Annotated in this window: 99 protein-coding genes, 7 pseudogenes and 1 riboswitch (2 of these 107 cut by a window edge); of the genes and pseudogenes, 53 read left to right on the top strand and 53 right to left on the bottom strand. The window is 54.9% G+C overall.

The window, feature by feature from the left end; genetic code table 11:
* Positions 1-849, top strand: the 3' portion of a protein-coding gene (locus PPTH39_RS01605; protein ID WP_130871458.1) for a hypothetical protein. The gene continues 201 nt to the left of window position 1, outside the view; 849 of the gene's 1,050 nt are visible here — the last part of the coding sequence; the start codon falls outside the window, past its left edge; its stop codon occupies positions 847-849.
* Between the two features lie 19 nt (positions 850-868).
* On the opposite strand, the pseudogene PPTH39_RS01600 reads toward PPTH39_RS01605, so the two are convergent.
* Positions 869-985 (bottom strand): annotated as a pseudogene (locus tag PPTH39_RS01600) (IS3 family transposase); the annotation flags it as partial.
* A 303-nt stretch (positions 986-1,288) separates the two neighbouring features.
* Positions 1,289-1,523 (bottom strand): annotated as a pseudogene (locus PPTH39_RS01595) (transposase domain-containing protein); the annotation flags it as partial.
* Between the two features lie 1,153 nt (positions 1,524-2,676).
* Here PPTH39_RS01595 and PPTH39_RS23490 point away from each other — a divergent pair.
* Entirely contained in the window at positions 2,677-3,237 is a 561-nt protein-coding gene (locus PPTH39_RS23490) for a hypothetical protein (protein WP_165446469.1), read from the top strand.
* Between the two features lie 405 nt (positions 3,238-3,642).
* Here PPTH39_RS23490 and PPTH39_RS23600 read toward each other — a convergent pair whose 3' ends face one another.
* A complete protein-coding gene (locus PPTH39_RS23600; protein ID WP_198417389.1) occupies positions 3,643-5,601 on the bottom strand; it encodes a hypothetical protein in 1,959 nt (652 codons plus the stop codon).
* 673 nt (positions 5,602-6,274) lie between these two features.
* Here PPTH39_RS23600 and PPTH39_RS01575 point away from each other — a divergent pair.
* A complete protein-coding gene (locus PPTH39_RS01575; protein WP_198417388.1) occupies positions 6,275-8,074 on the top strand; it encodes a DNA recombination protein RmuC in 1,800 nt (599 codons plus the stop codon).
* A gap of 283 nt (positions 8,075-8,357) precedes the next feature.
* Positions 8,358-9,507, top strand: a pseudogene (locus PPTH39_RS01570) (IS3 family transposase).
* Between the two features lie 358 nt (positions 9,508-9,865).
* Here the strand turns inward: PPTH39_RS01570 and PPTH39_RS01565 are convergent.
* From PPTH39_RS01565 to PPTH39_RS01545, 4 genes are all read right to left on the bottom strand, one after another.
* Positions 9,866-11,431 (bottom strand): methyl-accepting chemotaxis protein, encoded by a 1,566-nt coding sequence (locus tag PPTH39_RS01565; protein ID WP_130871456.1) that lies wholly within the window; start codon positions 11,429-11,431, stop codon positions 9,866-9,868.
* Positions 11,432-11,719: 288 nt separating this feature from the next.
* Positions 11,720-13,252 (bottom strand): sensor domain-containing diguanylate cyclase, encoded by a 1,533-nt coding sequence (locus PPTH39_RS01560; protein ID WP_130871455.1) that lies wholly within the window; start codon positions 13,250-13,252, stop codon positions 11,720-11,722.
* 778 nt (positions 13,253-14,030) lie between these two features.
* Positions 14,031-14,453 carry a DUF6691 family protein gene (locus PPTH39_RS01550; RefSeq protein ID WP_130871454.1) on the bottom strand — a complete coding sequence of 141 codons (423 nt, stop codon included), beginning with the start codon at positions 14,451-14,453 and terminating at the stop codon, positions 14,031-14,033.
* Positions 14,454-14,455: 2 nt separating this feature from the next.
* Positions 14,456-14,890 (bottom strand): YeeE/YedE family protein, encoded by a 435-nt coding sequence (locus PPTH39_RS01545; protein ID WP_130871453.1) that lies wholly within the window; start codon positions 14,888-14,890, stop codon positions 14,456-14,458.
* 472 nt (positions 14,891-15,362) lie between these two features.
* Here PPTH39_RS01545 and PPTH39_RS01540 point away from each other — a divergent pair, with 472 nt between their 5' ends.
* Both PPTH39_RS01540 and PPTH39_RS01535 read left to right on the top strand, forming a co-directional pair.
* Entirely contained in the window at positions 15,363-17,237 is a 1,875-nt protein-coding gene (locus PPTH39_RS01540; RefSeq protein ID WP_130871452.1) for a DUF294 nucleotidyltransferase-like domain-containing protein, read from the top strand.
* A gap of 2 nt (positions 17,238-17,239) precedes the next feature.
* The gene (locus tag PPTH39_RS01535; RefSeq protein WP_095019783.1) at positions 17,240-17,962 is read left to right on the top strand and encodes a 3'-5' exonuclease; all 723 of its coding nucleotides are present in this window, start codon (positions 17,240-17,242) and stop codon (positions 17,960-17,962) included.
* A 90-nt stretch (positions 17,963-18,052) separates the two neighbouring features.
* On the opposite strand, the gene PPTH39_RS01530 is transcribed toward PPTH39_RS01535, so the two are convergent.
* From PPTH39_RS01530 to PPTH39_RS01515, 3 genes are all read right to left on the bottom strand, one after another.
* Complete coding sequence (locus PPTH39_RS01530; protein WP_095023404.1) at positions 18,053-19,717, bottom strand: BCCT family transporter; 1,665 nt, start codon at positions 19,715-19,717, stop codon at positions 18,053-18,055.
* Between the two features lie 188 nt (positions 19,718-19,905).
* Positions 19,906-20,307: a hypothetical protein gene (locus PPTH39_RS01525; RefSeq protein WP_232527585.1), complete on the bottom strand. Its 402-nt coding sequence runs from the start codon at positions 20,305-20,307 to the stop codon at positions 19,906-19,908.
* A 585-nt stretch (positions 20,308-20,892) separates the two neighbouring features.
* A complete protein-coding gene (locus PPTH39_RS01515) occupies positions 20,893-21,258 on the bottom strand; it encodes a histone-like nucleoid-structuring protein, MvaT/MvaU family (RefSeq protein WP_130871451.1) in 366 nt (121 codons plus the stop codon).
* Between the two features lie 688 nt (positions 21,259-21,946).
* On the opposite strand from PPTH39_RS01515, the gene chrA reads away from it, so the two are divergent.
* The 3 genes from chrA (at position 21,947) to ppa (ending at position 24,490) form a co-directional block, all read left to right on the top strand.
* Positions 21,947-23,140, top strand: a complete 1,194-nt coding sequence (gene chrA, locus PPTH39_RS01510) for a chromate efflux transporter (RefSeq protein WP_130871789.1) — start codon at positions 21,947-21,949, stop codon at positions 23,138-23,140.
* Between the two features lie 72 nt (positions 23,141-23,212).
* Positions 23,213-23,273: riboswitch (Fluoride riboswitch) on the top strand.
* A gap of 137 nt (positions 23,274-23,410) precedes the next feature.
* Positions 23,411-23,794 (top strand): fluoride efflux transporter CrcB, encoded by a 384-nt coding sequence (gene crcB / locus PPTH39_RS01505; RefSeq protein ID WP_130871450.1) that lies wholly within the window; start codon positions 23,411-23,413, stop codon positions 23,792-23,794.
* Between the two features lie 165 nt (positions 23,795-23,959).
* Complete coding sequence (gene ppa / locus PPTH39_RS01495; protein ID WP_095019787.1) at positions 23,960-24,490, top strand: inorganic diphosphatase; 531 nt, start codon at positions 23,960-23,962, stop codon at positions 24,488-24,490.
* 216 nt (positions 24,491-24,706) lie between these two features.
* Here the strand turns inward: ppa and PPTH39_RS01490 are convergent, their stop codons facing one another.
* Positions 24,707-25,141 carry a universal stress protein gene (locus tag PPTH39_RS01490; protein ID WP_130871449.1) on the bottom strand — a complete coding sequence of 145 codons (435 nt, stop codon included), beginning with the start codon at positions 25,139-25,141 and terminating at the stop codon, positions 24,707-24,709.
* Positions 25,142-25,208: 67 nt separating this feature from the next.
* The gene (locus PPTH39_RS01485) at positions 25,209-27,941 is read right to left on the bottom strand and encodes a cation-transporting P-type ATPase (protein ID WP_130871448.1); all 2,733 of its coding nucleotides are present in this window, start codon (positions 27,939-27,941) and stop codon (positions 25,209-25,211) included.
* A gap of 903 nt (positions 27,942-28,844) precedes the next feature.
* Between PPTH39_RS01485 and nhaA the strand changes: the two genes are divergently transcribed.
* Positions 28,845-30,047, top strand: a complete 1,203-nt coding sequence (gene nhaA, locus PPTH39_RS01480; protein ID WP_130871447.1) for a Na+/H+ antiporter NhaA — start codon at positions 28,845-28,847, stop codon at positions 30,045-30,047.
* Between the two features lie 112 nt (positions 30,048-30,159).
* On the opposite strand, the pseudogene PPTH39_RS23635 reads toward nhaA, so the two are convergent.
* Positions 30,160-30,380, bottom strand: a pseudogene (locus PPTH39_RS23635) (DNA mismatch repair protein MutT); the annotation flags it as partial.
* A 125-nt stretch (positions 30,381-30,505) separates the two neighbouring features.
* Between PPTH39_RS23635 and PPTH39_RS01470 the strand changes: the two are divergent.
* Positions 30,506-31,075 (top strand): MepB family protein, encoded by a 570-nt coding sequence (locus tag PPTH39_RS01470; RefSeq protein WP_130871446.1) that lies wholly within the window; start codon positions 30,506-30,508, stop codon positions 31,073-31,075.
* Positions 31,076-31,357: 282 nt separating this feature from the next.
* On the opposite strand, the gene PPTH39_RS01465 is transcribed toward PPTH39_RS01470, so the two are convergent.
* The 5 genes from PPTH39_RS01465 to PPTH39_RS01445 all read right to left on the bottom strand — a co-directional run bounded on the left by PPTH39_RS01465 (position 31,358) and on the right by PPTH39_RS01445 (position 35,433).
* A protein-coding gene (locus tag PPTH39_RS01465) for an IS3 family transposase (RefSeq protein ID WP_130871445.1) occupies positions 31,358-32,520 on the bottom strand; the annotation gives its coding sequence in 2 pieces (ribosomal slippage) (positions 31,358-32,265 and positions 32,265-32,520; 1,164 coding nt in all).
* Positions 32,521-33,262: 742 nt separating this feature from the next.
* Complete coding sequence (locus PPTH39_RS01460) at positions 33,263-33,631, bottom strand: hypothetical protein (RefSeq protein WP_130871444.1); 369 nt, start codon at positions 33,629-33,631, stop codon at positions 33,263-33,265.
* Between the two features lie 49 nt (positions 33,632-33,680).
* Positions 33,681-34,085, bottom strand: coding sequence for a DUF6957 family protein (locus tag PPTH39_RS01455; RefSeq protein WP_130871443.1), 405 nt, complete (start codon positions 34,083-34,085; stop codon positions 33,681-33,683).
* 112 nt (positions 34,086-34,197) lie between these two features.
* Positions 34,198-34,926 (bottom strand): metallophosphoesterase, encoded by a 729-nt coding sequence (locus PPTH39_RS01450; RefSeq protein ID WP_130871442.1) that lies wholly within the window; start codon positions 34,924-34,926, stop codon positions 34,198-34,200.
* A gap of 3 nt (positions 34,927-34,929) precedes the next feature.
* Entirely contained in the window at positions 34,930-35,433 is a 504-nt protein-coding gene (locus PPTH39_RS01445) for a hypothetical protein (protein WP_130871441.1), read from the bottom strand.
* 326 nt (positions 35,434-35,759) lie between these two features.
* On the opposite strand from PPTH39_RS01445, the gene PPTH39_RS01440 reads away from it, so the two are divergent.
* Positions 35,760-36,218 carry a helix-turn-helix domain-containing protein gene (locus tag PPTH39_RS01440; protein WP_130871440.1) on the top strand — a complete coding sequence of 153 codons (459 nt, stop codon included), beginning with the start codon at positions 35,760-35,762 and terminating at the stop codon, positions 36,216-36,218.
* A 1,040-nt stretch (positions 36,219-37,258) separates the two neighbouring features.
* On the opposite strand, the gene PPTH39_RS01430 is transcribed toward PPTH39_RS01440, so the two are convergent.
* The 5 genes and pseudogenes from PPTH39_RS01430 to PPTH39_RS01415 all read right to left on the bottom strand — a co-directional run bounded on the left by PPTH39_RS01430 (position 37,259) and on the right by PPTH39_RS01415 (position 41,754).
* Complete coding sequence (locus tag PPTH39_RS01430; RefSeq protein ID WP_130871438.1) at positions 37,259-37,804, bottom strand: hypothetical protein; 546 nt, start codon at positions 37,802-37,804, stop codon at positions 37,259-37,261.
* A gap of 93 nt (positions 37,805-37,897) precedes the next feature.
* Positions 37,898-38,320, bottom strand: a pseudogene (locus tag PPTH39_RS23830) (hypothetical protein); the annotation flags it as partial.
* Position 38,321: 1 nt separating this feature from the next.
* Positions 38,322-39,053: a P-loop NTPase family protein gene (locus PPTH39_RS01425; protein ID WP_130871437.1), complete on the bottom strand. Its 732-nt coding sequence runs from the start codon at positions 39,051-39,053 to the stop codon at positions 38,322-38,324.
* Positions 39,050-39,922: a TniB family NTP-binding protein gene (locus PPTH39_RS01420; RefSeq protein WP_130871436.1), complete on the bottom strand. Its 873-nt coding sequence runs from the start codon at positions 39,920-39,922 to the stop codon at positions 39,050-39,052. The genes PPTH39_RS01425 and PPTH39_RS01420 overlap by 4 nt, the downstream gene beginning before the upstream one ends.
* Positions 39,923-39,924: 2 nt before the next feature.
* Positions 39,925-41,754, bottom strand: coding sequence for a Mu transposase C-terminal domain-containing protein (locus PPTH39_RS01415; RefSeq protein ID WP_130871435.1), 1,830 nt, complete (start codon positions 41,752-41,754; stop codon positions 39,925-39,927).
* A 1,159-nt stretch (positions 41,755-42,913) separates the two neighbouring features.
* Between PPTH39_RS01415 and PPTH39_RS01410 the strand changes: the two genes are divergently transcribed.
* Complete coding sequence (locus PPTH39_RS01410) at positions 42,914-43,090, top strand: AbrB/MazE/SpoVT family DNA-binding domain-containing protein (RefSeq protein ID WP_198417387.1); 177 nt, start codon at positions 42,914-42,916, stop codon at positions 43,088-43,090.
* 61 nt (positions 43,091-43,151) lie between these two features.
* Here PPTH39_RS01410 and yidD read toward each other — a convergent pair whose 3' ends face one another.
* On the bottom strand, positions 43,152-43,358 hold the full coding sequence (gene yidD / locus PPTH39_RS01405; RefSeq protein WP_198417386.1) for a membrane protein insertion efficiency factor YidD: 207 nt from the start codon (positions 43,356-43,358) through the stop codon (positions 43,152-43,154).
* Between the two features lie 699 nt (positions 43,359-44,057).
* The gene (locus PPTH39_RS01395) at positions 44,058-45,623 is read right to left on the bottom strand and encodes an alkaline phosphatase D family protein (protein WP_130871434.1); all 1,566 of its coding nucleotides are present in this window, start codon (positions 45,621-45,623) and stop codon (positions 44,058-44,060) included.
* 182 nt (positions 45,624-45,805) lie between these two features.
* Here PPTH39_RS01395 and PPTH39_RS01390 point away from each other — a divergent pair, with 182 nt between their 5' ends.
* Positions 45,806-46,288, top strand: coding sequence for a cupin domain-containing protein (locus PPTH39_RS01390; protein ID WP_095019149.1), 483 nt, complete (start codon positions 45,806-45,808; stop codon positions 46,286-46,288).
* A 276-nt stretch (positions 46,289-46,564) separates the two neighbouring features.
* Positions 46,565-48,985 carry a glucose/quinate/shikimate family membrane-bound PQQ-dependent dehydrogenase gene (locus PPTH39_RS01385; protein ID WP_130871433.1) on the top strand — a complete coding sequence of 807 codons (2,421 nt, stop codon included), beginning with the start codon at positions 46,565-46,567 and terminating at the stop codon, positions 48,983-48,985.
* A gap of 547 nt (positions 48,986-49,532) precedes the next feature.
* On the opposite strand, the gene PPTH39_RS01380 is transcribed toward PPTH39_RS01385, so the two are convergent.
* Positions 49,533-51,098 (bottom strand): TerC family protein, encoded by a 1,566-nt coding sequence (locus tag PPTH39_RS01380; RefSeq protein WP_130871432.1) that lies wholly within the window; start codon positions 51,096-51,098, stop codon positions 49,533-49,535.
* 261 nt (positions 51,099-51,359) lie between these two features.
* Positions 51,360-52,256, bottom strand: coding sequence for a LysR substrate-binding domain-containing protein (locus PPTH39_RS01375; RefSeq protein WP_130871431.1), 897 nt, complete (start codon positions 52,254-52,256; stop codon positions 51,360-51,362).
* 156 nt (positions 52,257-52,412) lie between these two features.
* Here PPTH39_RS01375 and PPTH39_RS01370 point away from each other — a divergent pair, with 156 nt between their 5' ends.
* Both PPTH39_RS01370 and PPTH39_RS01365 read left to right on the top strand, forming a co-directional pair.
* Positions 52,413-53,714 (top strand): NAD(P)/FAD-dependent oxidoreductase, encoded by a 1,302-nt coding sequence (locus PPTH39_RS01370; protein ID WP_130871430.1) that lies wholly within the window; start codon positions 52,413-52,415, stop codon positions 53,712-53,714.
* A gap of 50 nt (positions 53,715-53,764) precedes the next feature.
* A complete protein-coding gene (locus PPTH39_RS01365; RefSeq protein WP_130871429.1) occupies positions 53,765-54,853 on the top strand; it encodes a polyamine ABC transporter substrate-binding protein in 1,089 nt (362 codons plus the stop codon).
* Positions 54,854-54,856: 3 nt separating this feature from the next.
* Here the strand turns inward: PPTH39_RS01365 and PPTH39_RS01360 are convergent, their stop codons facing one another.
* Positions 54,857-55,054, bottom strand: coding sequence for a PLDc N-terminal domain-containing protein (locus PPTH39_RS01360; protein WP_095000205.1), 198 nt, complete (start codon positions 55,052-55,054; stop codon positions 54,857-54,859).
* 83 nt (positions 55,055-55,137) lie between these two features.
* The gene (locus PPTH39_RS01355; RefSeq protein ID WP_178110299.1) at positions 55,138-56,106 is read right to left on the bottom strand and encodes a site-specific integrase; all 969 of its coding nucleotides are present in this window, start codon (positions 56,104-56,106) and stop codon (positions 55,138-55,140) included.
* A gap of 269 nt (positions 56,107-56,375) precedes the next feature.
* On the opposite strand from PPTH39_RS01355, the gene PPTH39_RS01350 reads away from it, so the two are divergent.
* Positions 56,376-56,852: a hemerythrin domain-containing protein gene (locus PPTH39_RS01350; RefSeq protein ID WP_130871428.1), complete on the top strand. Its 477-nt coding sequence runs from the start codon at positions 56,376-56,378 to the stop codon at positions 56,850-56,852.
* Between the two features lie 21 nt (positions 56,853-56,873).
* Here PPTH39_RS01350 and PPTH39_RS01345 read toward each other — a convergent pair whose 3' ends face one another.
* A complete protein-coding gene (locus tag PPTH39_RS01345) occupies positions 56,874-57,512 on the bottom strand; it encodes a LysE family translocator (protein WP_095000204.1) in 639 nt (212 codons plus the stop codon).
* A 129-nt stretch (positions 57,513-57,641) separates the two neighbouring features.
* Here PPTH39_RS01345 and PPTH39_RS01340 point away from each other — a divergent pair, with 129 nt between their 5' ends.
* Positions 57,642-59,045 (top strand): aminotransferase-like domain-containing protein, encoded by a 1,404-nt coding sequence (locus PPTH39_RS01340; protein ID WP_095019142.1) that lies wholly within the window; start codon positions 57,642-57,644, stop codon positions 59,043-59,045.
* Here PPTH39_RS01340 and PPTH39_RS01335 read toward each other — a convergent pair.
* Together PPTH39_RS01335 and PPTH39_RS01330 are read right to left on the bottom strand one after the other, a co-directional pair.
* A complete protein-coding gene (locus PPTH39_RS01335) occupies positions 59,032-59,667 on the bottom strand; it encodes a response regulator transcription factor (protein WP_095000202.1) in 636 nt (211 codons plus the stop codon). The genes PPTH39_RS01340 and PPTH39_RS01335 overlap by 14 nt on opposite strands.
* Before the next feature lie 2 nt (positions 59,668-59,669).
* Positions 59,670-61,475, bottom strand: a complete 1,806-nt coding sequence (locus PPTH39_RS01330) for a PAS domain-containing sensor histidine kinase (protein ID WP_130871427.1) — start codon at positions 61,473-61,475, stop codon at positions 59,670-59,672.
* Between the two features lie 180 nt (positions 61,476-61,655).
* Here PPTH39_RS01330 and PPTH39_RS01325 point away from each other — a divergent pair, with 180 nt between their 5' ends.
* Together PPTH39_RS01325 and PPTH39_RS01320 are read left to right on the top strand one after the other, a co-directional pair.
* Positions 61,656-63,278 (top strand): acyl-CoA synthetase, encoded by a 1,623-nt coding sequence (locus PPTH39_RS01325; protein WP_130871426.1) that lies wholly within the window; start codon positions 61,656-61,658, stop codon positions 63,276-63,278.
* A gap of 139 nt (positions 63,279-63,417) precedes the next feature.
* The gene (locus PPTH39_RS01320; RefSeq protein ID WP_130871425.1) at positions 63,418-65,190 is read left to right on the top strand and encodes an acyl-CoA dehydrogenase C-terminal domain-containing protein; all 1,773 of its coding nucleotides are present in this window, start codon (positions 63,418-63,420) and stop codon (positions 65,188-65,190) included.
* Positions 65,191-65,256: 66 nt separating this feature from the next.
* Here PPTH39_RS01320 and PPTH39_RS01315 read toward each other — a convergent pair whose 3' ends face one another.
* Positions 65,257-65,553: a putative quinol monooxygenase gene (locus PPTH39_RS01315; protein ID WP_095038784.1), complete on the bottom strand. Its 297-nt coding sequence runs from the start codon at positions 65,551-65,553 to the stop codon at positions 65,257-65,259.
* Positions 65,554-65,579: 26 nt separating this feature from the next.
* Positions 65,580-65,816, bottom strand: coding sequence for a YdcH family protein (locus PPTH39_RS01310; RefSeq protein ID WP_095000197.1), 237 nt, complete (start codon positions 65,814-65,816; stop codon positions 65,580-65,582).
* Positions 65,817-66,333: 517 nt separating this feature from the next.
* On the opposite strand from PPTH39_RS01310, the gene bcsE reads away from it, so the two are divergent.
* Genes bcsE through bcsC form a run of 9 tightly spaced genes read left to right on the top strand, consistent with a single transcriptional unit; the run spans position 66,334 to position 80,192 of the window.
* On the top strand, positions 66,334-67,881 hold the full coding sequence (gene bcsE, locus PPTH39_RS01305) for a cellulose biosynthesis protein BcsE (protein ID WP_095019137.1): 1,548 nt from the start codon (positions 66,334-66,336) through the stop codon (positions 67,879-67,881).
* A complete protein-coding gene (gene bcsF / locus PPTH39_RS01300; protein WP_095000196.1) occupies positions 67,878-68,078 on the top strand; it encodes a cellulose biosynthesis protein BcsF in 201 nt (66 codons plus the stop codon). The genes bcsE and bcsF overlap by 4 nt, the downstream gene beginning before the upstream one ends.
* The gene (bcsG, locus tag PPTH39_RS01295) at positions 68,065-69,711 is read left to right on the top strand and encodes a cellulose biosynthesis protein BcsG (protein WP_130871424.1); all 1,647 of its coding nucleotides are present in this window, start codon (positions 68,065-68,067) and stop codon (positions 69,709-69,711) included. Before bcsF ends, bcsG begins: the two co-directional genes overlap by 14 nt.
* Positions 69,681-69,917, top strand: a complete 237-nt coding sequence (gene bcsR, locus PPTH39_RS01290) for a cellulose biosynthesis protein BcsR (RefSeq protein WP_095000194.1) — start codon at positions 69,681-69,683, stop codon at positions 69,915-69,917. Before bcsG ends, bcsR begins: the two co-directional genes overlap by 31 nt.
* The gene (bcsQ, locus tag PPTH39_RS01285; RefSeq protein ID WP_130871423.1) at positions 69,914-70,636 is read left to right on the top strand and encodes a cellulose biosynthesis protein BcsQ; all 723 of its coding nucleotides are present in this window, start codon (positions 69,914-69,916) and stop codon (positions 70,634-70,636) included. The genes bcsR and bcsQ overlap by 4 nt, the downstream gene beginning before the upstream one ends.
* Complete coding sequence (bcsA, locus tag PPTH39_RS01280; protein WP_130871422.1) at positions 70,633-73,233, top strand: UDP-forming cellulose synthase catalytic subunit; 2,601 nt, start codon at positions 70,633-70,635, stop codon at positions 73,231-73,233. Before bcsQ ends, bcsA begins: the two co-directional genes overlap by 4 nt.
* Complete coding sequence (gene bcsB, locus PPTH39_RS01275) at positions 73,230-75,557, top strand: cellulose biosynthesis cyclic di-GMP-binding regulatory protein BcsB (protein WP_095000191.1); 2,328 nt, start codon at positions 73,230-73,232, stop codon at positions 75,555-75,557. Before bcsA ends, bcsB begins: the two co-directional genes overlap by 4 nt.
* Positions 75,558-75,561: 4 nt before the next feature.
* The gene (gene bcsZ, locus PPTH39_RS01270) at positions 75,562-76,674 is read left to right on the top strand and encodes a cellulose synthase complex periplasmic endoglucanase BcsZ (RefSeq protein ID WP_095000190.1); all 1,113 of its coding nucleotides are present in this window, start codon (positions 75,562-75,564) and stop codon (positions 76,672-76,674) included.
* Positions 76,662-80,192 (top strand): cellulose synthase complex outer membrane protein BcsC, encoded by a 3,531-nt coding sequence (gene bcsC / locus PPTH39_RS01265; RefSeq protein ID WP_095000189.1) that lies wholly within the window; start codon positions 76,662-76,664, stop codon positions 80,190-80,192. The genes bcsZ and bcsC overlap by 13 nt, the downstream gene beginning before the upstream one ends.
* 106 nt (positions 80,193-80,298) lie before the next feature.
* On the opposite strand, the gene gorA is transcribed toward bcsC, so the two are convergent.
* Complete coding sequence (gorA, locus tag PPTH39_RS01260) at positions 80,299-81,657, bottom strand: glutathione-disulfide reductase (protein WP_130871421.1); 1,359 nt, start codon at positions 81,655-81,657, stop codon at positions 80,299-80,301.
* A gap of 134 nt (positions 81,658-81,791) precedes the next feature.
* Complete coding sequence (galU, locus tag PPTH39_RS01255) at positions 81,792-82,631, bottom strand: UTP--glucose-1-phosphate uridylyltransferase GalU (RefSeq protein ID WP_016780941.1); 840 nt, start codon at positions 82,629-82,631, stop codon at positions 81,792-81,794.
* Between the two features lie 225 nt (positions 82,632-82,856).
* Here galU and PPTH39_RS01250 point away from each other — a divergent pair, with 225 nt between their 5' ends.
* Positions 82,857-83,039, top strand: coding sequence for a hypothetical protein (locus PPTH39_RS01250; protein ID WP_095000187.1), 183 nt, complete (start codon positions 82,857-82,859; stop codon positions 83,037-83,039).
* A gap of 31 nt (positions 83,040-83,070) precedes the next feature.
* A complete protein-coding gene (locus PPTH39_RS01245) occupies positions 83,071-83,352 on the top strand; it encodes a hypothetical protein (RefSeq protein WP_095000186.1) in 282 nt (93 codons plus the stop codon).
* A gap of 40 nt (positions 83,353-83,392) precedes the next feature.
* Here PPTH39_RS01245 and PPTH39_RS01240 read toward each other — a convergent pair whose 3' ends face one another.
* From PPTH39_RS01240 to PPTH39_RS01230, 3 genes are all read right to left on the bottom strand, one after another.
* Positions 83,393-84,316 (bottom strand): c-type cytochrome, encoded by a 924-nt coding sequence (locus PPTH39_RS01240; protein ID WP_095000185.1) that lies wholly within the window; start codon positions 84,314-84,316, stop codon positions 83,393-83,395.
* Complete coding sequence (locus PPTH39_RS01235; RefSeq protein WP_130871420.1) at positions 84,313-84,963, bottom strand: c-type cytochrome; 651 nt, start codon at positions 84,961-84,963, stop codon at positions 84,313-84,315. The genes PPTH39_RS01240 and PPTH39_RS01235 overlap by 4 nt, the downstream gene beginning before the upstream one ends.
* A gap of 185 nt (positions 84,964-85,148) precedes the next feature.
* The gene (locus PPTH39_RS01230; RefSeq protein ID WP_095000183.1) at positions 85,149-85,502 is read right to left on the bottom strand and encodes a hypothetical protein; all 354 of its coding nucleotides are present in this window, start codon (positions 85,500-85,502) and stop codon (positions 85,149-85,151) included.
* A 209-nt stretch (positions 85,503-85,711) separates the two neighbouring features.
* On the opposite strand from PPTH39_RS01230, the gene PPTH39_RS01225 reads away from it, so the two are divergent.
* From PPTH39_RS01225 to modC, 6 genes are all read left to right on the top strand, one after another.
* A complete protein-coding gene (locus PPTH39_RS01225; protein ID WP_048379727.1) occupies positions 85,712-86,014 on the top strand; it encodes a DUF1883 domain-containing protein in 303 nt (100 codons plus the stop codon).
* 19 nt (positions 86,015-86,033) lie between these two features.
* Positions 86,034-86,201: a hypothetical protein gene (locus PPTH39_RS23485; protein ID WP_095000182.1), complete on the top strand. Its 168-nt coding sequence runs from the start codon at positions 86,034-86,036 to the stop codon at positions 86,199-86,201.
* Positions 86,202-86,204: 3 nt separating this feature from the next.
* The gene (gene alkB, locus PPTH39_RS01220) at positions 86,205-86,855 is read left to right on the top strand and encodes a DNA oxidative demethylase AlkB (RefSeq protein ID WP_095018547.1); all 651 of its coding nucleotides are present in this window, start codon (positions 86,205-86,207) and stop codon (positions 86,853-86,855) included.
* Between the two features lie 124 nt (positions 86,856-86,979).
* Complete coding sequence (gene modA, locus PPTH39_RS01215) at positions 86,980-87,747, top strand: molybdate ABC transporter substrate-binding protein (RefSeq protein WP_095000180.1); 768 nt, start codon at positions 86,980-86,982, stop codon at positions 87,745-87,747.
* Positions 87,748-88,428: a molybdate ABC transporter permease subunit gene (gene modB / locus PPTH39_RS01210; protein WP_130871419.1), complete on the top strand. Its 681-nt coding sequence runs from the start codon at positions 87,748-87,750 to the stop codon at positions 88,426-88,428.
* A gap of 2 nt (positions 88,429-88,430) precedes the next feature.
* A complete protein-coding gene (gene modC / locus PPTH39_RS01205; protein WP_095000178.1) occupies positions 88,431-89,519 on the top strand; it encodes a molybdenum ABC transporter ATP-binding protein in 1,089 nt (362 codons plus the stop codon).
* Here the strand turns inward: modC and PPTH39_RS01200 are convergent.
* Entirely contained in the window at positions 89,494-90,792 is a 1,299-nt protein-coding gene (locus PPTH39_RS01200) for a Wzz/FepE/Etk N-terminal domain-containing protein (protein WP_095000177.1), read from the bottom strand. The two genes, modC and PPTH39_RS01200, sit on opposite strands and share 26 nt — an antisense overlap.
* Before the next feature lie 349 nt (positions 90,793-91,141).
* On the opposite strand from PPTH39_RS01200, the gene PPTH39_RS01195 reads away from it, so the two are divergent.
* Entirely contained in the window at positions 91,142-92,077 is a 936-nt protein-coding gene (locus PPTH39_RS01195; RefSeq protein WP_095000176.1) for a LysR family transcriptional regulator, read from the top strand.
* Here PPTH39_RS01195 and surE read toward each other — a convergent pair.
* Both surE and hemB read right to left on the bottom strand, forming a co-directional pair.
* The gene (gene surE, locus PPTH39_RS01190; RefSeq protein WP_095000175.1) at positions 92,074-92,850 is read right to left on the bottom strand and encodes a 5'/3'-nucleotidase SurE; all 777 of its coding nucleotides are present in this window, start codon (positions 92,848-92,850) and stop codon (positions 92,074-92,076) included. The genes PPTH39_RS01195 and surE overlap by 4 nt on opposite strands.
* 81 nt (positions 92,851-92,931) lie before the next feature.
* Positions 92,932-93,906, bottom strand: a complete 975-nt coding sequence (gene hemB / locus PPTH39_RS01185; protein ID WP_095000174.1) for a porphobilinogen synthase — start codon at positions 93,904-93,906, stop codon at positions 92,932-92,934.
* 250 nt (positions 93,907-94,156) lie between these two features.
* Between hemB and PPTH39_RS01180 the strand changes: the two genes are divergently transcribed.
* From PPTH39_RS01180 to PPTH39_RS01165, 4 genes and pseudogenes are all read left to right on the top strand, one after another.
* On the top strand, positions 94,157-94,453 hold the full coding sequence (locus tag PPTH39_RS01180) for an ArsR/SmtB family transcription factor (protein WP_019822791.1): 297 nt from the start codon (positions 94,157-94,159) through the stop codon (positions 94,451-94,453).
* Positions 94,454-94,507: 54 nt separating this feature from the next.
* Positions 94,508-95,518: a zinc-dependent alcohol dehydrogenase family protein gene (locus PPTH39_RS01175; protein WP_095018544.1), complete on the top strand. Its 1,011-nt coding sequence runs from the start codon at positions 94,508-94,510 to the stop codon at positions 95,516-95,518.
* Positions 95,519-95,598: 80 nt separating this feature from the next.
* Positions 95,599-96,072 carry a YbaK/EbsC family protein gene (locus PPTH39_RS01170; RefSeq protein WP_095000172.1) on the top strand — a complete coding sequence of 158 codons (474 nt, stop codon included), beginning with the start codon at positions 95,599-95,601 and terminating at the stop codon, positions 96,070-96,072.
* Between the two features lie 173 nt (positions 96,073-96,245).
* Positions 96,246-98,117, top strand: a pseudogene (locus PPTH39_RS01165) (DUF3857 domain-containing transglutaminase family protein).
* 61 nt (positions 98,118-98,178) lie between these two features.
* On the opposite strand, the gene pgm reads toward PPTH39_RS01165, so the two are convergent.
* Positions 98,179-99,819 carry a phosphoglucomutase (alpha-D-glucose-1,6-bisphosphate-dependent) gene (gene pgm / locus PPTH39_RS01160; protein WP_095000170.1) on the bottom strand — a complete coding sequence of 547 codons (1,641 nt, stop codon included), beginning with the start codon at positions 99,817-99,819 and terminating at the stop codon, positions 98,179-98,181.
* A 197-nt stretch (positions 99,820-100,016) separates the two neighbouring features.
* Between pgm and eco the strand changes: the two genes are divergently transcribed.
* Entirely contained in the window at positions 100,017-100,499 is a 483-nt protein-coding gene (eco, locus tag PPTH39_RS01155) for a serine protease inhibitor ecotin (RefSeq protein WP_130871418.1), read from the top strand.
* A 113-nt stretch (positions 100,500-100,612) separates the two neighbouring features.
* On the opposite strand, the gene PPTH39_RS01150 is transcribed toward eco, so the two are convergent.
* The 6 genes from PPTH39_RS01150 to PPTH39_RS01125 form a co-directional block, all read right to left on the bottom strand.
* A complete protein-coding gene (locus tag PPTH39_RS01150; protein WP_232527613.1) occupies positions 100,613-101,716 on the bottom strand; it encodes a PQQ-dependent sugar dehydrogenase in 1,104 nt (367 codons plus the stop codon).
* 69 nt (positions 101,717-101,785) lie between these two features.
* Complete coding sequence (locus PPTH39_RS01145) at positions 101,786-102,139, bottom strand: hypothetical protein (protein ID WP_095032129.1); 354 nt, start codon at positions 102,137-102,139, stop codon at positions 101,786-101,788.
* A gap of 81 nt (positions 102,140-102,220) precedes the next feature.
* Complete coding sequence (locus tag PPTH39_RS01140; RefSeq protein WP_232527584.1) at positions 102,221-102,679, bottom strand: hypothetical protein; 459 nt, start codon at positions 102,677-102,679, stop codon at positions 102,221-102,223.
* A 246-nt stretch (positions 102,680-102,925) separates the two neighbouring features.
* On the bottom strand, positions 102,926-103,240 hold the full coding sequence (gene hdeA / locus PPTH39_RS01135) for an acid-activated periplasmic chaperone HdeA (RefSeq protein ID WP_095000165.1): 315 nt from the start codon (positions 103,238-103,240) through the stop codon (positions 102,926-102,928).
* A 78-nt stretch (positions 103,241-103,318) separates the two neighbouring features.
* A complete protein-coding gene (locus tag PPTH39_RS01130; protein ID WP_095000164.1) occupies positions 103,319-104,359 on the bottom strand; it encodes a zinc-dependent alcohol dehydrogenase family protein in 1,041 nt (346 codons plus the stop codon).
* 142 nt (positions 104,360-104,501) lie between these two features.
* Complete coding sequence (locus tag PPTH39_RS01125; protein ID WP_095000163.1) at positions 104,502-104,777, bottom strand: DUF2798 domain-containing protein; 276 nt, start codon at positions 104,775-104,777, stop codon at positions 104,502-104,504.
* Between the two features lie 126 nt (positions 104,778-104,903).
* Between PPTH39_RS01125 and PPTH39_RS01120 the strand changes: the two genes are divergently transcribed.
* The 6 genes and pseudogenes from PPTH39_RS01120 to PPTH39_RS01100 all read left to right on the top strand — a co-directional run bounded on the left by PPTH39_RS01120 (position 104,904) and on the right by PPTH39_RS01100 (position 110,473).
* The gene (locus tag PPTH39_RS01120; protein ID WP_095000162.1) at positions 104,904-105,875 is read left to right on the top strand and encodes a LysR family transcriptional regulator; all 972 of its coding nucleotides are present in this window, start codon (positions 104,904-104,906) and stop codon (positions 105,873-105,875) included.
* A 178-nt stretch (positions 105,876-106,053) separates the two neighbouring features.
* Positions 106,054-106,221 (top strand): hypothetical protein, encoded by a 168-nt coding sequence (locus PPTH39_RS23480; protein WP_165446468.1) that lies wholly within the window; start codon positions 106,054-106,056, stop codon positions 106,219-106,221.
* Between the two features lie 470 nt (positions 106,222-106,691).
* Positions 106,692-106,910 (top strand): annotated as a pseudogene (locus tag PPTH39_RS23630) (hypothetical protein); the annotation flags it as partial.
* 20 nt (positions 106,911-106,930) lie between these two features.
* Positions 106,931-108,517 (top strand): ABC-F family ATPase, encoded by a 1,587-nt coding sequence (locus tag PPTH39_RS01110; protein ID WP_029611422.1) that lies wholly within the window; start codon positions 106,931-106,933, stop codon positions 108,515-108,517.
* A 231-nt stretch (positions 108,518-108,748) separates the two neighbouring features.
* Positions 108,749-109,936, top strand: coding sequence for an MFS transporter (locus PPTH39_RS01105; protein WP_095000161.1), 1,188 nt, complete (start codon positions 108,749-108,751; stop codon positions 109,934-109,936).
* Between the two features lie 147 nt (positions 109,937-110,083).
* Positions 110,084-110,473, top strand: a complete 390-nt coding sequence (locus PPTH39_RS01100; RefSeq protein WP_095000160.1) for a tail fiber domain-containing protein — start codon at positions 110,084-110,086, stop codon at positions 110,471-110,473.
* A 2-nt stretch (positions 110,474-110,475) separates the two neighbouring features.
* On the opposite strand, the gene PPTH39_RS01095 is transcribed toward PPTH39_RS01100, so the two are convergent.
* Together PPTH39_RS01095 and PPTH39_RS01090 are read right to left on the bottom strand one after the other, a co-directional pair.
* Entirely contained in the window at positions 110,476-111,546 is a 1,071-nt protein-coding gene (locus PPTH39_RS01095) for an alpha/beta hydrolase family protein (RefSeq protein ID WP_130871416.1), read from the bottom strand.
* Positions 111,547-111,684: 138 nt separating this feature from the next.
* On the bottom strand, positions 111,685-112,296 hold the full coding sequence (locus tag PPTH39_RS01090) for an FMN-dependent NADH-azoreductase (protein WP_095000158.1): 612 nt from the start codon (positions 112,294-112,296) through the stop codon (positions 111,685-111,687).
* A gap of 126 nt (positions 112,297-112,422) precedes the next feature.
* On the opposite strand from PPTH39_RS01090, the gene PPTH39_RS01085 reads away from it, so the two are divergent.
* Both PPTH39_RS01085 and PPTH39_RS01080 read left to right on the top strand, forming a co-directional pair.
* Positions 112,423-113,331: a LysR substrate-binding domain-containing protein gene (locus PPTH39_RS01085; RefSeq protein WP_095000157.1), complete on the top strand. Its 909-nt coding sequence runs from the start codon at positions 112,423-112,425 to the stop codon at positions 113,329-113,331.
* A gap of 5 nt (positions 113,332-113,336) precedes the next feature.
* Positions 113,337-113,681, top strand: coding sequence for an MmcQ/YjbR family DNA-binding protein (locus PPTH39_RS01080; protein WP_095018561.1), 345 nt, complete (start codon positions 113,337-113,339; stop codon positions 113,679-113,681).
* Here PPTH39_RS01080 and PPTH39_RS01075 read toward each other — a convergent pair.
* Both PPTH39_RS01075 and PPTH39_RS01070 read right to left on the bottom strand, forming a co-directional pair.
* Entirely contained in the window at positions 113,670-114,086 is a 417-nt protein-coding gene (locus PPTH39_RS01075; RefSeq protein ID WP_095000156.1) for a DUF1294 domain-containing protein, read from the bottom strand. The genes PPTH39_RS01080 and PPTH39_RS01075 overlap by 12 nt on opposite strands.
* The gene (locus tag PPTH39_RS01070; protein WP_095000155.1) at positions 114,083-114,913 is read right to left on the bottom strand and encodes an undecaprenyl-diphosphate phosphatase; all 831 of its coding nucleotides are present in this window, start codon (positions 114,911-114,913) and stop codon (positions 114,083-114,085) included. Before PPTH39_RS01070 ends, PPTH39_RS01075 begins: the two co-directional genes overlap by 4 nt.
* 283 nt (positions 114,914-115,196) lie before the next feature.
* Between PPTH39_RS01070 and PPTH39_RS01065 the strand changes: the two genes are divergently transcribed.
* Positions 115,197-115,343, top strand: the 5' portion of a protein-coding gene (locus PPTH39_RS01065) for a methyl-accepting chemotaxis protein (protein WP_095023370.1). It continues 1,488 nt past the right edge of the window; only the first 147 of its 1,635 coding nucleotides appear in the window; the start codon lies at positions 115,197-115,199; the stop codon falls past the right edge of the window.

The raw sequence follows: 115,343 nt of genomic DNA, 5'->3' as shown, positions 1-115,343 counted from the left end.
GTCCGTATGGCTTCCTTGGATGTGAAAAATCCCGACGAAATCATTTCGAAGCTGGTCGACGCCTCTAAAGCGAAAGAGGAGACCGGACGACTCAAGGTGCTTCTGACTCAAAAGAATGAGCAGCTGACAGCGCTAGCGGTTATCGATAAGGCTCTACAGGAGGCTGGAACTAAAAATAAAGGAGAAGAAGCAAAGCGCCTGATCTTAGAGACGATGATGTCCTATGAACAGCTCAAAAAGCTGGTAGTCGATCCCGACCAAGAAAAGGATGCCCAGCCTACAGACGTTATCAAGCGAATTGGCGCTCTCCAAGCAACCGAGCAACTGTTAAAGACTGCGATAGGCCAAGACGGTATTCCCACATCTGAACAGATATCTGAAATCGTCAAGAATGCCCAAGCCTATGCTCAAGCAGAGAAGCAAGGTGCGAATCCAGCGACACTGCAAAAAACCAACAGTGATTTGAAAGGGCAGGTTCAATTTCTGCAGAACAAACTCAACAAAGGCAAAGGCGGTGATCTTCCGCCGTGCTGGGCAAATGAGGCTGGTAAGGCAGAGATGTTCCTCACGGTATATCTGAAGGAAGACTCATTGAGTTTTGAGTCAGCCTGGCCCCCGACTCGTAAGGCTGATGCCGAGGCGCTTCCAAATTTCTCCGCATTGATGGCAAATACCACTCGCACATACGAGGATTTTCTTCAGGCAGCACGCCCCATTTCAGACCTTGCCAATCAGCGAGAATGTAAATTTTATGTTCGATTGGCGAGTAAAATCCAAGGCGCCGTAATGTCTGATCGACGTCGGCTGATGATAGAGAACCTGTTCTATAAAATTGAGGTCAGACGTTAGGGGCTAACTACGCGGCGGCCTGTTTTAATATGTCTCGCTCTTCAGTGACGCGCTTGAGTTCCGCTCGCAGACGACGCAGATCATCGTCCTGCTGCCGTTCTTCTTAGGGCTTGCTGTGGCGCTTTATCCAGGCATACCAACAACGACCTCTTCAATACTCCTGACTCTGAAAACGCCACGGTGGTTGGCAGGCTTTATCAGGATGTTGCCGATGAAATTCGCAAGGGGAGTGAAAAGGCGTCTATCCCTGTGGATGCTTTGTCGGCGATTTATTATCGGGGGCCTAGTTATCCTTCCTGGGTGACATGCCCCTTTGATTCGGCGATTGGCTGGCTATCGGCCCGTCACGCCGTAGCCAGCGTAGAGTCCAAAATTTCGAATCTGGATTACGGGGTCAGGGAGGTTCGTGGTAAGCGTCCGGGCATCACGTCTTGCGTATCTAAGCCGGTTGCCAGCGAGGCCAGTTCCTGGATCTCACTTGCCCGCTGCGTCGGCAGGCGAGTGAGAACGTCCTTCAAGTAGGCATACGGATCATGTCCGTTGAGCTTGGCCGACTGCATCAAGCTCATCAGCGCAGCAGCCCGTTTGCCATTGCGTAACGACCCTGCGAAGAGCCAGTTTTTTCTTCCAAGAGCCCAGGGACGAATTTGCTGCTCGATATGGTTGTTGTCTAACAGAGCTGACACAAACGCTGAGTGCGCGGCGTTCAACGGCTCGAACCTTACGTGATTGGTCTCTTGGTTTCCTACCTGTCCCAAGCTAGAGCCAAGGCGTAGGTATGTCCTGATAGCCTGCGATTGATCCAATATTCCCGTAGTTCCCAGGGTTTCCGTAGTTGCCCGCGTTGCCATAATTGCCGTAGTTTCCGTAATTAACACCTCTGTGCATGCTTACCCTATTAAACATTAACCGGTTTTTCATGATTTTTTCACCGAGATATCGCCCGTGCATGTCGATAAAGATATTCTGAGATTCTAAAAAGTGGCCAATGTTCGGCCCTCGCGGCGAATGTAATTGACCGTTAACGAAATTTGCGATGTGCTGCCCCCGGCTATTAAATAAAAACTCCACATTTACTCCTACTCAAGAATTTGGTTGAACTTTAATAATGACTTATCTCGCATAGCATAGGTATTGGTCAACCCAATGGGTGGTACCTTGGCAGGCGAACCGCGCGTCATTCCTCTTTTTTCTGGGCCAGCTAGGCTAGTTGAATGAATTATGAGTATATAGATGCCGCCCACGGCATAGACATCCCCCAACTCTCAAATTCCTCAGCTGTAACAGAGACGTTGCTCGAAGCTAGAGGCAGAGCTGAAGGCTACATCCATGGCCTTGTAGACGCTGGGCATCTGTCGACGAGAGATACCGACCGTGATTACCTAATTTTGAGCATTGTCCAACGGAGGCGTGAGTATTTGCATAAACTGCTGAACGATTTTGGCTATTAAACCAAGGCGAGCTATGAATCCATCCGATGGATAAATGAGTTTCACCGGATAGCGGCAATTTGGAGCGCTCCGCACGTCTAATTCGGAGCGCTGCTGATCAAAACCGTATTAGCCATCCAGCGCTCATCAACTGCCATGCAGTCATACCTCCACTACGCCAGAGATCAAGCATTCAATCTTCTGATTCGAGACGATCACACGACCGAAGCAATTTAAGAAAGCTAAGTCGCCCGCCCCCACGCTTGAAGCTACCAACGATGTAATTTCCCTCCCCCGTTTCCAAAAGCCAGAAACGCCCTTCTTTCCATGCCCTTTGAATTTTCGTCGTACAAATGATTCCGCCATTGGCTATTCGATACTCCTCGTCTTCCTGGAGGTGATCGAAGAATACGCCAAGGCACCTGTCTTCTATGATCACCGCATCACTGATAAAAGCTGTAATGGCTACGGTGTATTTTCGAAGACTTGCCTGTACAAGACGACTCAGTTGAAAGTCACTGAGATACTTACTATGAAACTAGTGGCGATTCAAAGCCGCCTTTGCAAAGGACAATACAGTTTTGCGAAAACCTATTTCGGATGGGGGCTTCTGGGGACAGTTGCACTGTCGGTAAGCATCTTCTGGTTGCTTGGCCCGATTTTCTTTCAACAGGATCATGGCAGAGGTGATAGGGCAATTTCGGTAACCTTCAGGATTTGGAGTTTCGTTACTACTTTCTACATGATAGGGGTCTGCATTGGTCTCAATTACATCCGAAAAAGAGACGATCGTCGGCTGTTGAACCTCTACATCATCATGCTCATCGTCTGCACTGCTTTATTGTTCCTATCCAGCTTGGCGGCAGCGCCCGTTTACTGGTTTAGTTACGGAGTGACGGCCTTCATCGCATACAAAATTCGGACGAACCAAAATCTTCGGGAATCGTCCAAATCCTAGAATGACTGAAGCAAGAGCAAACTAGAAAGCTACCAACGTTTTTTGTGGGCGCTAGTTCATCACAATTGAACTCACCATGGCTCACCGACGCTCTAGGCGCGCAATAGTCCCTACTTCAGGCCCATAGTGTCAGAAAAGTACTTTTACGTATGGGCCCCCACAAGAACTATCAGCAGGTCGGCTGCTTACCCCTCACCAGGCGGTAGGCGTACCTGCATCCGATGATGCCGACTGTGTGTACGATACTTGGATGTGCAGCGAGAGCTTATGGAGTAGTCGTTGAAAGACTGGGACTTGAGCTATGAAAGCAGGCTTGCCGGCGAAGTGTCAAACCTCTGTTGCCAGATCCTAGACCTGCTGACCTCATTGCTAGCAAGCTCGTCTACCACAGTTTTTGACTACAGGTCAGGTCAACAGATCGCCCCATTTACGCTGAAACGCTTGTTCGTCTGCCACCATCTGCTGGGTAAGCGCGGTGATCCATCCGGTGGCAAAGGTGTTCGCTTCACGCAGCAGCGACATAATATCGTCGACCTGAAATTCACCTGGTTGTTGCACCGCCTCTGCTTCGGTCAGCATTTTCCGCACCATCATGTTCAGGTCTTGTTTGGAAACGACTTTGGCCAAGCCGTAGGCCATAGGCACCGATTCGTTTTCGACGTCCACCACGGCACCTGGCAGTTCCAGGTACTTTTCGCAAATCATCAAAAAACCCGTGAAGTACGCTTCAAACACATTGTCGTGGCGTAATTGTTCCGGGATCTTGTGGTACGAGAAACCGTACATGAACGAAAGCGCAAAAAAGATGTGCGATTCCACATCGGCTTGGGGCTCGCCCGATAATTTATGTGCCTTGGTCAGTACAGCATCGAGGCATTGAATCGGCAGACTGAACAACAATACGTCGTCGGCGTCGGTGAGTTCGGCTTGCAGGGCTTGCGAGATGCCGCGCATTTTGGCGATGGCGGCGGCTCCATCGGCCACCAGTGGTACGGTGTCATCGCCCAGCAAATTATCAAGCTGATTGTCGAAACCAAGCATGGCCACCGATGCTGCCGCCGCCAAATTTGGCTGGGGCTGGAGTTGTTCTTGCAGCAACTTGTCGAGGATCTTGTCGCGATTTTCCAGCACGAATTTGACGAACACATGCTCCTTAAGCGCCAGTCGCACAAAACCGGGCAAGAAGGCGTACAGAATGCCAGCTATCTTTTCGATATTTTCATCGTTCCGCAAAGCCGCCAGCGACGCTTCGCCGGTCTTCTCCTTCAAATAAGGGATAATTTTCGATTTGTTCTGCTCAATGGCTCCGCCGACATAGCCAAGGAGTTTGTCCTTGGTGCCATTTTTAACAGGCGCAGCTGCTTTTTCCGGCGTGATTTTTTCCGTCTGCGCAGTCACCGTGCGCACTGGTGCTTGCTGAAGCAAAACATCAGGTTCAATGAACGTAAGCGATTCCACTTCATCGTTGGCAGTGTGAACGGGCTCCACCGGCGCTGGCATTTCGACCGAAGATCTGATCACTTCGCCAGCGCGCGAAGCTTTCAACGCCGCATTGATCGCGGAAAAAAACGGCCCGAGCTCCTTTTCGCCAGCCTGAGTTAGCGTGCCGATCTTGCGGCCATTGATATACAGGTCGCGCTTGATAAAATTAATAGTTTCAGCGTGGCGCCAGAAGAACAGCCGGGGCGAATCCATCAGTACTTTCAGGGCGAAGGTTTCGCGACCAAACAGAAGCCCTTCCTTTGCGCCGCCGAACAGCGTGTCATCGATCAGTATCAGCACATCATCAGCGATCAGTGATCCGCCGTAGGACTCGAGCGCACCTTGAAGTTTTTTCGGCGGAATGTTGGGTTTCACGAACACCCGCTCGGGCGCCAGGCGCTGCGCTGCAGTGACCATGCGCTCCACCACCTGCTGCACATGCACATCGGAAAGCTCGGCTGGGCCGCCGAGCACCACTTGGGCGACCGCGCCGCCAGTACGAACCACTTCCCGCCACTCACTCAACAATGAAAAAAAGTGCTGGAGGTTTTTTTTGTCCACCACGGACATGCTCGTGACGGCTTCGCCGTTAAGGTGGATTTTGGCGCCTTTTGCTTCCAGCTTTCCCACATCCTTGAACTCGAAAGGTTCCATGTCGGCAAACACTTCTTTGAAGCCAAAGAAGTCCTCTGCTATCAACGCGCCTTCTTTTCCGCTACCAAACACCGTGTCGTCGATCAGAACCCTGATGCTAGCTGGGTCTTCATTTAGGCCATACGAGTCCAGTGCATTATTCAGCAGCTTGAGTGGAATTTGCGGGGCGACGTAAATACGGTCGGCGCCCGAATAACGTTTGGCTGCAAGAAACTCCAGTAACAACATATGTGCACCTTCAATTCGGCCGCCCGCTCCGAGCAAGCAGTTTAAAAAATAAGATCTAAGGGGATTTCTTAGCATGTTGTCGGCCGATCTGCCGCAATCTTGAGCGCGCATATTGTCTGACATACCACTTCACGCGCCCTGCTCGCGTGAGTGAGCAAGTTTTGAGAAAAGCCCTCATGGCAATTTTCACGATATATTTTTCTGATCTGCAACCCCGACCATGGCTCCAGCTCAATCGCCCGACATGAGCATCCTCGTTGAATCCCATACGATATTTCATTCCGTGGCGCTACGAACCAAGTTGTCTTTCCAGCCGAACCCCTTCAGAGCGGACGACAATTTTTAGTGGCACCTTGAGCAAATACCATCTGCCAAATCTTGTGCATGTCGACAGTAAAAAAAGCGAGTTTTTTGACTTCGCAGTTTTCGAGCGGGTCAGCCTACCGTGCATTGCGTCTATGGGCGTTTGGCTATCATCACGAAACGTGGTCTATGCTCGGCACTGCACACATGATTGTTAGCCTTTTCTATCTCGACGCCTGCTGTCATGGGCGTTTTGACATCAGTCCCTTGTAATGGGCACGGCGCAAGATGTGGGTGAGCGAAAGTGAAGCGTTATCGACGTCGGCGGGAACGAATGCTTTGGAAACAATCTAGACGCAGGAGATTCAACGTGGAAGAAAAATGGATGTTGGTCGCATTCCCCTTAGCTGCGTTCATCGTCGCATGGGTACTTGCCAGCTGGCGCGCTCAACGCAACCAGCAAAAGATGCTCACGGAAGTTGAGGTCACTCGTTCCACTTTAGAGCAGGCCAAAGCTGAGTTAGCAACTCAAGAGACAAAGCTCGCTCAGCTGTTGGAGCAAAAAGCCGCCCTAGATATCGCCTATGGACGTATGGAAACGGATCGGGACAACAACAAAGACCAATTAGCCAAGCTCGATGCGGAAATCATTGACCATAAAACCGAACTCAAACGCGCCCGACAATCAGAACAGGTAGCTCGTGAGAGCAACTCGAAGGCGCAGGAAACCGCTGCAAAACTACAAGAGCAGATAACCAGTAACGCCGCCACATTCACTGAACGATTGGCTGAGCGCGATCAACAGCGCGCGAAATTGGAAACTCAGCTATCAACGCTCGAAACCCAGATCAAACAGACTGCAACCCAGCTCGGAGAGACGCGCGAATTGCACGCGCAGGCTCAGACCCAATTATTAGAGAAGCAAAATGAGCTGAGCACCTATAAAGGGTGGTGGGAAACCACAAAAGCCGATCTCAAAATTGCGCAGGAAAACTACGCTGCTTTGGAAAACGCTCACGTACAACTCAATACTTCGTTGCAGGAAAAACAATTGAGTTTCGACGCGCAATTCAAACAGTTGAACGAAAACCGGGAAAGCCTTACCAAAGAGTTCGAACGCTTGGCCAACGATGTGCTGGAGCGCAAGGGGAAGGCTTTCAAGGAGCTCAACCAAGAAAGCATAAACAATCTAATTGCCCCACTACAGACCGAGATGAAAGGTTTTCGCTCGCGCATCGAGGACATCCATACCAAGGACGCCGAACAAAGGGTTGAACTGCGTACCGAGTTGAAGAACCTCCAGATTCTGAACAAAGACATCACCGACCAGGCGGAAAAGCTAACTACGGCCCTGCGTGGCCAGAAGAAAGTCCAAGGCAACTGGGGTGAGTTGATGTTGGAGAACGTTCTCGACAACTCCGGCTTGCGCTTAGGCACTGACTACAAACGCGAGGTGAGCTTCAACACGGAAGACGGCCGTCAGCGTCCGGACGCCATCGTTTATCTGCCACAGAACAAGCACATGATCATCGATGCCAAGACATCGTTGGTCGCTTACACCGATTTTATCAATGCCCAGGATGACCTAATAAGGGCCCAAGCTTTGGCGGCCCACACCGCAGCCGTGAGTGACCGCATCAATGAGCTAGCCGACCGGAATTATTACCGCCTCGCAGGACTGAATTCGCCGGAGGTGGTGATCATGTTTATCCCGATTGAGTCCGCGTACGTTGAAGCGCTACGCCATGATGAATCGCTTTTCCAGCGGGCCATTGAGCGAAATGTACTGGTAGCTACTCCGACTACATTGTTGACCAGCCTGAAAATCGTTAAGCAGCTGTGGAGTTTTGAAGATCGCAACAAACACACCGCAGAACTAGCCAGTAGAGCCCAGCGCTTCTACGAGAAGCTTCATGGTTTCCTGACGAGCATGCTGGCTGTAGGCAACCAGCTTGATAAAGCTAAGGATACTTACGAAAAGGCGTTGGGACAGCTTTACACAGGAAGAGGGAACTTGATAAAGCAAGCGTCTGAATTCAAGGAGTTGGGCGTGTCCGTGCAGAAAGAGCTACCAGTTGAACTGCTGGAGCGGGCAAAGCTGGAACTCGATGCTGATGTTGCGTTAGCAGTGGCAGAAGAAGCGGCCCCACCACTGATCGCCGTGTCTTAAAAAGCTTTGAAATGGGAATCAGTCTAATGCTGCGAGTGCTTGGCAAGCATCTATCCAGTCACGATTGTAAGGGCGATGGTAGCCTGAGTTTTTGGACGCCATCGCCCCTACTCCCAGGTCTGCTTAACGCCAACGAACTTTATCCCAAGCCCTGCGCAGTTTAAAAACCTTCCAGAATTGCATGCGGCCTCGCGTATCGACGCTCCTTAATCCACTGCGACTGAATCGCCCCGGGTTTCGTGGACACCTCTTTGCCTTAAACTGAGGCCAATTAGGAGGTGCCATGAGCAACCCGCGTTACCCCGAGGAATTCAAAATCCAAGCAGTCAATCAAGTGACCGAAAAGAAGCTGCCTGTCGCTGATGTAGCGGCGCGTCTCGGCGTGTCGACGCATAGCCTCTATGTCAGCATAAAGCGCTACAGCAAACCTCAAGACGAACGGCAGCAGGAGACGATCAGCACGCTGAACTGAGTCGTCTGCGAGCGGAACTCAAGCGCGTCACTGAAGAGCGAGACATATTCTAAAAGGCCGCCGCGTACTTTGCCAAGGAGTGCGGTTGAAGTACGCCTTTATCAAGCAGCGAGTCGGCGACTATTCCATTCGACGGCTATGCCTGACGCTGAAAGTCCATCCCAGCGGTTATTACGCCTGGTTGTCTGAGCCGCAATCTGCACGCGCTAAAGACGACCAGCGACTGCAGGGTTTGATCAAGCATTCATGGTTGGAGAGCGGAGGCGTTTATGGCTATCGTAAAATCCATGACGATCTGCGCGAGGACGGTGAGGATTGTGGTCGTCATCGTGTGGCGAGGCTGATGCGTATTGAAGGTCTCCGTTCTCAGACAGGTTATAGACGCCGCCCCGGAAAGTACGGCGGTAAGCCAGCGGTCGCCTCACCCAATTTGCTGAAGCGCCAGTTCGATGTCGTGGAACCCAACAAGGTTTGGGTCACCGACATCACCTACATTCGTACGTATGAAGGCTGGTTGTATTTGGCGGTGGTGCTAGATCTGTTTTCTCGTCAGGTCGTTGGCTGGTCAATGAAGTCGCAAATGACCAGTGATTTGGCCATTGATGCGTTATTGATGGCGGTTTGGAGGCGTAAACCGAAGCAAGAGGTGATGGTTCATTCCGACCAAGGCAGCCAGTACAGCAGCTCCGATTGGCGCAGCTTTTTGAAAGCGAACAATCTGGTTGCCAGTATGAGTCGCCGAGGCAACTGCCATGATAACGCCGTGGCCGAGAGCTTTTTCCAACTTCTGAAACGGGAGCGGGTCAAACGAAAAATATATACCGTGCGGGAAGATGCTCGTAGTGATGTGTTCGATTACATCGAGATGTTCTACAACGTAAAACGCCGCCATGATTTCAACAATCAGCTGTCACCGGTAGAGTTTGAAAAGCGTTACGCAATGAGCTTGCAAGGTGTCTAGAGAATCCGGGGCGATTCAGTATAGCGGTTGCCCACCGGCAGTCAGCCTCGACCCAGAGCTGTCGCTGGCCAAAGACAGTTATCGGTCACTTGCATGCTTCCTTGCGCTGTAACCTGCCAGTCAGCTCGCGGTATTTACCACGTGTAAGCACGAGTCACATCGGTAACTGGGCGAAGGCTTCTGACAGAAACCGGGACACTTTGCGCTCAGCATGGGAGAGGGTTAGCTGATTGGCACCGCTATCAACAAGCCCCTCTAAACCTTGGATTTGCTCTCGCAAAACCTTGAGATCAGAGCCAGGTTAAGAGCGCAATTGAGAGCCCGCACAGAGCGGGCTTTTGTAGAGAAGGTTCGTTTGTTACCGGTTGAATCGTTCGACCAATGAGTACTGGGTCGTCGCTGTTTGAGTTAATTCTTTGCTGAGCTCTGCCGAGCTTCTTGCTTGTTCAGATGTTTGATCTGCAAGATTTGCGATGGTCGTAATGTTGCGACTAATCTCCTCTGCAACGGCAGTTTGCTCTTCAGTCGCTGCGGCGATCTGGGTGGTCATATCAGTAATGTGAGCTACCGCTTCACTAATTCCAACCAATGCCTTGTCAGCTTCTAGTACCCAGGCGACTCCTTCTTCAGCTTGGCGATGTCCATTCTCCATGGTTTTAACAGCACAAATTGACGAGGTTTGCAGCTTGGAGATCAGGCTATGAATTTGAATAGTTGACTGAGTGGTGCGTTGCGCCAACTGACGCACCTCGTCTGCAACCACAGCGAAGCCTCGGCCCATATCTCCAGCACGTGCAGCTTCGATCGCGGCATTCAAAGCAAGCAAGTTGGTTTGATCGGCAATACCTTTAATGACATCGACAACCGTTCCGATTTCATTGCTGTCTTTAGCTAACTGTGCAACCGCTTGGCCAGTCTCTCCGACAACGATCGAGAGGCGTTGGATGGCCTCTCGGGTATCTCGAGCTACATCACGGCCCCGTCCTGTTAGCTCATTGGCTTCTTGAGTAGCGCTAGCGGTTCTCTGAACGTGGGTTGCGACCTCCTGCGTGGTCGCAGCCATCTGACTAACTGCAGCTGACACTTGCTCAGTCTCGACTCGCTGACGTTCAAGTCCGCGCGAGCTATCTGAGGCAAGGTTATCCGATCTTTCAGCCAGACCAGTGAGCTGCTCTGCGGTGTCTTGCAAACGAGTAAGGCAAGTCTTGAGCCTCGATGTCTGGCTCACAAATGCGGTTTCAAGCCGCGCCTGTGGGCCGCGCTCATCGCTATACATCTGTGCAATTAACTGATCCGAGGTTGTGGGGTCAGCCATTTTCAACAGATGCAGCGCCCCTTGATTTTTCTGACGCGAAACAATCAGCCCGAAGAGAGCAGATATTAATACCGCCAAGGTTAATGCCAGAGAAGCACTGAAAAATACTCCCCCTAAGGAGCCCACTAGCCCCATAGCCAAAAGTGGTAGCCAGTCCATGAGGACAGGTTGCCATTTGTCACTGCAGGGAATAGCCGACTTGCCTAGGTTTAGGCGATTGTAAAGGTTCTCTGCGCGTCGAATTTGATCGGTCGTAGGCTTAATTCTGACCGATTCATAACCAATTACCTGGCTGCCCTCGAAAATCGGAGTGACATAAGCATTCACCCAGTAATGGTCGCCACTGCTAGTTCGGTTCTTTACGATACCCATCCAAGGCTGGCCCTGTTTGAGAGCGCCCCACATATGAGCAAATATGGCAGAGGGGACATCGGGATGTCGGACGATATTTTGGGGCGCGCCTATTAGATCTGACTTATTGAAACCGCTGATCTCGACAAAAGCATCATTGCAATACGTAATGACACCTCGTGCATCAGTTGTAGAAATAAGTTTTTGTTGCGCTCCCAAGGCAATCTCGCGCTGCGTGACCGGTTGATTGTTTCTCATTTAGATAGATCCCTTGCCCTGTGTCAAGGGTATCGGCAGCTAATATGAAAAGCTTAATGAGTATTTCCATAGGGTATTTTGCACCTAGTAATCCGTCTGCGCTCGGAATGCGACCCATTGGCAACAACGAACAAGCTGCCACCAAACTCTATGAGTCCTCCATCGCGTCAACACGACCAGGGTGTAAAACAGCTCCAATAAATAGCCGCTTCGCGCAGGCTGTGACTTACCTTGAAAAATAAAAGCCACGCTTACTTTATTCAACCCGCTTAAACTTGCCGCCAAACACTAAGAGTCATTTGTCGACATTGTCGTAACTTGCGAAGCGTCATCATTACCACGAGCAGAACAGACCCTATTACGACCAGCTTGTTTTGCACAGTAAAGCGCATTATCCGCTCTAACAACTAACTTACTCGGGGTATCTCCCGAGGGCAGCGCGAATGCTACACCCATGCTAACAGTCACCCGAACTAGACCTTTACTTGTTGAAATCTTTGAGCTTTCAATCGCCAGCCGTAACTTCTCTGCAATACCGAGGGCGCTTGCCCCATCCGTACATGGGAGGATCACACCAAACTCCTCCCCCCCTAGCCGACCAAAACTATCATGTGCTCGAAGTTCGGCGCAACACACAGCAACGACCTGTTTCAGAACAATATCTCCAATCGGATGCCCATACGTATCATTTACTTGCTTGAAATAATCAATATCAATCAATATCAAGCTTAACTTCGTACCGCAGGATTCTGAATCCCTGAACTCCTTCTCAAGGACTTCTAAAAAATGGCTCCTGCTCAGTGCGCCAGTTAAAATATCAACATTTACAAGTTCCCGAAGAGTTTTGTGAGCCTGCTTGAGGGCTTTTGCATCCTTCAAATGCTGCCACACGGTGGCATATATCAACAAAGCAAAAGACAGTAGCAATATCGTGACAGCACTTGCACAAAAAATTAGCACTCTATGACGCTTACCAGATGACATCAAATAATCTTCAGGTGAAAGCTGAACAAGAACAACCAAGCCGGCGTCTTCTAAACGACGGTATGCGGTCAAGCTCTCAGACCCATCGAATGCACTAACTCCTCTATACAGCCCTTCAGGCAACGCTTCCTTAACAAAATATGGCGCACTTTTCAAAAGCAATAACTCGCCAAAATTAATAGCGCCACTATCCTTTGATGCCACTGCACGAGGAACACGATCCATACCTACAAGAGCAATCAAACCATTAGCCCCAACATTAATTTTTTTATAAAAATCCGAAAAGAAAGACATAGGGATTGACACTACCACGACCCCTAAGAACTTATCACCTTCAATTACTGGCCGAGTGAACTGTATAGACCAAATACCAGAAACCCTACCAAACACGGGCTTACTAATAAATAACTTATCTTTTGAAGGATTATCACGATGGGCGCGAAAATGATCGCGACCACTCAGATCTACCGCGCCAAAGGCTGGGGCTAGCGACGAATAAACTAGCATCCCCTCCGGAGAAATCAGCGCAACTTGAGCAACCATATTCCCATAAAGTACAAGCTCCTCTTTAACTATGCGCCCAAAATCATTTCGATCTTTAACAGCATGCTCACGCAAATCTTGAGTTAAAGTATCTACAAAACGAACCACGCTTTGAACGTGCACATCGAATGCAACGGCAAGATTCATAGCATCACTACCCGCAGCTTTTTCTACCAAAACGTTCTCTTGATCAAGCCAAGCATGGAGCGTGCCCCACATAGGCACGAGCGTGATCAATAGAAACGCGATGGCTGCTAAGCCCGCTTTCGTTTTGGTAGCACGATGCTGGTACAATCTGAACCTCCATTACTGACCAATAGCCATTAAGATAACTATTCAGATTAGTGACATAATTCAACATACTTAGACACCTGAACATCAGCTAATCAAAGTAGCTGACTAGACCTTAAAAACAGAGCAGCACAATAGACTTACCGCAACCTCCACCCTTTCGCCTAGAGTAATCATAGTACAAAAACCCGAACTACAGACTGAGACTAAAGGGGCAAGCTCCTTATAGCGCTTTGTTTGGTTTGATCAACTAACTGGTTCAAAATCTAAAGACAGCACCTCCAAAACATGTTGATTCGATCACTCCTTTTTTTACTTGCCGATACTTCCTGGGTAGGTTTTCAGGGCGATCAGCCCATGGTCGCCGACGATTCGTCTAGCATGAGCTCGGTCAAGTTGGGCTCTATGGGCGTAATAAACCACGCCGCAGTTGTGGCGGTGACATCGAGTGGGGCTGACAGCCGCAGATCAGCAGCAAAGCGGTCACGAAGGCGTGCTTGTTTGGTTTTTCAATCGGTCAGCTTTGGCTGTCAGATTCTGCGCGAGGGTCGAGTTGGGTATTGGAATTTGCAGCATAGTCCGGATCGTTCAATCAAAATCTAAACGCCATCAGCGAAAGTTTTATTCGGTTCCAGGCCAGCAAGAATCGCTCAGCGAAAATGAAGACTTGTGAATCGTTCAGCCCGGACATCAAATATTCATTGGCCGGAAATACGTGTTATCGATCTGGTCAGCAGGTTTGAGAGTCTGACTGTGCTGTACTCGTCTCCACGGTTTCAGCCTAATCGGGTCGTGCGCTACGTTCTAATAGGTTAAACAAGTACATTCCGGCCAACATGGCCAATACGAATATGATGATTTGGCCGTGCCCTGTAAGCAGAATTGTTAACGCTGGCCCAGGGCATATCCCCGCAAGACCCCAACCTATACCGAACAACAGGCTGCCGCCAATCAAGCGGGAATCCAACTCCCTTTTCATTTGAAACTGCATCGGGGCACCCAACAAGGATTGTTTGTTTTTGCGCGCCCAATTCAAGGGAATAATCGCCACCGCGATGGCCCCACCCATCACCAGTGCGAGTGATGGATCCCAGGCCCCGGCCAAATCAAGAAAAGCTAATACTTTGGCGGGATTCGCCATGCCTGCCAGGAGAAGACCAAGGCCGAAGATCAGTCCTGCAAAAAAGGCGGTCAACTTGATCATTTTCATGCTCCCACCACATGACGGGTGACGTACACCGTTGCAAAGCCAGCAAACATAAAGCACATCGTTGCCGTGATGGATCGTGCTGAGAGTCGAGAGATCCCGCAAACGCCATGGCCGCTTGTACAACCAGATCCGTAACGAGTACCCACTCCGACAAGCAAGCCCGCAATGATCAGCGTCGGCCACCCTGCCTTAATCTCGATCTCTGGCATTACGGTAAACGCTCCCCACAACAACGGAGAAATCAGTAGACAAAGAAGAAATAACACCTTCTCACTCCAACCCTCACTATCGAATCGCAGCACGCTTCCAAGCAGTCCACTGATGCCGGCGATGCGTCCATTCGCGAGAACAAACAAGCTAGCAGCCAGCCCTATCAAGGCGCCTCCAGCTAATGAAGTCCAAGGCGTGAAGTTGATCCAATCAATGCTCATTTTGCATCTCCTGCATATAAGTGCTGGTAAAAGACATGGATTTCAAAGGTGTCACCTGAGATTCTGAGCTCCCCTTAAAGGCGATCAAAGACCCTGTCGAGACCCGTATAGGATTTCAGCCCCTGAATCCGCCCCGGCTCTCCTAGAGATATCGAAGTCTCAAAAGGACACAAGATGAGGCAAGGCTCGATTAGTCCGCTTTTGGCTGGTTGCCGCATTTCAGGAGGGCCACCTCTAGGCGAATAGTGATTGCTGAACACCTCAGAAACCCGGGGCGATTAATATTGATCCTCTGGGTATCGCAAAAATTACCGTACGCAGTTACTCAAAGTGGTTACAACGCATAACGTAAGTCAGCCACGAAGCTTGATCCGAGTCACCGGATGTGATGTGGTGGCCGATACAGAAAGACTATTCCCATTCGCCAACTATGGCGCTCGCGACTTTTATTTTTCCAGCATCACGAGGTTTCATGCAGATTGAGTTACAGGAGATTAGCGACCACCTCTATCGTTTCGCTCCTTTTGATGCCCTGCCAAAGGAGTCGGTAGACGCCATCGCTCGGCGAATTGAAGTGAGTTATTTCAAAGCCGGCAGTGACATTCTTGAAGCCGGTGCGACCATTCAGGATCTGCATTATGTTCGTAGTGGTGCGGTGGAGATTTATCGGCGTAATGGTGAGCTCTATGACCGTCTCGTCGAAGGTGACCTATTCGGTCAGGCAGGTCTGTTACGTAGCAACAAGGTACGCTTTCCCGCCCGAGCGTTGGAAGATAGCCTGATCTATTACATCCCTGCCGACGTTTTCGCTGACCTTTGTGCGCAACATGATGCTTTCGCTGACTTCGTTGAAGCAGAGGGAAACTCGAGACTCAAAACTGCTGTTGAAGCTCAGGGGCGTGCTAGTGAGCTTATTCAGCTCAAATGTCGCGCCCTCATCTCACGTCCCTTGGTGTGGGTCACGTCAGATATCTCTGTCGGCGGAGCTGCAAAAATCATGACTGAGCAAAGTGTATCCTGCGTTCTAGTCATGTCTCCGGCAGGTTTAAAGACGGCTGAAATAGAAGGGATCGTCACAGATAGAGACCTTCGCACGCGATTTGTTGCAGTGGGCCTAAACGCTGACGAAACTCGTGCCAGCGACATTATGACAGTCGATCCGGTTGTAATTGGCTCCGATGATTCAGTGTTTGAAGCCATGCTTGTGATGTTGCGCCGCAATATTCATCACTTGCCGGTTGTGCACGATGGTAATCCAATTGGCCTTATAAACCTGTCGGATATCATCAGGTACGAATCGCATAGCAGTTTGTACTTGGTTAACAGAATCTCTAACCAGACCTCAGTTGAAGGCCTGAGATCACTTTTGCGTGACCTGCGAGGAACCTATATCCGCATGGTGCGTGACGGGGCTACTGCGCACATGATCGGAAGCGCGATTTCAGGTATTGGCCGTGCCTTTACCCAGCGTTTGCTTGAGCTGGCCGAGAAAAAGTTAGGCCCGTCTCCAGTGCCTTACTGCTTTATGGTTTTGGGATCAATGGCGCGTGATGAGCAGTTGTTAGTGACTGACCAGGACAACGCGTTAGTACTCGACGACAGCTTCGATCCGATCCAACACGACTCTTACTTCCGAGCCCTGGCAACGTTTGTTAGCGATGGACTGGCCGCGTGCGGTTACAGCTACTGCAAGGGCGGGGTCATGGCGACCAACGAGCAGTGGCGACAGCCTTTGAAGGTATGGCGAAGTTACTTCGATCAGTGGATCGAAAAACCTAATCCAACTACGTTGCTTAATAGCTGTATTTTTTTCGATCTGGATGGGGTTTTTGGCAAGCTTGAGTTGGTACAAGAGCTTAAAGACCTGTGCGCTCGAAAAGCAAGTACACACCCTGTATTTCTAAGCGCAATGGCTCGTATTGCCCTTAATCGAACGCCGCCATTAGGATTCTTTCGTACTTTTGTCGTTGAGACTGACGGACAGCAAAAAAGGATCATCAACCTTAAAGGGCGTGGCACGGCACCGCTGACCGACCTTATCCGGATTCATGCGCTAGCATGTGGCAGTACCGCTCAGAACTCATTTGATCGCATGGATGCTATAGCCCGAAGTAAAGTCATTCCTCCAGAAGCATTAAAGCAACTTCGGTACGCACTAGAGTTCCTGTCGATGGTGCGTATTCGACACCAGGCGGACGCACTTGAACAGGGGGCATCACTCAATAACTACATTGAGCCCGAGCGCTTTTCTAGCAGTGAACGACATAACCTCAAAGAAGCGTTTCAGGTGTTGAGCAATGGCCAAAATTTCTTGCGATTCCGATATCCTTCAAAGGGCCGCTTTTAGCGATGAAAAACCTAAAAAAGCAGCCTAAAAATAGAGTGCTGGACTGGTCTGCCGAGTTCGAGACATTGGCGAAGATTTCGGTTAATCCTCTATTACGAAAGTTCTATCAAGCTGGCGCGGTTTCAGCGCTGGCACCCATTGAGAGCGTTCAACTGCTGGCCATGGACGTAGAGACTACCGGCCTTGACTCACAGTCCCACAGCATCGTGAGTATTGGTGTTATGCCGTTCACGCTGAATCGTATTTGTTGCGGGAATTCACTCTACTGGGTGATAAAACCATCGTCCGAACTGAATGAAAAGTCAGTGACCTTTCATCACATAACCCATGCCGAAATTTTAGATGCCCCTGTGTTTGCGCAGGTGCTTGATCCTTTGCTTGAAGCCATGGCGGGCAGAGTGATTGTCGTCCATTACCGGAATATTGAGCGCGCCTTCTTGGATCAGGCAGTGCGTAGGTATTTAGGTGAAGGCCTTAAGTTTCCAGTCATCGATACGATGCAGTTAGAGGCACACTTCCATAGGCAAAAAATTAGCTGGTTCGGCCGACTGATTGGACGCAAGCAACAGTCCATACGGCTGGCAGACAGCCGCTCTAGGTTAAACCTGCCGGCTTATCACGCACATCATGCATTAACCGATGCTCTCGCGACTGCCGAGTTGTTGCAGGCGCAGATAGCAACTCACTACTCGCCACTCACACCTGTCGGTGAGTTATGGAATTGAACCAAGTTAATAGCTTCAAGGTGCAAGCAGATAGATATGTTACACCTTGAAGCTTGAGGTCAATCTTACCTATAGCCTAGCTCATACTGACTAGCGAGGCTCAGACATTAGTCCTTTCACTAGAGAGATACACCCTATCATTAGAACTATTGCGAAAGGCAACCCCGTGGATACTGCCATTGCCTGCAGTGCCACCAGACCGCCCCCCAATAGCAGTGCAATCGCAATCACGCCTTCGATTACCGCCCAGAACACCCGTTGAGGAACAGGCGCGTCAACCTTGCCTCCAGCTGTGATGGTATCGATCACCAATGAGCCGGAGTCAGAGGAAGTAATAAAGAACACTATGACCAGAATAATACCTAGGAATGAGCTGATCTCCTTGAGGGGGAGCTCTCCCAGCATGGCGAACAACTTCAGCTCTAAGACCGCGTCCTTGACTCCCATAAGGCTTTGAGTGGTCACTTGGTCAATTGCCGTACCGCCAAACGTAGTCATCCATAATACAGAAACTACTGAAGGCACAAGTAGAACAGAGATCAGAAACTCTCTGACAGTTCGACCACGACTGACGCGAGCGATAAACATGCCTACAAATGGCGACCAACTGATCCACCAAGCCCAGTAGAAGGCAGTCCAGCCTTGAGTGAACTCGATATCAGTACGTCCAAATGGGTTTGAGAGCGCAGGCAAATATTCAACATAAGTCACCAGATTTTTAAAGAATCCAGTGAAAATAGCCAGGGTCGGCCCCACAATGATGACGAACACCAACAAGAGCAGCGCAAGTCCCATATTGATCTGGGAAAGCATTTTGACGCCCTTGTCCAAGCCGGAAAGGACTGACCAAAGAGCGATTATGGTGATCCCAACGATCAGTACAACCTTGCTCAGATTCGTCGATTGAATACCGAAGAGATATTCAATCCCTGCAGCAGCCTGTTCTGCGCCAATCCCTAAAGAGGTCGCCAAACCAAATAGCGTGGCAAATACCGCTAGTATATCGATGATATGTCCCGGCCATCCCCAGACACGCTCACCCAATAGTGGATAAAAAATTGAGCGTATTGAAAGCGGCAAGCCTTTGTTATAAGAAAACAACGCTAAAGACAGCGCCACAATCGCGTATATAGCCCAAGGATGGAGTCCCCAGTGAAAGATTGTAGCCGCCATCGCCAAGTCAGCAGATGCCTTCATATCACCTTCGGCACCTCCTAGGGGCGCCCAATCCGTGCGTAAACCGCTCGCATCGACTGTCACACCTCCCATTGAAGCAGCGTAATGCGACATGGGTTCGGCTACCCCATAAAACATCAACCCAATGCCCATCCCCGCAGCAAAAAGCATTGAAAACCAACCGACGTAACTATGGTCTGGTTTGGCATCTCTACCGCCCAAACGAACCTTGCCCAGCGGAGAGAAAATAAGTGCAATGCATAGCAAGACAAAAACGTTCGCAATGCTCATGAAGAGCCAGGCTAGATGGCTGGTTAGCCAGTTTCGAATGGAGCTAAAAAGGGGTTCTACTTCATTCTGCAATGCCAGCGTCAAAATCACGAATAGTAAAATGGTGGCTGCTGAAATGATGAAAACTTTACCGTGGATATCGAGTGAGAACGAAAACTCTCCCTTGATGTTGTCTTGACCAATGACATAGTCAGTATCGATAAGATTGGCCGCTCCAGTAGGAGCAGGAATGCCTTCACTGGGTTGAGAAGGTGTGTTTGGACTATCATCCGTAGGCTTTCCAACCATTAGATTCCCCTTTTGAGATTCACGTCATAAAACGTGTAATTATCATTATCCCCGCTGTTCCTATGGTAAAACGAGATTTTAGCCAAGCTATCCTAGCAAGCTTTGGGAACAAAATTTCTAAAACCTCAGCTCTTTTAACTTCTTACCAGCTACTTCTCTCGCGTAGCCTTGGCAGGCTTGCAACGCGATTAGTCCCTGATCGCCGTCGCCGTAGACTCCGATAATTCGTTGGGCATGCGCTGGAACAAGTTGGGTTCTAAGGGCACCATAAGCCATGCCGCCGGCACCGGTGGTAGGTTGCACTGCGTCACAACCATTCGTAGCTCCGTCGAGTTGGACTTACAGCCGCAGGTCGGCAGTAGCAAGCGATCACCCAGGCGTGATTGTTTGGTTTTTGCATCGGTCAGAGTTCGGCAATAGGATCGGTCACTGGCTGCCAGCGATTGCTCCAGGGTAAGGAGCTTGCCCTGCTCTGCCAGAACCCGCGTGGGGCTGGCATTGGCCAGAAGGGTGAACTTGGTTTGGTGGGCAGCTTCCTTGGCGACCAATTGCTCATCGTAAGCGTGGCCTGCCACGACCATGCAGTTCACGTGCTGCCCACCATTAGGGCAAGGATGATCAGACCCAGCACCGTATCCTCCATCACGCCAACACCTTGAGCGCTGGGCATACAGCGCCTGCCGATCGGCCACCCCATTCTGGTCACCATTGATGCGCTGGGTGATCCTGTCGAACTGACTAGTGTCGGCAAAGGTGTTGCCGGTCTCTTTGCCAACTCGCCCCGTCGGTGCGATTAAACGCTTGTGGCTCCGGTAGTGCCTAGGGATATTCTCAAGCTCTCAGCTTAAGTAATACAAACACTCATTCACGCACGGAACCATGAACAGGGGTGGGCTTTTTTTAAAGTCGATGTCGCAAATACGACGGGAAAAACCGTCTTTGTTTATCAGGTTATTGTTTTGATACTCAGCAGGGGTGGTCAGGATGAGTCGTAATCTGGGGGAGTTGGCTAACACTAAGCTTCTATGGCCAGAAACGCACAGATTTCAGCGTCAGATAGGAGTTACTCAAGAGCCTCTGGAGATGCTTGAATTCTCCGCCGAGAAGATCAACCACCTATCTCAAATAACATACAAAAAGGGCCCTCGAAGGGCCCTTTTGTACTCAAACCAAAATCACTTGGTCAGCCAGGACTCAACGGTATCTGGGCCGTGTTCTGCCTTCCACTCCTTCAGACCTTTGTGATTCCCACCTTTGGTTTCGATAACCTCGCCAGTGTACGGATTTTTGTAGACCTTCACCTGACGTGGCTTACGAGTGCCAGCTTTGGATTTCACTACTGGAGTGCTGCGGCCAGTCTGAGGATCCAACAAGTTGATGATGTTAGACAGGCTGTAACCGTATTCAGCAAGCAGAGCGCGCAGCTTCGACTCAAACTCTATTTCCTTTTTGAGGCCAGCATCGCCTTTCAGTGTTTCGAGAGCCTCGAGTTGTTCGGCAAGGTGTTTTTCGAGTTGGCGAAATTCAGCAAGTTTGGACATGTTTAATCTCTACGTAGTTAGTCCCATAACAATACACCAACTTTGGAGTTTTCCGCCAATCGTTTAGGTATAAGATCCATGAGTAACGATCACGAAGACGCGCACTGTGGAGTCTGGGCTCACACTCTAATTTTATTCGCTCCCTGTCAAAAGCGAAGTATTGAGGTCAACATCTTTGTGGCATGGATGTGTCTATGAAACTAGGGGTTATTTAGGATGATGTGCTGAGTATTCTGAGATTTACCCAGCAGCTGCAGACGCGGCTGTGCCTTATAGGTCGGTTGAGCAAGGGCGAATCGCGACTTACTCCGCTCACGCCGAGTATCTCACTAACGAGATACTGAAAATCATGCCCGTCGGGACATTGCCGACCAATTCGAAGGGTTCCCGTCTTGAGGCAGATTTGGGTATGTAGATCGGACACCGGGCCCAGCCCAAGCAGGCCTTTTAAATCCACTGAATGTCCAGTCACGCCTCGGGCTACTTCAACGGCTTCTTGCGGATTGACCTGCTGACTAAGGTAACCATCGCCCTGCCTCTGCCCAAAGTCGTCGGTGTGTGTGTAAATCGATGTAAGCGCCTCCTAAAACAGGCATATTGGATTGTAGAGCGTAGCCACAGTGTTAATTGGTCAGTACAGCAGCTATTTTTGGGAGCATGAATCTTGTCAGCTGAAAGTAGTACCAAGATGATTACAGCCCATACCCCGTGGACGGTTTTTCTGGTGTTCTTGCGCTTGGGATTCATCTCCTTCGGAGGGCCAATTGCCCACCTAGGTTACTTCCGCGAAGAGTTTGTTGTTCGGCGCCAATGGCTCAGTGAGCGCAGTTATATCGATTTGGTCGCCCTGTGCCAGTTTCTGCCAGGGCCTGCCAGTAGCCAGGTAGGCATAGGTTTGGGGCTATCGCGTGCTGGTTTCTCTGGAGCAGTTGCCGCGTGGGCTGGGTTTACACTGCCATCGGCAATAATCCTCGTTTTGTTTGCGCAAGGGATGTCCGCGTGGGGAAATGCATTCCCAAGCGGTCTTTTGCACGGACTTAAGATCGTCGCGGTCGCTGTTGTTGCTCAAGCCGTCTGGGGAATGGCGCGCAATATTTGTACTGATGTGCCCAGGGTAACCATCGCTGTGTTTGCAGCTTGCGCAGCACTCATCTGGCCAAATGCCTGGGGGCAGATCGCCGTGATTATCTGCAGTGCTGTCATCGGTCTGATGCTTTTCAAGCCCGCTCAACAGCATACAGCTGAGCCCCTTCCAATATCAGTTAGCCGAAAAGTAGGTCTGGTATCATTGGTGGTGTTCTTTGGCTTATTGGTAGGCCTACCATTATTGATCCAGGTTTGGCCCTCTGAAGCACTAGCCATGACGAATGCCTTTTTCCGAGCAGGGTCATTAGTTTTTGGAGGGGGGCATGTTGTACTACCGTTACTTCAGTCTGCGACCGTATTCAACGGATGGGTAACCGACGACACATTCATTGCAGGGTATGGCTTAGCACAGGCCGTACCGGGCCCGCTCTTTACCTTCGCAGCATTTCTCGGAGCGTCCATGAACGCCCAACCCTCTGGTTGGATCGGAGCTACGGTATGCCTGGTCGCTATCTTCGCACCTTCATTCCTACTCGTAATCGGCGTGCTGCCATTCTGGGAGCAACTACGACATAGTTTTCGCACCCAATCGGCCCTTGCAGGAATTAATGCGGGAGTAGTAGGGCTACTCTTGGCGGCCTTATATAACCCAGTCTGGACGAGTGCAATTTTGAAACCTCAAGACTTCGGTTTGGCGCTGATAGCCCTTGTCGCCCTAATGTTTTGGAGGGTTCCCCCATGGGTAGTCGTCTTGGGCAGTGGAATGCTTGGATGGTGGCTCAGCGGTGTACTTTGAAAGCAAGCATCAGCCAAAGGTATCTTGATCTGTATAGGAGGTTATTGATGTCAGTAGCGCGGATGCTATAGGATCTTATCAGGAGATTGCATTCCTCCTTTAACCGCCTTGTGCTGATGATGCCTACTTGAACCCTGGACAGGGTGCGTAGGTGTGCATCCCTGTCCCTAATTTAGGACAGGATATGATCTTACTTTTCGTGATTCGCCCATCTTACAGCGCTGTCCCTCTGCATGCTTGGCCCTCCAGGTTTGGTAAGGAGTGCTCGCCATGCTGAAATCATTGATCGTCATTGCCATCGGCGCCTCAGTTGGTGCTTGGTTACGCTGGCTTTTGGGTATAAAGCTTAACGCTCTATTTCCTACGATTCCTCCCGGGACTGTAGTCGCGAACATGGTCGGGGGTTATCTCATAGGGCTGACCATCGCCTTCTTGGCTGCATCGCCTTCGCTCAGCTCTGAATGGCGCCTCCTGATCATCACCGGATTTTGTGGTGGTCTTACCACTTTTTCTACATTTTCAGCCGAAACAGTCACCTTGATTCAGGAAGGAAAACTGCTCTGGGCGCTTGGCTCAATTTCGTTGCACGTGGTTGGTTCGTTGACGATGACCACTGCCGGGCTTCTTTCATACCAAGTGATTGGTACTCGCTGAGGGGATAGACATGAAAGGCTTTATGGTCGTTTTCTTTACTCAAAAAAACCGTCGCTATCAGGGAAAGATGTTAGGTGAATGGATCGTCGATTTGCCAAAAGAAATGAGCCCACTTGGGATAGATCCGTCCGACGCAACCACTTCTACAACATCGGAGGTAAGAACATGAGCTACGCGGACATTCCTGCTGGTAACGCGATCCCCGATGACTTCTTCACAGTTATTGAGATCCCTGCAAACCACTCGCCGATCAAGTACGAGGTCGACAAGCAGAGCGGACAGATCTTCGTTGACCGCTTCCTAAGCACACCGATGTTCTATCCGGCCAACTACGGGTTCATTCCAAATACGTTGAGCGATGACGGAGATCCTCTGGACGTCCTGGTGGTTTGCCCATATCCCGTCTCACCTGGAGTTGTCATCCGCAGTCGCCCGGTGGGTGTGATGTATATGACTGACGAAGCCGGAGCGGATGCCAAGGTGATTGCTGTGCCTCATGAAAAACTCAGCTCGATGTACAACGACGTAAAGGAGTGCTCAGACCTCCCTGCGCTACTCCTCGCACAGATCCAGCACTTCTTTGAAAACTACAAAGCATTGGAGCCGGGTAAGTGGGTGAAGATGGGGCGTTGGGGGAGCGCGGATGAGGCGCGGGAAGAGATTCGCAAGTCGGTAGCTGCGTATATTCCCAAGTAGGTTTCACTCCAAATTGAAAGCATCAGCCGGGAGTCAGAACTGAGGGGCAAGTGATTTGCCTCTCAGTCGCTCGGGACATCAAATGTCGAGGGAACCACACGCATAGAAAAGTGGATGGCTATGCTGCGCATGACTCAACTCAATCAAAGTCATTCCAGAATATCGGCCTTTGATAACCCACTTATGGGGTCGCGCTATCATGCATTTGACGATTTCCTATTTGACTAAGGTGATTGGTATATCTGAGAGCTGAATCACCTTTGCCGCGACAGAGCCCAGAAAAATCCCTGCAAGAAAGCCGTTGCCATGTGAGCCTAGGATGATGTTGTTACATCCTAAAGAGTGTGAGCACGCCACGATTTGGCTTGCTGCATCGCCTTGCAAGGTGTGAAGTGTAAATGCAACCCCTTCCTGCTTCAGAAGCACCCCAGCTTTTTGTGAGCTCTCAGCACTTTTATCACCGTAGTAACGATCAATCTCATCCGCTCTCATGTCGTGTGCAATTCGAGTTGGTAACAGTGGCTGTACATTCACCAGATGTACCTCAACACTACCGCCCAGTAATCCGCCATCTTGGATTAGCCCAAGAAGGTAACGCACTGCGCGCTCCGAGTGCTCGGAGCCATCGACAGCTACAAGTATTTTATGCATTTTCTAAATCCTCTTTCAGTGGCATGAAGATGCTTGTCGTTAGGGGATTGCCAGCTTGCAATCAGTTCTACTCGGACAGGCGGATTCGAATCTGTTTTTCAATCTCGATGATCGCAAGGAGCGCAACACCGACCCCGATGATAAGTAGGCCATCAAGGAAGGGGATCGCTTCTGTGGCAAACACCTTTTGCAGAGGTGGCGCGTAGGTGATGGCGAACTGGGCCAAGGTAACCACTGCGACGGTCATCCACACGACCTTGGTGCCACGAACGCCCTTCCAGGTGAGCGATGTGCTGTAGAGATTACGAATAAAGAACAGATGGAAAATTTCCATCACGACTAGCGTATTCACCGCGATGGTTCGGGCCAACTCCACGGAGTAGCCACGGTCGAGCGCATACGAAAAAATGCCGTAAACACCACAGAGGAACAGAATAGAAACAAGCACCATATGCCAAACCAACGCACCGCTTATGAGTGGCTCCTTGCGGGAACGGGGCGGTCTGCGCATTGTGTTTTCTTCGGTAGGCTCGAACGCCAATGCGATGCCGAGCGTTACTGCGGTAATAAGATTAATCCACAGAATCTGTATCGCCGTGACCGGCAGTGTAAGGCCGAGGAGCAGGGCCACGATGATGGTCATGGCTTCACCCGCGCTTGTGGGAAGCGTCCAGCTCTGGACTTTCTTAATATTGTCGTAGACTGTACGCCCCTCGCGCACTGCAGCAACGATGGACGCGAAGTTGTCATCAGCCAGCACCAGGTCGGCAGCTTCCTTGGCGGCGTCACTACCTTTCCCCCCCATAGCGATGCCAGCATCGGCACGCTTTAGCGCTGGTGCGTCATTAACGCCATCGCCCGTCATTGCCACTGTCATGCCATTCGACTGCAGCAGCATGACTAACCTGAGTTTATGTTCAGGGCTGGTACGAGCAAAGATATTGACTTCCTTTACCGCCTCCTTGAGGGCGGCATCGTTCATGGAGTCCAGGTCTACACCAGTCAGCACCTTGTCGGGATTATGCAAGCCAATCTGACGACCGATTGCGGCGGCGGTGCCGCCATGATCGCCAGTGATCATTTTTACAACAATGCCCGCTGCCTGGCATTGTTGAACTGCCTTTATCGTCTCGGGTCTAGGCGGATCAATTAGCCCGACCATGCCCAACAAGGTTAACTTCCCTTGCACGTCCCCAAACTCCAACACAGTGTGCTCTGGCTGAACTGACCTAGCTGCAAACGCCAATACACGCTGCCCTTTTGCGGCGATGGTGTTTGCCTGTTCGTACCAGTAGTCCGCGTTAAGGGGCTCAGTCACGCCATCGGTTACGAACTGCCGCGTGCTCATGGCCAGTATTTGCTCTGGTGCACCTTTTACATAGATAGAAGCATGGCGATTATGGTTGTGATGGAGGGTCGCCATAAAACGGTGTTTCGCGTCAAACGGAATGGCATCGCTTCGTGGCCAGGTACGATGATCTTCATCGCTATCTATTCCGGTTTTTCCGGAAAACGCTAGCAAGGCTCCCTCCATCGGATCGCCTTCAACCGTCCATAAGTCTTTATTCTGGCGCAGCACGGCATCGTTGCAGAGACCTGCTGCTCGCCCCAATTCTGAGAGCGCAGGGTGAGACGATATCTCGATCAGCTGATCGGCAATCCTGAAGCCTCCCGCTGGCTGATAACCTGCGCCATCGACTGTGAAGAGAAGATCGTTCGTGACGACCGATGCGACCATCATTTCGTTGCGGGTCAGTGTTCCAGTTTTGTCAGTGCAGATGACGGATACCGAGCCTAGTGTTTCGATGGCAGGCAGGCGACGCACGATAGCGTTGCGGCGAGCCATTGCGCGAACTCCGACAGCCAACGTGATGGTAAGGACGGCGGGCAATCCTTCAGGTATCGCCGCTACTGACATCCCGACTACGATCATGAAAATCTCTGTGAACTCGTAGTGCGCGACATAATGGCCGAACATGAGCAGAAGGCCACCGACTAGCAAGATCAAGATCGTCAGCCAACGTGCAAAGACGTTCATTTGCTGCACCAGCGGAGTTGTCAGCGTTTCTACTCTAGCAAGTAGCGTACTGATGCGTCCGATCTCAGCTGCAGCTGCGGTAGCAACTACAACCCCTGTAGCTTGTCCGCATGTCACGAGCGTACCGCTGAACGCCATGCAGGTACGATCACCCAGAGCGGCTTTAAGGCCCACTGGTTCGGTATGCTTTTCTGCTGGTACGGATTCACCTGTGAGAATTGCTTCTTGAATTTGTAGTCTGTTCACGTGCAGCAGACGTAGATCAGCAGGTACTTTGTCTCCGGCTTCCAGCAATACGATGTCGCCCGGTACTAGCTCCTCACCTACAACGCTCAAGCGTTGGCCTGCGCGAATCACGGCGGCGTGCGGTGCCAGCATCTGCCGGATAGCTTCCATGGCCTTTTCCGCTTTACCTTCCTGGACGTAGCCAATGATCGCGTTTGCAATAACTACCGCAAGAATCACCACCGTATCCCACAGATGTTGAAGCATCGCGGTAATCGCTGCAGAACCTAGAAGCACATAAATCAGAATGTTGTGAAATTGCAGCAAAAATCGCAGCCACGCAGGTCGCCGTGCTACTTCTGGCAGGCGATTAAAACCAGTTCGGTCAAGCCGAGTTTGAACCTCGGCGGCCTCTAGCCCGACATGCTCATTAACCTGAAGGAGGTTCATTACCTGCTCTGCAGGCAAGGCATGCCAAGCCGCAGAGTTTGTGAGGGTTGGTGTTTGCTCAGTTGCTGCGTAGACCACCGGCTTCATCAATGAGTACCTTCTGTGTACGCAGCTCAACTGAATCGAGCTTGAGTGGTCGTGAATAAATCGAAATGCTAAAAAGTCGGTTATCGCTTTGAAAGCCTCTCAGCATACTAGCTGACACCAAGTCAAAAACTCACACAACCAACAGTCAGATGATTATTGACCCAAATCATGTTATTGGTGACCTGTAGTGTGACAAGATATTTTGCTGAGCAACCAACCTCCTTACAGCCAATAGCAGTAATCATATCGACAGGCAGACAGGCAGACAGGCAGACAGGCAGACAGGCAGAATAAAAAACACAAACAAACACAAACACAAACAACCTATTATTATGATAATAAAACCAGCACACAATATGCCCTCCCCTGAAAACTTATACACCCCCTTTAGATCTCACACTGATCAAACCTAAAATCATCGCCCAACCGTACAAACACTTAGATTACTGAGTGCAACTATCGGACTGCACCTCATCCAGCTTTTATGACAAACTTTACAAACCGGCATTCACGCCCACACTAAAATCAATACCGCACACAATCGTAAAGCGGACGAGCAAAACCAATCCACTCTAAACAGCGATGTTAATATACTAAACTGCAACCAGTTACGAGTTACGTTCAAAACACAGGCTTCACAAACAGAGACTCTTCATGCGCAACCTGCAAATCACACTACATAATCAATAGATCGCTCGAGACATAAAATAATTTTTATTATTTAGCAAATGACCGGCGCAACTATTACAACAGTACTACCCAAAGCAGCAATTTCAGGCTAAATACAAAGACAGCCAACAAGCAACCTTGCCTTTAACTCAACTGTTTCAGGTTATTTAATACCACGCACTGGAGTGAATCAGATGTTAATATATTGCTTTATAAGTGACCCTAAGGATTTTGATGACTAAACATCAACCTGCAGCCGCCCTCCCTAGAGCCACCGCGATTTTAGCTCGTTTCCTATCGTCGGAGTCAGCCGGCGGTATAGTACTGATGGGCGCAGCACTGGCAGCCTTGATTGTAGCTAACTCGCCTCTGTCCCAAGGCTACTTCGCAGCGCTGCACAGCATATGGCTAGGGATGTCTGTGGAACATTGGGTCAATGACGGCCTGATGGCCATCTTCTTCCTCATGGTCGGCCTCGAGATTAAAAGAGAAGTGCTTGCTGGGGGACTTTCCACCTGGAGCCAGCGCGCCTTGCCTGGATTTGGTGCTTTAGGCGGCATGGTTGTGCCTGCGCTTATCTATATCGCCATCAACTGGGGTAACTCTGAGACCTTAAAGGGATGGGCCATCCCTGCCGCTACCGACATCGCATTCGCTTTGGGCGTCCTATCGCTCCTGGGCAAGCGAGTCCCTACTTCGCTGAAGGTTTTCCTTGCCGCCCTAGCGATCATTGACGACCTAGGTGCTGTAGTCATCATCGCCTTTTTCTATACCACTGGTCTTTCCATGCAGATGTTGCTGGTATCGTTTGCAACCCTGGTCATTCTGATCGCAATGAATCGATTGGGCGTCAGACGATTATTCCCATATTTGCTGGTCGGTAGCGTGCTGTGGTTCTTCGTGCTGCAGTCGGGAGTGCATGCCACCCTTGCGGGTGTTGCTGTTGCACTGTGCGTCCCTATGGGCAAGCCTGAAGAGGAAGTTCGGTCTCCACTTCTGTTCCTAGAGGAAAAGCTGCATATGTGGGTAGCGTTCGCTGTGGTGCCGATTTTCGGCTTCGCCAATGCGGGTGTTTCACTGGCCGGTATTTCCATGGAGAACCTGGTTGATCCAGTTCCGCTGGGCGTTGCGCTCGGCTTGTTGGTGGGCAAGCAGATTGGTATCTTCCTATTGGCTGCTCTGGCCATTCGTATGGGCTTGGCCAAACTACCGGAAGGCAGCAATTGGGCACAGCTTTACGGCGTTGCGCTCCTGTGTGGCATCGGCTTCACCATGAGCCTGTTCATCGGAAACCTAGCGTTTGCTGGATCAGCTCACCTGATTGATGAGGTTAAAGTCGGTGTGTTGATCGGTTCCACCTTGGCTGCAATAGGTGGTGTCATGATTTTGCGCCGCAGCGCTGTGCCTGCCATTGCCGCCGCCACGCTTTCCAAATAAGCGTAAGCGAGCCGGCCATAGCGTTTCTCACTGCTAGAAATTCTGTGGCCGGCGCATAGTCTGACGAAGTGTGGTTACCCTTTTCCATACCAAAAACTGCCGATATATGGTCTCAACGGCTGATTGGCGGCATCCACTCGGACGCGACTTTTTCAGCATGAACGTTTCACGCTGAATGCACTGCCCCATCGATGGCTCCCGACGCTGCATCACGGCTTCGTTATGCGATATGGCCTGATGCAGATTGATCCAGTCAGGCCACATTCCATTAGCGATTTCGTTACTTTCTATTCTGACGGGCTCTAGCTGGGGCGCTACTTCGCATAGATAAAAAGTAAGCGGCTGGCTACCCCACCTTGCGTTCACGGGATGTAGTAGTCGGCTTCGGCATGTCGAAGGGAGTAACATATGCCCTGGAATGGGTCGTGTGGTCATGAATCGTTTAGGAGTTGTTCCCGTTGAAATCCGATTTAGCTGAACTAGGCACAAAATATTCAGGCGTGGCAGACCCTTCCCTCGGCCATATTCCAAACGAACTGGTAGCTGCTATCCAAGATGTGTACAAGCCGGCGGGAATGCAATTGACGGATCTGGCTTTACGCGAGGCTGAGAGTCCCGAGTATAGTGCCTCCCGCTTTGGCCTAGACGGACACACCATTGTCTTCCGCGTGGCTAAAACAACGCCGACGAAGATTGGACAGTTCGTCACAATATGGAAGCGCCCGAGGTCAGGCAGCACCATTGCACCTCTCGATGTCGATGACGGCGTAGCTTTTGTTGTAGTGAGTGTGTCCGATGCAACTCATCGCGGACAGTTTGTTTTCGACCATAAGATACTGGCATCAAAGGGCATCATGGCGATTAACGGTAAAGGCGGTAAGCGCGCTATCCGCGTTTATCCACCCTGGGTCAAACCAGTCGCCAAAGAGGCCGTTAGGACACAACAATGGCAATTACGATACTTCCTTTCTCTTGAACAAAGCGGAAGCGCCGATTCCGTGCAGGTGCGTCGGCTATTTGAAGTTTAAGATCCTTAACCGTCACTCATGAGCGTTCTGGGTAAGCTCGACGTCCACCTATGGGGCAGCAACTGATCGATTGCTCGCAAAGCAACAGCTCGATGATCGCCAATGCTTCCGCCTGCCGTTTGGGCGTAGCTCCCAACGGAACGAAAGCTGTCAACGCCCCTGGTTAATGATTTCGGTAAAGTGGTAGTCACTTGCGTGATCACGTTGGTGTAGATGGCGATGCTGGATAGGTTTGCGCCCGGCTGCAGGCATTCCTGAACAACCTGGGCGGGTATGTAGTGGTCAACTAATCCCGGACACGACGTTAAGTTTTTTCTCGGCCTGAGCCGGGGCCAGCCCATTATTGAACTGATGCGGTCTAATCCAGTTGTACCGATGCATCAGGTAATGGCTGATGTCGCGATGCGCTTCTTGAGCTGTCATGTAGCCCACGGTCGGTATCCATTCAGTTTTCAAGCTGCGAAACACACGCTCCATCGGCGCATTATCCCAACAGTTTCCACGACGGCTCATGCTTTGGCGCATGCGGTAACGCCAGAGCCGTTGGCGAAACTGGCGACTTCCATATTGCGAGCCCTGATCCGAGTGAAACAGTAGCCCTTGAGGCCTGCCACGCTGCTCGTAAGCCATGTCCAACGCCTTGATGACCAGATCCGCATCCGGCTTGCTCGACAGTGCCCAGCCCACCACTCGGCGCGCGTAAAGATCCATAACGACAGCCAGGTAATGCCATTTCCCTTGAGCCCAGATGTAGGTGATGTCGCCACACCAGACCTGATTCGGCGCCGGCACATCAAACTCTCGATTCAAGATGTTCGGAATGTCAGGCCGCTCAACCGTCGCTTGTTTGTAGGCATGTGATCCAGGTTGTTTGCTGACCAACTCCAGTTCCCGCATCAGGCCTCGCACCTTGAACCGCCCGATTTGTTCGCCGTCTTCCTGCATCATCGACACGATGCTGCGGCTACCGGCGGCGCTTCGACTTTGCGTAAACAGTTCGTTAACCCGACTGCGCAACCGAAGCCGCTCAACGTCTGGAGTTCGGCGCCTGAGGCGATGGGCGTAGTAACACGAACGAGTGACATCAAAGACTACGCAAAGCCAATCGACCGGCTCTTGGGCGCTCAGTTGATCAATCAGCGCGTGCGCTCGTGCTCTTCCGACATCAAGAGCGCGGTAGCCTTTTTTAAAATGGATTTCTCCCGCTCAAGTCGAGCGATTCGAGCTTCCAATTCCTGGATTTTCTGTTGCTCAGGCGTCAGCGCTTTACTTTGCGGAGTAACGCCGGTGCGCTCCTGCTGAAGCTGATTAACCCAGCGGCGCAACGCGGACTCGACCACACCAAGCGAGCGGCTGGCTTCGATATGGCTATAGCCTTGATCGAGCACGAGGCCTGCGGCCTCGCGTTTGAATTCAGCGGAAAAAGAACGACGTTGTTTGGTCATCAGACACCTCTATCTGGCGAGCATTCTCGCCTAAATGGGTGTCCGGTTTCATTAGACCACTACATTTAGGCTGAGGTATCCCATATCGACCTCCGGGCTAGGAAATTACTTGCTGGATAGCACTGTCTGTATGTTCCACAATGTTCAAAGACCTCAGCGATAGCGTGCACCATCATTGAAATCGTGCCTTCGCGCTAGCGCCTACAAAAAATCATCCTACAACAAGCGATTGATAGCCTCGGCACATACATCACTGTTCTGAGAGCACACCTTGAGCACAGCCACCGCACCCAACGATTTCAACACACTGATCAATGCACCAAAATTTTCGGACGACCCGGTTGGTCGGCGTCAAATGAAGCAGTGGCAGCTCATCGCGGAAGACATCTACAAAAGCACATCCACAGAGACGTTGCTCCAAGCTAGAGGCAGAGCTGAAGGCTACATTCATGGCCTTGTGGACGCAGGGCACTTACAACGAGAGACCCCGACCGTGGCAACCTCATTTTGAATATTGTCCAACGGAGGCGTGAGTTTTTGCAGAAACTGCTGAACGAGTTCGGTTAGTGAAGAAGGGCTAACTGTGAATCCGTCCGATGGAAAAATGAGCTTCACTGGATAGCGACAGTTTGAAGCGCTCCGCTCGTCTAACTCGGAGCGCTGCTGATCAAAACCGTAATAGCCATCCAGCGTTCATCAACTGCCATGCAGTCATACTGCCACTACGCCAGAGATCAAGTATTCAATCTTCTGATTTGAGACGTTCACATGATCGAAGCAACTCAAGAAAACTACGTCGCCCTCCCCCACGCTTAAAGCTACCAACGAGGTAATTTCCCTCCCCCGTGTCCAAAATCCAGAAGCGTCCTTCTTTCCATGCCCTTTGAATTTTTTTCGTGCAAATGATTCCGCCATTGGCTGTTCGATACGCGTCATCTTCCTGAAGCTGATCGAAGAACACCCCAAGGCACCTATCTTCTATGATCACCGCATCGCTGATAAAAGCCGTAATGGCCACGGTGTATTTTCGAAAACTCGCCTGTACAAGACGACTCAGCTGAAAGTCACTGAGATACTTACTATGAAATTCAATTTCAATGATTTCTGGCATCCGGCCAAAGCTCCAAAATTACACATTATGTATATGTGCTGACCGTCGATTACCCGGCTTTCATGGAAAAAGCAGCGCCAATGCTTGCCTCTTTTCTCAGACCTGAACCTAAAAGAAGGTAGACGGTACTCTTGGTTTCAAACATGCAGCCTTCAGTGAAGGATTTTCCGAAGTTACTGCGTACCCACATGCCAGATTGAAAACGACCTTTACTGTCTAGGACGATTTCATGAGCGAAAAGTGTCGCTGGAAGTAGACCGAGACTCGTAAGCTTTTCCCTTTCAACCGGCGTCACGGTGAGATCGATTAAGATCCACTTTTTCACTACACAGAATGCTTTGCCTGGAAACATCTTTGCTGCCAAAGAGATCAATTCTTCTTCAGAGCCCTGCCAGCCAAGCGATTCATCTCCGGTTCCGTAAAGTAACTGCGAGATTTCATTCAAAGTGACCATTCAAAAACCTTAGATTCACACTAAATATCAACCGTTCGAGCAAACTCGCAGCCGCTAGTTTTGATCTATCAACTCCGAGCTCATGGAGGACACTGACGAGATCTATTCACCATCAAACCACTACCAAGTACTCAGGATCGAAGCCTGTGCTTTGACCCGGATAACCGCGCGGATTGGAAACCACTCGGCACCCATTCTTGAGGAAGTCTGCTGCAAAATGCGTGTGCCCATGTATCCAAAGATCAGCCTTAGTAAGTAACTCTGACCAATCGTTCGCATAGGCTGCAGCCAGGTGTCCGGGGTGATCGTCACCCAGATGATCCAACACTGGTGCATGGTGTGTGACCACCACTGTTTTGCCATCGAAAGGTCTATTAAGCTCTTGGGTTAACCAGCGGTAAGCTCTCATCGATTTCGCGACTAAGTCGTCTGGACGCAAGCGCCTGTAATCCAAATCGGCTCGAATAGCCAAGAAATCGTTCATCGAATCCCATGCAACCCGCTTTGCCGCAACCACATCACCCGTAGCCGAATAATCCGTCCAGGCAGTTGTGACCAAAAAGCGTGTGCCATCGAGAATGAGCATCTCGTTTTCGAGTACATGCACATGGGGCAATGCAGCGTCTTTCATCTTTAACAGTGTGTGACCTATGTGCCCGCCGTAGTACTCATGATTACCGCAGACATAGATAACAGGGCACTGGAATGTGTCGTTCGCCCATGAGACTCCGCGCGATTTGATATCAATATCGCCGGCGAGAATCAGTACGTCCGCGTCGGTTGGGTCGGGATCGAACCGAGCGAACTCGAGGTGCAGATCTGAATAGATTTGTAGTTTCATGGATTAACCTGCTGCCGTTGTAGTGGCAGAGCGATTCGGGGTTTGATAGTTGGTGCAATGGAAATGCTTCCCGGCGGCAGTCATGGCGTCGTAGATCGTTCGAATATTTCTGAGCAGGCCTGCGTCGATCACGCCGGGCGAGCTGCTGTAGACTGCTCCGCTATCGACTTTATGAAGCAGTACGCACTCACCGCTTCTGTCGTAGCCGACGATTGCACTGATCAACTTTTCCATACGTTCTAAAGGACTCCCATTCATCCAAGGGGAAGTCACAACCTGAACCACCTCAATCTTGTGCTCTGGGCTCCGCTGCGAGAGTAGGTGTGTCAGCATCGAAGGGTCTGATGGCATCAATTTTTTGAACCGAGCCCCTGCTCCTTCACAAATTCGAAAGCGAACGTGATACCAAAAATCTTCCGAGTCTCGCTCGACCATCCGCCAAGCCGAGCGGCCAGGCCCGGGAAAACCCGGTAGGCCGACAAGACAAATTTCATCTGAAATAAACATGATGGTTATATCCGTACATCAATATTTCGGTTTGAGAGCTCTTAAAGTGTGAGTGACACCACCCGCCATAACACGCTCTGCGGCGCTTCTTCTGCATTCAACGAGCCTGGAAATGTGGCTTTCGGACGAAAAGGAATGAGTCCTTGCCGACTTTTTGCGTCCACTCATCAGGTGTCAATTTATGCCTAATGTTTTTTGTTGCATCATTCTTGAAAGTGTGGTTTAGATAAGAAGAGCATAACGATACCAGACCCATATACTCGATGTACAGAGTAGCTGGGTCTTTAATTTGCTGGCCTTATCCTCCGCTTTGAGGACAAGTCGTCATGCTGACTCAGAGTCTCGCGGTGGTGCTTCGCGCGCTACGAAAAACTAGAGAGCTCACTCAGGAACGACTCCCCTCTAGTAGGAGCTACGCCTTTGCCCTAGAGGCAGGTACATCGAAAAATATATCGCTAGGGAAGCTACGGGAGCTTTCAAAAAGCCTTGAGATCACTCCCCTGGCGCTTATGGTGTTATGCGAGTCTATCGAGAGTGAACAGGACTCTCTGGATGTCATAGGCAAGCTGAAGGAGGAGCTTCGTCAACTCCGCTCGATCGGCCTAGATGAGGAAATACGCGAGGAGCAGCGAAGCTCCAGCCTCGTATCAAAAGCCAAGGCTCGCGAAATCGCTGACAGCAAGAGACTCGCTGTCAAGCGACTCAAAGAGGAAGGCAAATCAAGAAAGGAAGTCGCCGAAGCACTAGGTATATCAAAGTCTTCTGTCCAGAGATTCTGGGTTTGATTATTTCCAGCTATTCACCTGGGCTTAAATCATCGGTGGCTAGATCCGCTGTGTTGAAACCAGTAGCGGACAAAAACTCGAGTTGTCTGGGGGATGCAGGGCGACACTAAAAGTACGGGCATATCAACTAATATATGCGTGCGTAAGATTGCCGCAACGATCCGGGTAGTCCGCTTGGTGCGCGGGCTGGCATACGGAGACTTGGTGCCTATCAACGCTCGCACGAACATCAGTGCGCTCGAACGCGAGAAGATCGACATCACTGTTGATAAATTGATCGAGCTATCCACGCCCCTGAAGCTTGACCCTATGGCCCTTCTAGCCATTAGCATCCCCCTGGGCAATGACGAGACGCCCGAAGCGGCCTTGGAACGAGCCCGTTTAGAGCTAGACAGGTTCCGATTAGAAGGACGTTAAAACTACGCAACTCAACGCTTTAGGCATCTCAGCTGATTGGCAGGGACAGTTTAAGGACTGAAAGCTATTAGCGAGGCCGGCAGGAAGACGGACGCCACCGGAGAAAATTGATGCGATTTTCGCTTGTCGAGCTCAGGGCATGACTCAGAAGGAGACGGCTAATCAGCTTGGGATTTCAACGTCGATAATACAACGAATTTGTAATCGGCCTAATCCAGATTGAACATGCCGACATTACTCCACTTTGCTATCTGCCTTGTTCGCAACCATCACCGATTCCCTTTAGATCGAGACCTCGTTCTTAGAGCTAGCCTTGCCTCAAGTCACCGATATATGCGAACCGAGTGGGTCGCTCTAGCCGTAACTCGTTAGCTTGGGAGCTTCTAAGACCGCGGTAAGGTGTCCGTATTGAAGCTTCAAAAAAACCGCCTTGAACAGTTGTGTGGGGGCTCAAATGTGTCTAGATCTACTACATTTTATCGAAGTCAAAAACAGTCGCCTACGACGCGTGAAGTCTTCACTCCACCGCTGCCAGGCTGACTGAGTTTTACGGCGCTCGACAATGTTGGTCTTGAAGATCTCATATCCTGCGGAACGATTTAGCCCATTAACGCGTGGACGATTTAACGCTTTGGCCGGTTTGAACGAAGGGAGCGTGATGCGGCCTCACCGAAACCCTCCAAATAATTCGACATCATGGTGGATGATATCTCCCTCAGGTTGACCAGTTTCTCTCGAACAACCATCACCTCCTCTGCACTTAGGGCTAGAGCTACCAACCGTCCCAATTGCTGCGGTGAGGGTGGCAGCGTTCTGTGGACGCAATGGTAATGGCGCCCCAAGTAAACGATCTCTGCTGGTGAAACAATACCGCTCAACCATCCGATCAATAGCAAAGCTCCCATCCGCTGGTACGGATCGCTGTCATTCAATCCGAATTCGATGCGCTCATGCAGATCCAAGTTTACTTTGCACAGGAGTTGCTGAGTGCGAGAAAACCCTGCTGAGGCTATCCCACCGGGTGCAAACGCCGTCCTCTTCGCAAGCAGCAGTCCATACAGAGTTTCCACCCCTTCATTGAGTGCTTGTCCCGCTACTAGAGAATCAATCCACTGCTGTACGCGTATTGTGATTCCCGCAATCCGCCGATCAGATAAAGAATGCTTCACTGACCGCTCCCCTTTTGAATAGATGTAAGCATCCCAGATCCGCCTTTCGGGGGTAAACGTATTCCGAGGCCTGATTAAAATGCGTCGGTGATCAACGCAAAATGCAGTGGTCGTGTAGCACCATGGTTGGCGCCAAATGGGAAAACCTGTTCTCCGCATACTTTCTTTGAGACATATAGAACAGTAGGCGTGTCGGTAATGGATGTGAATCAAACGAGACTGACGGGCGGCAAATAGCTGCTGCAGTAAAACCCCATCGATACCATAGGTTGCACGCATTACTCTGAAAAGCTCGGTGGTGCAATCAAACTCAATGTCCTCGAATGCGGGGAAAGGCCACGATTCCACTATCCCGGGAAGCACGCGCTTGGGGACAGAAAGGCCACGATTGATTGCCTCGCGAAATAGGTGAGGGTTTCGAAGCTTGTTGTGGGCAAGCCCCCGCATCACCCAGGAAAGAAGCGTTTCTCCCAGAACGAAACGAGGCGCTGCCCCTGATGAGAACTCGTCGAGCAATTTAGAAATTCCACGTGTTACGCAGACACTGGACTGGTAAAGACGGACAAGCTTTGTAGCTGGAGTTACGCGCTAGCGTCTGGAGGATTTGAATGAGAGCTCCACTGGCACCATGAGACCTAACCAAAAGACCCTTGATGAAATCGTCATTGAGCAATTGAGAGCGTTTGAAGCCACATGTCTCCCCAACTCGTGAAATGAAGGTTCGGAACTGTTGGTCATCCTGCCACAAACCGATGTCGACATAGCGAGCTTCCTTAGCAACGATCTTTTTCAGATCTCCATCTAAAATATAGGGCCCAGACACAGCCAATATCTTTAAGTTCTGAAATCGCTGTAGCAAGGCCCCGACTAAATCAATAGAATTATTTCTTTGCTCCGCACCGCCGCCAAAGTGAACACTTGCATCATCAAACACCAGACGAAACTCTCGACCACCGATCAAATCCTCAAGTGCATGTTCAACATTTCGAAAAGACATAAAATGACTGTTCAAGGGAAGGCCCAGAGCTGCCGCGAATGCCGAGTAGACGTTGTCATATGCCTTAGTAAACCTTCCAGGCACATAAGCAGCATACACTTGTGCCCGATCGGAATTTTTAACCAACCGCTTGGCAACAGTGGTTTTTCCTGTCCAAGTCTCCCCACCTAGAATAGTTGGTACGTTAGCGGAAAAACCTCCCAAGACGTTCTGCTCAGCTAGATACTGTTTTGGACACAATAAATACTTCACTCGACAGTACCCTTTGGTCTTACTCGGGTATTCCACTTCGAACGTGTAGCAGCCTGCAAGCTTTGAAGTGTAATTTTCTCATCGCCCCATATCACTGCTAGGCAAGCAGCCGCTCGAAGTAATGTGCAAATACTTCCAATCACCCCAGAAGTACTAGTATAAATATAGTCAGACATTGCCTTAGAAGAAAGATGTGACCTCTTTGAAAGCGGAACAATCTCCTCCCATGTATCCAAAAAGTTAAGGTACTCTGCATCATTTCTCGACCAAGGAGTAAGCTCATAGAGCTCAAATCGGCGGACGTACTGGGCGTCAATTGCGAGAGCATTGAGGGCCTCATCGGTACCGAAAACAAAAAAGCTTAGGTAAGTAGGCGCCCCGCACAAACCCCTCAGCAAGGAGAGAAACGTATCCTGCTCGCCCTTAGAAAGTCCTTTGATAGAGTCATGAAACTCATCCATAAACACACCGCGAATATCGTTAGCGATACAATATTCGGCTACCATGCTAATGGGTATCCCAGCTTTCCCAGGTTCCATGCCCAAAGCCGTCAAGAGCTTCACCATTGGCTTTGTCTTACCAGTATCCTTGACAAAGGTCACAAACCTGATTTTATGACGCCATGATTCATCCATCCCCATGACCGCATTGCAAATCGTGGTCTTTCCATGGTTAGATCCGGCAGATACGACTAGACACGGAGCCTCCATACTGCCGCGTACGATGCTAAGCATGTTGTCGACAATGTTGGACACGGTGAGCAAGTGTTCGGTATCGACCTTAATATCCTGCCGAATAATCTTACAGCGTTCATCATTTGACAGAATCAAAGCGTGACGCCGGCTCTCATGCAGATGTTCCCCATCCATTCTCAGTCTTCCCACTTAAGTTTTTTTCGAGTTTGATCAGAGCTCGGTTCTTTGGTATTCCCCTGAAGCAAAAGCTCTTCCCCGCCGTAGGAAAGAAAAGACATAGTTTCAGCGGCCGTAGCTTTCTTGGCGACGTTTTGCCGGAGCCGCTTGGTCGTAGCCTTTGAATTTTCCACTAACTCATGGTTCTCCAAGCGAACTTGGTGCAACTCCTTGTCCACCAGTGTTCCCGGACGACGGGCGCGAGGTCGCGAAAACGCCCAGTACTCGCTGTACGAAACAGGTGTTTTTGTCAGATCAGAATAAGGAATTTCATGATACCGGCCATCTTGGCGCAACCATATTTTCGAAAGATTCAATGGATTGTACTTAAACGAAAGTCGTGATCCAACGAACCTACTGAGTATTGCCGAAGAGTAAAATGACCTACTAAACTCGACACCTTTTGATTGCACCGTTCGTAGCACACTTGGAAAGAAGTCAAGAGCAAATGTTTGAAAGTTCCCCGGCATTGGAGGTACATAATCCAGCCCCTTCTTGGCCATCTCTGCATCCCAAACCTCGAACGGCGCAAGTCTGTTCAACCCTTCATGAGCACGCCCATGATAGATCGCCACTTCGTTTGCGAACCACTCACAAAATGCTGAAAAGGTCATAGCTGAATGCTTGGCAGAGTCGTAGTCTGCTTTCTTCAACACATTCGAGTAGGTAGTACCTGGCAGAAGATGCACCTTCCCCATCAGCGTACCAATAATTCGCTCAACGTGCCCTCCGTAATGCTTTTTCCCAATAGGCCGCAGCATGGGGACGATTTTGTAATATTGCAGGGTGGCTTCAAGTTCTGGGCTAGTAAATTCCGCGGCGTTATCCATACCAATTGCACCAGGCACTCCCCAGAACCTGTGGCGAGTATTCTGACCACCACCGAGAGCGATTGGAAAGGCTTGTTTAGGAAAACAGGCCGAAAGCATCGCCATGGCAACGCTGAGGGCGCTAGGCGGATGGAGTGCAAGATAGTAACCAAGAATAACGCGACTCTTAAGATCGATAACTACCGTCAGCCAAGGCCGCATGAGTGGTCGACCATGCTCGTCGCAGATAATTACGTCCACCCGTGTGTGGTCGATTTGCACCATAGTAAGTATGGTATCTACGTGAATCATCCCTGGTTTCAGCTCAAACTTTTGAAGCATCGGCTCTCTGCCGTGCAGCAGTGAGTAAACGGCTTTCTGCCCGAACGATTCAAGCCTTCGCTTCAGAGCATTAAGACTCGGGGTTTTAACACCCATGGTGTGACATAGAGAGTCGACATATTCCCAAAGAGAAGCAAACGCCTCTAATTTTTTGGTTTTATCATTAAGGCGTTTCGAAATTGCTTTCTCCATGATTTTCTCTTGAATATCAGAAAGCAATCGCGAATTTTTTTTACGCCCTCTGATACTTCTAACAAGAGAAACAGCACCAAGCTCTGGATCATATCTTTTCAATAGACGTCGAGTCGTTGTTTCCGATGAGCCAAGTTTTTCGATAAGCTCGGCCCGCGAAACTTTTCCCTGAAAGTAGTCGTTAATTTTTTTTGCCCGATCCGAAGCAATAGCTAACTCTTTCGGATTGACTTCTGTTTGTTCCAACCAAATCAAACGGCGATCATTGTATAGCTCATGTTTTTCTTGATCGACCTCAACCAGATTTACCTGAGTAAAGAGCACATCAAATGAGTGCTCACTTTCAAGGCTTTTTAGGGTAATGGCACCGTCAGCTCGACAAGCTATTACACGATATACCTTTTCCTCAAAGCTAACTAAGTTTCCTTCGACGATGGGTTTCAACATAAGGACTCGGCACCGACTGTTTTAAACTCTAGGTGCGCAAGCATAGCTCTATGACTACCGAACTTGTCAACGGTCATAAAATTGGCGTTCGGCATTAAAGATTTTTCGTCAGGCATTAAAGACTATTTGTTAGGTACTGACTTAAATTGCATGTATTGACGGAGGGCTTTAACTAATATTGTGTTAATTGACACCAAGCTTAAACATATTGAATCAATTGACGAGCACGCATTTAGCAATAAGCGAGCCCAGTACCTGCGAGCCCCGAATTCACGACTCATTGATTATTATTTGATATAACTTTCTGCTCGCCGCCTGAAGTGTCAATATATTCAATACATTCAATTAAAGTGACTGAAATTCAAGCCGGAACTCTTGATGCATGAGCCTCGCTCACACTCCAGAGCGTATTTTCTGAGCCAGCCCCGAAGTCAATTAACAAATTTGAAAGCACTTTTTGGATTTTGCGACTCGAAATAACCGCCAAGATAATGACGCATTATCTGTAAATAGGAGTCTTAGATGCCGCATCCGACAGCCAAAAAAGACTAACTATTGAGTCAAAAATCTGCTTTTACTTATATTGACATCGAGCTAAGTCGATCTATTAGGGCGCCTGTTATCTCAGCCTGTGAGCCGCACTCCTCTTTCAATGGCATATCAAGGGTTATCTAGCCTCTTCCCCCTCTCGTAGCCAGAAGAGGTTAAACGTCGACGTAATGTGCCCTCCAACACCCTATGGGGCTTTGGAGTCATCCCTGATGCCCCGTGTTAGCAAACGCTCCTTGAGAAACAGCTTTATGAAGGGAACAGGAAGCGATCTTTCTGGACTTTTAGAACTGGCACCATTCACAAGGCCACACGGGCTTAAACTCTTATAAATAACCGTTACAAATCAACTGGTTGGTTTGCATTACCAAAATCTGGGCGCGAAAGTTATTTCAGCCCCCCTGCATTTACGGGCTAAAACTGCACTCCTTTTAAAATGTTCAAATTCACTAATGCATTGAAGCTTTTAGCCATTTTCAAAAGTCAGAATCGCTAGAAGCCACGGATCCTAAGGGTTTGAGCGTTTAACCACTTTTAAAGGAGGGCCACAGACCATCTTGGGATCAAAACCATGAACCGTGTACCAGGTACTGAAAACCAACGCTGAACTGTGATCTGCCAAGACGCTGCCGATGGCACTGGCACTGGCACTGGCACTGGCACTGGCACTGGCGACAAGATCGTGCCGTTGCCCGATGGTTTGCTCAGCGAACTCGACATTGTTATGGGTGACACGCTGACCGTTAAAAAACAGCCTGACGGAACAATAACGCTAACGCCAATTTGAACCAGGTCAAAGCTATTGCTATGACCTGGAAAGCCAGCACTCAGCGAATACTAGACAATCATCAAGGATAATCATTGCCACCGTTTGGGAAACGGCATCGGTGAATACGGTTCAGTGCCATCTTCCATCCGCGCAATGCACCGTGCTTTTCGATTGCTAACAATGCGTAATTTGAACAGCTTGGCTCAAACCTGCAGGCGTCTCTAAGTCGGCTAGGCCCGATATGCTGATAGAGCTTAATGGAGCGAACGGAAAGCCAGGAAATCACCGTGGTTTTCGGAAAGAAATGACGTAATAGCTGGCCATAGAATCTTTTTTGCCTTTAAGTGCATCAAAGCAACCGGCCTTAACTGACACACCAATCGAGTCAATTCGGTAAAATTCCCAACCCTCGGAAGCGTACTCATTGACGACCGTTTCCAAGTAGACAGCGGCCTCATTACCACGGTGTTTGTTCGCCTGAACCTCAATGTTCGGCGGAACTTGGACCATTTTATACACGTACATCGCACTATCCTTGCGTCAGGGCTTGATTTGCACCTTGCTGGCCATACAGATCCGGCAAAATGAACTCAATAGTAGCGATTTGACAGCAGGAATCTAGCTCATAATTTCTACTGAATAGGCATAGACTTGTACAGCGTTGACTCTCTGGGTGCTCGTATATACCCAATAATTATAACTATACTAAATGGTTGTTTAGTTTAGTTATAATAGGAGTTTTTGAATATCCGAACAAAACGCCCGTCCCGCCCGGTAAGTATCCCTCTGAAACCTGGCTGGCAAATCGACCTGATGCCCAGACCGAACAACGGCGAATCAAGCCGGTTCGAGCATTTATCCTCCCCCTGCTTACCCCTCCGGACTGCTACTGCCGCATGGTGAAATGCCCGCTCCGACAGGCTCAGCGGATCAGGACTACCCTCCACTCGCCCGGATTTACGACTGGCTCCACTCTTAAGCCTGCCTAGACCTCATGCCCGAAAGGCTTCAACTGCTGCTCAAACACCGCTACACCGTCCAGGTCGCGAAGGGTTACCGTGAGACTCTTGTCACGAGCATCAATGTTGACCTCGCCGAAGAACTGCAGCCCTGCCAGGGGCGAGATGTTCGGTTCAGTCGGTGCCTTCTCGAAGACCACCTGCGGGCCAAAGGTCATGTCCAGAGCACAAGACGGAAAACTGCCCGCATTTAAAGGTCCGGCGACAAATTCCCAGAACGGCTCAAATTGCTGGAACGCTGCTCGATCAGGATGATAGTGGTGAGCTGCACAGTAGTGCACATCGGCAGTTAGCCACACAACATCACGGACCTGTCGTTGGCGCAGGAAATCCAGTAACTCGCCAATCTCCATTTCTCGTCCCAACGGTTTGCCATTGTCGCCGTTGGCTATTGCCTCCCAGCGCGGTACTCCGGGCGACATTTCGCCATCCGCCACGGCCAGGCTAAGCGGCATATCGGCAGCGATCACTTTCCACTGGGCCGTTGAATGTGCCAGCGCCTGCTTGAGCCAGTCGAGTTGCGTACGCCCCAGAAACGCCGTCTGTGGGCCCGGGACAGCGGACAAGTTGGCGTCATTGCTCCCTCGGTAACTGCGCATGTCCAGCACAAAGAGCTCCAGTAAAGGTCCATAAGGGAGGCTCCGGTAGATGCGACCGCCCTTATCGCCAGGCTGAAGACGCATCGGGGAGTACTCGAGCCAGGCTTGCCGTGCCGGACCGAGCAGATCCCTGATGGCGGCACTGCCATAGCGTGAATCCAGCTGTTTACCAGACGACCAGTTGTTGGTCGTTTCATGGTCGTCCCACTGCCAGATCTGCGGCACTTCGGCATTAAAGCGTCGTACGTTCTCGTCCATCAGGTTGTATCGGTAGTTACCCCGGAAGTCGTCGACAGTCACCGCGACATGGCTTTTGGCTTCAGTGGTCAGGTTGCGCCAGACGCGACCATTTTCCACGACCTGTTGGGCCGGAACCGGGCCGTCTGCGTAGATAGTGTCGCCACTGTGCAAGAAAAAATCCGGCAAGCGTCGACGCATGGCGTCGTAGATGCGCATGCCGCCTATGTCAGGGTTGATGCCGAACCCTTGACCGACCGTATCACCACTCCATACAAAACGAATGTCCCGCGGCTGCCCTGGCACACTGCGCAGGTGCCCGAACCACGGTTCGCCCGCTGTTCCGGTGCGGGCGTCCTCGAACCAGGCGCGATAAAAGATGGATTGATCGGCGGGCAGCCCTCTGAGTTCCACCCGGGCGGTGTAGTCAGTGCCTGCATGTGCCTGCGCCGAAGCGGCGCGCCGGGGCTGAGCAAAAGTGCTGGTGGTGTCCCACTCAACCACCAGTTTGGCTGGCCGGTCACTACGGCTCCAGACCATCGCGCGGTCACCCAGTAGATCCCCGGATTGCACGCCATCTGTCATCTGGGGCCTGTCCTGGACATTCGCCAGAATAGCCGGCGCGAGGCTGGGCAACACAAGTCCCGCAGAAAGCGTTTGGATCAGGCTGCGACGGCGGACTGGAAACTGTGACATGGATGATCTTCTCGAGTGGAAGGAGTCACTATTTAAGCCCCTGCCAATGACAGCCATGTTTCAGAGCAGCACAGCCACGTGCCGGCTATGCTGGATGTCTGATGGCACTTTCAGGCAGTGCAGATTGCCAAGGCGGTTGCACTGCCCCTCTGTGTTTGGCTGTTGATCTTGAGGGACGCACCATGATCCGCCCCACTGAGCAAGGCCCGATCAATGCTTGCGATGCAGCGCAGAGAACCCGCCCCAGCAACTACCCCGAGCCCTTCGCGTCCCTGATGCAGGGCCGCACCAAACGGCCTCTGGGTGATCTGTTCAACTTGAAGAATTTTGGCGTCAACCTTGTACACCTGCCGCCAGGCAGTCTCTCCGCCCTTCATCACTCGCACTCATTACAGGACGAATTTATCTATGTCCTGGAGGGTCATCCGACCTTGTTCAGAGGTGATGAAAGCGTGCAACTGGCTCCGGGGATGATTGCGGGCTTCCCCGCCAAAGGGCTTGCCCACCATCTGGAGAATAAAACTGACACCCTCTGCGTGGTTCTTGAAGTAGGCGACCGTAGTGTCGGAGATAGCGTGACTTACCCGTCAGACGATATACAGGCGGTGACGGCAGTCGACGGCACATGGCACTTCGTCCATAAAGATGGCAGCCCCTATGGCTGAAGGGCATCTGAGCGCCCTTTGCCCTCCCCCTGACATCCCCTCTTATCGGACTCTCGACACTGACAATTTGTCGCAGGCCCGGGTTTTTGTTAAAGTTATAAAACTAACCGTTTAGTACATAACTGTTTCGGACGTTTCCCGGTCTGTCGACCTGGCCTGTTCAAGGTCTCGACGACGTGCAGAAACGCCGACACGTCTGCGCCTGCCTTGCAAGCCGCTACAGTTAAACGCTATGCCCTCCTCCCAACCGTTCATGCATCAATAGGGTCATGCACAATGAATAACGCTCAACCTTCGGCAGCCGCAAGCCGTTGGCCCATCTGGGTCGCCGCTTTAGGCGTGCTGGTTTTCGGTTTGCTCTATGTCGCCGGTGGCGGCTACCTGGCCACGCTCGGTGGTAGCCTGTACTTCCTGCTTGCAGGCCTGGGCATGGTCGCTTCGTCCGTGTTGCTGTTCAAGCGACGCCTGGCTGGTGCCTGGCTGTTTGCTGCCATCATGCTCGCCAGTGTTATCTGGGCCCTGGCTGATGCCGGGCTGGTGTTCTGGCCGCTGGTTTCACGTCTGTTTGCCCTGGCTGTGCTCAGCCTGGTCGTGGCGCTGGCTTACCCTTCGCTGCGCAAGGCCAATGGCCTGAGCGGCAACGCCGGTTATGCGCTGGGTGCAGTGCTGGCCGTGGCCATCGCCGCCGGCTTCTGGGGGATGTTCCAGCCTCACGCCTCGATCGCACCGACCGGTGACGGCCCGGGCCTGACCAAGGTTGACCCGGCCAAAGCCCAGAAAGACTGGGCACACTACGGCAATGACGAAGGTGGCAGCCGCTTTGCTGCTCTGGATCAGATCAACCGTAGCAACGTGTCCAAGCTGGTACCGGCCTGGACCTACCAGACCGGCGATGTGGCCATCAGTGATGGCAATGGCGCAGAAGACCAGATGACCCCGCTGCAAGTGGGCGACAAAGTGTTTATCTGTACGCCACACAACAACCTGATCGCGCTGGACGCCGATACTGGTAAAGAGTTGTGGAAGAACAACATCAATGCCAAGGCCGCCGTCTGGCAGCGTTGCCGTGGCCTGGCCTACTTTGATGCCAGCGCCCCAGTCGCAGCACCCACCGATGGCAGCACCCCGGCCGCAACTGTCACCGTTGCCCCGGGCGCGGCGTGCCAGCGTCGCCTGCTGACCAACACCATCGATGCCCGCTTGATTGCCGTCGATGCGGACACCGGCAAGTTCTGCCAGGACTTCGGCAGTAATGGCCAGGTCGATCTCAAGGCCGGCCTGGGCAATGTGCCCGATTCCTACTACCAGTTGTCGTCGGCACCGTTGATGGCAGGTACCACGGTGGTGGTTGGCGGTCGCGTGGCTGACAACGTCCAGACCGATATGCCAGGTGGCGTGATCCGTGGTTTCGACGTAGTGACCGGCGCCATGCGCTGGACCTTCGACCCGGGCAACCCGCAGGACAAGCAAGCACCGGCAGAAGGCAAGACCTACGTTCGCAGCACGCCGAACAGCTGGGCACCGATGTCCTATGACCCGCTGATGAACACCGTATTCTTGCCGATGGGCAGCTCGTCCACCGACATCTATGGTGTCGAACGTACCGAGCTGAACCACAAGTACGGTGCATCGGTACTGGCACTGAACGCCACCACTGGTGAAGAAAAATGGGTGTACCAGACCGTCCACAATGACTTGTGGGACTTCGATCTGCCGATGCAGCCAAGCCTGATCGACTTCGCCAAAGCGGACGGCAGCAAGGTCCCGGCGGTAGTGATCGGCACCAAGGCCGGGCAGATTTTTGTCCTCGATCGCCACACCGGCCAGCCGCTGACCAAGGTTGAAGAAGTACCGGTCAAGGCCTCGAACATTCCGGACGAGCCCTACTCGCTGACCCAGCCAAAATCCGTGGGCATGCCACAGATTGGTGCGCAGACCCTGACTGAATCGGACATGTGGGGTGCAACCCCGTTTGATCAGATGCTGTGCCGTATTTCCTTCAAGAAGATGCGTTACGAAGGTCTGTACACCGCGCCGGGCACTGATGTGTCGTTGAGCTTCCCGGGTTCGCTGGGTGGCATGAACTGGGGCAGCCTGTCGACTGACCCGGTTCACGGCTTTATTTTCGTCAACGACATGCGCCTGGGCTTGTGGGTGCAGATGGTTCCGCAGCAAAAAGACGCCAAGGCCTCTTCTGGCGGTGAAGCCTTGAACACCGGCATGGGTGCAGTACCGCTCAAGGGCACGCCTTATGCGGTGAACAAAAACCGCTTCCTGTCGGTAGCCGGTATTCCGTGCCAGGCCCCGCCTTTCGGTACGCTGACCGCCATTGACATGAAGACTCAGAAGGTCGCCTGGCAAGTACCGGTCGGTACCGTGCAGGACACCGGCCCGATGGGGATCAAGATGGGTCTGCAACTGCCGATCGGCATGCCGACATTGGGCGGTACCCTGTCGACACAAGGTGGCCTGGTGTTCATCGCTGGCACTCAAGACTTCTACCTGCGCGCTTTTAACTCGGCCAACGGTGAAGAAGCCTGGAAAGCCCGTTTGCCTGTTGGCAGCCAGGGCGGTCCGATGACCTTTGTTTCGCCTAAAACCGGCAAGCAATACATCGTGATCACCGCTGGTGGTGCCCGTCAGTCGCCGGATCGCGGTGACTACGTGATCGCTTACGCACTGCCTGACAGCAACTAAGCACTGCCCTCCCCTGTGGGATCGGGCTTGCTCGCGATGGCAGCGCCTCGATCCTTCAGACAGACCGGGTCGCCTGCATCGCGGGCAAGCCCGGCTCCCACAATGACCGCGCTAACCTTTTACTGTGGGAGCGGGCTTGCTCGCGATAGCAGCGCCTATGTCCTTCAGACAAACCGGGTTGCCTGCATCGCGGGCAAGCCCGACTCCCACACTGACCGCGCTAACTTTTTACTGTGGGAGCGGACTTGCTCGCGATGGCAGCGCCTATGTCCTTCAGACAGACCGGGTTGCCTGCATCGCGGGCAAGCCCGGCTCCCACAATGACCGCGCTAACTTTTTACTGTGGAAGCGGGCTTGCTCGCGATAGCAGCGCCTCGGTCCTTCAGACAGACCGGGTTGCCTGCATCGCGGGCAAGCCCGACTCCCACACTGACCGCGCTAACTTTTTACTGTGGGAGCAGGCTTGCTCGCGATAGCAGCGCCTCGGTTCTTCAGACAAACCGGGTTGCCTGCATCGCGGGCAAGCCCGGCTCCCACACTGACCGCGCTAACTTTTTACTGTGGGAGCGGATTTGCTCAGCAACACCCGCGTCACCCTCCGCTCTTCTACCTCGACTACGGTCAAGGTCCAGCCTTCCCACGTCAGCTTGTCGCCAATCATAGGCAGACGATCCAGTAAACTCATGACCATACCTGCAAGTGTCTGATAGTCATCCGTGGCCTTGGCTGCAAAGCCGATGTGCTGGCGAATCTGGCTCAGGTTCAAGGCGCCGCTAACCAGAAAACCCTCTTCCTGGGCAACGATATTGGGCCCCTCTATCTCACTGGCATCCGGCAGTTCACCAGCGATCGACTCGAGAATGTCAGTCATGGTCAGCAGGCCGATGAAGTCACCGAACTCGTTGATGACAAACGCAATGTGCGTCGACTCTTTACGCATCTGTTCCAGAGCGTTGAGAATCGTGAAGCTGTCCAGCAGATTGATGGCCTTGCGCGCCATCGCCTCCAGATCCGGTTCATGCCCCGCCAGAAGCTCCTTGAGCAGCTCTTTTTTATGCACAAAGCCCAAGGGTTCATCTACCCGGCCATCCCGGATCAGGGGCAGTCGGGAATACGATGAATGCATCAGCTTTGTACGAATGATCTCTGCCGAATCAGCCAGATCGATATGATCGATCTCGGCACGGGGCGTCATCACCGTGCGAATCGACCGTTCCGCCAGTTGCAATACGCCACTGATCATCACGCGCTCGCGTCGATGGAAGACGTTCTGATGACTGCCACCGTCAAGCATGTCGGCAATCTCTTCGCCCACTTCATCAGCACTCAGGGTGCGCCCGCCAAGCAAGCGCATCACCGCATGGGCGGTGCGCTCGCGCATGGGCCGCAGGCCCTGCACGCTTTTCTTGCGGCGCGCACGGGCAATCTGGTTGAGTACTTCGATCAGGATCGAGAAGCCGATGGCGGCGTACAGATAACCTTTCGGGATATGAAAGCCCAGGCCCTCGGCAGTCAGGCTGAAGCCGATCATCATCAAGAAGCCCAGGCACAGCATGATCACCGTAGGGTGACTGTTGACGAAGTGGGTCAACGGTTTGCTGGCGATGATCATCAGGCCGATCGAGAACACCACGGCGATCATCATCACCGACAGATGCTCAACCATGCCTACCGCGGTAATCACCGCGTCCAGGGAAAACACCGCGTCGAGCACGACAATCTGCGCCACAATCGGCCAGAACATGGCATAGCCCAGCGCCGATGAGCGCTCGGCCACATGCCCTTCCAGGCGCTCATGCAACTCCATCGTGGCCTTGAACAACAGGAACAAGCCGCCGAACAGCATGATCAGGTCGCGCCCCGAGAACGCTTTGTCGAAGACTTCGAACAAAGGCTGCGTCAGCGTGACCATCCACGAGATGCTGGCCAGCAGGCCCAGGCGCATGACCAGGGCCAGCGTCAGGCCGATGACCCGGGCACGGTCGCGCTGCTCCGGCGGCAGTTTGTCGGCGAGGATGGCGATAAACACCAGGTTATCAATACCCAGTACCAGTTCCAGCACAATCAGGGTCAACAGGCCGAGCCAGGCCGTGGGATCTGCAATCCATTCCATAGGTATCAGTCAATCTCACGAAGGTGCTGGGTTAACGGCGAGCGCGCACAGACAAGCGCAGCAGCAGAGGTGCTGGCGCTAAACAGAGGGCGGGGAATGGGTAACGCGTGCTCGATTGCGAGGATCAAGCCTGGGGCAAGCGCAGATTCAAAACTGCGACTGGGTGGTTCCTGAAGGGTGTTCATACAAGCCTTTAGTGAATTGGGGATGCAATCCTACAGCGATTAAAGTCATTTCCTGCTAGCGGACTTATTACAAAATTTAACAAGTTCTCCCTCCTCCGCCTTGCTCGACCTGACTGGTGAACCATTGCAGCACCGCCGGACACGCCGGATGCAAGTCTGCAGCAGGTTGCAGGCACAACGAATAGTTACCACCGGTTTTCAACGGTTCACCAAACGGAATCACCAGTGCCCCGCGTTGAATGGACTCCGCCGCCAGGGTCATGTCCGTGACCGCCACCCCCAAGCCACGCGCGGCAGCATCGAGGGCCAGCTCATCGAGATTGAACGGGATATGCCGATAGCTGTGCAGTGGCTTGCCGTCATTGGCGGCGAGCCAGTCGTGCCAGGCTTGCTGGTCGGCCGAGCGATGCAACAGCGCAAAGCGCAGCAGATCTTCCATCGACGCCAGCGGCCCCAGGCTGGGTGCACACACTGGCACCAGAGCCTCATCGAATAAAGCCATGCAGGCTGGGTCAGTGGAGGGTCGGGGCAAGTACAGGATGTAGGCATCGCTGTCGCTGGCCGGTTCGACAACCTCGGTGGCGACCGTTTCAATCGACAAGGCTATGTCCGGGTGCTGCAAGTAAAAGTCACTGAGTTTGGGCAGTAACCAGCGCACGGCCAGCGATACATGCATGCGGATACGGAACGGTCGCTTTTGCGGCGACAAACGATCTTCCAGCAGCTTTAACTGTTCAAGAATGCCGCGGGCACTGGCCAGCACCTGCTCACCTTCGACCGTCATACGCACGCTGCGACTGGTTCTGACAAACAGTGACACGCCAAAGTGAGCTTCCAGTTGCTGGATTTTCCGGCTAATAGCGCTTTGGGTCAGACACAGCGTTTGCGCCGCCTGTGTGAAGCTGCCCGATTCAGCCACCTCTACCAGTGCCTGCAAACCCTGCAACGACGGTACGTGACGAACCTTATCCATGTGTTTTTTGCATCAATCAATGAATTAATAGCGTTGGTTATATCACTTGGTACCGCCTAAATTCCATCCATAACCAGCGCCAGCAACGGCCAGCCATGCAATTAGCGCATGTATTCAAAGGCCGGACAGCACCCTGACCGGCAAATGAGGTGAAACGTGAAGAATGAATGTGGCTGGATTGCCCTGGCAGGAAGCTCCCCCCTCCGTGATCACCTCAACGGCGTCGAGAAAGCCGACTGGTTGATTATCGGTGCGGGCATTACCGGCCTCAGTGCGGCCCATTCCCTGGCGCAATTGCACCCGCAAGCTCGCATTCTGATTGTCGACAGGCAACGTGCAGCCCAAGGTGCATCGGCACGCAACTCCGGTTACGCGGTGGCCCATGAAAACCCGGCTGATGACGAGCTGATCGGCAAGGGTGGATTTGCCGGCTATGCCGTGGACTCGACAATCGGCCAGGCGGCCGGTGATGAAGTGCGCATGCGCATTGCGCGCCACGGCATCGACTGCGAGTACCGGGATTCGGGTTACTACTTCGCCGTCAACGACCCGGGCAAGTTGACCCAGGTTGAGGCCAAGCTCAAGACCCTGCATGCAGTCGGCGCATCTGCACACTTTCTGGAAGGCGCGCAATTGGCGCAGACACTCGGCACCCGCCATTACCAGGCGGCCATCTGGTGCGGCAATGGCAATGCGTTGTTGCAGCCGGCGAAATACGTCAAGGGCCTGCTGGATGCCTTGCCGGCCAATGTCAGCCTTTTTGAAAACACCGACATCATCGGGCTTGAACGTCTGAGTGGCGGACGCATTCGGGCCAAGGGTATCCAAGGCAGCATTGAAGCCACACAGGTACTGGTATGCCTGAATGCCTTTATCCCCCGCGCCGGGATCGACAACAGCGCAACCTTCCCGATGGAGCTCAGCGCCAGCCTCACCCGCCCCCTGAGCGACAAGGAGTATCAGGCCATCGGCAGTGTCGAGCCCTGGGGCGTGCTGTCGACGAGGCCGCTGGGCGCCACGGTGCGACTGACTCCGGATCGGCGGGTAATGATCCGCAATACCGCGGAATACCGTACGCGCGATTTGTCCGGCAGTGACTTGTCACTGCGTCGAAAACACCATGCACTGGGCCTGCAACGTCGCTTCCCCGGGCTCGGTGAGCAAGACATCCGCTACACCTGGACCGGCCATCTGAGCGCTACCCGCAGTGGCCAGCCGTACTTTGCCAAGGTCGAGGAAGGCATCTATGCCGTGGCGGGCTGCAATGGCTCCGGGGTTGCCCGCGGCACGCTGTGGGGCCGTCTGCTCGCAGAGCTGGCCTGTGGCGCCAGCTCGCCCCTGCTGCAGTCGGTCATGGACAGAGCGCAGCCGGGCTGGTTACCGCCACGGCCATTTTTTGACGTCGGTGCAGCGCTGCGCATGCGCATGGAAGCCCTCAGAGCCAAAACAGAAATCTGAACACTCTCACACCACAAAAGAATAAAAGCTCCTTGAAAAGGTGATTGAACATGAACATCAGCCCGGTTTCCCTTGCGGTCATGCTCGCAGCGTTTTCGGCCGTCAGCCACGCCGACGAAAGCGTGAATATTTCCAACTGGAACGGCTATATTGCCGACGACACCCTGACCACCTTCACCAGGGAAACAGGGATCAAGGCGACCTACGATATTCACGACAGCAACGAAGTGCTGGAATCCAAGTTGATGACCGGTAATACCGGCTATGACGTGGTCAGCCCTTCGAACCACTTTATGTCCCGCCTGATCAAGGCCGGTGCCATCCAGAAACTGGACAGGAGCCAGTTGCCAAACTGGAAGAACCTGGACCCGGTGTTAATGAACAAACTGGAAGCCAACGATCCCGGCAATCAGTACGGCTACCCCTACATGTGGGGCACGGCGGGGATCGGCTACAACGTCGAGAAGATCAAGGCGATTTTTGGTACCACGGATGTCACCCGCTCCTGGAGCCTGTTTTTCGATGAAAACAACATCAAAAAACTGAGCCAGTGCGGTGTGGCGATTATCGACAATCCGACGCAAGTGTTGCCGATCACTCTCAACTACCTGGGCTTGCCGCACCATAGTCATGAGCCTGAGGACTACAAGAAAGCCGAAGCGGCGCTGCTGAAAATACGACCTTATGTTCAGTATTTTCATGCATCCAAATACATCAGTGATCTGGCCAACGGCAATATCTGTGCGGTGATCGGCTTCAACGGTGATGTGGTACAGGCTGCGGCAAGTGCACGGGAAGCCGGGAACGGGATCGACATTGCGTATTCGATCCCAAAGGAAGGTTCGACGTTATGGCTGGACATGGTGGTCATGCCCAAGAGCGCGCCCCATGAAAAAAATGCCTACACCTACATGAACTACCTGCTGACCCCGCAAGTGATTGCCACTATCAGCAACCATATCCACTACGCCAACCCCAACCAGGCGGCAGACCCGTACCTGGCGCCGGACGTGAAACAGGACCCGGCGATCTACCCGTCCAGTGAAGTGATCGACACCCTGTTCACCGTGGAGGACCTGCCGGCCAAAATCGCCCGTCTGAGCACCCGTTTGTGGACCAAGCTCAAGACCAATACGTGATATTCAATGGTGTGTGCTCGGCTGCCTTGGCCCGGCAACCAGCCACGCCAGCATGCCCAGCAACGGCGCGAAGATGATAATGGCAATCCACATCAGCCGGCTGCTTGACCGTGCCCCGCTTTTCATCACCCCGCGGATTGCCCAGAGCTCCAGCAGCACCAGAATAATTGCCAGTACCACCCATATGGTTTCGATTTGCATGCGCGACCTCCTGTGGTTGTTAAACGTTAGGCGGGGAGATGGCGCGAGGGTTCATTAATTCTTAAAACCGCCAACCCTTGCGCTTACAACAGGAAGCGGTCGGTCACATTGCGCCGCTCGTTGTCATCGCGCACGTCATAGCTGACGGTGGTGGCAATGTTGGCGTGGTGCGCCAGCTTCTGTGCGATCGACACGTCGTACTCTTCAATCACCCGGGTAATGAACGAGCGACGAAAATCATGGGGCATGATGTCGACCCCTACCTGCCTGCCCCGCTGCTTGGCGATGTAATAGATCGCATGTTTGGTCAGGCGATCACGAGTGATATGGTTGCCGCGGCGGATGCGATTGAACAAAAAGGTGTCATCACTGACCCCGTCCGGCAGGTTCGCCCGGCGGAATGCCAGCCACTCTTCCAGTTTTTCGAAAGCCCAGGCCGGTGCAAACTTGATCAGTTCCTTGTTGCCCTTGCCCAGCACCTGCAAGCTGCGCTGTTCTACATCGACCTGCCACAGGTCCATATTCACCGACTCGGACTTGCGCATCCCCGAGCCATACAGAATTGCGATGATCGCCGCGTCCCTGAGCCCTTGCGGACGGGGGTCTGCGGCACAGACGTCCATCAGCTCGCGAATCAGATTGCGCCGCAGGTTACGCCCCTTGACCAGCCGCGAACCGCCTCCCGCCTTGACTGCGCGTATCTTGAGCAAATGATCCTGAGTGATCAGGTTTTGTTGCCAGGCCTGATTCATCACGCCGCGAATGGCGTTGACATAGAGCGATGAGGTATTTGGCGCGTAACCGTCTTCACGCAACGCCGCCACCAGTGCGGTGATATGCCCCGGTTGCAGTTGATGCCAGGGGAATTCATCAATCGCCACGTCTTCAGCGCCCAGGCGGTCTGCCGCTTCCTGCAAGACATAACGCATGGTCTGGCGGCTGGACGGCGCCAGCCGCTGAAGATAAAGCGCCACAGGCGTTTGCACCGGGTTTAACACCAAGGAAGAAAGCGGCGGTAGCGGGGAGTCAATCGTAGACAAAACCAATCTCATTACAGGCAGAAACAGTTCGCAATATACCCCATGCGGCGGGGATTTCCGCGTTTAGCGCATTAACGCCAACCTACTCGCGAATTGCATGACCTGGGCGCGGCATACATGCATTCTGCACGAATAGATACGTCAGCTTTAAAACTTAACTAATTGATTTTTATTAATTTTATATCGTCCGTTCAAGTTGGTACAGCTAATGCAATATTCACCCCTGAGGGTCGTATGCACAAAGGCCCATCCCTATCCGTGAAAGAGACAGGTGAGTGAATATGAATGCCATCGATTTGCTGTTGGAAGACCACAAACGAGTCAAGGCCATCTTGAGCCAGCTCAGCGACTCCACCGAGCGCGCCGTGAAAAAACGCACTGAACTGCTCAACAAACTGGAAATGGAAATTACTATCCACACCCGCCTTGAAGAGGAAATCCTCTACCCGGTCTTCAAGAAAGCCGGTGGTAAAGAGCAAGCCGTCATGTACCACGAAGCGAAGGAAGAACACCGCACTGTGGACTCCCTGGTATTGCCTGACCTCAAGAAAACTGCCCCCGATTCTCTGGAATTCTCCGGTCGTGCAAAGGTGGTCAAGGAACTCCTCGAGCACCATATCGAAGAAGAAGAAACCGAGATGTTTCCCCAGGCCCGCAAGTTGCTCGGTAAAGCGGTGCTCGATGAGCTGGGAAAACAGATGGAAACGATGAAAGCCGAATACAAAAAGTCCCTGAACAGCAAGCCCCTGGCGGCGTGATGGCACCAGCGCCCGGCAGGTTCAGCCCTGGGTAAAACCTCGCGCCAGCATCACTGCAACCCCCAGCAACATGCAGGCTGTAGCCCGTTGCAACAACACTTGTCGCGACGGGCTTTGCAGCACCCGGCGAATACGTTGACCGAAGTAACAATACAGGCAACCACTGGCAAACTGCAGCAGCAAAAAAGCCAGCCCCAGTACCGCCAGATCCAGCATTCGGGAATCACTGCCCTGCCCGGCGAACTGCGGGAATACGGCGCTGAACATGACGATGGTTTTCGGGTTGGAGAAACCGGTGAGCAGGCCCTTGCCAAAGCGCCCTGTAAAATCGTTGTGCAGTGTGTCGGGACTGTCCAGTTTCAACCCGGTGCTGGTCCACTGCCGGTACGCCAGGTACAGCAAGTACGTAACCCCCACGTACTGGATCCCGCGACTGATTAACGGGTTGCCCTTGATCAGTTCGGCGAAGCCTACGGCAAAAACAAGAATCGACACCAGATACGCTGCGCTGGCTCCCAGTTGTACCGGCATGGAACGCTTGAGCCCCTGCTGCATGCCGAACCCCATCAAGAGCAGGGTCATGGGCCCGGGGCTGAAGGTCATGGTGGCGCAAAACATCAGAAAATACAGAAATGAAGCGAGTGTCAGTTGCGTGGCCATGACGGTGGTTGAATCCAGAAGTTACGGTCGCGCAGTCTAGGCAGGCCCTGCCGGCTATTGGCAGATCAAGCGCTGACAAACTTTACCGACCTTTACTGGTAGCATGACCGGTAAAGTACGAGGCCCTGCATGCACTTACCTACCGTTGCGTTTCAACCCGGCCTGTCCAAGGTCCAGCAGATTGTTGATGCCTTGAGCCAGGCCATTGATCAGGGTCTGCTCAACCCCGGCAGCAAACTGCCTTCGGCGCGCGAGATGACTGCTCACTGGGGCGTCAGCAAATTCACCCTGATCGAAGCCCTGGATCGCTTGCGCGGGCAGGACAGAATCACATCCAGTCAGGGCCTGGGCTACTTTGTTGCGACGAAAACGCTGCAAAGCGGACGCGCCACTGCCCTTGACCTGCTGCCGCAAGACTTGCACAGCGTCTTGCGCCGCTCCCTGACCGGTGCCAGCGGTGCCCTGCGCCCCGGCAGCGGGCATTTACCGGAAAGCTGGCTGGAAGCCAGCGCCCTGCGTGGCAACATGCGCCAGCTCAGTCGCTCGCCAGCCCTGCGACTGACCGGTTATGGTGACCCGGCGGGCTATTTGCCGCTGCGTCAGGCCTTGCAGCAGAAACTGTTGAGCCAGGGCCTGAATGTGGGGGTCGAGCAGATTATCACCACGGCCAATACCGTGCTGGGGCTCGACATGCTGCTGCGCTTGCGCGTGCGCCCCGGCGATACCGTGCTGTTGGACATGCCCTGTTATTTCAATTTTCACGCCAACCTGGCCTTGCATGGCGTGCGCGTGATCACTGTGGAGCGCACTGCCCAAGGGCTGGACCTGCAAGCGCTGCAAACCCTGTTCAGCCAGCACCGGCCAACGCTTTACCTCACCACCGGGCTGCTGCATAACCCCACCGGGCACTCCTTCACACCCGGGCAGGCCTACGGACTGCTCGAGCTGGCCAAGCGTTATGAGTGCGCCATTATCGAAGATGATCTTTATGGCGACCTGCACCCAGAACCGCCCCCCCGACTGGTGGCGCTGGCAGGCGTGGAGCAAGTGACCTACCTGAGCGGTTTTTCGAAAACCCTCAGTGCCAACCTGCGGGTGAGCTTTGTCGTGGCCTCTGCGCAGATGGCCGCCGAGCTGACCCAGATGAAACTGATGTGCGGCGGGATTACTTCGGAAATGCTTGAGCAACTGGTGTGCTCGATGCTCAATGACGGCACTTATCACAAACACCGCAAGCGCGTGGTGCAAGGCCTGCAGGCCAGTGGTGCACGGGTTTCGGGCTGGTTGCAGGGCCTGGGCTTCAGGTTGAGCGTGCCCTACGCCGGCGGCATGTTTATCTGGGCCACATTGCCTGCCGGGCTGGATGGCGAAACCCTCGCCCAGCAGGCACTTGCCCGTGGCCTGGTGCTCGCGCCCGGGATCCTGTTCGGTTTTGATCCGCAACTGCGCCGCTGCATGCGCTTCAACGTCGCCCACACCGACACGCCTGCCGTCATGGCTGGCGTCGAGGCATTACTGGCTAACCCAACCTGAGCGGATCAACCAGCCCGGCAGCAATGGCCATGCCCACCAGATCGGGCAAATGCCGGGCCTGCATGCGCTTCATCACCCGGGAGCGATACAGGTCGATAGTCTTGGCACTCACCCCCAGCAGCGCGGCAATTTCACGGGTGGTGCAGCCCTTGACCAAAGGCATGAATACATCTTGCTCACGCGGTGTCAGGCTTTGCAGACGGGCCTCAAGTTCGGTCTGTTCCTGGCTGGCGCTTTGCTGCGCGGTATCGCCACTCAGGGCCTGCTGTACGCTGTCGAGCAACAACTGCTGGTTATAGGGCTTCTCGATAAAATCATGGGCACCGGCCTTGAAAGCCCGTACCACAATGGGCACATCGGCATGCCCGCTGACAAAGATCACCGGCATCCTAATCCCTCGTTCACGCAATGCCTGCTGAACATTCAGGCCGCCCATGGCCGGCATGCGGATATCCAGTACCACACAGGCACACAGGGTCGGGTCGCAAGCGTCAAGAAAGGCCTGCCCGCTTGTAAACGCCAGCGCATTGAGGCCCACGGACTCGAGCAACCAGACCGTCGAGTCGAGCATGCCCTGATCGTCATCCACCACATACACCACAGGCCGGGTTTGGGTTGTCATCGTTACTCTCTTGTCGTGTTGAGTGAAGCCATCAATGGCAGGCAGCAGCACATCAGCAAGCCGCTGGTTTGTGGTCGGGCATTGAGTTCACCACCAAAGCCCTCAACGATGCTGCGGCTCATCGACAAGCCCAGGCCGAGGCCATCTGCCTTGCTGGTGTAAAACGGCGTGAACAACTGCTCAAGCTCCCCGGCGCTGACCCCCGGCCCCTGATCCTGCACGCTGATTTGCAGGGTGGCGCCATCAAGGGTTTGAGCCTGCAGGATGATCCGCGAAAGCTGACCCGGTAATTGCTCGTTGTTGGCATCTATGGCATTGCGCAACAGGTTGAGCAGCACCTGCTCCAGCAACACCCGGTCGGCGTATACCCATGGCAGGGACTCCGGCAACTGCAGCTCGATAGTGACATTTCGTTCCCCGGCCTCCCAGGCACACAGGCTGACGGCCTGGCGCGCCACCTCACTGATATCCAGCGCTTGCAGGTTACGCCGCCCCTTGCGCAAAAAACCGCGCAGGCGCTTGATCACTTCCGAGGCGTGATTGGCATGCAGGTTGATCCGCTCCAGTCCCTGGGCCACACGCTCGACTGCGGCAGGATTACTGTCCAGGCTTTGCAGGTAACGTTGGCTGGCATTGGCGTAATTGACCACTGCCGCCAGCGGTTGATTGATTTCGTGGGCAATCCCCGATGCCAGTTCGCCCAGTGTGACCAGGCGCGCGGTATGGGCCATTTCATCCTGATGATGGCGCTGCTGGGCTTCGCGCAGTTCACGCTCGCGCATATCCCGTGCCACCAGCGAGAAAAACCGCTCTCCGGCAGTCGAGCGATGAGCCAGCAGCAGTAACGACACCGGCACCGAAGGCTCGCCATTCAAGGGCAACAAACGGGTCTCGTGACTCCACAAACCCTGCGCCTCTGCACTGTGCCAGCCGTTGCTCTCCAGGGTAGCCAAGACTTGCGCGGTCAAAAAATCAGCCAATGCGGGCATGCCTTCTGCGGGCAGCAGACCCAGCAGACGCCGTGCTGCCGGGTTGAGATACGACACCCCGCCAGCCGGGTCGATAAACAGCACCGGATCAGGGTTGGCTTCCACCACTTCAGCCAGTCGCCGCTTGTTCTCTTCAGCCTGGACGCGGGCCGTGATATCCCGCGACACACTAACCACTTCGACGACCGCCCCGGTGTAGGTTTCACGAATTGCCCGGCTGGCTGTTTCAAACCAAAGGTAATGCCCTGCCTGATGGCGAATGCGGTAGGTCATGGTGTGATAGCCGTCGAGTTGCAGGGCATCACGGGCCTGACGCAGCGCCAGCTTCAGATCGTGAGCATGAAACAGGCGCTGGGCCAGGGTCCCACGCAGTGCTTCGGGCCAGTAGCCAAGCAGGGTCCAGGACGCCGGCGAGGCATCCAGAAAACGCCCGTCAGGCGTATGGCGCGAGATAAGGTCCGTGGTGTTTTCGGTAATCAGCCGGTATAGGCGTCGGGCTTTGGCCGCCTCTCGCCCGGCCAGCAGTTCTGTACTCGCTTCACGCCCGCGGGCCAGCACACACTGGCTGTCGGGGTCGGGAATAAGCGTCCAGAGCCAGACCTGCTGAGCACTTTGCGCCTCTACCTGCTCGATGGCTCTGCCCTGCTTGAGGCAGGCGCGTACCAGCTCCGGCAGATTGCCCGGCAATAGAGCACTCGCATGACTCAACCCCTTGCCCGCCAGCAGGCGGATCAGTGCGTCGTTGGCTGCCAGCGCCAAGCCGTCTCTATCAAGCACTACAGAGGGTTGAGGGTCATGGGGAAGCAGCGCGATCGGCATTGGGCATCCAGGACTTGAGCGAATTTTTCTTTATATAGTACAACTACTATATTGCTTAGGTATTACTTCCATATCAAACCCGGAGTGAGCTATAAGTCAGACCGGACATAAAACTGACCCGCTCGCCATCGGCAGAGCAGGCAGCCATAGAGCTAACAATCAGCCACCGGAATGACCTTCATGTCGATTTTTGAGCACGGCCTTGAGCCGACTGCCGTAAACCATATTGCCCTGTCTCCGCTGAGTTTTATCGAACGTACAGCCAGCGTCTACCCCGATTACCCTGCCGTGATTCACGGCGCCATCCGCCGCACCTGGGCGCAGACCTACAGTCGTTGCCGCCGCCTGGCTTGTGCCCTGGCCGGGCGCGGGATTGGCCAGGGCGATACGGTAGCGGTGATGCTGCCCAATATCCCGGCGATGCTTGAAGCGCACTTTGCCGTGCCCATGATCGGCGCGGTGCTCAATGCCCTCAATGTTCGCCTCGATGCTGAAGCCATCGCCTTTATGCTCGCCCACGGCGAAGCCAAGGTGCTGATTGCCGATCGCGAGTTCCATGACGTAGTGCATGCGGCCGTGGCCATGCTCGATCACCCCCCGCTGATCATTGATGTGGATGACCCCGAATACGGTGAAGGCCAGCCGGTCAGCCAGTTGGACTATGAAGCGCTACTGGCCGAAGGCGATCCCGACTTTGATTGGCAATGGCCCGCAGATGAATGGCAGGCCATTGCCCTCAATTACACCTCCGGCACCACCGGCAACCCCAAGGGCGTGGTGTATCACCATCGCGGTGCTTACCTCAATTCCCTGGGCAACCAGATGGTCTGGGCCATCGGCAATCACCCGGTGTATTTGTGGACCTTGCCGATGTTCCACTGTAACGGCTGGTGCTACCCATGGATCATCACCGCGCTGGCTGGCGTGCATGTGTTCCTGCGCCGGGTTGACCCGCAAAAGATCCTCACGTTGATTCGCGAGCATCAGGTCACCCATCTGTGTGGTGCACCGATTGTGCTCAACGCCCTGGTCAATATGCCCGAGTCCGCCAAGGCTGCCATCGACCACCCGGTGCATGCGATGGTCGCAGGCGCTGCGCCACCGGCCAAGGTGATTGGTGCCGTGGAAGAAATGGGCATCAAGGTCACCCACGTCTATGGCCTGACCGAGGTGTATGGTCCGGTGACGATTTGTGCCTGGCATGAAAAGTGGGATGCGCAGCCTCTGGCCGAACGCGCACAGATCAAGTCCCGCCAGGGCGTGCGCTACCCGACGCTGGAAGGCGTGATGGTGGCCGACCCGAAAACCCTGGTACCGACGCCCCGTGACGGCGAGACCATGGGCGAGATTTTCATGCGCGGCAATACGGTAATGAAGGGCTATCTGAAGAATCCCAGCGCCACGGCCGAAGCCTTCGAAGGCGGCTGGTTCCACACCGGTGACCTTGCCGTGTGCCACCCGGACGGCTACGTCGAAATTCGCGACCGGCTCAAGGACATTATCATTTCCGGTGGCGAGAACATTTCCACCATCGAGGTCGAGGGTGTGCTCTACCGACACCCGGACGTCATGGAGGCGGCTGTGGTGGCGCGGCCCTGTGAAAAGTGGGGTGAAACGCCTTGCGCCTTTATCACTCTCAAGGCCGATCATCAGCAGGTGCGCGAGGCCGAGATCATTGCTTTTTGCCGCGATCACCTGGCCGGGTTCAAAGTGCCCCGTACGGTGGTGTTCACCCTGCTGCCCAAGACCTCCACGGGCAAGATCCAGAAGTTCGTGCTGCGTGATATGGCCAAAGCACTGTAACTGCCCCCTATAGACCCACTGTGGGAGCGAGCTTGCTCGCGAAGGTGTCGCTTCGGTTACCCAGACAGGCCGCGGCGCCCAAATCGCGAGCAAACCCGCTCCCACAGAATGCCTTCAGCTGCAAAAAACGAGGTTTTTCATGCCTGAATTCAACGCCCCCCTGCGCGATATGCGCTTTGTCCTGCACGAAGTCTTCGAAGCCCCCGCACTCTGGGCCAGGCTGCCAGCCCTGGCCGACCACGTCGACGCCGATACCGCCGACGCCATACTTGAGGAAGCCGCCAAGGTCACCGGCCAACTGATCGCCCCGCTCAACCGCAGTGGCGACGAAGAAGGCGCACACTGGCTGGCGGGCCAGGTCACCACACCTGAAGGCTTCAAGTCAGCCTACAACACCTACATCGAAGGCGGCTGGGTAGGCCTGTCGGGCAATCCTGAATTTGGCGGCCTGGGCATGCCGAAAATGCTCGCCGTGCAATTTGAAGAAATGCTCTACGGCGCAAACTCCAGTTTTGCCCTTTATTCGGCGCTCACCAGCGGTGCTTGCCTTGCCATCGATGCCCACGCCAGCGAACCCCTCAAAAGCCGTTACCTGCCACCGATGTACGAAGGCCGCTGGGCCGGTTCCATGTGCCTGACCGAGGCCCATTCCGGCACCGATCTGGGGATTATCCGCACCCGCGCCGAACCGCAGTCTGACGGCAGTTTCAGCCTCAGCGGCAGCAAGATATTCATCACCGGCGGCGATCAGGACCTGACCGCAAACATCATCCATCTGGTGCTGGCCAAGCTGCCGGATGCGCCAGCAGGGCCCAGGGGCATTTCGTTGTTTCTGGTTCCCAAGGTGCTGGTAAATGACGATGGTTCACTCGGACAAGGCAATGCGGTGAGCTGCGGCTCCATCGAGCACAAGATGGGGATCAAGGCTTCGGCAACCTGCGTGATCAACTTTGACGGCGCACAGGGATGGTTGATCGGTGAAGCCAACAAGGGCCTGGCCGCGATGTTTACCATGATGAACTACGAGCGTCTGTCGATCGGCATCCAGGGCATTGGCTGCGCCGAGGCCTCCTACCAGAATGCCCGCACCTATGCCCGCGAGCGCCTGCAAAGTCGTGCCCCGACCGGAGCCGTGGCACCGGAGAAGATTGCCGACCCGATTATCGTCCACCCCGATGTGCGACGCATGTTGCTGAGCATGAAGGCCATGACCGAAGGTGGACGGGCATTTGCCAGCTATGTGGGCCAACTACTGGATCTGGCCAAGTTCTCTACCGAGCCGCAGGAGCAGCAGCAAGCCACTGCGCTTGTAGCCTTGCTGACCCCAGTGGCCAAGGCCTTCTTTACCGATACCGGTTTCGACAGTTGCGTGCTGGGCCAGCAAGTCTTTGGTGGTCATGGCTATATCCGCGAATGGGGCCAGGAACAGCTGGTTCGCGATGTGCGCATTGCGCAGATTTATGAAGGCACCAACGGCATCCAGGCGCTGGATTTGCTGGGCCGAAAAGTGATCGCCAATGGCGGTGCAAGCCTGCGCCTGTTTACCGCACACATCCGTGACTTCGCGACCCGGCCCGGCAAGCCTTATGCCAGCGAACTGCTGGACGCAGTGCAGCGTCTTGAGGATGTCAGTGACTGGCTGCAGGCACGGGCCAGGGCCAACCCCAATGAAACAGGCGCCGCCTGCGTCGAATATCTGCACCTGTTCGGTTATGTGGCGTATGCCTGGCTATGGGCACGCATGGCCGATGTGGCGCAGCGCTCGCGGAGTACCGACCCCGGGTTTTATGACACCAAGCTGGCGACCGCACAGTTCTATTTCTCCCGCTTGTTGCCTCGCACACTGAGCCTGGAGCAAGGAATACGGGCTGGCAGCGAATCACTGTTCCAGATCGATGCCGCACATTTTTAAACGCCCGCCAATAAAAACGGCGGCCTGTTCAGGGCCGCCGCAGGCTGTTGCGCACTTGAACCGGGCCTAAACGCTCAGTTCGTCAAGCAACAACACTTCGCGATGCGCCAATAGATCGCCCACGGCATGGGCCATCGCCTGGTAGTGCGGGGTGGTTTTATGATGCTCGATCGCCTCCATGTCCGCCCAACCTTCAATAAAGACAAAACGCTCGGGGTCGGTACGATCCACGTGCAAGTCATAGAAACGGCAGCCCGGTTCGGCCCGTGAGCCTTCGACACAGGCGCGCAGTGCCTGCTCGACAGTTTTGCCATGACCAGGCTTGGCACGCAATGTGGCAACAATTTTGATGATTCGGGACATATCTACTTCCTGCAGCTTGCGGTGACTTAAGCGCTGAGGATCTGCGCGATTTTATCCTTGATCTGCAAGCGCTGCTCCTTGAGCGTGCGCAGTACATCATCAGGGACGCCTATGGCGTCGTTGGCTTCAGCTTCAACGACCTCGGCATCTTTTTCGCCGTACTGTACAAACAGCTGATTCAGATGCGGGTTTTCGCTGCGAAACTTGCTGACGGCCTCTTTAGTGAGCCCCAAGTCCTGTAACAAGTCGTGCTTGACTGGCATATCTGCACCTCATGGCTATTTCAGTGGCAGGTTCAGGTTCTGAGGGCGAACCTGATCACAATGGCTCTGTTCACAATGAACCCGCGTAAGCAATAGCACGCAATGGGACTCTCAGAAAGCCGGGCGCGTACTTTCCTCTCCCTTTAGCCGGTTTTCTCGCGAGCGTTACCTACAAATACCTTGGCCTGAGGTGCCGAGCCCTCGAATATCAGCCTTTCCAGGCGAGTAGCCAATTTAATGACTACAATCATATTGCCGTTATTTTTTTGACGATCCTCAGTCTCAAGCCACTCAACCAGATGTTTCAGATGATAAAGTACGCGCTTTCTTACACTCATTCGAGTGTAGTACTACGCTTGTCATAAATGATGCACAGCACACAGTACAAGAAGAAACAACTGAGACGTAACGGGTTAAATGTTGACAGTCATTCTATTGACACCTAAAGAAATAGACAGGTGATGGCTGGCAGTACCCGAACGCCTTAACACCTGTTCATCCTTGGGGGACGTTACGCTTGGTTCATATCAGTTTGGCCATAGGCGGATTGCCGGATCAACACATTGTGTTGCGCGCAGGCGGCTTGTATTGGGTCACGGTCGATCACTCCGCTGACGCAAAACTGCTTGCTCGGCAATTTCTTGAAAACATACCCGAAAGCGTGCCGGCAACCTTGATTGCCAGCACCGGCTACGCACAAGGCCTGGTCAACGACATGGCGCCCGATCGCGGGCCGGAAAAACTCAAGCTGTTCGAGATCGCACCAAGAGTCATCGTGCCTGGGCTGGCCACGTTGAACCGCGACCTTGCGCGTGCCGGTACCGCCCCTTCAAGCCAGATCCTGCTGGTGCTGCCTGCCAACAGTTGGGCTGAGACCACCACAGCGGTCCAATTGCAACGTTGGTTCGAGCGCATGCGTTCCTGGCTGCTGGAGCGCAACGCCACATTGCTGGTGATTACCCATGGCGAGGCAGCGCTGCTGCATGCGCAGTTGCTGCAACTCAATCAAACCCTGTCCGGTTTAAGTCGCTTGTACCGCTACAACGGCGACCTGCGCTATCAGTTGCACTTTTGGCACAGCGATCTGGGCGTTAGCGCCGGGCAGGAGTTCAAGTTGTCGGACCAGGACGCGACCTTGCGCCTGATCCCGCAAACCGAGGTCGATACCCAGCCCCGGGTAGCGGACGATCAGCACGTTTATCTTGCCGAGCGCTCCGTGCTGGAGGGTGCGCCGTCAATGTCCAAGCACTGGTACCTGTTCGAAAACCGTGATGCATTGCTCGAAGCAGCCCAGTCAGCCAGCGCCGCGACCGTAATTGTCGGCATCGACAACAGCTACCAGTTACTTGAGCTTGCACAGCAGTTGCACGACTTGCGCGAACATTGCGGGCCGCAGTTGAAGATCGTTGTGCGCGAAATGGAACCGTCGGTGCGCTACCGCGATGAACGTCTGTTGCTGGCCTGCGGGGCCAACCTGATCGTTCCCGACGGCACCCTGCTCTCACGTTTTCTGAGCATGATTGAAAGCATTCAGGGGCAGCGCTGGCAGTACACGCAGAACATTGATTTCAAGACCCTTCTGGAACGTCAGCGCCCGCCGCAAATTCGCGGGCTGGTGAGCCCCCGTGATTTTTTCGAAGCCGTTGCGCAGATCTACCAGGACAGTTCGGGTGAGGTAACCCACCAGTTGATGAAGTTCGAACCGGTGCCCGGCATTGGTGAGGAACTGTTCCTCAATCAGATGTGCCTGCGTCGATTCGGCGACTTTGCCTGCCTGCTGGATGGCGAGCTTTACCTCTTTCTGTTTGCCTGCCGCGCTGACGGACTGGAACCGGCACTGGGCAATGTTTGCCGCCTGCCCTGGCGCGACATGTTCAGCCAGCGCCGCATGCTCAGCGGGTTGTCCGATCTGCCGGCTGACGCCTTTATGAAAGCTGGCGCCGTGCCTGCACACTTGCATATCCCCGTCGAGACCCATGCGACGCAAGCGGTATCTGCTACGGGTGAACGTGCGCCGTTAAATCCGCAAAGATTCACCCTGCCTATCAGTGAGCCACAGTCATGACGTTCCTTGAGCTAATCGATGTCATTGCATTGACCTGTGTGGTGACCGTACTGCTGACGCTGTTCTGGCAGCGCATGCGGATGTACTTGAAAAGTCATTTCGAGCAGTACCTCTCTCCCCGCTATTTGAAATCGTGCGGCGTTCGCCGTCGCATGCCAGCCAGCCCTGCTCAGAGAACGCCTGATGAGTCTGTTTAAGTCTGACGCACCGGCGCACAAAATTGCCGGATCCTGGAGCGGCCTGGGCGCCTGGAACCTGTATTTCCTGGCCAAGTTCCTGCTGGCCTGGACGGGGCATCTGAACATCCAGATTTTGCCCAACCTGATCTTTGCTGCCGTTTTGCTGATTCCGATCGCCAACCCGGTGCTACGCCGTTTGCGCACCCTGATTGCCATTCCGGTGGCCGTGGCCCTTCTGTACCAGGACACCTGGTTCCCGCCCTTCAGCCGCCTGCTGGCACAACCCGGGGTGTTGAACTTTTCGTTCGACTATATCGTCGAGCTGCTGGGGCGTTTTATCGACTGGCAAGTGTGCGCCCTGTTGCTGTTGCTGTTTGTCGGCTACCTGTTCCTGAACCAGTGGCTGCGCCTGACCACCCTCACCCTGCTGGGCTTTGCCTGGTTGGGCATGGGCAATCTGCAGTGGTTGTTGCCACCTTCCGTGCAACCGCAAATGGCCGGCGCACAGACTGCCACGGGCGCGCCGACCGTCAGCGCAGGCGAGCCCGACGACGCGACGCTCAATGGCTACCTGGAGAAGTTCTATCTCAACGAATCCACGCGCAAGGTCGAGTTCAAGGAACCGGCAGTCAAGCCGCCCCCGTTCGATCTGCTGGTGATCAATATTTGTTCCATGGCCTGGGACGACCTGGATGCCGTGGGCTTGCGTGACAACCCGTTGTTCAGCCAGATGGACGTGATATTCGACAACTTCAACTCGGCCACCGCCTACAGCGGCCCCGCAGCCATTCGCTTGCTGCGCGCCAGTTGCGGCCAGACCTCCCATGCGCAGTTGTACAAACAACCGGCGGATCAGTGCCTGTTGTTCGATGACTTGCGCAAGCTGGGCTTTTCCAATGAGCTGATGCTTAACCACACCGGTGAATTCGACGGTTTCCTGCAGGAAGTGCGTGAACAGGGCCAGTTGCCTCCTCCGGCTCTGGGTGTTGTACCCGCAGGCCTGCCGCGTACCTATGTCGGTTTTGATGGCTCGCCGATCTGGCGCGACCGTGATGTGCTGAGCAAGTGGTGGCAGCACCGCATGACTGAAGACTCACCCAATATGGCGCTGTTCTACAACACCACCAGCCTGCACGACGGTAACCGCCAGGTGCAGTCCGATGGCGGCACCCAGGCCGCTGACTACCGCAGCCGGGCGCAGATCCTTCTCGACGATCTTAATGCCTTCCTTAAAGAGCTGGAAAAAAGTGGCCGTCGCGTCGTGGTAGCCATCGTCCCTGAGCATGGCGCAGCGCTGCACGGTGACCGCATGCAGATAGCCGGCATGCGCGAAATCCCCAGTGACTCCATCACCCATGTACCGGTGGGTATCAAGCTGATCAATATGGGCGACAACGCGCAAACCCAGCCTATCCACGTCAGTGAACCCAGCAGCTACCTGGCCGTGGCAGAAATCATAGCTCGCCTGTACGCCGATCCGGCGCTGAGCAATGGCCAGACCGTGGACTGGTCCAGGCTGCTCACCGATCTGCCGAAAACCGCGAAAGTATCGGAAAACTCAGGGACCGTAGTACTCGACTACAACGGCAAACCTTATGTGCGAATCAAGGAGAACGGCGGATGGCTGCCTTACCCACAGCGGTTCAAATAAGCGCCGATATCCTTTCGCGCAAAGAACGGGCCGATGATATTGCCCGGCTTAAATCCATGATGGAGCTGCATGCCCTGGAATATGTCGATGTGTCGGCACATATGGAGCTGTTGCAGGCCTTTGAGCGCTGGCCGTTGCTGGCCTATCTAGAGGCGCAGTACAAGCAGCCCCCGTTGCTGGCCAAGGACACGGAGCAAACCCCATGATCAGCATGAGTTTGCGTGGCGTGCGGGGTGGCGTGGGCACCAGCTCAACCCTGGCGGCCCTTGGCCATGCGCTGCATGACCTGGGGCAGAAAGTGCTGCTGGTGGACATGTGCCCGGAGAACTCCCTGGGCCTGCACTTCAATATGGACCTTGCCCCCCGTGAAGGCTGGGCGCGGGCGACCCTTGACCGGCAACCCTGGCACGAACACGCCTGGGTGGTAGAGCCAGGCCTGTGCGTGCTGCCCTATGGCCAATTGAAGCCGAGCGAGCTTTTTGCCCTCGATGCCCTGCTGATTGAACAGCCAAAGCTCTGGAGCCAGCGCCAGGCTGCGCTGGCGAACGCGTTTGACTGGATACTCTTCGACCTGCCGCAACGCTTGCCTGGGCATATGACCAACCCGCACTGCGCACTCTCGATGATGGTTACCAACGCCGATGCTGCCTGCCATGTGCTGTTGCAACCGCAGCTGACGCAGACCCCGCTGTTTCTGGTCAATCGCTTCGATGCCGCCAGCCAGTTGCAGCGCGATCTGCTGCTGATCTGGCAACAGCGTTATGCCCATGCACTGGTGCCAGTCAACCTGCATGCCGATGAAGCCATGGCCGAGGCCCTGGCCAGAAGCGAGCCTGCCGGGCGCTATGCGCCCTCCAGCCTGATTGCCCTGGACATTATCAGCCTGGCCAGTTGGTGCCTGCTGCGCGGCAGGAGGCTTGAATGATCAGGCGTTGGTTCCCCTATACACGATTGCGGCGGGAGCAGAACTGCACCCGTTTTACCGCCTTCACCCTGGCGCTGATTCAAGCGCTGGGCTGGATCTTCCTGCGCCTTGAATCACCCCGCTGGCAAGTCTTGCGCGAACAGCACCGGCGCCTGTATCCGCACCTGGCGGACAAGCCCTCGACCATCGGTGACCCGCTACGCTACACGGTGCAAACCCTGTGGCTACTGCTGGTGCGAACGCCCAACCAGGACCAGATCGGCCGGCAACGCTTCCGCCAGCGCACGGCCAGCTTTTTCTCGGCCTTGCTGATGATCGTGCAACGGCCATGGAACCTGCTGTCCAATGCCTTTGCCCGCTTGCCCACCACCCTCAGCCCGCAAGTCACCAAAGGCTCGCACTGGTGGGACAACATTCAATGGCCGCTGCGCAAGGGCCTGTACATCGCCATGGGCGTACTGGCCCTTGCGTTGATTGTGCTGTGCATTACCGAACCGTTCGGTTTCCTTGCGCAACTGGTGTTTGTCGTCTTGCTGTGGATGCTGGCCATGCTGGTCCGGCGCATGCCGGGGCGCTTCCCTACATTATTGCTGATCGTGCTCTCGGTCATCGTGTCGTGCCGTTATCTGTGGTGGCGCTATACCTCGACCCTGAACTGGAACGACACCTTCGATCTGGTCTGCGGCCTGACCTTGCTGGTGGCCGAAACCTATACCTGGCTGATCCTGTTGCTGGGTTATGTACAAACCTCATGGCCGCTCAATCGCAAACCGGCACAGCTGCCGGCAGACACCGATCAGTGGCCGGTAGTGGATCTGCTGATTCCCACCTACAACGAAGAATTGTCGGTTACCCGTGGCACGGTGTATGCGGCGCTGGGTATCGACTGGCCGAAAGACAAGCTGCGCATCCATTTGCTCGATGACGGTAACCGCCCAAGTTTCAAGACCTTCGCCGAGGAAGTGGGTATCAACTACATCGCCCGCACCGACAACCGTCACGCCAAGGCGGGTAACCTCAACCATGCCCTGAAATTGCTCGACGGCGATCTGGTGGCGATTTTCGACTGCGACCACATGCCTGCCCGCTCCTTCCTGCAATTGACGGTTGGCTGGTTTCTGCGCGATCCGAAACTGGCGCTGGTGCAAACCCCGCACCACTTCCTCTCGCCGGATCCGTTCGAGCGCAACCTGGGTACTTTCCGTAACCGCCCCAACGAAGGCGAACTGTTCTACGGCCTGATCCAGGACGGCAACGACATGTGGAACGCCGCGTTCTTCTGCGGCTCCTGCGCCATACTGCGGCGTACCGCAATTGACTCCATCGGCGGTTTTGCTGTCGAAACCGTGACCGAAGATGCCCATACCGCCTTGCGCCTGCACCGCAATGGCTGGACCTCGGCCTATCTGCGTATTCCGCAGGCGGCGGGGCTGGCGACCGAAAGCCTGTCGGCGCATATCGGCCAGCGCATCCGTTGGGCGCGGGGCATGGTGCAGATTTTCCGCACTGACAACCCGCTGTTGGGCAAGGGCCTGACGATCTTCCAGCGCATCTGCTACACCAACGCCATGATGCACTTTCTGGTGGGGCTGCCGCGGCTGGTGTTCCTCACTGCGCCCCTGGCATTCCTGTTCTTCCACGCTTACATCATCTACGCCCCGGCGGCGATGATCCTGTTGTACGTGCTGCCGCACATGATCCACGCCAGCCTGACCAACTCGCGGATGCAAGGCGCCTACCGCCAGACATTCTGGGGCGAGGTGTATGAAACCGTGCTGGCCTGGTACATCGCACGGCCGACCACGGTGGCCTTGTTCAGCCCGTCACGGGGCAAATTCAACGTCACGGCCAAGGGCGGCATGATGGAGGAAAACCAGTTCGACTGGCAGACCGCCAAGCCCTACCTGATTTTGTCGGTGTTGAACATCCTCGGCCTGGGCTTTGCCGTCTGGCGCCTGTTCTATGGCCCCAGGGATGAAATCTTCACCGTGATCGTCAGCGTCCTGTGGGTGATCTACAACCTGCTGATCATCGGGGCTGCGGTTGCAGTTGCCGCGGAAGTACGCCAGGTGCGCAACACCCACCGGGTACTCGCGCGCTTGCCGGGGGCGGTGAAACTGGCTGACGGGCACAGCTACCCTTGTGAGCTGGTGGACTACTCCGACGGTGGCGTCGGCCTGCAACTAAGCCAGGCTCTGCAATTGCCCGTCGGCACGCCGGTGTCACTGATTCTGCAACGCGGCAACCGCGAGTTTGTATTCACCGGCACCCTGACCCGTTCCAGCGAACGTTTTATTGGTCTCAGCTTTGCCCGGTTACCGGCCGAAGAAAAAATTGCCTTCGTGCAATGCACCTTTGGCCGCGCCGATGCCTGGCTTGATCACAACAGCGGTTTTGAAGCCGACAAGCCGATCCAGAGTCTCAAGGAGATCCTGGCCCTGGGCATCAAGGGTTATTACCGCCTGTATGAATACCTGCCGGCGTGGGTCCGCGTGTTGGCAAAACCTTTCCTGCACATCTTTCAGTGGCTGGGCAGCTTTTTGCCGCGCATGCCCACCTCCACCCCTCTTATTTCCCGGCCAGTGAGCAGATCATGAGTCGTATAACCAAAAAAACCATTTTCGCCAGCCTAGCGCTGATGACCTTCGCCTCACAGCTGATGTCGGCCCCCCTGCCTTTGCCGGGGAGTTCACCAGTGGCCGAAACGCTGCCAAAACCTGCATTTGCACAAACCGATCAGGTACTGCCAAGCTGGCCGGTGACCTATACCTTTGAGCAACTGGGGCGCCCCGGTGACTCCCTGCTGCTGGGTATCAACAGCGCCGACCAGGTGGAATTCGGCATGCGCCGGGACCGCATTGCCAGCGACGCCAGCCTGCAGCTGGAATACACGCCCTCGCCTTCGCTGATCCCGACGGTTTCCCATATCCGGGTTTACCTCAACGATGTGCTGATGGGCGTGCTGCCGATCGAGAAGGACCAGTTGGGGCGTAAAACCACGCAAAAGATGGCCCTTGATCCGCGACTGATTTCGGACTTCAACCGCGTACGCCTGGAGTTTGTCGGCCATTACACCGAATTCTGCGAAGACCCGGCCAACAGCACCCTGTGGGTCAATATCAGCCGTGGCAGCAGCATTACCCTGCAGGAACAGGCGCTGAGCCTGCAAAACGATCTGGCGTTTTTCCCGCTACCGTTTTTCGACCCGCGCAACAGCGGCAAACTCGAACTGCCGTTTGTCTTCGCGGCCAACCCGACCCTGGGCGAGCAGAAAGCCGCCGCGATCCTGGCCTCCTACTTCGGTAGCCAGTCCAACTGGCGCGGGGCCAATTTCCCGGTCGTGTTCGATACCCTGCCCGGCGTGCAGGACAAGGATGCCGTCCAGCCCACCGTGGTGTTTGCCACCAACGATCACCGCCCTGCATTTATGAGCGATCTGGAGAAATTCCCGGCCGTGACCGCACCTGTGGTCGAAATGATCAATCACCCGGATGCGCCCTACAGCAAAATCCTGCTGGTCATGGGTCGCAACGAAGAAGACCTGGCTACAGCCGCCAAGGCCCTGGCCCTGGGCGGCAACCTGATGCGCGGTTCGCGCGTGACCATCGACAAGGTCCAGGAACTGCAACCGCGCAAACCCTACGATGCTCCGGCGTGGATGCGTACCGACCGCCCTGTGCGTTTTGCCGAACTGGTCAGTTACCCGCAACAACTGCAAGTCAGCGGGCTGGTGCCACGCGCCATTACCCTGGACGTCAACCTGCCGCCTGACCTGTTTGTCTGGCGCAACCAGGGTATCCCGCTACGCACCCAGTACCGCTACACCGCGCCGTCGGCCAATGATGATTCGCGCTTGAATATCAGCCTCAATGACCAGTTCCTCACCAGCCTGCCATTGCTGCGCAAAGACACCAGCAACCTCGAAGAACTGCGCCTGTCGGTGCTGTCCAACGACTCAGCCAACGTCAATGACAAGCTGATCGTGCCTTCGCTGAAAATTGGCGACCGTAACCGTCTGCGTTTCGACTTCAACTTTGCCAGCACCATGGGCAGTTCACAGAAAGATCGCTGCCAGACCATCCTGCCGGCCAACACCCAGGCAATTATCGATGAGGACTCCACCATCGATATGTCCGGCTACTACCACTACATCAGCATGCCGGACCTCAAGGCCTTTGCCCGCAGTGGTTTCCCGTTCAGCCGCATGGCCGACATGTCCGAATCCATCGTTGTCGTACCCAAAGACACCACACCGACACAAATCAGCACCCTGCTTGAAACCGTGGCCAGCATTTCTGCGCGTTCCGGCTACCCGGCGTTCGGCTTGCGCCTGACCGATGACTGGCAATCCGCCTCCAAGGAAGATGCCGACCTGCTGGTACTGGGACAAATGGCACCAGACCTGCGCGATAACCCGGACTTGAGCGTATTGCTGCAACGCCAGCGTGACATGCTGGTACAGCCACATGGCACCACCGGTATTGATGCCAACATTCGTCGCACGCCGTCGACCGACGCACGCAACGTGCCAGCCAACAAGGTGGAAGTCACAGCGCAGGCCCCGATTGCAGCTATCCTGGGCATGCAGTCCCCGACCCATAACCAGCGCAGTGTCGTGGCAATGTTGGCCAATGACGATGCAGACTACAACTTGTTGCGCGAAGTCCTCGGTGACAGCGGCAAGCTGGACGCAGTAGCGGGCTCCGCGGCACTGATCCGCAGCAGCGGTGTTTACAGCCAACTGGTGGGTGACCAGTACTTTGTTGGCAACCTGCCATGGTACCTGTTGCTGTGGTACCAGCTCTCCGAGCACCCGGTGCTGCTCACCGTGCTGGCCGTGATCAGCGTTCTGCTCAGCGCCTTCCTGCTGTGGCGTGCCTTGAGCTGGGCGGCCAACCGTCGCCTGAACAAGCATGACTAACGCCATGAAGCGACTGGCGGCACTTACCCTGAGCTCGACCCTGGGGCTATTGCCTCAGGTGGCGAGTGCGCAATCCTGTGACTGGCCCGCCTGGGACAGTTACAAGAAGGCCATGATGAGCAGCGACGGGCGCATTATCGATGGCTCGTCGGCGCAAATGATCACCACCTCGGAAGGTCAAAGCTACGGGTTGTTTTTTGCCTTGCTGGGCAACGACAAAAAGAGTTTTGCGAGGATTCTCGAGTGGACCCGCAATAACCTCGCCGGTGGCAGCCTTGAGGCTCATTTGCCAGCCTGGCAATGGGGTCTGGCAAAAAACGGCAAGTGGCAGATCCTGGACAGCAACAATGCCAGCGATGCCGATCTGTGGATCGCCTACAGCCTGCTCGAAGCCGGCCGGCTGTGGCAGTGGCCCGAGTATGTCGCGCTTGGGCAGAACATGCTCTGGCGCAGCGCTGCGCAAAGCCTGCGCAAGCTGCCCGGGCTGGGCCTGATGCTGTTGCCCGGGGATGTGGGTTTTGACAGCCCCAAGGGTTGGCGCCTGAACCCCAGCTATTTGCCACCGCAACTGTTGGCCCGTTTTGCGCGTATATCACCGATCTGGGCCGAACTGGCGAGCAACCAGCAACGCATGCTGATAGAGACTTCGCCCAAAGGCTTTGCCCCGGACTGGCTGCAGTGGAAAGCCGGTGGCGGTTGGGCACCGGACAGCAAGGAGGGTTCGCTGGGGGACTACGATGCCATTCGCGTCTACCTGTGGGTTGGCATGCTGGCCCAGGACGCGGCCGGTCGCCAGCCACTGCAACAACATTTTGCGCCCATGGCCAACCTCACCCAAACCCTGAGCTATGTGCCAGAAAGCGTCAATGCCGTTACCGGCAAATACACCGGCACGGGGCCGGTAGGGTTTTCCGCCGCCATGCTGCCGTTACTGTCCAGCCTGGACTCCCCCGCGCTGGCTGTTCAACAGGAACGGATCAAGCAACAGCCGCCTGCGGCCGATGCCTATTACAACCAGTCACTGCTGCTGTTCGGCCAGGGCTGGGATGAACAACGCTATCGCTTTGACAAGGATGGGCAGCTTTTACCTTCGTGGATCAAAACATGCCAAAAATAACAACGTGGGCGTTCCTGCTCGGTGGGTTGTCCACTGCAGCCATTGCACAGCCGAGCACGGTGCAGGAGCAGCAACAATGGCTGCTGGAGCAGGTTCGGATCGGCGAAGCCATGTACCGCGAAGACCTGGTGCGTGACTCGCTGGCACGGCTGCAATTGATCTCACCCAACAACCCGCAAGCGTTGGTGGCTTCGATACGCCAGGCATTGCTGGAGAAAAACCCGGAGCTGGCCAGGCAGCGTCTGGCCCAGTTGCAAAATGTTGCCCCTGATTCGGCGGCACTGCGTCAGGCCCAGAGCCTGATGAAGCTGCAAGACCCACAAAGCCAGAAAGACCTGCAACAGGCGCGCCTGTTTGCTGCGGCCGGTCGTCCTGAAGAAGCCGTGGCGATTTTCGAGCGACTGTTTGGCAATGCCCCGCCGGATTTTGCCACGGCACTGGAATACCTGCGCATCCGCAGCAATATCCAGGGCCAGCGTGCACAGGTCATCGAGCAACTGCGCAGCCTGGACAAACAGTACCCGGGCAACCCCGGCCTGCGTCAGACCCTGGCCGACCTGTTGTTCCGCGAAGACCGTGCGCCAGAAGCCCTGATCGTCCTGCAGCAACTGGCCAAAGACCCGGTCGCCAGTAATGCTGCGGCTGAGCGTGAATACACCTACCTCAGCACATTGCCGGTGGATCGCACATCGGCACAGGCCTGGCAGGGCTTTATTGCGCGCTATCCAAATTCGCCGCTGATTGGCGAGGCCAATAAAAACCTGCAAAAGCAGCAAAGCCTGCTGAATGACCCGGCATGGACCGCCGGCGCCCAGGGCAAGCAAATGATCGACCAGTCGCGCAGCCCGGCAGCCGCCGAAGGCCTGCTGCGCCGCGCTCTAAAACAATACCCCGACGACCCGACCCTTTACGGTGCCCTGGGCATGGCGCAGTTTCGCCAGGGCCGCTATGCCGAAGCCAACAGCAACTTTGCCACCGCTCGCAGCAAAGAACAGGACACATCCAATATCAGCAAGTGGCAAGACCTGATGGACGCCAGCCGCTACCGCATGCTGCTCAGTCAGGGCGACAAGGCCCTTGAACAAAATAACCCGGCAGCGGCGCGCACGGCCTTTACCCAGGCACGCAAAGCCAAGCCCGGCGATGCCGACCCACTCATAGGCCTGGCCAGCGTGGCCCAGGCCGAGCACGACGATATCCAGGCCGAAGCCTTGCTGTTGCAGGCCCGTCGTCTTGAGCCCGGCAATGGCAGTGCGGTGCGTGGGCTGATGCGTCTGTACAGCGCGCAAGACCCGCAAAAGGCCAAGGCTTTCCTTGATCGCCTGCCGCCTGCCAGCCAGAAGGAATTTGCCAGCCTGCGCCAGAGCATCGAACTTGACGAGCTGAACCGTCAGGCCGATGCCGCTACCGAGCGCAAGGACTGGCCGCAAGTGGTCGCCTTGCTCAGCAAAATCCGTAACCTCAGCCCCGATGAGCCTTGGGTCACTTATCGTCTGGCCAACGCCCAGCGCGAAATCAACCAGCCGGGCGCCGCTGATGACAGCTTCAAACAGCTGATGACTCGTCAGGGTCGCAACCCTGAAGCGCTTTATGCCTACGCGTTGTACCTATCAAGTACCGAGCGCGATGCCAGTGCCTTGAGCGTTCTGGAACAACTGCCCAAGGCGCAATGGAGCGACTCCATGCGTGAGCTTGATACGCGGCTGCAACGCAATGTACTGGTGGCCCGGGCTGAAAGTCTGCGCGCCGCCGGGCAAGAGCCGCAAGCGATTGCCCTGTTGATGCAGAACTCGGACAACGACGATCTGATGACCATCGCTGGCTGGGCCCAGGAGCGTGGTGACTATGAACAGGCGCAAAACCTCTACAGCCAGGTGCTGAAAAAAGAACCGGGCAACACTGATGCGCGCCTGGGCCAGATCGAAACCCTGATTGCCAGCAAACAGCTGCCTTCGGCTCGTCAGCAACTGACACAGTTTACCCCTGCCCCCGGCACGCCATTGACCCCTTCACAGCAACGTCGGGTAGCCAATGCCTGGGCCGCCGTGGGTGAGCCTGAAAAGGCCCAGGCCATCTATGCCCAATTGTTGCAATCACCGCAGGCTGACCCGCTGATGTATCGCGACGCGGCGCGGCTGATGTCGGCCAGGGAACCGCAAAAGGCACTGGACTACTATGCCAAAAGCATGGCCGCCGCAGGGCTGATTACCCCTGAGCAAGGCAACCCCCGGGACAATCGCGCCATGACCATGGCCAGTCGTGAAAAGGACGATGACGAGTGGCTGGCCCGTAGCTTGCGCAGTGATGTGGACGAACTCTACCAGCGGCAAAATCCGACAGTTCATCTGTATACCGACTATGGCTGGCGTTCGGACGATGCTTCCGCCGGCACTTCGGACACCGACACCCGAACCACCATCCTGCAACTGGACCTGCCGGTGGCCGATGGCAGCGGTTTTCTGCGCGCAGAACAGTTGAATATGGATGCAGGAAAATTCGATGCCGACCCGGACGGACTCGTGCGCGAGAACTACGGCACCTGTGCTGTGGAGGTCAATCGCAAGGGTACCAATGGCCCTGACTTCTCTGGCTGCGATGACCGCTCGCAATCGGTCAACGGCACGATGATGGCGGCGGGCTGGAAAAACGAGGTGTGGAACATCGATATCGGTCGTACACCGGATAACTTCAAGGTACCCAACTGGCTGGGCGGCGTGGCCTACAGCAGCAAGATCGGCTCACTGGGCTGGACCCTGACCGGTTCACGTCGCCCCCTGAGCAACTCGATCCTGTCCTATGCCGGGGCTACCGATCCCAACACCGGTGTGACCTGGGGCGGCGTCACGTCCAACGGTGTGACCTTGAGCCTGAGCCACGACGAAGGGGGCGTAGACGGTGTATGGGCCAGTTTCGGCCAGCACTGGTTGCGCGGCAAAAACGTCGAAGACAACCACAAGAGCACGGCCATGGCCGGTTATTACTACCGTCTGGTGGAGCGCGCCGACGAACGTTTACGCACCGGTCTGACACTGATGTATTGGGGGTATGACAAGGACTCGAGTGAATACACTCTCGGCCAGGGCGGTTACTACAGCCCGCAGAAGTACTATTCGATTGGTGTGCCGCTGAACTACGCCTTCCGTACCGCCAACTGGTCGGTGGCATTGGAAAGCTCGGTGAGCTGGTCGTATGCGAAAACCGATGCCAATGACCTTTACCCGCTGGACGGACTGAACAGCAAACTGCTGCAGCGGCTCGATGATGCTGGCTACCAGCTTGCCGACGGTCTGGGGCAGACCTCGGGCGGCAGCAGCACTGGCATCGGTTACCGCGTACAGGGGCTGGTAGAGCGCAGGCTGTCGGATCATCTGGTACTGGGCGGCGGAGTGCTCTATCAACACAGCGATGACTATGCCCCGAGCCGGGCGATGCTCTACCTGCGTTATACCTTCGACGTGTGGCAGGGCAACTTGCCGATGCCGGTGCAACCGTTGATTCCGTATGCCGATTTCAGGTAATTGGCAAATCAGTGTGGGAGCGGGCTTGCTCGCGATCGGAGCGACGCGGTTTAACAGATAGACCGCGCCGTCTGCATCGCGAGCAAGACCGCTCCCACAGTGAAAATCAGCGTTTTACCGGCGTGCGCATGGTCACAAACTCTTCAGCAGCCGTCGGGTGTACGCCGATGGTTTCGTCAAAGTGCTGTTTGGTCGCCCCGGCCTTCAAGGCAATCGCCAGTCCCTGCACGATCTCCCCCGCCTCCGGCCCGACCATATGGCAACCGAGCACCTTGTCGGTGTCGGCATCCACCACCAGCTTCATCAACGTACGCTCCTGGCACTCGGTGAGTGTCAGTTTCATCGGGCGAAAGCTGCTTTCGAAAATCTGCACCTTGTGTCCCGCCTCAATGGCCTGTTCTTCGCTCAAACCCACCGTGCCGATGTTAGGCAGGCTGAACACAGCCGTCGGGATCATTTGGTAATCCACCGGCCGATATTGCTCGGGCTTGAACAGGCGGCGCGCCACGGCCATGCCTTCGGCCAGCGCCACGGGCGTCAACTGCACGCGACCGATCACATCGCCAATGGCCAGGATCGATGGCTCGGCACTCTGGTACAGATCATCCACTTCGACAAAACCGCGCTTGTCGAGTTTGACCCCGGTGTTCTCCAGGCCCAGGTTATCGAGCATCGGCCGACGGCCCGTGGCGTAGAACACACAATCGGCGATCAGCTCGCGACCGTCCTTGAGTGTGGCTTTGAGGCTGCCATCGGCCTGCTTGTCGATCCGCTCGATATCGGCATTGAACTGTACGTCCATGCCGCGCTTGATCAGTTCTTCGTGCAAGTGCTTGCGCACTGCACCATCAAAACCGCGCAGGAACATCTCGCCACGATAGAGTAAGGACGTTTTCGCACCCAAACCGTGGAAAATCCCCGCAAACTCGACGGAGATATAGCCACCGCCCACCACCAGCACACGCTTGGGCAGCTCTTTGAGGAAGAATGCCTCGTTGGAACTGATTGCATGTTCATGGCCCGGGATGTCGGGAATCTGCGGCCAGCCGCCGGTGGCGATCAGGATATGTTTGGCGGTATGACGCTGACCGTTGATTTCAACTTCATTGGGGCCGGTTATTTTCGCGTGACCTTCGATCAGGGTCACACCGCTGTTGACCAGCAAGTTGCGATAAATACCGTTGAGACGATTAATCTCACGGTCTTTGTTGGCGATCAGGGTCGCCCAGTCAAAGTCGGCCTCACCCAGGCTCCAGCCAAACCCCGAGGCTTGCTCGAAGTCTTCAGCAAAGTGCGCGCCGTACACCAGCAGCTTTTTCGGCACGCAGCCAACGTTCACGCAGGTACCGCCCAGATAGCGGCTTTCTGCTACAGCCACTTTTGCGCCAAAACCTGCGGCAAAACGTGCAGCACGCACGCCACCAGAACCCGCACCAATGACAAATAGATCAAATTCGTAGGCCATTTCTCTCTCCTAGGCAGGCCATCAGCATAATCGCTCCTGCGCGATTGACCAGCGCTGGAAGTTGCCGACAGCAAAAAAACGAAAAAGCCACCCGAGGGTGGCTTTCTCTTGAAGCGATCTACAACGGGCCGCTATCAGTAAGCTTTGCCGGTTTTGTAGAAGTTTTCGAAGCAGAAGTTGGTTGCTTCGATGTAGCCTTCGGCGCCACCGCAGTCAAAGCGCTTGCCCTTGAACTTGTAAGCAATCACGCAACCGTTTTGCGCCTGCTTCATCAGCGCGTCGGTGATCTGGATTTCACCGCCTTTGCCCGGTTCGGTCTGTTTGATCAGATCGAAGATATCCGGAGTCAGGATGTAACGGCCGATGATGGCCAGGTTGGAAGGTGCATCTTCCGGAGCTGGTTTTTCAACCATGTTGCGCACGCGGTAGAGGTCGTCACCAATCAGGTCGCCAGCGATCACGCCGTACTTGTTGGTTTCTGCCGGATCGACTTCCTGGATCGCGATAATGGTGCAGCGGTACTGATTGTACAGCTTGACCATTTGTGTCAGGACGCCGTCGCCTTCCAGGTTGACGCACAGGTCGTCTGCCAGAACCACGGCAAAGGGTTCGTCGCCGATCAGCGGGCGGCCAGTCAGAATTGCGTGGCCCAGGCCCTTCATTTCGGTTTGACGGGTGTACGAGAACGAGCACTCGCTCAGCAGGCGGCGGATACCGACCAGGTACTTCTCTTTATCAGTACCCTTGATCTGGTTTTCCAGCTCGTAGCTGATGTCAAAGTGGTCTTCCAGGGCGCGCTTGCCGCGGCCCGTCACGATGGAGATTTCAGTCAAGCCAGCGTCCAGTGCTTCTTCAACCCCGTACTGGATCAGTGGCTTGTTCACCACCGGCAGCATTTCTTTTGGCATGGCCTTGGTCGCTGGCAAAAAGCGAGTGCCGTAACCGGCTGCTGGGAACAAGCATTTCTTGATCATATGAGTCCTTTAAAGGGCTGTACGTTCCAAATTTGGCGCAGTCTAATCAGGCAGCATCGACGTTACAATGCTTCTCGATAGCAAACTGATGCCAACCTAGATAAATATTTAGCCCGTTAGTTCCTTTGCGATTGAATTTGATTGGCACCCATCGTGTTTACCACTACCCGTGATGCCCTTGCGCTATTATCACGCCATTAATCCAGCCAATCAGGCAGCTTTTCGATGTCAGCAACAATCAGCGTTAACGGTTATGAGATCAAACCCGATGAATCGGGCCAATGGTGCGTGTTTGCTGCCTCGGGTGAAAACGTTGCCGGACCATTCAGCTCGCAACAGGCCGCAGCAGAAGTCGCCTCGGTATTTCAGGACCAACCTGAGCCAGCAGCCCGACGCAGCAAAAAATAACAGCAACTCCACTTATGTGATGGTTACCCGGATGAAGAAAGTTCTGACACTGCTCGCATTGGTGACTCTGGGTGGGTGCGCGACGGCATCCAGCACTTACCTGGCCGATGGCAAACAAGGGTTGAGCATAGACTGTTCTGGCGAGGCCATGTCCTGGGCCAAGTGCTATGAGAAAGCCGAGGCCTCATGTGCCGGTACTGGCTATACCATCATTGCCACGGATGGTTCGCCTGCGCTTGCGCAAAGCGAGAAAACCCTGGGCGCAGATGTAGGTAATTTTAAAAGTCGCACTGTCGTAGTGGCCTGCAAGTAAGGGATACCGCTAAAGCGCATGACTTTAGCGGTAACTGCAATTACCGGGTGCCCTGGCCGACCAAAACGCCATTCACGGTTTGCCCATAAACGTTGACGCCGTCATTGGCATGGAACTTCAACCGGGTTTTTTCCACTGAACCTTCGACCAGTCGAGGGTCCTGTGGCCGTTCGTGGGTGTTGATGTACGCCGCCACATCCCAGGCCTGCTCGTCACTCAAGCTGTTGGCCTTGCCCAGTGGCATGTTGTGCTTGATAAACGATGCCGCGGTATTGATCCGGTGCATGCCGGCTCCCCAGTTGTAGGAATCTTTGCCCCACAATGGCGGCATCACATAGTCCTCCCCCACCTTTTGCCCCTGCCCGTTGTCACCATGACAGACGGCACATTGGTCCTTGTACAGCGCAGCACCACGGCTCAAGTTGTACCCAGCCTTGGGCTCGGGCACATCGGGATACCCTCGTCCCGGCAACTCAACCCCCGTAGGAGCCTTGGTCGACAACCAATAGGCATAGGTTGAGAGCGCCGTGATCTCGCGGCTATCGGCAGCCGGTGGCGTACCGCCATTCATGCTGAACTGAAAGCAGCCCTGCAGGCGTTCGGCAAAGGTATTGACCTTGTCGTTTTTCTTGCGGTACGCCGGGTACATGGGGTACGCCCCCCACAGCGGAGCTGAGTTGGCCAGACGACCCTGGTCAAGATGGCAGTTCGTACAGTTAAGGCCATTGCCGACAAACTTCGGGGCCTGGCGTTTGGTGTCAACAAACAGGGCATAGCCGTCCATGACCATTTTGCCGTAGGCGTTGTCGGGCAAATCGCTTTGTTGCGGCGGCTGAAAGTAGGTGATGTTATCGGCAGGTGCAGGCACCTTGATCTGCGACTGGTCTTCCATCGCAATGGGCGCTGCATGGACCGCGCTGCCAAGGAGGAAGGATGCCGCACAGGTTGATATCAGACGCTTCATGGTTTGACCTCCTTGTGCCCTACAGTGCTGAAATAGTCGGCAACCGCCTTGATTTCGTCTTCGCTCATGGCCTTGGCGATATGACCCATCAGGTCATTGGGATCGTTGCGCCGGGTGCCATCGCGCCAGGCATTGAGCTGCGCCGTCAGGTACAGCGCCGGTTGATTGGCCAGGGGCGGGAAGGCACTTCCCACCCCCACCCCACCCGGGCCATGACAGCTGACGCACTCGGGTATCTGACGCTCCCAGGCGCCGCGCAAGGCCAACTTTTCTCCAGGGCCTGAAGGCATGTTGCTGCGGTTGATGGCAGGCACCGCAGGGGCCGGCATTGCTGCAATGCTGGCGGTGACTGCGGCAATTTCCTGGTCGCTCAGGGCCTTGGCCAAGGGTTGCATCACCGGGCTGACCCGTATGCCACTTTGAAAGTCGTGCAGTTGCTTGCTCAGGTAATCGGCAGAAAGACCGGCTAATCGCGGAAACCCGGCAGGTGCCAGCCCCATGCCATCCGCACCGTGGCACGCCACGCAGGCCGTGGCACCCGGTTGGGCACCGCCCTGCAGGTAGATGTTGGGGGTCGGTTGTGCCTGGGTATTGCTCACGGCGAGCAGCATGAGGCTGCTCAATAGCGTTCGCTTGAGTGGAATCATGACCAGCTCCATTATTGTTATATGCTTAGGCCTATAAAATATAAGCCTACAGATCCTAGGAGAATTCTTACACGGTCACAACATAGCTTTGGATCCGATCGCCAAATCGGGGGCGAAAAAAAACCTGACGTCGCGCAAGCAAACGTCAGGTCGGGGTGTTGCAGCCATTTGACTGAGCTGAGGCGTCAGTCACCGGAAATGCAATGTGTGGCGGCTTTGCGAATATCGCCCGGGCGCACCGGCACATTGGACATGCTTTCGTACACCTTGATACTGCTGCCGCCGGAGCGCTCTTCAATATCAATGACCGCCGTTGGATTGGAGGTCAGCTTTTGCGGGACGATAATCCGAAAACCGTCTTTATGCGGTTCAATCTGAGGTGCCCTGCGTGTGCTGGACAGTTGTTGCACCACACATTGAGCATAGGCGTCGGGCTTCTTGCCCGAAATCACACTCATGGTGGGCAGCGTCTGCTCAATATCGGTAACGGATGCACAGCCACCCAAGGCCAGCAACGCCGCTAATACGCCCCACTTCATAGACATTCTCCGTTAAAGACACTACGACAATGGATATGCGGAATTTCTCCCGGGCCATAGTGAATAAATACTCAATAGTGGCGGATTATCCACGTTTTACGTCAAACTCACCCGCATCACGGCATAATACTCGGCTTTAGCCCCCTGATAGGGCTGAAGCACATGCTATCGTGCTGATTATTCAGCAGATTCACGTTTTTGGAGACACCATGAAATTTATTCACCAGCGCGAGCACCTCAACGAAGACGACATCGTCGTCATTGAGTGCTCCCAGCCTTGCAACATCCGCCTGATGAGCGATGCGCACTTCCGCAGTTTTAAAAATGGTGGCCGCCACTCCTACCATGGCGGCGCCTTCAAGGACTTCCCGGCCCGCATCACCGCGCCGAGCACCGGTTTCTGGAACATCACCATCGATACCGTGACCAGCCGTGCCATCAGCGTAACCCGCAAGCCAAGCTTCAAGCCGACCATTAAAATCGTGCGTCGCTCAAGCTCCAAACTTCGCTAAACCCAAAGCAGGAATTACCGTGCAAACCACCAAGTACGTGATCAAGTACAAGCTCAACGGCGAGCGTCGTTTCGAGTTTGCCCAGCTCCAGTCGGGATCGGAACAAGAAGCTCGCGCAGCACTTGAAAAGATCCATGGCGATGCTGACGAAGTAATTACCGACATCAAGGCAAGCAAGGCACTTTAAGCCGTGGACTTGTTTGCCGAGCAGGACCTGCAGCAGCCCGCCCGTGTCGAGCGTATCAGCGACCAGGCGTTTGCGCTTCGCGGGTTTGCCTTGCCCAAGGCCAAGGAGCTGCTGGCAGCCCTTGATAGCGTTCTGCTGCAGGCACCCTTGCGCCAGATGCAGACGCCCGGTGGCTACACCATGTCCGCCCGACTGAGCAGTTGCGGTGCTCTGGGCTGGACCACTGACCGCGATGGTTACCATTACAGTCCGCTCGATCCGCTAAGTGCCCGACCCTGGCCAGCCATGCCCGGCGTCTTCCTGGCGCTGGCTGCAGCGGCGGCCAGCAGCGCAGGCTTTAGCGGTTTTGTCCCTGATTCCTGCTTGATCAATGCCTATGCGCCAGGCGCAAAAATGTCGCTGCATCAGGATAAAAACGAGCGCTGCCATACCGCACCGATTGTTTCCATTTCTCTGGGGCTGCCGGCGATTTTTCAGTTTGGCGGTTTCGAACGAAGTGACCCGACTCAACGAATAGCATTGTTTCACGGCGACATCATGGTCTGGGGCGGCGTTGACCGCCTGCGGTATCACGGAGTAATGCCCATCAAGCCCGGGCATCACTCACTGTTGGGCGAACAGCGGATCAATATCACCCTGCGTCAGGCAGGCTGAGCCGCAGTTACCTGCTTCACTTCCCCCTTTCCTCGCACGCACGCTGACAAAGCGCTGTAAATATTTCTATATAGCGGATATCTTGCCAACGCCTGACACGGCCTAATAAAAACGGAGTTTTGCCATGAATGTTCGTGCCCGCCCCTTTATCCCTGCCGCGCTGGCTGTTCTGATCGGATGTACCGCATTCACTTCGGTCCAGGCCGATGAAGTGCAGGTTGCCGTGGCAGCCAACTTCACGGCGCCAATCCAGGCCATTGCCAGCGACTTTGAAAAAGACACCGGGCACAAGTTGATAGCGGCCTATGGCGCAACAGGCCAGTTCTATACCCAGATCAAGAACGGTGCACCATTCGAAGTGTTTCTGGCCGCAGATGACACCACCCCCGAGAGACTTGAAACAGAAGGCGATACCGTTCCCGGTTCACGCTTCACCTACGCCATTGGCACCCTGGCGCTGTGGTCAGCCAAAGAGGGTTATATCGATGGCACCGACAAAGCGCTGCTGGCCAATCAGTACACGCATCTGTCGATCGCCAACCCCAAAGCCGCGCCCTACGGCCTGGCAGCAACGCAAGTGCTGGCCAAACTGGACCTGACTGACAAGGTCAAGAACAAGATCGTTGAAGGCCAGAACATTACCCAGGCCTACCAGTTCGTTTCCACGGGCAATGCCGAGCTGGGCTTTGTCGCCCTGTCGCAGATCTACAAAAACGGCAAAGTCAGCGACGGTTCGGCCTGGATTGTGCCCGAGGCGATGCACGACCCGATCCGGCAAGATGCCGTTATCCTCAAAAAAGGCGAAAACAACCCTGCTGCCAAGGCCCTTGCCGACTACCTTAAAGGTCCTAAGGCCACCGCCATTATCAAATCCTATGGTTACCACCTGTAAATGCCGCTCACGAGTGCTGACTTCGCAGCCATCTGGCTGACTCTGCAACTGGCGTCGCTGACCACCCTCATTTTGTTGCTGGTCGGCACTCCCATCGCCCTGTGGTTAGCGCACACCCGCTCGCGGTTGCGCGGCCCCATCGGGGCGATTGTGGCCCTGCCACTGGTTTTACCGCCCACTGTCATAGGTTTCTATCTGCTGCTGGCGATGGGGCCCAATGGTTATGTTGGCCAGCTCACCCAGTACCTGGGTCTGGGCACACTGACTTTCAGTTTCGCCGGGCTGGTGATCGGTTCGGTGATCTACTCCATGCCCTTTGTCGTGCAGCCTTTGCAGAATGCATTTACGGCCATTGGCCCCAGACCGCTTGAAGTCGCCGCGACTCTGCGGGCCAACCCGTGGGATACCTTCTTCAGCGTCATTGTACCTCTGGCCCGACCCGGCTTTATAACGGCCTCTATTTTAGGGTTTGCCCATACGGTCGGTGAGTTTGGCGTGGTACTGATGATCGGCGGCAATATCCCGGAAAAAACCCGTGTGGTGTCGGTGCAGATCTACGACCATGTCGAAGCGCTGGAATATGCTCAGGCACACTGGTTGGCGGGAGCAATGGTGGTGTTTTCCTTTCTGGTGCTGCTGGCGTTGTATTCAAGCCGCAAATCCCAAACCAGCTGGAGCTGAAGATGACGTCGCAGATCAACCTTCGGTTGCAGCACCGCTACCCCGGTTTTGCTCTCGACCTGGACCTGCAACTGCCGGGCAAGGGGGTCACCGCCCTCTACGGTCACTCCGGCTCGGGCAAGACCACCTGTCTGCGCTGTATCGCCGGTCTCGAACGGGCCAGCCAGGCCTATGTACAGGTCAATGATCACATCTGGCAAGACAGCCAGCGCAATCACTTCGTACCGGTGCACCAGCGGGCGCTGGGCTATATCTTTCAAGAAGCGAGCCTGTTCCCCCACCTGTCGGTGCGGGCCAATCTTGAATTCGGCCTCAAGCGCATTGCCCATCAGGAACGTCGAGTGGATCTTGCCCATGCCACCGAACTACTGGGCATCACCCACCTGTTGACACGGGCGCCGCACAACTTGTCCGGCGGCGAACGCCAGCGGGTCGGTATCGCCCGGGCCTTGCTCACCAGCCCGCAACTGCTGTTGATGGACGAGCCCCTGGCCGCACTGGACAACCAGCGCAAAGGCGAAATACTGCCCTACCTTGAGCGCCTGCACGCCGAACTGGATATCCCCGTGCTCTACGTCAGTCATTCTCTGGACGAAGTTGCGCGCCTGGCCGATCATATTGTGTTGCTCAGCGAGGGTAAGGTACTGGCCAGCGGCCCTGTCAGTGAAACCCTTGCCAGGCTCGACCTGCCACTGGCGCGCGGGAATGATGCCGCAGTGGTGATTGAGGGCCGGGTCAGCGATTACAACCTAAACTACCAGCTGTTGACTCTGCACCTGCCCGGCAGCGCCCAGCAGCTGAGGGTTGCCCATGCCTCAATGGCCATCGGCCAGCCGTTGCGCGTCAAAGTGCAAGCCCGGGATATCAGCCTGACCCTGGCCCCGTCGGAGCACAGCAGCATCCTTAATAGCTTGCATGCAAGGGTGGTCAGCGAAACGGCCGCCGACAACCAGGCTCATGTGCTGATACGCCTGGATGCCGACGGCACTCCCCTGCTCGCCCGGATAACCCGTTACTCCCGGGACCAATTGGGCCTGCACCCCGGGCAATTACTATGGGCGCAGATCAAATCGGTGGCTGTTCTGGCCTGATGCCTTGCTTGCGCCGCTGGAGCAGGAAGCGCACGGTCGCAATCGTCAGCCCCGCCAACAGGCCCAGAACCAGTGCCAGAGCGACTATCAGGGCCTTTTTCGGCTTGATCGGATCAGTCGGCATCTGTGCCTTGCGATCAATACTGACCAACCCAAGCTGGCTCATATCCGTATTCAGGCGGCCAAGGCGCACGGCTTCGGCACGCAAGGGCTCGATGTCATTGAGGAATACATCCTCATTTGAGCGTTTACCAAGCATTTCGACCTGGCGATTGACCTCAAGCAATTGAATCTTTTTGCGGATCTGCGAGATACGGTTATCGGTAAAATCGTCCGTGGTTCGCTTGAGCAAGGCTGCACGCTCGGCCTCCAAGGCCTGGGACCCCATAAAGTACAAGGGGATACTTTGCGAAGTGATTTCGGTGCGCACCAGCCTGGCCGATGAGCCCTGCGCCGCATCAGCCATCGCCGACGGTGTGGTCGGACGGGTAATACCCAGGGATTTGGCAATGGCGATAGCTTCGTCAAGCTGCTGTATGCGCGCTTCCCGCTCGATTTTCAGCTGCAGGCGCAAGGCCTTCAGCTCATCCTCCAACTGCGCCTTTTGAAGGCTGTCAGTTTCAAGGAATGTGGCAATTTTTTCTTCTTTATCAGATGTATAGCTTGAACGTGCGGCATTTATCTGGGCGTCCAGCTCTCTGAGCCGGTTACCAATAATAACCTTGAGGTCGGCACTGATTTGCTCGCGCTGCTTGGTGATCGCGTAGTCAACAAAACCATTGAGAATCGCAACCCCATCAAGGGAGGCCGGGTATGTTAGCTCCAGCTTGAGATAAGGATTATCTGAACTGGCCTTATTGGGCGCAGGCTGAACCAGATTGAATGCATCCCGGTTAAACACTTCGAAGCTTTGCTCCAGACTTCTGCCAGGTTGAACCAAAGGTTTGAACAAGTCCTGGTGGTCGCGAAAAAAGCTCAACCGGTTTTCATAAGACTCAAGTGCCAGGCCAACTTTAAGCAAGGCATCAGCAGCAGGCAGGGTATAAACCTGGGAGCGGTTAAGGGCATCAAGCTCATTGATAGCTGCAGGGCGCAGCAGGCTGCTGGTTTGATAGACCTGTTGCGCAAACGACACATAGCCAAGTGCCATCAATCCGGCAATGACTACGGTGCCGCCAATCAGTTTTTTTTGTCGCCAAAAAGAATGGATCAAGTCAAAAAAATCGATCTCAGCGTCGACTTTACGTCCTTGTGGGTACTGATGAATAGTCAAATGAATGCACCTTGTAAATAAAGCTTAGTCAAGCTGGCTACTGAGGGCGTATCGATCACATGATGACGCAATGTGTTTGACAGGCAATTCCTAGAAAAATTCGCATCTTTATAAATCAAGCACATAGAACAACAAAAGCAAGTAATTAGAAAATGATATCCAACATCTTTATTAAAAATAGGATGCACCCTAGTTTCTAATGAGAATTGCCTCACAAAAAATAAAGGCAAAATAACAATGTGTCTGTGCCGTTTTCATCGAATCTCCACGCCAGGACGGCACAGCTTCCTGGACTGTGTAATTATTGCCGCCACAAGAAAGCACGCTTACGTGTGGGGTAATAATCAGAATGGATATTTTTCAGGCGATGCGGGTGTTTGTCCGCGTAGTCGAAACCGGCAGCTTTACCGCTGCGGCGCAGGCTCTGGGTTATTCAACGGCGCAAACCTCACGGTTGCTGTCAGAGCTTGAGTCCTCGCTGCAAGCACGGTTGCTGCAGCGCAGCACACGGCGCCTGGCCTTGACCGAAGTGGGTGCGCGTTACCTGGAACGCTGCCGGTTGATACTGGGCGAGATTGAAGATGCAAATGCTGAAGCAGCGGGGGCGCACTTGATCCCCCGTGGCCATTTGCGTGTGCAATCAACTACAGGCCTGGGGATCCAGCTACTGGCACCGCTGGTAGCCCGTTACACGGAGCTGTATCCGCAAGTCCATGTCGATCTCACACTGTCACAACGCCAGCCCGATCTGCTTGAGGAGGGCCATGATCTGGTGATTACCCTGTCGGCCCACCTGCCGGACTCGGAATTGATCGGCCAACCGCTGGGCAGCATCTTCAGTGTCATCAGTGCTGCGCCTTCCTACCTCGAGGGTCGGAACATCCCGAAGGTTCCTGAGGATCTGCACCAACACCGCTGCCTGCATCTGGTTGACCCATTGTTTACCGACAGCTGGACCTTTCGTGATGATGAGGGCGAGCAAGTCATCCGCCCTGGTAACGTATTTCAGGTCAACGTGGCCGAGGCCATGGCGAAGGCCGCCGAGGCCGGGCTTGGAATCTGCCTGCTGCCTGATTATGTGGCGGTGGGTTCTTACCAGCGCGGCTCACTGGTGCGCCTGCTGCCGCATTATCGGCTGCATGAAAAAAACATCTATGCACTCTACCCTTCCCGGCGATTTCTGGATGCCAAGGTCAAGACCTGGGTCGAGTTTTTGAAAGAGGAGATACCCAAAGTGCTTGAAAGACACCAGGCCATCGTCGATGACCCGGCGCACTGGGCTTAGACGACTTGAACCGCCGTGCGCAGATGCTCGCGCAAGGCGATGGCGGTGCGATCAAACTCCAGTGGTGTCACTGAAATACCACCCTGGGTGACCACGCGGGTTTCGGTATCCAGCGCTTCCGGGTGCTGGTGGCGAGTGATGCTGAGCCAGTAATACTTGGCTTCGCGAAAGTCGGTACGCTCGATGGCTTCCACCCCGTCCATGCGACCGGCGCCCTGGCGGGTGATCTGGATCGGGCCGGCCTCATCGGCAGGCACGTCAGGGAAGTTGATGTTCAGGCACGCCGACTGCTCCCAGCCCTTGCCCAATAGTTGCCGGATAACACCAGGAGCCAGTGCACGGGCCGTTTCCCAGCGTACCGAGCTGCGGCGGGTAAAGTACTGGCTCAAGGCGATGGATGGAACGCCCATCAACAAGCCCGTCATGGCAGCACCCACGGTTCCTGAAAACAGGGTTTCAACCCCAAGGTTGGCCCCTTTGTTGATGCCGGAGAGCAACAGCTGCGGGGGTTTATCCAACAACTGCTGCAAGGCCATCGCGACACAGTCTGCCGGTGTTCCTGAAACCGAAAAACGCCGCTCGCCACGTTTTGTGACGCGCAAGGGGTGGTGAATACTGATTGCCGTGGATATACCGCTCTGGTCATGGTCAGGCGCCACGACCCACACTTCGTCCGCCAACTCACGGGCCACCGCTTCCAGCACTGCAAGGCCTGGAGCGTCGATCCCGTCGTCGTTGGTGATCAAGATTCGTTCGAGTCGAGCGTCTGGCATGAGGGGGCTCCTTGTGTGGGATGAAGCAGCTGCAAGCTATCAGATAAAACTAGCTTGATGCTTGCAGCTTGCAACTATCCCTTAAATTCCCTGCAGGGCCAGATCCATCGCGAAATAAGTCAGGATCATGTCGGCACCGGCACGCTTGATCGACCCAAGGCTCTCGCGAACGACGCGGGCCTCGTCGATGGCCCCGGCCTGGGCGCCAAACTTGATCATCGCGTATTCGCCGCTCACCTGGTAAGCCGCCAATGGCAGATGCGAGGCCTGGCGGATATCGCGAATAATGTCCAGATAGGCACCGGCAGGCTTGACCATCAGCACATCTGCGCCTTCCTGCTCGTCCAGCAATGACTCACGGATTGCTTCACGGCGGTTCATCGGGTTCATCTGATAAGACTTGCGGTCGCCCTTGAGCGCGCTGCCCCCAGCTTCACGGAACGGGCCATAGAGGGCCGAGGCAAACTTGGTGGAGTACGCCATGATCGAGGTGTCGGTAAACCCTGCACCGTCCAGGGCGCTGCGGATGGCCTGCACCTGGCCGTCCATGGCCGCTGATGGCGAGATAAAGTCGGCACCGGCCGCTGCGGCGGCAACTGCCTGCTTGCCCAGGTTGATCAGGGTCGCGTCATTGTCGACGCCGTGGTCATGCATCACGCCGCAATGGCCGTGGGAGGTGTATTCACAAAAGCAGGTGTCGCTCATCACCACCATGTCCGGCGCGGCATCCTTGCTGATACGCACCATGCGCGACACCAGGCCATCTTCACGCATGGCATCGCTGCCGGTTGCGTCCAGATGATGGGAAACACCGAACAGCATCACCGACTTGATACCCGCACGGGCGTAACGCTCGATTTCACCGGCCAGTTTTGACTCGGGAATACGCATTACACCGGGCATGCTGGTGATCGGCACAAAATCGTCGATTTCTTCTTCGACAAAAATCGGCAGCACCAGATCATTCAGGCTGAATTCGGTTTCCTGAAACATGTCGCGAAGGGTCTGGGAGCGGCGCAGGCGGCGCGGACGTACAGCGGGGAACTGGTTAGGCATCATGGTTCCTGATGGGCAGATTCAAAAAACAGACGAGCCTTGGCTCAATGGCGCAACAAATACAGGATTGATCCTGCAATTGCAAAACATCCGCCCGGCCTGCGGCCGGTGGTCGCGGGGTGTTTCTTGAGGGAAATGCCGGGGCTGACAGCTACACCTCATTACCTGTATCGCGAGCAAGCCCGCGCACAGGCCAGGGCAATCGGTCATATGCTTGAACATTTCGTTAAAAAGCGTAACATTGCCGACCATGATACTCGAACAGCTCAAAGCCCTGGGCAATGACACTCGCATGCAAATGATGGAGTGGCTCAAAGACCCGCTCAGCAATTTCCCGCCTCAGGATCACGGTGATCCTGCCATCGGCGTGTGCGTGACCCATCTGCAGCACAAGGCCGGGTTGTCGCCTTCTACTGCTTCGGCGCATTTGGCTATCTTGCAGCGCGCCGGCTTCGTCCTGACCACCCGCATCGGCAAGTGGACCTACTACCGACGCAATGAACAGGCGATCGATGACTTTGCGGCTAGGCTGAAAATCGAGTTGTAATTTTTAATTATACATTTCGTTATTTCGCGCAATGTAAAAATATGAGGAAGCCCCATGAGCACCAAAGCAATTTTCGTCCAACCTGGCGGCGGTTATGACAATGTAGTGGTTGGCAGCAGTGAAGCGCGCGCCCCCGGGAACGGCGAAATCACTGTACGTTTGCACGCCAACTCACTGAACTACCATGATTTTGCTGTCGTAAGCGGCATGTGGGGTCCGAGCGAAAATCGCATCCCCATGGCCGATGGCGCAGGCGAAGTAATTGCCGTTGGCGCCGATGTCAGCGAATTCAAGGTGGGAGATTCGGTGGTCAGCACCTTCTTCCCGGACTGGATCGACGGCACCCCTCTGGTGGAAGGTTTTGTTACCGTACCCGGTGATGGCATCGACGGTTATGCCCGCGAGCAGGTAACCGCCAAAGCCACGTCCTTCACCCTGGCACCCACCCGCTGGAGCCATGCCGAAGCGTCAACCCTGACTACAGCCGGCCTGACCGCATGGCGCGCATTGATGGCCGACGATTCGCTCAAGCCGGGCGACACGGTATTGGTGCAAGGCACCGGCGGTGTTTCGATTTTCGCCCTGCAGTTCGCCAAGATGGCCGGTGCAACGGTCATTGCCACCTCCTCCAGCGATGAAAAACTGGAGCGCCTCAAAGCGCTGGGCGCAGACCACGTGATCAACTACCGCAAGGACACCCACTGGGGTGAAACCGCCCTGGCCCTCACCGGCGGGCGCGGTGTTGACCACATTATTGAAGTCGGCGGCCCTGCGACACTTGAACAGTCGATGATTGCCATCCGTGTGGCCGGGCATATCTCGATCATCGGCATCCTCAGCGGCGTTAGCGGCGCAATGAACTTTGTCCCGATGCTGGTCAAGCAAGCCCGCCTGCAAGGCGTGCTGGTCGGTAGCCGCAGCCAGCAGCAAGACATGATTCGCGCCATCAATGCCAACGGCATGCGCCCTGTAATAGATCGCCACTTCCCCCTGACGGACATTGTCGAGGCTTTCAAGTACCAGGAAACCAACCAGCATTTCGGCAAGATCATTCTGGACATCTAACCGCGACATCGCCGATGGCGCATTGACAGTGCGTCATCGGCTTCTCTAGATTCAGGCTTTTGCCCAGAGAGCCGAGTCTGATGAGCCTTGAATCCGTACGCGCATTTTTTCACGCCAACGCCCCTGACCTGCACATTATCGAATTGGCCACCAGCACCGCGACGGTCGCTCTGGCGGCCGAGGCCCATGGGGTGGAACCTGGTCAAATCGCCAAAACCCTGGCCTTTCGCGTCGGCGAACGCAACGTTCTGCTGGTGGCCCGCGGCGATGCACGTATCGATAACAAAAAAATCAAGGATGCCCTGGGCAGCAAAGCCAAAATGCTCGATGCCGAAACCGTCGTTGCCTTGACCAGCCATCCGGTGGGGGGTGTTTGCCCATTCGGCTTGGCCACCGATCTTGCCGTGTACTGCGATATTTCCCTGCAAAGCTTTAGCGAAGTCATGCCTGCAGCCGGGGCCACGCATACGGCGGTGAAAATTTGCCCGACACGCATGGCGGATCTGGTTAACGCGCAATGGGTCGATGTGTGTCAGCCCCTACCTGCCGCCTGAATTCCAGGAAAAGGCTCTGGAACGGGCATCTGCGCGAGGTTGATTGTCTGACAATGTAGAAAATACAGTTGCGATCGATTATCATCCGCTGTTCGCGCAGCATCCTGCAACCGTCTATCAACATAACTAAAACGTCGCAGGGTGCTGTTTCAAGGGAACGACCTGAGGCGCTCATGCACCGCTTTACTTTCAGCAAATCATTGATTTGCGCAACACTGGGGATCGTCAGCCTGCCGTCTTACGCGGCATTGCAACCGGCGTCAGAGGCTGCTCTGGCTGGCGAAACAGCAAAAAACTGCCATTTCAACAAAGACACCAGCACCGACTGCACTACCACGTACCGCTATACCATCCTGACCAACAATGGCCGCGAGATGCTGTCGCGCATCGACTTCAGCTTCCCCGAAACAGATCGGCTGGAGATCATTGACGCCCAGTCGACACAACCCGGTGGCAAACCGGTCGCGCTGGCCCCCTCGCAAATCGATACGCGCATGGCCCCCAACCCCGACCAGGGTTTTCAGCGAGCGCGGCAAACATCGATCGCTTTCCCCAACCTGCGCATCGGCACCCGTATCATGTACACCGTGCGTGAGCATACGGTGGCGAAACCGCTGATGGAGCACTTCCACTACCCGATGATGTTCGGCCCTGCCCCCGTGCGCTCGGATGCCTTCAAAAGCACGTTCACCGCTGAGCAGCCGATGGTCTGGCGCAGTGAGTTGATGGAGGACTTTACCTTCAACCCCTCTTCCGACAACAAGACCCTGGTGATCGAGCAGCAAAAACCGCGCTTCGTGAACTACATCAACGAAGCCGGCAACGCCTATATCCGCCAGATCCCACGGGTTGAAATCGCCAGTTCCAGCCAAGTGCAGGATCACTTCGGCAACCTCGCCGCGCGGTATCAGCAAATCCTCGGCGCCAGCCTGCCTGCGGGCGCCGCCAAGGTTGTTTCGGGCCTCAAGGGTTTGCCTGCCGCCGGGCGAGTGTCAGGCGTGATGCAGTACATCCACGAGCAATACCGTTATATGGGTGACTGGCGCGCCACAGATCGTGGCTATGTACCCTTTACCTTGAGCGAGATCGAAGAGCGCGGTTACGGCGATTGCAAAGACCTGTCCGTATTGCTGACTGCGATGTTGAAGGCCAGCGACATAAACGCGCAAACCGCCTGGGTCAGCCGTGGCAGCAACCCGCTTGGCCTGTTGCTGCCTGGCACAGGCGCAGCCAATCACGCCATCGTCAAGGCTCAAGTCAACGGCCAGGTCTGGTGGCTGGACCCTACCAACCCGGTGTTTATGCCGGGGCGCAGCATGCCCGATATCCAGAATCGCTGGGCACTGGTCATCGATGCCGAAGGCAAGGTGTACCAGGATCATATTCCGGAAGAACAGCCGAGCCTGAGCATGGGCGTGAAGAAGTTCGAACACTTCAATCGTGATGGCCAGGCCCGCACCACGGCTGAAGTACAGATGGGGCAAATGACGCTGATGCAGCTCAGCTACGCCGACACAGACTCCGGGGTTAGTGCCACCGACCTGAACCTGTGCAACCATTTCGGCAAGGAAATCGGCGACTGCAAGATCAGTCGCGAGAAAACCGGCTTTGTCGTACCCGAGCGTTACAAGGTGCAGGCCACGCTGACCAACCTTCGGCCACTGGAAAACCTCTCCGGGCAGCAGGTATACAAACCCGCCTTTGCGAGCGAGCGCTGGGACAGCCTGATGAACTATCGCCGCACCGGTCAGCTGGCGGATTTGTACATGGCCGATCCGGAGACAGTCACCTACGACATCACCCTGTCAGGGGCCGAGGTTGGCAAGGAGATCAAGACCTGCTAGGTGAACTCGCCGTGGTTTGATATGGAGCTGAGCAGCAAGCGCAGCAAAGAGGAGTACCGTTACCTGTACTCCATGACGCAAAAGCACAGCTGGTTGAGCCATGACGAAATCATGAGCGCGCCATTCGAAGCGATGCTCCAGCAAGCCCGTGCCTGCAACGAAAACATGCAGCAAGTGGTGCAACTGGTCACCCGCAGCTGAGTGCTTTGCGCTGAGCCACAAAAAAGCCCGACCCCATTGCGGGGTCGGGCTTTTTATTGGCTTAGGCGATGGCGGTATCGACCAGTACCTGCGCTTCCTCAACCAGACGGCTGAGGTGCTCGTCGCCGATAAAGCTCTCGGCGTAGATCTTGTAGATATCTTCAGTGCCCGAAGGGCGTGCAGCAAACCAGCCGTTTTCAGTCATGACCTTGAGCCCGCCGATGGCCTGATTGTTGCCCGGTGCATGGCTGAGGATTTGAGTGATCGGCTCACCTGCCAGCGTGGTCGACTTGACCTGCCCGGGCGACAGCTTGCCCAACAGCGCTTTTTGCTGCGGGGTGGCCTTGGCATCGACACGGGTGGAGAATGGCTGGCCCAGCTCTTCGGTCATTTTCTGGTACAGCTGAGAAGGGTCGCGACCGGTACGCGCCGTCATTTCAGCAGCCAGCAACGACGGAATCAGGCCGTCCTTGTCGGTCGACCAGACGCTGCCGTCCAGACGCAGGAACGAGGCGCCGGCACTTTCTTCGCCGCCAAACCCCAGCGAGCCTTCAAACAGACCATCGGCAAACCACTTGAAGCCTACCGGCACTTCATACAGGCGACGATCCAGACGCGCGGCTACCCGGTCAATCAGGCCGCTGCTAACCACGGTTTTGCCCACGGCGGCATCGGCGCGCCATTGCGGCCGGTTGCGGAACAGGTAGTCGATGGACACAGCCAGGTAGTTGTTCGGGGCCAAAAGACCACCCGATGGCGTAACAATGCCGTGACGGTCGTGATCCGGGTCACAGGCAAACGCCACGTCAAAGCGTTCTTTCAGGCCGATCAGGCCCTGCATGGCGTAGCTGGAAGACGGGTCCATGCGGATCCGGCCATCCCAGTCCACGCACATAAAGCGGAACGTCGGGTCGACCGAGGTGTTCACCACGTCCAGATCAAGGCCGTAGTGTTCGCCGATCGCCGACCAGTAGCGCACACCTGCGCCACCCAGCGGATCTACGCCCAGGCGCAGATTGGCGCCGCGCAGGGTGTCCATGTCGATCACGTTTTTCAGATCGGCAACATAGGTATTCAAGTAATCATGACGATGGGTAGTGCTGGCTTTAAGGGCCTGCTCGTAGCTGATGCGCTTGACCCCGGCCAGCCGGGCCGCGAGCAGTTCATTGGCCTTGGCTTCAATCCACTTGGTGACATCGGTATCAGCCGGGCCGCCATTGGGCGGGTTGTACTTGAAACCGCCGCTTTCTGGCGGGTTGTGTGAAGGCGTAATCACCACGCCATCAGCCAGCCCGCTGGTGCGGCCACGGTTGTAGCAAATGATTGCGTGGGAAATCGCTGGCGTCGGGGTGTATTCGTCGTCAGCGGCTATCATGGTTTCGACGCCATTGGCGGCAAATACTTCCAGAGCACTGGCGCCGGCAGGGGTAGACAGCGCATGGGTGTCGATACCGACAAACAGCGGCCCGTTGATTCCCTTCATTTGACGATACAGGCAAATGGCCTGGCTGATAGCAAGTACATGCCACTCATTGAAGCTCAGTTCAAATGAACTGCCGCGGTGCCCTGAAGTACCAAAGGCGACACGCTGGGTCGTGATGGCTGCATCGGGTTGACCGGTGTAATAAGCGGTCACCAGTCGCGGAATATCGACCAGCAACTGAGCCGGGGCCGGCTTGCCCGCAAGAGGACTGAGTGTCATGCAAAACCTCGGTAAATTAATGATTCGCAGGAAAAAAAGCAGTTTACTGGCTGTTCGACCCTGGTGCGAAGTAATCTATCCGTACCCGGTGGCCGAACGGGCACTTTAATCGACTGTTAGTTGTCTGAAGTTGATCCCGGGCAGGTTGTTTAATTCAACTGTAGGTATATTTTTAGCTCTGAAATAAGGAAAGCACCATGAAATCACTGGTGATCAGCGCAGCCGTATTACTGTCTTTGAGTACGCTGTGCAGCGTGGTCAACGCCGCCAAACTGGAAGATGTCGCTCCCTATCCAAAAGCCGAAGCAGGCTTTAGCCGTCAGGTCATTCATTTGCCCAAGCAAAAGAATGAAGACGACTACAAGGTACAGATCATCGCGGGCAAGACCCTGCAGGTTGACTGCAACCAGCAGCGTCTTGGCGGTAAGCTGGAAGAAAAAACTCTCAAGGGTTGGGGCTACCCGATGTATCGCCTGAACAAGGTCAGCGGGCCCATGAGCACAATGATGGCTTGCCCTGAAGGCAAGGCGCACCCCGAGTTTGTGCCGGTGGTCGGTGAAGGCTTTATGCTGCGTTACAACAGCAAACTGCCGATCGTGGTGTATGTGCCCAAGGATATTGAAGTGCGCTACCGTATCTGGTCGGCCTCCAAGCAGATCAAGCAGGCTGTGAGCGAGTAAGCGCTTTTATTTTTCATTGTGAGAGCTGGCTGCCTGCGATGCAGACGACGCGGCTGAACGGTCAGACCGCGTTGATGCCATCGCGGGCAAGCCCGCTCCCACATTGATGAGTGTTATTGCAACCCCACGCGATACAGCACGCCGTCATCCTCATCGGTCAATACATATAAATAGCCATCAGGGCATTGGCGCACATCGCGGATACGGGCATTGAGATCGCCGAGCATGCGCTCTTCATGCACCACCTTGTCACCGCTCAGTTGCAGGCGTATCAGATCCTTGTCTGCCAGGGCGCCAATAAACAGACTGTGCTGCCAGGGTTTGAAGCGATCTGAATCATAAAAAGCCATGCCGCTGATACCCGGGGATTTTTCCCATATGTGGTGCGGAACCACAGTGCCTTCGACGATTTTGCCCTGAGCTTCTGGAATCGGCTTGGAAGAGTAGTCAATCCCGTGGGTTGCCAGCGGCCAACCGTAGTTTTTACCGCGCTCGATCAGGTTGATTTCGTCGCCCCCCTTTGGCCCGTGTTCGTGGGTCCACAGGGTCCCGGTCCAGGGATTGAGCGCCGCGCCTTGCTGATTGCGATGGCCGTATGACCAGATTTCCGGCCTTACCCCCTGCTGCCCTGTGAAAGGGTTGTCCTTGGGCACACGCCCATCAGGGTAAATGCGCGCAATCTTGCCTTGCAGCTTGTCCAGATCCTGTGAGGTCGGACGCTGGTTGTTTTCCCCAAGGGCGATAAACAAGTAGCCATCGCGATCGAACACCAGCCGTGAGCCGAAGTGGTTACCGGTAGAGAGCTTCGGCTGCTGGCGAAAGATCACTTCAAAGTTGCTCAATCGGGTCAAATCATCCGACAAGCGCCCACGGCCCACCGTGGTACCGGCCTTGCCGTCTGCACCACCTTCGGCGTACGACAGATACACCAACCGGTCTTCACCGAAGCTGGGCGACAACACCACATCGAGCAGGCCACCCTGCCCCTTGGCCCACACTTGCGGCACACCTGAAAGCGGTGCGGACAATTTACCGTCAGGGCTCACAACTCGCAGATTGCCCGCCCGCTCGGTAATCAGCATGCCTTGCCTGTCGGGCAAAAAGGCCAGTGCCCAAGGATGATCGAGTCCTTCGACCACCGGCGTGACGGTAACGGCCCCGGACTCGGACTCGGAAACAAACGTATTCTGCCCATCGGCATGGGCCGTGAACGCCATACCGAGCAGCGAAGTGGCACACATTGTGGCCAGCAGGGTTTTTCTCAACATCAACTATTCCTTGTTCGTTTAAGGTTTGTCCCGCGGCTGCAACGAGGGTGCGGTCGGCTTGATTGTCGGTGGCACTGGCGGGTTACGCGGGTAACCATTGCCTATTTTGCCGCTATCAATGCCCTGGGGCTGCACCGCAGGCGCAATACCCGGGCCACTTGCCCCCGGCACGGAAGCACCGGTGCCCTGACGGCTGTTGGGGTTGATACGACGGATGGGGTTGTTAACAGGCGGGGTGTTGGTGATCGGTGTGTTTTGCGCCAGCTGCTGATACTGAGCCGGCAAAGGTTCTGAAAGGGGTTGCGCCTGTAGTTGGGTGGCGAGTAAACCCCCCAGCAGCAGGAATGCAAAACTGGTTCTGAACGTGTTCATCACGCCCTCCGTTTTTGATCGACCTTGAACCTTTGAGGGCCCTGCGCGTAACAGGTTCGATTGCAAGGTGTACAAAACGTGTCAGCTATCGGTTTCAGGGCCGATCACAATCACCGTCGAGTCTCTGGCTTGCGCCAGCAATGCCTCGCGGCAAACCTGATAACAATCTTCGATATGGCCATTGCCCACCAGTTTCATCACACCAAAACTGATGGTTGCCGCCACGGCCTGCCCCACAAAAGGGACAAAGCGAACCACGGATTTGGTCGCCACTTTGGTGCCCATCTTGCGGACCAGGGACATGACCAGCGTACGGCTGATGAATTTGCCGATCACTTCACTGCCAATACCACTGACAGCCACCACGATCAGACGCTTGGAACGTGAGTCCATCTGTTCGATCTGATGTGGGGTAAGGCCGAACTTGCTGTTGATGGCCGGCAGCATTTCAACCAGCAACGCGACATCCGTACCGATATCAAGCCCCGGTATGGGGATCGCAGCCGCACCTGCCGAGACGGCCGAGCGCTTGGTGACCATGGAACGGCACTCGTCACGAATACGGTCAAGCTCAGCTAATGACTTGATTAACATAGGGTTCCCCGACAGATAGAGATAAAAAAAGCCTAGTCTACTACGCCCTTTTGACCAGTAAGGCAGGCCTGTCTTTATGTAGAGGGGTTATAGCGCAGGAAATTCACAACGGCGAGGAGGTTATTGGCCGCATACGGGCCAGGATTGCACCGCAGAGGCCTGTACTCGCGTGAAGTACAGGCCGGGTTTGGGTTAAACGTCTTTTTTGACTTTTGCCCACTCAGCCTTGAGCTTGGAGACGAAGGATTCTTTAGGGGTTTCCTTGCAGGCCGTCACCACCAAAGGAGTGATTTTGGCGATACCGTCTACATCCAGCACCGCATCTTCAACTTTGCCCTGTTTGTTGATGGCTTCGCCCAGGCCAACGGCGGTCGGCTGGAAGCTCTCATCCACGGCCAGGAAATCCGCGCACGTCCATTTTGCGACGGGTTGTTTGGTTTCAGCTTGTGCAAGTGTGGAAAGTGCCGCCAAACCCACAACGCCAACTAACAAAATGTGCTTTTTCATATGCCAATATCCCTATTATCAACGATTAAGTAACATTAGTTCTGCCGCAAACAACATAGTAGTGGATGGTGTATCTGTCTATTGTTGCGACAGAATCACCTTCATTGCCTTCTCCTTGGCTGCGTTCCCGAACACCTCGTAAGCCTGGAGGATGTCTGTGAGCGCAAAGCGGTGCGTAATCAGCTTGCCCGCATCGATTTTTCCGGACTGCACGGTTTTCAGGAGCAGAGGGGTGGTATTGGTATTGACCAGCCCGGTTGAAATGGTGACGTTCTGGATCCACAATTTTTCAAGGTGCAACTCGACACTTTTGCCATGTACGCCCACGTTGGCGATGCTGCCGCCCGGGGCTATCACTGATTGGCAGGTGTCAAACGAGGCAGGAATACCCACCGCTTCAATCGCAACATCCACCCCGACGCCATGGGTCAGCTCAAAAATACGTTCAACCGCGTTTTGCGTATTGATATCGATGATATCCGTGGCCCCAAAACGCTTGGCGACCTCAAGCCGGTTTGTATCACCATCCACCATGATCAATTGGGCCGGCGAGTAAAATTGCGCGGTCAACAGCGCTGCCATACCAACCGGCCCTGCCCCCACGATCACTACACTGTCGCCGGGCTTGACCTTGCCCGCGAGCACGCCAATTTCAAAACCGGTGGGCAAGATGTCACTGAGCATCACCAGGGCTTCTTCATCAGCCCCGGCGGGAACTGGGTACAGACTGTTATCTGCGTGGGGAATGCGTACTTTTTCGGCCTGGGTTCCGTTAATCAAGTGCCCCAGAATCCAGCCGCCATCCGCACAGTGGGAATACATCTGACGTCGACAATTGGCGCAGCTGCCACACGAGGTGATGCAGGATATCAATACATGATCGCCGGGCTTGAAATTGCGCACGGCCGAGCCGACCGCTTCAACCACCCCCACACCTTCATGCCCCAAAACCGTGCCGCGGGTCACTTCGGGAACATCGCCTTTGAGAATGTGCAGATCGGTGCCACAAATGGTGGTGTGCAGGATGCGCACAATGGCATCGGTCGGCTTGTCGATGACCGGATCGGGGATCTCGGCCCAGGCTTTTTCGCCGGGCCCCTGGTAGGTGAGCGCTTTCATGATGGCCTTCCTTTACCTGATCAAAAATCATCCGTGGCTGCCACTCAGGTACCCCTGTCTGGCAGCCGCCAAAATCACTGATGCAGTTAAGCAGCCTTTTTCTGCTGCGCCCTTGCCACAGGTCACAAAAAGGGTTTTCGGACTAACGGTGCGGGTGCACGGTAAATGACACCAGTTTCACTACAATGGGCCGCACCACCAGGATGCACAGGAACGCAACCGGCATTGCCAGCTGATAAGCATGCAGCGCATTGCTCAGGTAATCTTCCTCAATGCCGGAGTTGGCTGCGGTGATTACCAACGACATCAGAAAGGCCATGATCGTCGACATGTAGAAAGCAAAGACATAAGGCGTAGCCCGCGCGGAGAGCTTCATGCGCTTCGACGAAAGTACGGCGCTGGATGTTTTGGAGGTCATAAAAGGCCTTTTTTGAGCATGTAATAAAGAGATGACGCACCTTAGCAAGATCAAAAACGGTCAACTAGACGTTCTAGGACACTTACTTTATAAAGAAAATCTTACGAATAACCTGTAGAGCCCCTCATGAATCTGCTCGCGGCGATTGCCAGCTTTATTAAAGTGGTCGAAACGGGGTCCATCGTGGGCGCGGCAAAAAATCTGGGGCTCAGTGCCGCCGCCGTCAGCCAGACCATCAACCGCCTGGAGGAGCACCTTGGCGCTCGGTTGCTGCACCGCACCACGCGCAGTATGGCGCTGACAGAAAGCGGTGCGTTGTACTACGCAAGAGTCAGACGCGTCGCTGCAGACCTTGAGTCTGCACAAATGGCCATCAGCGCTGGCGAGACAGAACTGCAAGGGCGTTTGTGCATTGCATCGACCTCCGCGTTCGGCCGCCATGTACTGGCTCCCTTGATTGCCGGTTTTGCGGCACGCCACCCGCGCCTGCGCCTTGAACTGTGCACCACTGACGGCAAAATAAACCATATCCAGGACGGTATTGACCTGAGCCTGCGGATCAAGCCGCAGCTGGAAGAAGGCATTGTTGCGCGAAAGATCGCTTCAGTACCTTTTGTGGTGTGCGCCTCCCCTGCCTATCTGGAGCGGGCCGGTATCCCGCGCAGCCCTGAAGATCTTCAGAGGCATGCCTGCCTGGCCTTTCGCTACCCGCTTGACGGGCGCTTGTTGCGCTGGGGGTTTTTCCGCGAGGGGGAGCATTACTATGTAGCGCTGAACTTCACGGCTATCAGTGACGATATCGACGCACTGACCCAAATGGCCATTTACGGTGCCGGGATTGCCCGCCTGGCAGAGTTCGTGGCTGCCCCCCATGTCGATTCAGGCCGGCTGATTGCACTGCTCAAACACAGTCACGACTCGAGCCAGTCTTGCGTCGAGCCACTGGATATTTATGCCTGCGTACAGGATCGCTCTGCCCTGACGGCCAAGGTCAAAGCGTTCATGGATTATTTGACGGAGAACCTGGACAAGAGATGGCTTAGTGCTACTACCCCAATAACAACCGCCAACTTGCACTCACTTTCAGCTGCGCACTAAAAAAGTGCAAAACTCGTTTAGATGACCATCTAAATTTAATACATTCGAAACAATTTAGTGCAGCTAAAACTTGAGCATGGCGACATTCCTTGCCAGAAAAACACCCTCATACGGAGTAGTCCATTTATCCAAAAGTGCTGATACACTCAAAATATAAAATCTTTCAAGGATGAATAAGATGAGTGCTGTAACTAAGCGCGGCTGGAAATGGGCTTATCGCAAGATGCGCGACCTGCACTGCACGCGGCCTTCGGCCTTCTACCGAGCGACCTTGTACGTACTGCGCGGCGATACGGGGACCTTTATGTGTGAACTCACCCGTAAAAAAATCCGCATCAGCCGCTGATGCTGCCCACTTTATAAACTTGCAGCATTGCTTACTAACACTGCAATTCAGGGCATGGCTTTTAAATTGTTCATCCCTACAAATCAAAGGCATTCATTGTCTCTTTGAATGATTGACCTCTGCACGAACTTCGCCCGACTACCGGGGCTTGCAGTTCCAAGGTGTGCATAAAGCACCCTATGAGTGACGCTGCCCACCATGATTGAATATGGGCCTTTCGCAAGATGCGCCGCTCATTCACATCGGCTTTCTACAGGGCAACCCTGTAGGCCATACGCGGAAATACCGGCAGATTTGCCTGCAAAAAAACCCTATGCAAATTCGTATTTGCCGCTGACGGCTTCTCATAGCCTCCATTAAAAGCAGGCTTCTCACGGGCCAGGCGAAATCCTTGGGCCGCTTGCGCTTCAAAGAGAGGTACCTGTCATACCAAACCAGGGTTTTGTGCAGTCAGCCAGCAAACACACTGAATCAGATGCCCGGTGCCATACAACTGTAGCCATACCTATGAGACAATACGCTCAATGTCCGGTTTGAATCCCGCCTTCATTTCCCAGCAGCTTGGCCATAGCGTCCAAATGTTGCTGTCAACGTATGCGCATTGGTTCGACTCAAGCTCAGATTGGAGCGAGCTGGAAAAGCTCCAAATTGGTCCCATATGGGTACCGGCTGAAACCAGCGAACTCTAAGCTATTGATAGGTAAAGTAATTGATCTCCACAGCAAATATCACGATGCAGTTCGGCGCAAAGCCGCTATTCGAGAACGTTTCAGTAAAATTTGGCGCCGGTAACCGCTACGGCCTGATCGGTGCCAACGGTTGCGGCAAGTCCACCTTCATGAAGATCCTCGGTGATGACCTTGAGCCGTCCGGCGGCCAGGTCATGCTGGAGCCGAACGTGCGTCTGGGTAAATTGCGCCAGGACCAGTTCGCCTACGAAGAATTCACCGTGATCGATACCGTGATCATGGGTCACGAAGAGCTGTGGAAGGTCAAGGCCGAGCGCGATCGCATTTATTCGCTGCCGGAAATGACTGAAGAAGACGGCATGGCCGTAGCCGAACTCGAAACCGAGTTCGCTGAAATGGACGGTTACACCGCCGAATCCCGTGCCGGCGAGCTGTTGCTGGGCCTGGGTATCGGTATCGAGCAGCATTTCGGCCCGATGAGCGAAGTGTCGCCAGGCTGGAAACTGCGCGTATTGCTGGCTCAGGCGCTGTTCTCCGATCCTGAAGTACTGCTGCTCGACGAACCCACCAACCACCTGGATATCAACACCATCCGCTGGCTGGAAAACATTCTGACCCAGCGCAACAGCCTGATGATCATCATCTCCCACGACCGTCACTTCCTGAACAGCGTGTGCACCCACATGGCTGACCTGGACTACGGCGAGTTGCGTCTGTTCCCGGGCAACTATGACGAGTACATGACCGTCGCGACCCAGTCGCGCGAGCAACTGCTGTCGGAAAACGCCAAGAAGAAAGCGCAGATCAACGAACTGCAAGCGTTCGTCAGCCGCTTCTCGGCCAACGCCTCGAAATCCAAGCAGGCCAGCTCCCGCGCCAAGGCAATCGACAAGATCACCCTGGCCGAGGTCAAGCCTTCGAGCCGTGTCAGCCCGTTCATTCGCTTCGAGCAGAACAAGAAGCTGCACCGTCAGGCTGTGATTGTCGAGCAAATGGCCAAAGGCTTTGATGGCAAGACTCTGTTCAAGGACTTCAGCTTCACCGTTGAAGCCGGCGAGCGCGTTGCGATCATTGGCCCGAACGGTATTGGCAAAACCACCCTGCTGCGCACCCTGGTCAACGAACTGACCCCGGATGCCGGTACGGTGAAGTGGACTGAAGCCGCCGAACTGGGCTACTACGCCCAGGATCACGCTCACGATTTCGAAGACGACATGACCCTGTTCGACTGGATGGGCCAATGGACCCAGGGCGAACAAATGGTGCGCGGTACTTTGGGCCGCATGCTGTTTTCCAACGATGACATCCTCAAGTCGGTCAAGGTTATTTCCGGTGGTGAGCAAGGTCGCATGCTGTTCGGCAAGTTGATCCTGCAAAAGGCCAACGTGCTGGTCATGGACGAACCGACCAACCACTTGGACATGGAATCCATCGAGGCGCTGAACCTGGCACTCGAGAACTATCCGGGCACCCTGGTGTTCGTCAGCCATGACCGTGAGTTCGTATCCTCCCTGGCCACTCGTATTATCGAGCTGAGCCCAAGCGGCGTGATCGACTTCAGCGGCACCTACGATGACTACCTGCGCAGCCAGGGCGTTACGTTCTGATTCAGGCACTGCCTGATCAGCTATAACGAAAACCCCGTCCTGGTGACGGGGTTTTTCGTTTCTGGCCTTTAGCCACTCGCGTGAGGCCTGATACAGCGCAGCGCCTTTATCGCGAGCAAGCCCGCTCCCACAGGCTGTGTGCGTGGGCCAATATTACCGTTAGCCTGCTTTCTTTTATCCCGGGGCCGCGCCATCATGTCGGTTACCGATCGCCAGCCGGACTCCCCGCTAATGCCCGCGCAACACCCTTCCCCTGCAAGCTCCCTGTCGATCACCCTGCAGATCCTGTCGATCGTGTTCTACACCTTTATTGCCTTTATCTGTATTGGCTTGCCGATAGCCGTTTTGCCGAGCTATGTGCATGACCAACTGGGCTTCAGTGCGATCGTCGCAGGGCTGGCCATTGCGTCGCAGTATCTGGCCACCCTGCTGAGCCGCCCCTCAGCCGGGCGACTGGTCGACAGCATCGGCACCAAGCCCGCCATCGTGTATGGCTTGACCGGCATCGCCATCAGCGGCGTGCTCACGTCCCTGGCCGTAGCGCTGCAAGACTGGCCACTGCTGAGCCTGGGCGTTTTGATTGTCGGCCGGGTATTTCTCGGCATTGCCCAGGGCCTGATCGGTGTCGGCACCATCACCTGGGGCATTGCCCAGGTGGGATCTCAACATACCGCCAGGGCTATCGGCTGGAATGGCATTGCGTCCTATGGCGCGATCGCCATTGGCGCGCCTCTGGGCGTGGTGATGGTCGACCGGCTGGGCTTTGCCATGCTGGGTGTAACCCTGTTGCTGCTGGCGCTGGCAGCCTTGGGGCTGATTCGCAAAAAACCGGCAATCCCGGCGGTCGCTGGCGTGCGCCTGCCCTTTTGGTCAGTGTTTGGCCTGATTGCTCCCTATGGCATCAGCCTGACCCTGGCCTCTATTGGCTATGGCACGCTGACCACCTTTATCACCCTGTTTTATATTGACCAGGGCTGGGACGGGGCTGCGTATTGCCTGTCAGTATTTGGTGTGTGTTTTATCCTGGGCCGCCTGATCTTTACCAACAGCATCAGCCGCTTTGGTGGCTACAACGTGGCGATTGCCTGCATGAGCATCGAAACGCTGGGGCTGGTCATGCTGTGGCTGGCACCCAGCACCGCATTTGCCCTGGCAGGGGCAGGGTTGACCGGCTTTGGCTTGTCCCTGGTGTACCCGGCCCTGGGTGTCGAAGCGGTCAAGCAAGTGCCTGTTTCCAGCCGCGGCGCCGGGCTAAGTGCCTATGCCGTGTTTTTTGACCTGGCTCTGGCCATCGCGGGGCCGATCATGGGGGTAATTGCGCTGAACATGGGGTACCCGTGGATATTCTTCAGTGCAGCGGTGATGTGCATTCTGGGATTACTGTTGAGCGTTTGGTTGTCAAACCGAAAAACGCGTTAAAACTTCTTCTGACATGGCGAACTGATTACGCTCAGTAATAATCGGAAAAAGTTAAATCGTTTAGCCATCATTGTGCGAAGAGCACTTAGGGATATTATTTTCTGCGCTGTAATACCAATTATTTTGGATAACACTGCAGAGTATCATATGAAAAAGTATCTAACGATAATGGCAGTACCTTTTTTGTTCATGGGCCTGCAAGCAACAGCCCACGCGGAGTCCAAAGATTTTTATGACTTCCCGCCGGGATGGCCGTGCTGCCCGTTCAGTGATGCGAACCTTAAAACCAATATTCAGCCAATGAAAAATGCCACTGATACGTTACTGCAAATTCAGGGCGTAACTTTCGACTGGAAGGACGGTGGCCGTAAAGATATCGGCGTTCTTGCCCAAAACGTACAAAAAGTTTATCCGCAGTTGGTGCGCGAGGATAACAATCAGTTACGCGTCGACTACGAGAAACTTGTCGCCCCCCTGATCGAATCAGTGCGCGAAATGGATGCGCGTATCAAACAACTTGAAGCCGCGCAAAAATAGAACTAACAGTGGCGAGCGCCCAACCGGCCAACAGGGCAAGTCTGGTGGTCGGTTGAAGCGGTTCTGCCCTGTGCTGCAGGTTCCAGGACCTTGCTGAAAAACCTCCCCGCCTCATAAATCAGGTCACGATGGATGTCTTCTCGATCAACCCCTTGAGCATCCGTGCACAAACCGGGCATAACCGCCATTTGCTCGTCGCTGCAGGGCGCCATGAAGACGAAGTGCCCGGCACCGGGGATCATCTTGAACTCAGGTTCCACGGGCAGCTTGCGCGCCAGGGCATCGGCATTCTTATCGGGAAACACCAACTGATCGTTGTCACCGCTGTACAGCAGCACAGGCACATTCACATCAGCCAGGGTTTGCCGGCCGAACATCAGGCTCAAAGGCGCCATCAGCAACAGGGCTTTTACGCGAGGGTCCGAGACAGCTACCAAGTCATCACGATCGGCGATCAACTCGCCCTTGGTAGTACAGGCATCACGGTCTTCAGGGCGTTCCTGGCAATAGCGGCGCAGTCGATCCAGGTCAGGCTGGGCGCCGGCCAGGATCAACGCCGTTTCGCCCCCTGCCGAGTAACCGATGACCCCTGCTTGATCGTCTTGCACATAGGGTGACAAATCGTGATCGGCCAGAGTCGCGCTGATCGCAGCAGATATTTGCATCGGCCGCCCATAAAGGTTACTCAGTGTGCCCAGACGGCTGTGATCCTTGTAATTGTCGCCAGGGTGCAGCACGGCGACTACTACAAACCCCTTGCGCGCCAATGAGGTGGCCAGGTCATGCAACGCCAGTGGCGTGCCGGTGTTTCCATGGGACAGCATCAGCAGCGGATAACGGCCCATGGCGATTTTCGCATCTTCGATGGCTTGCACTTCGTAGCTGCCCATCTTGCTGACGCCTTCGGGATCCGTGGAAGGATAAAAGGCAATGGCGCGCATGGGCTGATCGTCCAGCGGATCGAGAAAGCTCAGGCGATGAAAACCCGCGCTCCAGTGGTATCCGGGCTCAGCTTGCACCATGACAGGGCAACCTGCGATCAACAACACCAGTACCGCACACAGACGCATCATGGAGGCTCACCTTCAACGGTGCATTGCTCGACAGCATCACACTCTGCACAACCCGGGCCATACGCAAAAAACTCCGTACCCCGATCCTTTTACAAAGACCAGAATACAGAGTTTAGACAGTGCTGCGCCTGAGATTGCTTACGCTGCGCTGAACAGATCCTGCTTGATATGCGCATGTGCATCGCTCATGGCTTTGCTGCGTACCTCGTCGCCATAGGCCAGGCCGTGGGCGCGGACAAATTCGACGTCGGTAATGCCCATGAAGCCCAGCATCACTTTCAAGTAATCTTCGTGAGCTACGCCGGTTTCCTGACCCGCATGCAGGCCACCGGAGGTCGATACCACTACTACTTTCTTGTTGCCGCACAGCCCTACAGGGCCGGCTTCGGTATAACGAAAGGTCTGGCCAGCAACTGCGATGCGGTCAATCCAGGCCTTGAGCTGGGTTGGAATGGTGAAATTGTACATCGGCGCTGCAATCACCACCGCGTCAGCCGCGAGAAACTGGGCCAGGGTGTCAGCACTCAACTGGGCTTCGTGTTTTTGTGCCGCATCACGCAGCTCGGCCGGAGTACCGGCAGCCACCAGGGTAGCGGCCGAGAAATGCTCAATGGCTTCAGCGGCCAGGTCGCGGTAGCTGACCTCTACTTGTGGATCAGCAGCCTGCCATGCCTTGACCACTTCGCTGCTCAACTGACGGGATGCCGAGTTGTCGCCCAGAATGCTCGAATCGATATGCAACAGTTTCATGGTGATCTCCAGATGATGACCGCCTCTGGGCGATCTCGATGGAGGGGATACTACCAATGAAAGCAATCGACGATAAGTTGGCCATTATGCGATAGTTCGTCCCACCTGCAGGACAGTGAGCACGCCATGCAAGACCTTAACGACCTTTACTATTTCGCCAAGGTGGTCGAATCCGGTGGCTTCGCTGCTGCCGGACGATTGCTGGGCATCCCCAAGTCACGTCTGTCGCGGCGCGTGGCCGAACTTGAAGAGCGTCTGGGCGCCCGCTTGCTGCAGCGCACCACACGTCAGCTCAAGCTGACCGCTGTGGGCGAGCGTTATCTGCGCCATTGCCAGGCCATGTTGCTGGAAGCCGAAATGGCCGACGAAGCCGTTGCCAGCATGTCCAGCGAGCCACGCGGCCCCTTGCGTGTGTCGTGCCCCGTGGGGCTGGCCCATGAATTTATGCCCGGGGTGATCAGTTCCTTTCTGCAGGCCTATCCCCTGGTGCAGCTGGAGGTCAACCTGCTCAACCGTCGCGTCGATCTGGTCACCGACGGCATCGATGTGGCCTTGCGGGTGCGCGAAGAAGGCGATGAAGACCCGTCGCTGGTCACGCGGCGCCTGCGTCAGGCCCGCACCGTGATGGTAGCCACCCCCGAGTTTGCCCGTAATTGGCCGGTTGATAGCCCTGAAGACCTGAAAAAAATCCCGCTGCTGGGCGCGCTCGAGGCCGATCGCATGGTTCACTTGCGCATGCTCGACGAGCACGGCAAGGGTTGCAACCTGGTGCTTGAAGCACGCCTGGGGGTTGACGATTTTATCGTGCGCAAAGCTTGCACCTTGGCCGGCCTGGGTTTCACCGTGTTGCCCATGATGTATTGCGAGCAGGAACTGCAAGACGGCCAGCTTGTTCAACTATTGCCCAAATGGACCCTGCCCGGTGGCTGGCTGCACGCAGTGTACCCCCACAGACGCGGGGTGATACCGGCCGTGCGGGCCTGGATCGACCACCTGGTTGAGTCATTCGAAAGCTGTGGAGACAAACTGCTATGACCGCAATGACCAAACAGGATGTAGCCGAATTCTGCCGAAACCTGCCGGGCGCTCAGGAAGCAGTGAAATGGGGTGGGGTCGAGGTTTTTTTTATCGACGACAGCAAGATGTTTGCCCTGTTCAACCTCAACAGCAACGGGCTTTCGTTCAAGGTCGAGAAAGAACTGTTTCTGGGCTACATCGATCGGCCGGGTATACGCCCGTCGCCTTATCTGGCGCGAGCGTACTGGATCAATATGCAAGCACCTTATCCGATGGGCGCTGAAGAGCTGCAGGACCTGTTGCGCCGTTCCCACCAACTGGTGGTGGGAAAACTGGCGAAAAAACGTCAGATCGGTTTACTGCTGTAACCGCAACAACTGGAGAAACGACCTGTTCAGGAACAGGACGTCGATCCATACCACCTGATGCACAGCCACAATCAACCAGAACAACAGCTGATAAGACAATTTGCGGGTTTTGTGGCGAAACATTTGTTGCGCCACCAGTGCCCCTGGCCAACCGCCCAGCAGCTCAACCCCGTGCAATACTTTCTCCGGCGTGCGCCACTGGCCAGCCGCTGCCTGTTGCTTGTCGTAGCGGTACAGGCCGAACGCCAGCAGGCTGGCCACTGCATAGGCCAGCAACGGCAGCGGGCTGCCCCCGGTGAGCAACACGCTCACCGAGCCACCCATCGGCAAGGCGCACAGCACTAGCAATACCAGCAACTTGAGCTTCAAGCCACGCACCGGTGCGCCGTTATGCCCATTCCTCACGCTGCAGCTGCCGTCCAGTCAATCCAGCCGAACTGCCAGGTGGCCAGGATCAACAGGCCAAAACCAATGCGATACCAGGCAAAAGCGGCATAGCTGTGATTGGAAATAAACTTCAGCAAGGCGCGTACTGCGATCATGGCGAAGATAAACGAGGTGACAAAACCGATCGCGAAGACCGGCAGGTCGTCAGGCTGGAACAGATGACGGTACTTGTAGCCGGAGTAAACCGCAGCACCGACCATGGTCGGCATGGCCAGGAAGAATGAGAACTCGGTGGCCGCCTTGCGCGACAGACCAAACAGCAGGCCGCCGATAATGGTCGAACCCGAGCGCGAAGTGCCGGGAATCATCGCCAGACACTGGGCAAAGCCGATTTTCACCGCGTCTTTCCAGGTCATGTCGTCCACGGTTTCAGCGCGAATCACATGCTGGCGGCGCTCGGCCCACAGCATGATCACACCGCCAATCACCAGGGCCGTGGCCACGGTAATCGGGTTGAACAGGTACTCGTGGATCACATCGGCAAAAATCACCCCCAGCACCACCGCCGGCATCACCGCGATAATCAGGTTGGTGGTGAAACGACGTGCCTCGGGCTTGGTGGGCAAACCAACGACAACATCGATGATCTTGCGGCGAAACTCCCAGACCACAGCCAAAATCGCACCCAGCTGGATGATGATGTTGAATGCCATCGCCCGCTCGCCGCCAAAGTTGAGCAAGTCGGCCACAATAATCTGGTGGCCCGTACTCGAGATCGGCAAAAACTCCGTCAAGCCTTCAACGACGCCCAAAATCAACGCCTGAGCGGCAGTCCAAAGATCCATTATTCCCCCATAAAGCCCTGCCTCATGCAGAGCTGATTAGTCTTGATTAAGGTGTTGCAGCCACGGCTCCGGAGCAGGACAAAAGTGCGACATGCGCCCCGACGCGCTGTGAAAAAACTGTCAGAAATCAATAAAGATGAAGCTTTGCCAATTTCGGCCGAGATCCTATCAGACACGTTCCACTTTCGCTGCTATGACATGAGCTCGGTCTCGTCTGACAGGCAAGTCTGAAAAAAGTTGTTCTGTGAATCACCACAAGAAGAAAAACCAGGAGTGAGCCTTTATGAATACCCTGCGCGGGTTATCCATCAGCCGACGTTTATGGCTGATCTTGATTGTGGCCATGGCCATGCTGCTGGCGTTGGGATTGCTGATGCTAAAACAGATACATGACGATTTGTATGAAGGTAAAGCCCAGAAAACCCGGCAC

Origin of the sequence: Pseudomonas bubulae (assembly GCF_900618535.1) — a bacterium.
Classification (GTDB): domain Bacteria; phylum Pseudomonadota; class Gammaproteobacteria; order Pseudomonadales; family Pseudomonadaceae; genus Aquipseudomonas; species Aquipseudomonas bubulae.
This window is presented reverse-complemented; position numbering and strand designations above follow the sequence as displayed.

Excerpts from the sequence above, each read along its gene's own strand:
- PPTH39_RS23600 (WP_198417389.1), bottom strand. The coding sequence starts at position 5,601 with ATGTTGTTACTGGAGTTTCTTGCAGCCAAACGTTATTCGGGCGCCGAC.
- PPTH39_RS01565 (WP_130871456.1), bottom strand. The coding sequence starts at position 11,431 with ATGAGAAACAATCAACCGGTCACGCAGCGCGAGATTGCCTTGGGAGCG.
- PPTH39_RS01550 (WP_130871454.1), bottom strand. The coding sequence starts at position 14,453 with ATGATCAAGTTGACCGCCTTTTTTGCAGGACTGATCTTCGGCCTTGGT.
- PPTH39_RS01545 (WP_130871453.1), bottom strand. The coding sequence starts at position 14,890 with ATGAGCATTGATTGGATCAACTTCACGCCTTGGACTTCATTAGCTGGA.
- PPTH39_RS01540 (WP_130871452.1), top strand. The coding sequence starts at position 15,363 with ATGCAGATTGAGTTACAGGAGATTAGCGACCACCTCTATCGTTTCGCT.
- PPTH39_RS01535 (WP_095019783.1), top strand. The coding sequence starts at position 17,240 with ATGAAAAACCTAAAAAAGCAGCCTAAAAATAGAGTGCTGGACTGGTCT.
- PPTH39_RS01530 (WP_095023404.1), bottom strand. The coding sequence starts at position 19,717 with ATGGTTGGAAAGCCTACGGATGATAGTCCAAACACACCTTCTCAACCC.
- PPTH39_RS01515 (WP_130871451.1), bottom strand. The coding sequence starts at position 21,258 with ATGTCCAAACTTGCTGAATTTCGCCAACTCGAAAAACACCTTGCCGAA.
- chrA (WP_130871789.1), top strand. The coding sequence starts at position 21,947 with ATGATTACAGCCCATACCCCGTGGACGGTTTTTCTGGTGTTCTTGCGC.
- crcB (WP_130871450.1), top strand. The coding sequence starts at position 23,411 with ATGCTGAAATCATTGATCGTCATTGCCATCGGCGCCTCAGTTGGTGCT.
- ppa (WP_095019787.1), top strand. The coding sequence starts at position 23,960 with ATGAGCTACGCGGACATTCCTGCTGGTAACGCGATCCCCGATGACTTC.
- PPTH39_RS01490 (WP_130871449.1), bottom strand. The coding sequence starts at position 25,141 with ATGCATAAAATACTTGTAGCTGTCGATGGCTCCGAGCACTCGGAGCGC.
- PPTH39_RS01485 (WP_130871448.1), bottom strand. The coding sequence starts at position 27,941 with ATGAAGCCGGTGGTCTACGCAGCAACTGAGCAAACACCAACCCTCACA.
- nhaA (WP_130871447.1), top strand. The coding sequence starts at position 28,845 with ATGACTAAACATCAACCTGCAGCCGCCCTCCCTAGAGCCACCGCGATT.
- PPTH39_RS01460 (WP_130871444.1), bottom strand. The coding sequence starts at position 33,631 with ATGCCAGAAATCATTGAAATTGAATTTCATAGTAAGTATCTCAGTGAC.
- PPTH39_RS01455 (WP_130871443.1), bottom strand. The coding sequence starts at position 34,085 with ATGGTCACTTTGAATGAAATCTCGCAGTTACTTTACGGAACCGGAGAT.
- PPTH39_RS01450 (WP_130871442.1), bottom strand. The coding sequence starts at position 34,926 with ATGAAACTACAAATCTATTCAGATCTGCACCTCGAGTTCGCTCGGTTC.
- PPTH39_RS01445 (WP_130871441.1), bottom strand. The coding sequence starts at position 35,433 with ATGTTTATTTCAGATGAAATTTGTCTTGTCGGCCTACCGGGTTTTCCC.
- PPTH39_RS01440 (WP_130871440.1), top strand. The coding sequence starts at position 35,760 with ATGCTGACTCAGAGTCTCGCGGTGGTGCTTCGCGCGCTACGAAAAACT.
- PPTH39_RS01420 (WP_130871436.1), bottom strand. The coding sequence starts at position 39,922 with ATGGATGGGGAACATCTGCATGAGAGCCGGCGTCACGCTTTGATTCTG.
- PPTH39_RS01415 (WP_130871435.1), bottom strand. The coding sequence starts at position 41,754 with ATGTTGAAACCCATCGTCGAAGGAAACTTAGTTAGCTTTGAGGAAAAG.
- PPTH39_RS01395 (WP_130871434.1), bottom strand. The coding sequence starts at position 45,623 with ATGTCACAGTTTCCAGTCCGCCGTCGCAGCCTGATCCAAACGCTTTCT.
- PPTH39_RS01390 (WP_095019149.1), top strand. The coding sequence starts at position 45,806 with ATGATCCGCCCCACTGAGCAAGGCCCGATCAATGCTTGCGATGCAGCG.
- PPTH39_RS01385 (WP_130871433.1), top strand. The coding sequence starts at position 46,565 with ATGAATAACGCTCAACCTTCGGCAGCCGCAAGCCGTTGGCCCATCTGG.
- PPTH39_RS01380 (WP_130871432.1), bottom strand. The coding sequence starts at position 51,098 with ATGGAATGGATTGCAGATCCCACGGCCTGGCTCGGCCTGTTGACCCTG.
- PPTH39_RS01375 (WP_130871431.1), bottom strand. The coding sequence starts at position 52,256 with ATGGATAAGGTTCGTCACGTACCGTCGTTGCAGGGTTTGCAGGCACTG.
- PPTH39_RS01365 (WP_130871429.1), top strand. The coding sequence starts at position 53,765 with ATGAACATCAGCCCGGTTTCCCTTGCGGTCATGCTCGCAGCGTTTTCG.
- PPTH39_RS01360 (WP_095000205.1), bottom strand. The coding sequence starts at position 55,054 with ATGCAAATCGAAACCATATGGGTGGTACTGGCAATTATTCTGGTGCTG.
- PPTH39_RS01355 (WP_178110299.1), bottom strand. The coding sequence starts at position 56,106 with ATGAGATTGGTTTTGTCTACGATTGACTCCCCGCTACCGCCGCTTTCT.
- PPTH39_RS01350 (WP_130871428.1), top strand. The coding sequence starts at position 56,376 with ATGAATGCCATCGATTTGCTGTTGGAAGACCACAAACGAGTCAAGGCC.
- PPTH39_RS01345 (WP_095000204.1), bottom strand. The coding sequence starts at position 57,512 with ATGGCCACGCAACTGACACTCGCTTCATTTCTGTATTTTCTGATGTTT.
- PPTH39_RS01340 (WP_095019142.1), top strand. The coding sequence starts at position 57,642 with ATGCACTTACCTACCGTTGCGTTTCAACCCGGCCTGTCCAAGGTCCAG.
- PPTH39_RS01335 (WP_095000202.1), bottom strand. The coding sequence starts at position 59,667 with ATGACAACCCAAACCCGGCCTGTGGTGTATGTGGTGGATGACGATCAG.
- PPTH39_RS01330 (WP_130871427.1), bottom strand. The coding sequence starts at position 61,475 with ATGCCGATCGCGCTGCTTCCCCATGACCCTCAACCCTCTGTAGTGCTT.
- PPTH39_RS01325 (WP_130871426.1), top strand. The coding sequence starts at position 61,656 with ATGTCGATTTTTGAGCACGGCCTTGAGCCGACTGCCGTAAACCATATT.
- PPTH39_RS01320 (WP_130871425.1), top strand. The coding sequence starts at position 63,418 with ATGCCTGAATTCAACGCCCCCCTGCGCGATATGCGCTTTGTCCTGCAC.
- PPTH39_RS01315 (WP_095038784.1), bottom strand. The coding sequence starts at position 65,553 with ATGTCCCGAATCATCAAAATTGTTGCCACATTGCGTGCCAAGCCTGGT.
- PPTH39_RS01310 (WP_095000197.1), bottom strand. The coding sequence starts at position 65,816 with ATGCCAGTCAAGCACGACTTGTTACAGGACTTGGGGCTCACTAAAGAG.
- bcsF (WP_095000196.1), top strand. The coding sequence starts at position 67,878 with ATGACGTTCCTTGAGCTAATCGATGTCATTGCATTGACCTGTGTGGTG.
- bcsG (WP_130871424.1), top strand. The coding sequence starts at position 68,065 with ATGAGTCTGTTTAAGTCTGACGCACCGGCGCACAAAATTGCCGGATCC.
- bcsR (WP_095000194.1), top strand. The coding sequence starts at position 69,681 with ATGGCTGCCTTACCCACAGCGGTTCAAATAAGCGCCGATATCCTTTCG.
- bcsQ (WP_130871423.1), top strand. The coding sequence starts at position 69,914 with ATGATCAGCATGAGTTTGCGTGGCGTGCGGGGTGGCGTGGGCACCAGC.
- bcsA (WP_130871422.1), top strand. The coding sequence starts at position 70,633 with ATGATCAGGCGTTGGTTCCCCTATACACGATTGCGGCGGGAGCAGAAC.
- bcsB (WP_095000191.1), top strand. The coding sequence starts at position 73,230 with ATGAGTCGTATAACCAAAAAAACCATTTTCGCCAGCCTAGCGCTGATG.
- bcsZ (WP_095000190.1), top strand. The coding sequence starts at position 75,562 with ATGAAGCGACTGGCGGCACTTACCCTGAGCTCGACCCTGGGGCTATTG.
- bcsC (WP_095000189.1), top strand. The coding sequence starts at position 76,662 with ATGCCAAAAATAACAACGTGGGCGTTCCTGCTCGGTGGGTTGTCCACT.
- gorA (WP_130871421.1), bottom strand. The coding sequence starts at position 81,657 with ATGGCCTACGAATTTGATCTATTTGTCATTGGTGCGGGTTCTGGTGGC.
- galU (WP_016780941.1), bottom strand. The coding sequence starts at position 82,631 with ATGATCAAGAAATGCTTGTTCCCAGCAGCCGGTTACGGCACTCGCTTT.
- PPTH39_RS01250 (WP_095000187.1), top strand. The coding sequence starts at position 82,857 with ATGTCAGCAACAATCAGCGTTAACGGTTATGAGATCAAACCCGATGAA.
- PPTH39_RS01245 (WP_095000186.1), top strand. The coding sequence starts at position 83,071 with ATGAAGAAAGTTCTGACACTGCTCGCATTGGTGACTCTGGGTGGGTGC.
- PPTH39_RS01240 (WP_095000185.1), bottom strand. The coding sequence starts at position 84,316 with ATGAAGCGTCTGATATCAACCTGTGCGGCATCCTTCCTCCTTGGCAGC.
- PPTH39_RS01235 (WP_130871420.1), bottom strand. The coding sequence starts at position 84,963 with ATGATTCCACTCAAGCGAACGCTATTGAGCAGCCTCATGCTGCTCGCC.
- PPTH39_RS01230 (WP_095000183.1), bottom strand. The coding sequence starts at position 85,502 with ATGAAGTGGGGCGTATTAGCGGCGTTGCTGGCCTTGGGTGGCTGTGCA.
- PPTH39_RS01225 (WP_048379727.1), top strand. The coding sequence starts at position 85,712 with ATGAAATTTATTCACCAGCGCGAGCACCTCAACGAAGACGACATCGTC.
- modA (WP_095000180.1), top strand. The coding sequence starts at position 86,980 with ATGAATGTTCGTGCCCGCCCCTTTATCCCTGCCGCGCTGGCTGTTCTG.
- modB (WP_130871419.1), top strand. The coding sequence starts at position 87,748 with ATGCCGCTCACGAGTGCTGACTTCGCAGCCATCTGGCTGACTCTGCAA.
- modC (WP_095000178.1), top strand. The coding sequence starts at position 88,431 with ATGACGTCGCAGATCAACCTTCGGTTGCAGCACCGCTACCCCGGTTTT.
- PPTH39_RS01195 (WP_095000176.1), top strand. The coding sequence starts at position 91,142 with ATGGATATTTTTCAGGCGATGCGGGTGTTTGTCCGCGTAGTCGAAACC.
- surE (WP_095000175.1), bottom strand. The coding sequence starts at position 92,850 with ATGCCAGACGCTCGACTCGAACGAATCTTGATCACCAACGACGACGGG.
- hemB (WP_095000174.1), bottom strand. The coding sequence starts at position 93,906 with ATGCCTAACCAGTTCCCCGCTGTACGTCCGCGCCGCCTGCGCCGCTCC.
- PPTH39_RS01180 (WP_019822791.1), top strand. The coding sequence starts at position 94,157 with ATGATACTCGAACAGCTCAAAGCCCTGGGCAATGACACTCGCATGCAA.
- PPTH39_RS01175 (WP_095018544.1), top strand. The coding sequence starts at position 94,508 with ATGAGCACCAAAGCAATTTTCGTCCAACCTGGCGGCGGTTATGACAAT.
- PPTH39_RS01170 (WP_095000172.1), top strand. The coding sequence starts at position 95,599 with ATGAGCCTTGAATCCGTACGCGCATTTTTTCACGCCAACGCCCCTGAC.
- pgm (WP_095000170.1), bottom strand. The coding sequence starts at position 99,819 with ATGACACTCAGTCCTCTTGCGGGCAAGCCGGCCCCGGCTCAGTTGCTG.
- eco (WP_130871418.1), top strand. The coding sequence starts at position 100,017 with ATGAAATCACTGGTGATCAGCGCAGCCGTATTACTGTCTTTGAGTACG.
- PPTH39_RS01150 (WP_232527613.1), bottom strand. The coding sequence starts at position 101,716 with ATGGCGTTCACGGCCCATGCCGATGGGCAGAATACGTTTGTTTCCGAG.
- PPTH39_RS01145 (WP_095032129.1), bottom strand. The coding sequence starts at position 102,139 with ATGAACACGTTCAGAACCAGTTTTGCATTCCTGCTGCTGGGGGGTTTA.
- PPTH39_RS01140 (WP_232527584.1), bottom strand. The coding sequence starts at position 102,679 with ATGGTCACCAAGCGCTCGGCCGTCTCGGCAGGTGCGGCTGCGATCCCC.
- hdeA (WP_095000165.1), bottom strand. The coding sequence starts at position 103,240 with ATGAAAAAGCACATTTTGTTAGTTGGCGTTGTGGGTTTGGCGGCACTT.
- PPTH39_RS01130 (WP_095000164.1), bottom strand. The coding sequence starts at position 104,359 with ATGAAAGCGCTCACCTACCAGGGGCCCGGCGAAAAAGCCTGGGCCGAG.
- PPTH39_RS01125 (WP_095000163.1), bottom strand. The coding sequence starts at position 104,777 with ATGACCTCCAAAACATCCAGCGCCGTACTTTCGTCGAAGCGCATGAAG.
- PPTH39_RS01120 (WP_095000162.1), top strand. The coding sequence starts at position 104,904 with ATGAATCTGCTCGCGGCGATTGCCAGCTTTATTAAAGTGGTCGAAACG.
- PPTH39_RS23480 (WP_165446468.1), top strand. The coding sequence starts at position 106,054 with ATGAGTGCTGTAACTAAGCGCGGCTGGAAATGGGCTTATCGCAAGATG.
- PPTH39_RS01105 (WP_095000161.1), top strand. The coding sequence starts at position 108,749 with ATGCCCGCGCAACACCCTTCCCCTGCAAGCTCCCTGTCGATCACCCTG.
- PPTH39_RS01100 (WP_095000160.1), top strand. The coding sequence starts at position 110,084 with ATGAAAAAGTATCTAACGATAATGGCAGTACCTTTTTTGTTCATGGGC.
- PPTH39_RS01095 (WP_130871416.1), bottom strand. The coding sequence starts at position 111,546 with ATGATGCGTCTGTGTGCGGTACTGGTGTTGTTGATCGCAGGTTGCCCT.
- PPTH39_RS01090 (WP_095000158.1), bottom strand. The coding sequence starts at position 112,296 with ATGAAACTGTTGCATATCGATTCGAGCATTCTGGGCGACAACTCGGCA.
- PPTH39_RS01085 (WP_095000157.1), top strand. The coding sequence starts at position 112,423 with ATGCAAGACCTTAACGACCTTTACTATTTCGCCAAGGTGGTCGAATCC.
- PPTH39_RS01080 (WP_095018561.1), top strand. The coding sequence starts at position 113,337 with ATGACCAAACAGGATGTAGCCGAATTCTGCCGAAACCTGCCGGGCGCT.
- PPTH39_RS01070 (WP_095000155.1), bottom strand. The coding sequence starts at position 114,913 with ATGGATCTTTGGACTGCCGCTCAGGCGTTGATTTTGGGCGTCGTTGAA.